Origin of the sequence: Streptomyces sp. MS19 (assembly GCF_047200595.1) — a bacterium.
Lineage (GTDB): Bacteria > Actinomycetota > Actinomycetes > Streptomycetales > Streptomycetaceae > Streptomyces.
In genome coordinates this window covers 1-81,873 of sequence record NZ_JBJZOH010000024.1, presented here as the reverse complement: position 1 = coordinate 81,873, position 81,873 = coordinate 1, and the positions used below count along the sequence as shown (strand labels likewise).

Sequence of the window (81,873 nt, the reverse complement as noted above, 5' to 3'; positions counted from 1 at the left end):
CCCCTCCCCCCCCCCCCCCCCCCCCCCCCAGGACCACTTCGAGCTGGGTGACGATCCCGGTGAGGCCCTGCGCGATGGTGTCGTGGATCTCGGCGGCGAGGCGGCGGCGCTCCTCGTCCACGCCCGCCTCCCGCGCCTGCACGAGCAGCTGCGTCTGGAGGCCCGCGTTCTCCGCGAGCGCCTGCTCCAGACGGGCGTTGGCCCGCTCCAGCGCGGCCATGGTCGCGGCCTTGGCCCTGCGCTCCTCCTCCTGCTTCTCGTCGATCCGGCCGAAGACCATGACCAGCGTGGCGTTCAGCGCGAAGAGCGCGCCGAAGAGGAGCAGCTCGGCCGCGGAGCCGGGCGGCAGCCCGCCCGCCTGCGCGCCCGCCATGGTCACGGCCGTCACCAGCAGCCCGGCCCTGGCCAGGCGCGGCGGCAGCAGCGGGACCGCGTCGAAGTAGCCGATCACCGCGTAGATCGAGAAGAACGGGTTCAGCCACGCCAGGACGGCGGCGAGCACGGTGCGCGCGGCGTAGTAGCCGATCCCCGCCGGAGCGCGCCGCGGCGAGTCCCGGCGCTTCACGGCCCACCACGTCTGGAGCGCCAGCGCCGCCGCGACGAGCACCCCGGCCGCGTACACCTCGCCGCGCGACATCAGGGCGGGCGCGGTGGCGGCGCAGACCAGCGTGCCGAGGGCGAGCAGCCCGTACGGGCCCCAGCGGAAGAACGTCTCCCACCCGTCCTCGGCGCTCGGCGGTTCCTGGTTCGGCATGGTGTCCAGCATGCACGGCCCGGGTCCGCCCGCCTGCGGCCAGGGGGTCACTCCCACCGGAACCAGCGGACCGCCGCGCCGATCAGCAGCGCCGCCCACAGGCCCGTGACCCCGAGGTGCGCCCAGTCGGGCCAGGCCCCCGTCGCCGCCTGGTCGAGCGCCTGGGCGGCGGCGCCGAGCGGCGTCAGCTCGACGACGGTCCGCAGCGCGTCGGGCATGGTCTGCACGGGCGCCCACACACCGGCGGTGAACATCATCGGGAAGAACACGATCGTGCCGATGGTCTGCGCGATCTTCGTCGTGCGGGAGAGCGCCGAGACCGTCGCGCCGAGCGCGAGACCGGCGAGCGCGGTGACGAGCAGCGCGAGCCCGTACCCGGCGAGCTGCTCGGGCAGCGCCACGTCGAACGCGAGCCTGCCGACCGTGATCGCCAGGAGCACCGAGACGAGGATCGCCGCGCCGTGCAGCGCGATCTGCGCGCCGAGCAGGGACCCCGGACCGGCGGGGGTGGTGGACAGGCGGCGCAGGATGCCGCGTTCGCGGTAGGCGGTGAGGACGTTCGGCATGGTCTGCACACCGGCGACGATCACCGAGAGCAGCACCGCGATGGGGACGTACAGGTCGATCACGCGGCGGCCGTCCAGCGCCTCGTCCGCCTCGCGGAAGGCCGGGACGAGGCCGAGGATCGTGAGCAGCAGGGCCGGGAAGAGGATGATCCAGAAGAGCGCGCCCGGTTCACGCAGGAACAGCCGGGCCTCCGTCCTGAGGACGGCGGCCGTGCTGCTGGTGCTGGTGCCGGTGTTGGTGGCGGTGGTCATCTCAGGACTCCTGCGCGGTGAGGTCGAGGAACGCGTCGTCGAGGGTGGCGTCCACGACGCGGAGCCGTTCCGCCGTGACGCGGCGCCTGGCGAGGAGGGAGAGGACGGCGGTCACGGTCTCGTCCGTCCCGCTGATGAGGACGCGGCGGTCCTCCTCCCGTACGGACGTGGCGCCCGGCAGCGCGGCCAGCTCGCGCGTGTCGAGCGGCGCGGAGGGGGTGAACGAGATGAGGGTCGAGCCGTTCGCCCGCCCGATCAGGCCCGCCGGGGTGTCGATCGCGGCGACCCGGCCCTTGTCGAGCACGGCGACCCGGTCGCAGAGCCGCTGCGCCTCCTCCATGAAGTGGGTGACCAGCAGGACGGTGACGCCCGAGTCCCTGACCTCCTCGATCAGCCGCCACGTGTCGCGGCGGGCGCGCGGGTCGAGCCCGGTCGTCAGCTCGTCCAGGACGACGACCCTCGGGTCGCCGACGAGCGCGAGCGCGATGAACAGGCGCTGCTTCTGGCCGCCGCTCAGCTTCCCGAACCGCGCGCCGAGCCGGTCCGCCAGGCCGAGGCGCGCCGCGAGCGGGCGCCAGTCGGCGGGCGCGCGGTAGAAGGAGCTGTACAGCTCCAGGGCCTCGCGCACGGTGAGCCTGGCCTGGAGTTCGCTCTGCTGGAGCTGGGCGCCGAGCAGCTGGGTGACCCGGTCGTGGTCCGCGACCGGGTCGAGCCCCGCGACCCGCACCGTGCCGCCGTCGGGGACGCGCAGCCCCTCGACGCACTCGACGGTGGTGGTCTTGCCCGCGCCGTTGGGGCCGAGGACGCCGAAGATCTCGCCCTCCTCGACCGTGAAGTCCACCCCGTCCACGACGGACCTGCCCCCGTAGGCCTTCCGCAGGCCTCTGACCTCGATGACTGACATGCCCCGATGCTCGCCCGCGGCGGGGTCGCGGGGCATCGCCCATCGCGCTCGAAGGGGCATCAGCCGATCGGCTGATGGCGGGGCCGTCCGGACGGCCGGGGGAGCGCGTCGCTCGGCAGGCCAGGGCGGTCTTCCCCGCCAGGCCGCCGCGCAGGCGCAGCGTCGATGCGCCCTCGTCCACGAGCCGCGACGGCCCGGCGAGGCCCGCGCCGTTCCCCGGCGTGGGGGAACGGCGCGGGCGCGCCGTCAGGACGCCGTGGCGACGGCGAACTCCAGGTCGGTCAGGGTGCGTTCGCACTGCCCGCCGGTGGTGCGGGCGGCGCCGATGGCGGCCGAGCCGAGGGTGCCATCGGGCGCGTCCGCCGTCACCTTGACCCGTACGCGCGCGGTGGCCGACTCGCCGGGCTCCAGCGGGTCGGTGGTGCCGAACCAGTCGTACCAGCCCCTCGCCTCCAGCGGCGCCCAGGCGCCGTCCGCCCGCCACTGGGCGGTGAGCGGCACGTCCGAGCCGTCGGCGGTGTCGTACGCGGTGATGTCCGCGAGGGTGAGCAGGCTGTCCACCGGCTCGTCGTAGGTGTTGGTGACGCGGTAGGTGAACGTCGCCCACTGCCCGGCGACGACCGGCTCCGGGATGTTCACCAGCCGCACGTCCAGCTCGCCGCCGTCGTTCCACCACAGGCAGCCGGAGTCGTCGGCGCCGGGGTGGATCGCGCCGGTGGCGGCGGCCGTGGCGGGCGCGGCGCCGAGGAGGGCGGCGGAGAGCAGGGCCGCCGACAGGGCGGCCGTGGCGGTGACGGTACGACGGATGCGCATGTGACCTCTCAGGGTTGTGCGGATGAACGGGGTCGTCCGTTCGCCAGTACGACCGTTCACCTGGGCGGCTGGTTGTGCGTTCACCGTGTGCGTCACGGAATGGGCACATCGCACACACGGACGGACTGCCGTGCTTGGAGCGGCACTTGCCCGGTCCGCCGCGCGCACGGTGTGTTCGTGCGCGCGAACGGCCGGGCAGGCGCCGCCCGTTCCGTCAGCCCCCGAGCGACATGTACAGGCGGGTGCCGCCCGGCCGGTAGCCGACCCGCTCGTAGACCCGGCGCGAGCCGTCGCCCGAGTACTCCAGCCAGACCGACGCCGCGCCCCGGGCGAACATCGTCCCGGTCAGCGCGGCCGTCACGGCTCCGGCGACGCCCCGGCCGCGGAACGCGGGCCTGGTGCCGACGCCGGCCAGCTCCGACATCCCCTCCGCCGTCGCCGACGCGGACCCCGCCCCGGCGCAGCCGCCGTCCGGCGCCCGTACGAGGCGGACCGCGCCGCCGTCCGACAGCGTGCGGCGCAGCCGGTCCGCGCCCTCGGGGGACGGCGGGAAGACACCGCCGAACGCCTCGGACAGGGCCTCGTCCATCGCGGTGAAGTCGGCCTCGGCGGACGGCTCTTCGGCGGTGGGTGCGGCCGGTACGGCGTGGGTGGCCGGGGTGCAGACGAGGTACTCGTGCGCGGCCTCGGTGGTGAACCCGTGCCGCAGCAGCGCGTCCTCGACGGCGGGCGCCGCGTCGGGCGCGAACTCCAGGCGCGGCAGGAGCCCGCGCCCGCGGAACGCGTCGATCAGCGCGCGGACGTCGGCGCCGGTGGGGTCGGCGCCAGGCAGGGGGGTGGCGTAGTTGAGGAACGGGCTGGTGGTCGAGGGGTCGAACCCCGCGACGAATCCGCCGGTCTCGGCCACCTCGGGGCGGCGGCGGAGGTGGGCGACGGCGAAGCGCTGGACGGTGGTGGTGTCCATGGTGATGGTGGTGACCTCACGTGACTGGCGTGACGCGGCACGCGCCCACGGCACGGCGGCCGGGCGCGTACGGCGAGGGCAGGGGGGAGCGGTGCGCGGGCACCGCGACGTGGGGCCGCCGCTGCCGGAGCAGGCGGGCGGACACGGTCCACCCGAGCCGGTACGCCGCCGGGAGGAGGCGTGGACGGCTCAGTGCCGGGGGCGGCCACTGGGGGCGGCCGGGATCACAGGCTTCAGTCCCTGGAGGTGAGGTGTGACGAATGCCGGGGAACCGTCTCACACCCCGGCGGCGCCGGGCAAGCGCTTTTCCGCGCACCCCGCCCGCGCACCCGACGCCACCGTATGTTCGACCCGGGTCGTACGATGGGAACCGTCCCGTCCCGTCCGTGCCGCCGCCGTGGCCGCCGCCGTCCGAGGAGGTCACCGTGGCCCGTCCCCGCACCGCACCCCGCCGGGTGGACAACCCCGGGCCCGAGCAGTGGTCGCTCCAGGGCGTCCTCGACGCGCTCGCCGACCCGGTGCGGCGCGCCCTCGTCGTCCAACTGGCCGACGCCGGGGACGACATGGCGTGCGGCACCTTCGACGTGCGGGTGTCAGCCTCCACGCTGACGCACCACTTCACCGTGCTGCGCGAGGCCGGTCTCGTCCGGCAGTACTACGTCGGCACCGCCAAGATGAACGCGCTGCGCGGCAACGAGATGGAGGCCCGCTTCCCCGGCCTCCTGTCCGCGCTGCTCGCCGCCGCGCACCGCGAACGCGACGCCACCCTCAGTGCCGCACGGTGACGACGACCTTCCCCACCTGCGCGTTCGACTCCAGGTAGCGGTGTGCCTCGGCGATGTCCGCCAGGTCGAAGACGCGGTCGACCACCGGCGCGAACGACCCGTCCGCCAGCCCCGCGCCGACGAACGCGACGGCGCGGGCGAGGCGTTCCGGATCGGTCGTCACCTCGTGCAGCGTGTACGTGCGGGTGGTGAGCGCCGGGAGGGACAGGGCGTTCGGCAGCGGGGTGGGGCGCGGGTCGAGCGCGCCGTAGACGATCAGCCGCCCGCCGGGCGCGACGGCGCGGGCGAGCGCCTCCACGCCCGGCCCGGCGACCGCGTCGAACGCCGTCCGGACGCCCCGGCCGCCCGTCAGCTCCGCGACGCGCTCGGTGACGTCCTCCTCGCCGGTGACGACGACATGCGCCGCGCCCGCGTCCAGCAGCCGCTGCCGCTTGGCGGCGGTCCGCGTCGTCGCGACGGGGACGGCGCCGACGCGGCGGGCCGTCTGGATCGCGGCGAGCCCCACGCTGCTCGACGCCGCCGTGATCAGTACGTGGTCGCCGGGGCGCGTGTGCCCGTCCTCGGCGAGCGCGCCGTAGGCGGTGATGTACGCCATCCATGTCGCGGCGGCCGTCACCGCCGGGACCCCGGCGGGGCGCGGGACGGTGACGGCGGCCGGGACGATCACGTGGTCGCCGTACGTGCCGTAGTCGGTCAGCAGGAAGCCGGGGACCACGCCGATCTCGTCGCCCGGCGCGAAGCCGGTGACGCCGGGGCCGACCGCCTCGACGGCCCCGGCCGCCTCGTAGCCGAGGCGCGCGGGGAACACCGGGTCGTAGCGGTACGTACCGCGGCGGTACAGCGCCTCGGCCCGGTTGAGGCCGATGGCGTCCACGCGGACGCGCAGCTCGCCCGGCCCCGGTTCGCCCACCTCGACCTCGCGCAGCTCCAGCACCTCGGGGCCGCCGGTCCTGTCGAACATCACTGCTGTGGCCACGGTGTCTCCTGGGTCGCTCGGGCCGGTGCGCAATTTCGATGATGATCGTACTATGATCGTGATCGAAACAGTGCACCGTGCCCCCGGGCGGCACCACGGCCGGTGGAACGCCACCTCCGTAGCGCGCGGACGGCCCGTCCAGCAGCGGCGCGTACCGGCCGCGCAGGTGCCGGTCCACGAAGGCCGTGACGCACGCCCGGGTGATCGCGGCGCAGCGGCCACCGTCCAGGTCCTGCATCGGGATGCCCAGCTGCGCGGCCAGCGGCGCCACGTCGCTGAACGACGGGTGCTCCATCCCCTCGACGGTCAACCAGCGCTTCCAGCCCGTCAGTCCACCCCACGTCTCGTCCCAGTCAGGCGCGGCCCACCGTGATGCGGGTGCGGTGGTGGCGGGGGGTCTCGGCCTCGTCGAGCAGGGCCGCCGCCATGTCCTCCATCGACAGCGACGAGTTGCCCGCCGCGTCCACGAGGAGTGCGTCCTTGCCGACGGTGTAGCGGCCCGTGCGCGCACCGGGGGCGAAGTGCGCGGACGGGCTGACGTACAGCCAGTCCACGTCGTCCGGCGCGTCGGCGAAGGCGGCGAAGTGCGCGTTGCTCGCCAGCGCGATGGTGCGCCACTGCGGCGGGACGAAGCGCGGGTCGTCCACCGCGAGCCGTCCGTCCGTGCCCGGGACCGTCAGTCTGCCCGCGCCGCCGACGACCAGCAGGCGCACGCCCGTTCCCGTCAGGCCGTCGAGCAACGCGCGGGCGGCCGCCGCGTGTTGGTGCTCCGCGCCGGGGGCCGGGCGGGTGGCGGAGACGACGACGTCCTGTCCCGCCGCGAGCCGCGCGACGGTGGCCGGGTCGGTCGCGTCGCCGTCGCGGCGCGTGGCGGCGGTGACGTCGTGGCGGCGGCGCAGGGCCTCGGCGACGATGCGGCTGCCGGTCTCGCCCGACGCGCCGATGACGGTGATACGCACGGGGGTCACCGCGCCTTTCCGGTACGCGGCTCGTACTGCGCGGCGGCGACCGAGGTCATCGCCACGGCGAAGCCGAGGAGTTGCAGGTGGGTGAGCGACTGGTCGAGGGCGAGCCAGCCGAGGAGCGTCGCGACGGCGGGCGAGAGCAGCGGCAGGAACGACAGCGCCCCCACCGGCAGCCGGCCGACCCCGTTGAACCACAGCGCGTACGCCAGCAGCGTCCCCACCAGGCTCAGCCACGCGTAACCGCCCAGCGCCGGCAGGTCGATGGACGGCGGCGCGCCCTCGCCGATCAGCGCCACCGGCACCAGCAGCAGGCCGCCGGCCGTCAACTGCCAGCTGGTGAACGCCAGTACGCCGACCCCCTCGGGGCGGCCCCACCGCTTGGTCAGCAGGACGCCGACCGCCATCACGGCCGTGCCGCCGAGCCCCGCGGCGACGCCGAGCGCGTCGAACGCGACATGCCCGCGCAGCACCATCAGCGCCACCCCCGCCGTGCCCGCGACGGCCGCGACGAGGCGGCGGCGGGTGGTCCGTTCGCCGAGGAACGCGAAGGCCAGCGCCGCGACGATCAGCGGCTGCGCGGCGCCCAGCGTCGCGCCGACGCCGCCGGGGAGGCGGTAGGCGGCGACGAAGAGGAGGACGAAGAAGGCGCCGATGTTGAGCGTCCCGAGGACGGCGGCGCGCCACCACCAGTCGCCGCGCGGGAGCCGGCGGCCGAGCGCGAGGGCGATGAGCCCGGCGGGCAGTGCCCGTATCGCGCCGGAGAGGAGGGGGCGTTCGGGCGGGAGCCACTCGGTGGTGACGAGGTAGGTCGTGCCCCAGGTGACGGGGGCGAGGGCGGCGAGGCCGGTGACGGCGAGGGTGGACGAGGCGGACGGGGTGGCGCGGACGGGGGCGGTGACGGTGGCCACGACGACCTCTCAACGTTGAACTGTTTTACGTTGAGGAGGCTAGATCAGGTGATAGCTTCTCGTCAAACAGTTCAACGTTAAGGGGTTCCGGATGGACGACGCGCTCGACTGGATGATCGGCCAGTGGCGGACCGAACGCCCCGACCTCGACGCCTCACCGATGGGCGTGGTCGGCCGCCTGCAACGCGCCTCCCGCCTGCTCGAACGCGGCCTCACCGACCACTTCGCCCCCCACGGGCTCCAGCGCTGGGAGTTCGACCTGCTCGCCACCCTGCTCCGCGCGGGACCGCCCTACCGCCTCAGCGCGGGCGCGCTCGGCCGCGCCGCCATGGTCACCTCGGGCGCGGTCACCAACCGCGTGGACCGCCTCGCCGCCCGCGGCCTCGTCACCCGCGAACCCGACCCCGCCAGCCGCCGCAGCATCCTCGTCGCCCTCACCGACGAGGGCCGCGCCACCATCGGCGCCCTGCTGGAGGGCCACTTCGCGAACGAGATCCGCCTCCTCGCCGCCCTCACCCCCGCCGAACGCGACCAGCTCGCCGGCCTCCTGCGCAAACTGCTCCTCGGCCTCGGCGACCTGCCCCCCGAGCAGTAGGCTCACCTCCCATGCCCGAACTTCTCACGCCCCGCCTGCTCCTGCGCGAATGGCGGGACGACGACCTCACCCCGCTCGCCGCCATCGACGCCGACCCCGAGGTGATGCGCCACATCGGCGACGGCTCACCCCGTACGCGCGAGCAGACCGCCACCTCCCTGGTGAACATGCGGCTCGGCTGGCGGGAGCGTCCCTGGGGCATCTTCGCCGTCGAACTGCGCGACACCGGCGAACTCGCGGGCTGGACCGGCTTCGCCACCCCCCGCTTCCTGCCCGAGGTCCTGCCCGCCGTCGAGATCGGCTGGCGCCTCGCCCGCGCCCACTGGGGCCGCGGCATCGCCACCGAGGCCGCCGCGGCGGCGCTGCGCTTCGGCTTCCGCGACGCCGGGCTCGACCGCGTCGTCAGCATCTGCCACGCCGACAACCACGGCTCCGCCCGCGTGATGGCGAAGCTGGGCATGCGCGAGGACCGCCGCACGACAGTCCCCGCCACCGGCGCACCGGTGATCGTCCAGGCACTCACACGCGCCGACCACGAGACGCACACCACCCCCGAAGCCTGACCCCTGCGCCACCTGTGGGCGATCGCCGGACGATCCCGCCGTCCTGCCTGCAACCGAGTAGGCCCCCTGTCGCGTGTCCGCAGGAACGCACCGATTCCGGGGAGGACTCATGGCGCGGCCTTCTGATTGGTCTCCGGTGGGGATGGACTCCGATCCGACGCCGGGTGATCCCGAGGAAGTCCGGGAGCTTGCCGAGGAATTGCAGACGTTCTCCGACGATGTGGCGGAGGCGTTGGGGAAGATCCGCGGCTTGGCGTCGGATCGTGCTGTGCAGGACTGGGCGGGGCTCTCCGCGGAGGCGTTCCGCAGCGAGTTCGACGGCGTGCCGGGCAATCTGGAGAAGCTGCGGGACTCCTACGACCTGTGCGCGCAGGCGTTACAGACGTACTGGCCGAAGCTCCAGACCGCGCAGGGGCAGGCGGACCGCGCGCTGGACCGTGCGATCGCCGCGCAGGCCGATCTGACGTCGGCGCAGGGTGCGTTGGGGGATGCGCAGGGGTGGGTGTCGCGGGCCGGTGAGGAGGCGGAGCGCCTTCAGCGGGAGGGCGAACGGGCGGGCGCGCCGCCGCCGGACGAGGCGGAGGTACGTGCGGCCACCCGTGACCGCCAGGCCGCGGACGAGGCCCAGGAGGCGGCGCAGGCCCGCGTGGACACCGCGCAGGACTCCCTGGACGCGGCCCGCGAACTCGCCCGCCAGGCCAAGGAGATACGCGAGGAAGCCGCGCGCCAGGCCGCCCGCGACATCGACGAGGCGTCCGACGCCGGTATCCAGAACCGCAAGTGGTGGCAGGACGCGGTGCATTGGGTCACGGAAAACTGGGACACCATCGTCAACGTCTGCAAGGTGATCGTCGCCGTCCTCGGCGTCGTCGTCATGATCATCGGCGGCCCCCTCGCCTGGGTCGTCCTCGCCGCCGCACTCGTCGTCCTCACCGACACACTCATCAAATACGCCAGAGGCGAAGCAGGCCTCCTCGACGTCGCCTTCGCCACACTCGACTGCATCCCCGGCATGAAAGGCCTCACCACCCTCGGCGGCCTCGCCCGCGGCCTCCGCGGCGGCCTCACCGCCGCCCGCACCGGTCTCCACGGCCTCGCCCAAGGCGCCCGCGGCCTCGGCCAGGGATTGCGCAGCATGGGCCGCACAATCCGCAGCCTGATCACCCGGGGCGACCCGATCGACATGGCCACGGGAGAGATGGTGCTGTCCGCCGTCGATGTCGAGCTGCCCGGTGTGCTGCCGCTGATCCTCGAACGCCACCACCGCACCTCCGTCCAGGCCGGCCGTCTCTTCGGCCGAGCCTGGGCGTCCACCCTCGACCAGCGCCTGGTCCTGCGCGAGAACGGCATCGACTTCTGCGCCGAGGACGGCATGCTCCTCAGCTACCCCCGCCCCATCCCGGGCGAGCCCGTCCTCCCTGTCGAAGGCCCCCGGTGGACCCTCACATGGGACGGCCGCCCCGAGTCGCCGCTCGCCCTGCACCAACCCGAGACCGGCCACACCCTCCACTTCGCCCCGATTCCCGGCCGCCGGGGCGGCGAACTCCCGCTCGTCTCCCTCACCGACCGCAACGACAACCGCCTCACCGTCCACTACGACGGAGCCGGTGACCCCTCCGCCCTTGTCCACAGCGGTGGTTACCGCCTCGGGATCACGACCGAGGCCGGCCGCGTCACCGAACTCCGCCTGCTCAGCGACCCCGGGCGACCTGTCCTGGTGCGTTACGGCTACGACAGCTCCGGGCTGCTCGCCGAGGTCATCAACTCGTCCGGCATGCCGCTGAAACTTTCCTACGACAACCGCCACCGGCTCATCCGGTGGGAGGACCGGAACGGCTACTGGTACTCCTACGCGTACGATGCCGAGGGCCGCTGCGTCTTCACCACCGGCACCGACCGGGTCTTGGAGTACCGCTACCGCTACGACCCGGAGAACCGCCGTACCCACGCCGTCAACTCCCTGGGCCAGGAGGCGGTCTACCACTTCAACGACAGCTTCCAGCTCATCGCCGAGACCGACCCGCTCGGCCACAGCTCGGCCCGCGAGTGGGATCGCTACGACCGCCTGCTGTCGCTGACCGATCCCTTGGGCCGCACCACCCGTCACACCTACGACGACAGCGGCCGCCGCACCTCCGTCACACGTCCCGACGGCCGCACGATCCGGGTGCGGTACAACGAACTCGGCCTGACCTCCGAGGTCGTCCAGGCCGACAGCTCCGTCTGGGCCTACGCCTACGACGGCTCGGGCAACCGCACCGCCGTCCGCGATCCCGCGGGCGGCACCACCCGCTTCGCCTACGACCGGCACGGCGCGCTGACCGCCGTGACCGACGCGGCCGGGAACATGGCCCGCATCCGGTGCGACGGGGCCGGGCTGCCCGTCGCCTTCACCGACGCGCTCGGTAGGACCACGGAGTACCGCCGCGACGCGTTCGGCCGCACCGTCGGCATCACGGACCCGCTCGGCTCGGTCCACCGCGCCGAGTTCACGGTCGAAGGCCGGATGTCGAGCCGCACCGACCCGCTCGGCGGCGTACAGCGGTGGACCTATGACGCCGAGGGCAACTGCCTCTCCCACACCGACGCCAACGGCGCCACCACGCGCCATGAGTACGGTCCGTTCGACCTTCCCGTGGCCACGACCGGCCCGGACGGCGTCCGTCACTCGCTGGTGCGCGACACCGAACTGCACCTCACCCGCGTCGTCGGCCCCGAGGGCCGGGCGTGGGACTACACCTACGACGCGGCCGGCCGCCTGACGGCCGAGAGCGACTTCCACGGACGCGCCTTCACCTACCGCCTCGACCCTGCCGGGCAGCTCGTCGGACGGACCAACGCCGCCGGCCAGACGGTCACCTACACGCTCGATCAGCTCGGCCGGCCCGTCGAACTGGACGCGGACGGCCGGATCACCAGTCTCACCTACGACCACCTCGGGCAACTGCTCACCGCGACCGCGCCGGGAAGCGAACTCGTCGTCGAACGGGACCCGTCCGGCCGCCTCCTGTCGGAAACCGTCAACGGCCGCACCGTCAGCTACACCTACGACCTCCTCAACCGGCCCGTGTCCCGCACGACCCCCTCCGGTCACATCAGCACCTGGTCGTACGATGCGGCTGGGCACCCCGGAACGCTTGAGTCCGCCGGGCGCACGCTGTCGTTCACCCATGACGCGGCCGGGCACGTGACCAGGCGGGCGTACTCCTCGGGTGTCACCGTGGACCAGGCGTGGGACCCCGCCGGGCGCCTCACCTCACTGGCCGTGACCGGTCCGGCTGAGGGGATTCCGGAGCGACGGACCTACGCCTACCGCGCCGAAGGCGTCCCCACCAGCGTGGGAGGCGTCCGTTTCTCGCTGGACGCCCGAGGCCGCGTCACGGGCTGCACCGACCAGTGGACCGGCTCCTGGGAGGAGTCGTACGCCTACGACCCGCTGGGGCGCCTCGTCGACGCCGACTGGCCGGACGCGGGCGACGCCGGTGGCGAACGCGTCCATGCCGACGGCCTGATCACCAGGGCGGGCCGCTACCGCTACGAGTACGACAGCGCCGGACGCATGGTGCTCCGGCAGAAGGGCCGCCTGTCCAAGAAACCCGCCACCTGGCGCTACGAGTGGGACGCCCAGGACCGTCTCACCGCCCTGACCACGCCGGATGGCGTCCGCTGGCGCTACCTGTACGACCCGTTCGGCCGCAGGCTCGCCAAACAGCGGCTGGCCGACGACGGTGCCGTGGCCGAGGAGACGACGTTCACCTGGTCGGGCACCACGCTGGTCGAGGAAGCCGGTCCCCGCGTCACGCGCACCTGGGACCACGACGGGCGCGTCCCCCTGGCCCAAGTCGAGCAGGACGAGTTCGACCGGCGGTTCTACGCCATCGTCACCGACCTGGTGGGGACGCCGACACAACTGGTGGACGAGGACGGCCGGACCGCCTGGAGATCCCGCTCGACGGTCTGGGGCCTCACCTCCGCCGAGCCCGGCAGCACCGCCGACACCCCGCTGCGTTTCCCCGGCCAGTACCACGACAGCGAGTCCGGCCTGCATTACAACTACCAGCGCTACTACGACCCCGGAATCGCCCGCTACCTCACGCTCGACCCCCTGGGCCTCGGACCCGCCCCCGACCCCGGCGGCTACGTGGCGAACCCGCTGATCTTTAGCGACCCACTGGGTCTCGCAGCCCACGACGACCTGGTGGTCCTCTACCACGGCGCATCGGACTTCCGCGGCACCGTGTTCCAACTGGGCGCACCCACGGGCGTCACCGTACGCGGCGCGACCCCACAACCTGGCCTGTACCTGACCGACGACCTGACACGGGCTGTCCAGCAGTATGCGGGTGTGGGCGGACGGGTGGTCCGTGTGGAGGTGCCGCGCGACTTCGCGGACCGCATCCGCCAGATGGGCGGGCCGCCGGGGAACCGGCAGCCGGAATGGTTCGTCGACAACGCGGCCGATCTCGCGCAGGTCAACAATGGCATCATCGGCATCCGGGACTCCATGGACGCGTTCATGAGCTGGATGAACCGCGGGCCGGGACAAGCACCGGAAAGCAGGCTGTGAGTGATGACATCCCCCTCGTCCGTGCCGGAATCGTCGCTCGCGCGGGAGGTGTTCGGGCCGCTCGGCGGGATCGTGGTGCTTGCGGCGACGGCCGAGGGTGTGCCGGTGGCGGTCGGCCGGTTCGCCGAGCGGCGGCGGGCGGAGCTGGACCACCTGCTCGGAGCCGTCCAGGAGGCCGGGGCGTTCGGGGACGGCACGATGGCCCTCGTCGACGAGTTGGGCTGGCACCGTGACCACGACGCGACCCCGTTCCTGCTGATGTGGTCCGGGTTCATCGAGCCCTACCCGTTCGACACCGGCGACCCCGCGGTGGTGGCCCGGATGGTGGAGATGGGTGCCGACCTCCAGACCGTGCAGTTCCTGCACGCCCTCCTCGCCGCGGCCCTCACCCGGCATGCCGGGGCCGCCGGTCCGGTCGCGAGCGTCGCCGAGGCGCTGCGGACGGCATGCGCCCTGCTCGGCGGCGTGGTCACTCCTCCCGCGGTCTTCCGCACGTGGCGCGTCACGCACCTCGCCGGAATCCTCCGTCCCGACTCGCCGACCCCCGGGGAGGCCCGGGAGCGGTGGCGTGACGCCGCACTCCGCCTCGAAGCGTTGCTCGCCCCCGCCGTCGGCTGAGCGTCACCGCCGTCCCGCCTTGCGCACAGGATGCCCCGTCGGGGGCCGCCGTCCGCTTCCCTGCCATCCGCCCGTCATGGGCCGGAAAACGATCGGCCGCGCCCCTGGGGCGTGCATGCCGAAGGCCCCCGTGGTGTGCGGGGGCTTCCGGGGGGAGGGCTGCTTTCCCGTCCTATGAGGCGTCCTCGACGAAATAATTGCTGCATGTCCAGCTCAGCACGGCCCTGGTGCTGTATTCGCCGAGACAGACCTCGTAATTGATCCAGCCGTTCTCGGGAATGTCCATGTTGTGGTCGATGCGGGTGCCCGCGCCGTGGTAGTTCCACGCGAGGCCGGCCAGGCCGGAGACGTCCGAGCGGTAGTAGCGCGCGACGGCCGACCATCCGTCGGCGACGTTGTCCCAGACGTACAGGTGGTCGCCGTTCTTCACGAAGGAGGCCGAACCGTGGCAGGGGTCGAGACTTACGCCGGTTGTGCAAAGGTCTCCCACGTGGAAACCGCTGTTCTGCCATTTGTCGGCGGCCTGGGCCGGATTGCCCATCGTCAGTGTCACAAGGGTCGCAGACGCGACCGCGGCGGCCCGGAGAATCGTTCTCGACTTCATCTCTTGTTCTCTTTCCACGAAGGCGAAGTGGTTCGTCGGAGGGAACAGTGGCGAACGGAGGATGTGCCTCAGGAGAGCAGTCGAACGTGAACAGCAAAGCGGAAGGCCCTCGCCCAGTTGGGCCTGGCGTGTGAAAGATTCCCACAGGTGTGACGGTCCGGCAATGAACTTGACCGGGATTTGGTAAAGCAAAGCCCGATGCGTATTCGATAACCGGCATTATCTCTTTAGCTCGTTGTTTGAGCTGAGAAATATTGATTGATCCCGCGAAGTCCCGGGCGAGACCGGCGGAATACACGCCGAAGGCCCCCGTGCGTCACGGGGGCCTTCGGAACGGACACAGGGACGCGGCTCAGAAGCGGCGCGTGATCAGCGCGCGCTTGACCTCCTGGATCGCCTTCGTCACCTCGATGCCGCGCGGGCAGGCGTCCGTGCAGTTGAACGTCGTACGGCAACGCCACACGCCGTCCCGGTCGTTGAGGATCTCCAGACGCTGCTCGCCGCCCTCGTCGCGCGAGTCGAAGATGAAGCGGTGCGCGTTGACGATCGCGGCCGGGCCGAAGTACTGCCCGTCGTTCCAGAACACCGGGCACGACGACGTGCACGCCGCGCACAGGATGCACTTGGTCGTGTCGTCGAACCGCTCGCGGTCCGCCGCCGACTGGAGCCGCTCGCGCGTCGGCTCGTTCCCCTTGGTGATGAGGAACGGCATCACGTCGCGGTACGCCTGGAAGAACGGGTCCATGTCCACGACCAGGTCCTTCAGGACCGTCAGGCCCTTTATGGCCTCGACCACGACCGGCTTCGCGGCGACGCCGTCCTTCAGGTCCGTGATGTCCTTGATCAGCGTCTTGCAGGCCAGCCGGTTCTTGCCGTTGATCCGCATCGCGTCCGACCCGCAGATCCCGTGCGCGCAGGAACGGCGGAACGTGAGGCTGCCGTCCTGCTCCCACTTGATCTGGTGCAGCGCGTCGAGCACGCGCTCCTTCGGATCGATGCGCAGCTCGAAGTCCTCCCAGTACGCGTCCGCCGCGAGCTCCGGGTTGAACCGGCGGATGCGGAAGGTCACCGTGACGAGGTGGCCCGCGTCCGCCGGGGCGGACTCCGTCTTCTCCAGGGTCGGGGTAGCCATCAGTACGTACGCTCCATCGGCTGGTAGCGGGTCTGGACGACGGGCTTGTAGTCCAGCCGGATCGTCTGGTTGCCGTCGGCGTCCACCTCGCGGTAGGCCATGGTGTGGCGCATGAAGTTGACGTCGTCGCGGTTCGGGTAGTCCTCGCGGTAGTGGCCGCCGCGCGACTCCTTGCGGGCGAGCGCGGAGACGACCAGCACCTCGGCCAGCTCCAGCAGGTTGCCCAGCTCCAGGGCCTCCAGCAGGTCCGTGTTGAACCGGCGGCCCTTGTCCTGCACCGACACGTTGCGGTAGCGGCGGCGCAGTTCGGCGATCTCCTCCTGCGCCTCCTTCAGCGTCTGCTCGGTGCGGAACACCATGGCGTTCTTGTCCATCGTGTCCTGGAGCTCCCGGCGGATCACCGGCACGCGCTCGCTGCCCTCGGCGTCGCGCATGCGCTCCACCTCGTCGGCCACGAACTTCTCCGGCGCGTCCGGCAGCGGCACGAAGTCGGCGGTCGCGGCGTACTCGGCGGCGGCGATGCCCGCGCGGCGGCCGAACACGTTGATGTCCAGCAGGGAGTTGGTGCCCAGCCGGTTCGCGCCGTGCACGGACACGCAGGCGACCTCGCCGGCCGCGTACAGGCCGGGAATGACGTCGGTGTTGTTGGCCAGCACCTCGCCCAGCACGTTGGTCGGGATGCCGCCCATCGCGTAGTGCGCGGTCGGCTGGATCGGGATCGGGTCGGTGTACGGCTCGATGCCCAGGTACGTGCGCGCGAACTCGGTGATGTCCGGCAGCTTCGCGTCCAGCTGCTCCGGCGGCAGGTGCGTCAGGTCCAGGTAGACGTGGTCGCCCTCGGGGCCGCAGCCGCGGCCCTCGCGGATCTCGGTGTAGATCGAGCGGGAGACGACGTCGCGCGAGGCGAGGTCCTTCATGACGGGCGCGTACTTCTCCATGAAGCGCTCGCCGTCCTTGTTGCGGAGGATGCCGCCCTCACCGCGGGCGCCCTCCGTCAGCAGGATGCCCATCTTCCAGATGCCGGTCGGGTGGAACTGGAAGAACTCCATGTCCTCCAGCGGCAGCCCGCGCCGCCACGCCGCCGCCTGGCCGTCGCCGGTCAAGGTGTGCGCGTTGGAGGTGACGCGGTAGAACTTGCCGTTGCCGCCCGAGGCGAAGACGACGGCCTTCGCCTGGAAGACGTGCAGCTCGCCGGTGGCCAGCTCGTACGCGACGACGCCGGCCGTCTTCTTGACGCCGTCCACCTCGTTGAGGAGGAGGTCGAGCACGTAGAACTCGTTGAAGAACTCCACGCCCTCCTTGACGCAGTTCTGGTACAGCGTCTGGAGGATCATGTGACCGGTGCGGTCGGCCGCGTAGCAGGAGCGGCGCACGGGCGCCTCGCCGTGGTTGCGGCTGTGGCCGCCGAAGCGGCGCTGGTCGATGCGGCCCTCGGGCGTCCGGTTGAACGGCAGGCCCATCTTCTCCAGGTCGAGGACCGAGTCGATGGCCTCCTTCGCCAGGATCTCGGCGGCGTCCTGGTCGACCAGGTAGTCACCGCCCTTGATCGTGTCGAAGGTGTGCCACTCCCAGTTGTCCTCCTCGACGTTCGCGAGGGCCGCGGCCATGCCGCCCTGCGCTGCGCCGGTGTGGGAACGCGTCGGGTACAGCTTGGTCAGCACGGCGGTGCGGCTGCGCTTCGTGGCCTCGATGGCCGCGCGCATCCCGGCCCCGCCCGCACCGACGATGACGGTGTCGTACTTGTGGATCTGCATGCTTGGTCTGCCTGCCTCGTGCCTGCTCGGCGCCGTGCGTCAGCGGATGTTCGGGTCGAAGGTGAAGATCACCAGCGTGCCCAGCAGCACGGTGAACACCGTGGCCGTGTACAGCAGCATCTTCAGCCAGAAGCGCGTGGTGTCCCGCTCGGCGTAGTCGTTGATGATCGTGCGCAGCCCGTTCGCGCCGTGCAGCATCGCGAGCCACAGCATGATCAGGTCCCAGGCCTGCCAGAACGGCGACGCCCAGCGGCCGGCGACGAACGCGAAGCTGACCTTCGAGACGCCGCCTTCGAGGACGAGCTGGATCAGCAGGTGCCCCAGCACCAGGACGACCAGCACGATGCCGGACAGCCGCATGAACAGCCAGCCGTACAGCTCGAAGTTCGTCCGCGTCGCGCGGGGCGTGCGGGCGGTCCGCGCGCGCGGGGGCTCGATGACCGGCGCGGGGCTGACCGCGTAGTCGGTGCCGTCCGTGACCTGCGAGATTTCGGTGGACATCGGTCATCAGCTCCCGAACAGCTCGTGGAAGGCGTGGGACAGGACCGGGTAGGCGGCCCCCGCCATCAGGACCACCCAGACGCCGACGACGGTCCACAGCATCTGGCGCTGGTAGCGGGCGCCCTTGTTCCAGAAGTCCACGGCGACGACGCGCAGACCGTTCAGCGCGTGGAACAGGACGGCGGCCACGAGGCCGTACTCCATCAGTCCCACGATCGGGGTCTTGTAGACGGCGATGGTGTCGTCGTACGCCTCGGGGGAGACGCGGACGAGAGCGGTGTCCAGTACATGGACGAACAGGAAGAAGAAGATGAGGACACCGGTGACACGGTGTGCCACCCATGACCACATGCCTTCCCGGCCGCGGTACAACGTTCCTGCCGGCACGGAAAAACCCTCCGGGAGCGGTCGCAAGAGCCTCGCCGGCAGCTCTGGGGACGTCGGTCGGGCCCGGCCGGGTACGGTCCACCGGCCGCCGCCATGGTATCGGCGGGGCGGGGCGTCCTCCGCCCCGGGGGTCACCGGCCGTGCCGCGCGCCCCCGCCGGGGCCCCGCCGCTGGTATTGCCGACCTCTGGCCAACGCTTACCGTCGAAGTATGCGAGAAGCGCCCTGGCGAATAATCGCCCTGGTCGCGGCGGCCCTCGTCATCGCGGCCGCCTCGACCATGGTGATCGCGGAACAGGCCGGTGACGGCACGGCGACGCAGCGCGCGACGCCCGCCGCCGGCACTCCCGCCCCGTCACCCCCAGAGTCCCCCACCGATCTCCCGGACGGCCCGGAAGGCGCCCCCCGTACCGTCCCGGCCGTCCGGAACTTCGACGCCGCCGACGGCCCCGGCTGGGCCCCGGCCGAGGGCGTCACCCGAGTGGTCGCCGCCGAGGACGGCCCGCTCGACGACGAGGCCGACCGGCTCGCCGAGGAGCTGGACGCCGACCGCGCCGGGAACGGCGCCCGCGACGGCGACGTCCTCCTGCGGCTCGACAAGGGCGCCGGCACCGGCGCCGAGGGCTACCGGATCGAGACCGAGGACCACCGCGTCACGGTCACGGCCCGTACGCAGGCCGGCGTGTTCTACGGCACGCGCACCGTCGTCCAGTCCGTGCGCGGCGCGGGCGGCCTGCCGCAGGGCACGATCGAGGACCGCCCCGACCGCCCCCAGCGCGGCCTGTCGCTGGACACGGCGCGCAAGCCGTTCACGGCCGACTGGATCAAGGACCGGCTGCGCGAGATGGCCGATCTCAAGCTCAACCAGTTCCAGTGGCACTTCAGCGACGACCAGGGCTTCCGCATCGAGAGCGAGAGCCACCCCGAGGTCGCCTCGCCCGACGCCCTGACGAAGGACGAGGTCGAGGAGATCATCGACCTGGCCGGTGAGCTGCACATCGAGGTCGTCCCGGAGATCGACTCGCCCGGCCACCTCGGGGCCGTGCTGGCGGCCTACCCGCAGTTCCAGCTGGTGAGCGCGAGCGGCGAGGAGCCGCGGGGCGCGGTGGACATCGCCGACGAGGACGCGGGCAAGCTGATCGACGACCTGCTGCGCGAGTACGCCGACCTCTTCCCCGGTGACCACGTGCACGTCGGCGGCGACGAGTACGTGGCCGCGACCGTGTCCGACCCGGAGAGCACCTACCCGGACCTGGCGCGGGCCGCCCGCGACCGCTTCGGCGACGGCGCCTCCGTCCGCGACCTGGCCACGGCGTGGCTCAACGACCGCGCCGAGACCGTCCGCGACGCCGGCAAGACCCCGCAGGTGTGGAACGACGGCATGCATGCGGGCGGCGAGGTGCGGCCCGACCACGACCGGGAGGTCACGTACTGGACCGGCCGCGAGATCGGCGCCCGCCCGCCGGTGGAGTACCTGGAGGGCGGCTGGAAGGTGCTGAACCTCAGCTCCGAGTACCTCTACTACGTCCTCGGCGAGCCGAACGACTTCACGTATCCGACGGGTGAGCGGATCTACGAGGAGTGGACGCCCGCCGTCCTGCGCGGCACGGAGGCGGTGCCCGAGGAGTTCAGGGACGCGGACCACATCCCGGGCGCGCGGTTCGCCGTCTGGTGCGACCTGGCGGACGCGCAGACGGAGGAGCAGGTCGCGGAGGGCATCAGGCTGCCGCTGGCGGCGCTGGCCCAGAAGGTCTGGGACCCGGGGGAGCCGGAGCTGAGCTGGTCGCAGTTCACCGAGCTGACCGGGCAGGTCGCCGCCGGGTAGTCACCCGTCCGGAGCAGCCGGGCGGCCGGGGGAACGGGCACCCGCCGCCGTCGCGCAGGGAGCGCGACGGCGGCGCTCGCGTTCCCGCCACACCTCGCTTTCACCCGAAGGGGGGAATGGGCGGGCCGTCGTTCCGCCCGTACATACTGATCACCCCGCCGGAGGGGATGAGGGGGGCCATGGGGTTTCCAGCGCTGGGGGTCGTGCAGGTCTGGATACCGACCACGGTCGTGTGCGTGGTCGTCGTGCTGCTGGTGCGCGCCCGGCAGCGGAGGAGAGGCCTCTGGCAGCCCTCCTCACTGGCCGTCGTCGGCGTCGTCACGCTCCTCAACACCGTGACCCTGTGGTTCGTCGCGGTGGCGGCCGGCGGTCTCGACCTGGAGGAGGCCTGCGAGTACCGGCACGGCGTCCGGTTCGACGACGGGTGGAACAGCGCGCACCACCGCGAGTCCGGACGGCTGTTCCCGGTGCACGCGAGGTGCAGCGCGGACGTGGACCTCGTGCCGTCCTGGGTGAACCCCGCACTCGTCGTCCTCGCGCTCCTCTCCCTGGCCTGCCTCGGCGCGGCCGTCTTCCTCGGCGTGCGCAACGCCGCCCGGCGGCTGAGGAGGATGCGGCCCGACGACGCGGCGGCTGCGCGTTCCGTGTGATCCAGGCGGCGACGTCCACGGCACGCGGACGCACGGGCTCGGACAGGACGACGGCCGTGGTGGTGTCGCCCAGCTCCGCCAGGCGCTCGATGACCTCCTCCAGGTCCCGCCCGTCCCGGGCGGACCGGTGCCGTGTGGGACGCGTCGGCCTCCACCGGCTGTGCCGGCACGACGTGACGCCGCGGGCGGGTGTCGCGCCCGCGCGCCGCTACGCGGAACCGCTGCCGGCCGAGGTGCTCGGCGGGCGGCTCGACCCGTCCCCGGTGCTCCCGGCCGGGATGCCGCTGGACGGCATCGCCCGCGCCTGCCGGGCCATGGACACGCGCCGCGCCGTCAGGCCCCGGCGCGGCCGAGGGCGGCCAGGTGGCCGTCGAGCAGCCGGATCTGCCGCGCCGGGGGGAACGCCGCCGGGGAGAACAGGGCCTGGACCGCCAGGCCGAGGACGAACGACTGGGCCCCGGCGGCGATCTCCGCCGGGTCGCCCGGCGACAGCCCGCCCGACTCCTGGGCGGCGGCGACGAGTTCGGTCAGCCTGGCGTGGGCGGCGGCGTACTTGCGTGCGTAGTCGGCGCTCATCCCGGGGTCGGAGAGCGCGGCGTCCCAGGACGAGACCCACACCCGGCTGGTGTCGGTGGCCTCGGGGGTCAGGGGGAGGAGGTCGAGCAGCGCGTCGCGGAGAGCGCCAAGGCCCGTGCCCCGGCTGCGGCGCGGGCGGGCGAGCGTCCGCTCTTCGAGCAGGTCGAGGGCGTACGTCACGAGGGCGCGCTTGGTGGGGAAGTAGTGCGTGAGCAGCCCGGTGGTGGCGTCGAGTTCGGCCGCGACGGCGCGCAGGGTCAGGCCGGTGAAGCCGCGCGTCGCCATGACCTGCCACACCGCCGCGGAGACGTCGCGCCGGCGTGCCTCATGGTCTCCCCTGGTGCGTGCCATGGCTCCACGGTATATTGCCGTAACGCTTGTTATGTGAACGGAGGGGCCCTTCGTGTTCTCGCTCCCGCTGCGCGGCGACGCCCGTCTGGGCCCGCTGGAGACATGGCACGCCGAGGAGTTCGCCGCCCACCTCGACCGCGCGCGTGCGCACATCCGCCCATGGGTCGGAGCCGCGTTCGTCACCGAAAGCGTGGACGGCGCGCGGGCCACGCTCCGGCGGTACGCCGAGGGCGCGGCGGCGGACGGCGCCCGCCTGTACGGCGTCTGGCAGGGGGAGGCGCTGGTCGGCGGCGTCATGTTCACCGCCTTCGACACCGCCCTCGGCACGTGCGAGATCGGCTGCTGGCTCGAACCGGCCGCCGAGGGCCGCGGTCTCGTGACCCGTGCCTGCGGCCTGCTGCTCGACTGGGCGTTCACCGCACGCGGACTGCACCGCGCCGAGTGGCACTGCCGGGCCGACAACGACCGCAGCTCCGCCGTCGCCGAGCGGCTCGGCATGACGCTCGAAGGCGTGCGGCGCGCGGCATGGCCCTATGGGGGCGCGCGCCACGACAAGCAGGTCTGGGCGGTCCTCGCCCCCGAATGGCGGGCCTCGGCCCGGTGACCGCCGGGCGCGCGGTTCAGGCGGCAGGTGGCACGAGCAGGTGGCCCAGGCGCAGGTCCGCGCGGCCTCCAGGTGTTCCGCCGAGCCGGTGAGGAGCGGGACGGTGACGCCGCCCTGCACGGCCGCGACCACCGCCGCCTGGCCCCCGCACGGGCACGCACGCACCGTGGCCCCGGGCCCCACCGCGACGCCGCTCTTCCTCGACGGCAAGGACGAGCGGACCGTCGAGACCCTCACCAAGGCCGCGCCCCTCGCACGCCTCGGCCGCCCCGGGGACATCGCCGAGACCGCCGCGTTCCTCGCCGGACCCGCCCGCTGGGTCGACGGCCAGACGCTCTTCACCAACGGCGGCCTCGCCTGACGCCCGGCGCACCCCGCACGACACTTCCGCCACCCGGGGAACACCGGCACGCCCCAGGGAAGGAGGAAGGACCATGTCCACCGTGCTCATCACCGGTGCCGCGACCGGCATGGACGCCCGACCGCCCGCGCGCTCGCCCGCGCGGGCCACACCGTCCACGTGACGATGCGCGACCCGGACGGCCGCAACGCCGCCTGCGCCGAGGACCCGCGTGCCGAGACCGCCGGACACGACCCGCACGTCCTCGGACTCGGCGTCCAGTCCCAGGAGTCCGCCGAACGCGGCGGTGCGGACCGTGCTCGACCGGCCCGGCGCGCTCGACGCCGTCGTGCACAACGCGGCGTACGCCGGGCCGGACGGCCTGGTCGCGCGCAACGAGGCCGTCGCCGGAGAGGTCGCCCGCATCCCGGCACTCCCCGCCGGCCGCGGACCGGCGCGCGGCGTCGAGCACGTCGGCGACGTGACGCGGGAGGCGCAGCGCGAGTTCGTCACCCGCCTGGGCTTCGGCGACCTGCTCACCGTCCGCCAGGAGCAGCCCCCACCCGCCGCGCGGTCAGTAGTGATAGCGCGCGGCGAGGACGACGATCTCGCCATCGGTGACCAGGTAGACGAGACGGTGCTCGTCGTCGATCCTCCGCGACCAGGCACCCGGCAGGTGATGCTTCAGCGGTTCCGGCTTCCCGATGCCGTCGAACGGGTCCCGCAGGACGTCCGTGATCAGCCTGTTGATCCGGGCGAGCGTCTTGCGGTCGTTCCGGAGCCAGGACGTGTAGTCCTCCCACGCCTGGTCCTCGAAGACGAACCTCACGTCGCGTCGGACGCGGAGTCGGGGTCGATCAGCTCGCGCTCGGTGAGGTTCCGGCGGGACAGGGCGTTCTCGTATGCCGTGAGCAGGCGGCGGGCGTTCGCCGGGGAACGGAGCAGGTACGCGCCTTCGCGCAGGGCGGCATAGTCGTCCGCCGACATCAGGACGGCGTTCCCGTGCCGCGACACGATCTCCACCGTGTCGTGGTCTTCGTTGACCCGCCTGATCAGGGGGAACAAATCCTTGCGCGCCTCGCTGGCGGTGATGGACACTCCTGATCCCTTCCCTAAGTGGTACCGGATAACGTACCACTCGGGATGGCTCTCGGGGCAGAGTCCCCCACGCCGATCGGCGCCACCGTTGATCACGTCGTCATGGCCGAAGGCATGGCCCGACGCGTCCGGCACAGGCCGCGGCGCGGCGTCGCGCTGCTCGCGGGGCGCCCCGGGAGGCCGGCGCCAGGCCGTGCGCCGGTGCCGGCTTTCTGGATTGAACGGTCTGGTTCCTTGTTACGCTCGGGGCGTGGCCAGGACCAAGGAATTCGACCCCGACGCGGTGCTCCAGCGCGCGATGGACCTGTTCTGGGAGCGGGGGTACGAGGCGACGTCGATGGCCGATCTCGTCGAGCACCTCGGGATCGCCCGCGCCAGCATCTACGCCACGTTCGGCAGCAAGCACGACCTCTACCTGGCCGCGATGCGCCGCTACCTGCGGGGCAGCGAGGCGGGCTTCGTCACCGCGCTCGCGCAGCCGGGGCCCGCCCTGCCCGCCGTGCGCGCCTTCGTGGCGAGCTGGGTCACCGAGGCCATGACCGACCCGGCCCGCCGCGGCTGCCTCGTGGTGAACGCGGCGGTGGAGCTGTCCCCGCGCGACCCGGAGGTGGCCCGCCAGGTCGAGGTGGGCTGGAGCGTCGTGGAGACGGCGCTCGTCTCCTCCCTGCTGCGCGCCCAGGCGCAGGGCGAGCTGCCCGCCGAGAAGGACCCGCACGAGATCGCACGGTTCCTGCTCGTGGTGATGCAGGGCGTGCGCGTCATCGCGCGCGCCGCGCCGGACGCCGGGCGCCTGCGGGCCGCCGCGAAGCTCGCCCTGGCCGCACTGGATTGACCGGTCCAGTATCCGTACGTCTCTCCGGGGCCGCGAGGCCGACTTGCTCCAGACCGCGCTCCAGGTCCTGGCGTCTCGGCCATGACGACGACACCGGAGCACCCGATCGGTTCCGGCTTCGGCGCCCGGAGCACCGCGGACGACGTCCGGAGCGGCATCGACCTGTCCGGCCACACCGCGCTCGTCACCGGCGGCTACTCGGGCCTCGGCCTGGAGACGCCCCGCACCCTGGCCGCCGCCGGGGCCCGCGTCGTCGTCCCCGCCCGGCGCCCGGCCGCCGCACGGGACGCGCTCGACGGCATTCCGGGCGTCGAGACCGACGCGCTCGACCTGGCCGACCTCGCGAGCGTCCGCTCCTTCGCCGAACGGTTCCTGCACGCGCATCCCACGGTCCACATCCTGATCAACAACGCCGGGGTCATGGCCTGCCCCGAGACCCGCGTCGGCCCGGGGTGGGAGGCCCAGTTCGCCACCAACCACCTCGGCCACCACGCGCTGGTCAACCACCTCTGGCCGGCGATCGCCCGCGGCGGCGCGCGCGTGGTCTCCGTGTCCTCCGGCGCCCACGGCATCACCGGCATGCGCTGGGACGACGTGCACTTCGAGCGCGGTTACGACAGGTGGCAGGCGTACGGGCAGGCGAAGACGGCGAACGTGCTGTTCGCCGTGCACCTCGACGCGCTCGGCCGCGACGCCGGGGTCAGGGCGTTCGCGCTGCACCCGGGCGCCATCCTCACCCCGCTCCAGCGCCACCTCGCGAAGGCGGACATGGTCGCGGCGGGCTGGATCGACGAGGCGGGCAACCTGGCGGACCCCAGCTTCAAGACGCCGCCGCAGGGCGCGGCGACGCAGGTGTGGGCGGCCACCTCACCCCGGCTGTCCGGCATGGGCGGCGTGTACTGCGAGGACTGCGACATCGCCGGGCCGGCCGGCGAGGGCGCGGAGGGCGGCGTGCACGCGCACGCGACCGACCCCGCCGAGGCCGCGCGCCTGTGGGCGCTGTCGGCACGCCTCACGGGCGTGGACGCTTTCGGAGCGGCGGACAGGACCTGAGGGGCCCGCCTGAACAGCAGGGACGGCGCCAGACGCCCGGCGAGCCGGGTCGGGGCGTCCGCGTGCCACCCGGTCCGGCCACGGGTGCGGGACGAGCGCCGTGGTGGCGGGCGTCCCCGCCGCCGGTCAGGGACCACCGGACCGACGCCGAGGAGCACGGGAGGCCCCGGGCGGCGGGCCCGCGGACCCTCCGGGGCGTCGGCCAGGCCGTCGGTCACACCCGATACGGGGGAACAGCCGGGGCCGCCACCCCCCACAGGAGAGACCCCGGCTGTCACCGGGCGCGGACGGTCGAGGTCCGGGCCCGTACCTCTCTCAGCGTCGCGCGGCCCGTAACTGTTACCGAGCGGATACGGCCGGATGCGCCATGGACTCAGGGCGCCGCGCCGCGTAGCGTTCAGGCACGGGAGACACACTGTCACCAGACCGAGGCGGTATGCGGTGTGAGGGCCGCGGAGGGGGCCGGGAGTGCGCGGCGAGAACAGCGAGTTGACCGCGGCGGTGCACGCTGCCAAGGCGGGGGACGAGGAGGCGTTCCGCGCCGTCTACCGGGCCGTGCACCCGCGTCTGCTCGGCTATGTGCGGACGATCGTGGCCGAGCCGGACGCCGAGGACGTCACGGCCGAGGCCTGGCTCCAGATATCGCGCGATCTCGGGCGGTTCAGCGGCGACGCCGACCGCTTCCGCGGCTGGACGGCCCGCATCGCCCGCAACCGGGCGCTCGACCACTTACGGGCGCGCGGCAGGCGGCCGCAGGAGACGCGGGCGGACGAGGACGACCTCGCCCACCTGCCGTCGTCCGCCGACACCGCCGAGGAGGCCATCGCCGCCCTGGGCACGAGCCGGGTGCTCCGGCTCGTCGCCGAACTGCCGCAGGAGCAGGCGGGCGCGGTGATGCTGCGCACGATGATCGGGATGGACGCCAACCGGGCCGCCGCGCTGCTCGGTTCGCGGCCAGGCGCCGTGCGCACGGCGAACCACCGGGGGCTGCGCAGGCTCGCGCAGCACCTGGAGCGCTTCGGCCCCGACGGCGGCGTCACGGCCGCCGTGTAGGCGGCGCGGGCGCGCGACCGGGCCGGTGTAACGATTTCGGAAGCTACGGCGCAGTAAGGAACGAGCCGACTGGTCATCGGCTCGGCGGGCGCACTCCGAGGTCCCCCCCGTACCTCAGAGGGCCCCACGCGCGGGCGGGGCGGGAGACCGCGCCGCCCGCGCACCCCCTCACCACCGCCTTCTCCGCCACGCCCCCGCGCGGCGTCCGATGAACGGCGGGGCGAACGGTCCGGCGAAAGTGAACGTGGAATTGCCGCCGGGTGATCCACCCCACTTCCCGGCCGCCGGGAAACCTTCTCCCGCTTTCCCGTTCACTTTTTCCGCAGCCCTTTCCCCCGATAGGTGAACACCCCGTTTCCGAGGGGCTTCCGGGTGGTGAACCAGGGGTGGTGACCAGGGGAAATCCCATTCCGGGCGGTCGAGTTGGCCACCAGGTGTCGCGCTGTTAACTCGTTGTTGTGACTGAGTTGGCCCGGCACTAGGAAGCGCCGCCTACGGTTCCATCCGTGCCCGATTCATCCCCCACGCCACTTCGCGTGGCCGTGCTGGCGGATTCCGACACCAGGTGGAAATGGGGCGCGCTCACGGCGCGCCGGATAGCCCCCGAGTCATCCGTCACCGGCTACGTGCTGCGCGGCCGGGCGACGCCCACGGAACGGCAGCTGGCGGAGACCGGTACCGATCTGGACGCGCCGGCCGAGATCACCGCCGCCGAGTTCCTGTCCGAGCTGGCCCGCCGCCGCACCCCCGAGGAACCGCCGTACGACGCCCTGGTCCTCGCCTGCGTCGGCAACACGGTGCAGGCCATGCTGCACGGCCTCGCCCGCACGTGGCACGGGACCGCGCGCCGCACCGCCGTCGTCACCGGCTACGTGGGCGTGGTCTACGAGAACCTGGCCAGCGGACTGCTCGCGCGCCACGGCGCCGACCTGATCCTCGCCAACAGCCCGTACGACGCGCGCCGCTTCCGCGCCCTCTTCCGGGGCGTGCGCGCCGACGGGTCGGCCGTCACCGAGTGCGCGCTGCCGTTCCTCGACGGCGCCCCGTACGACCCGGACGCCGTGGCGCGCGGGGACCGCCCCCACCGCGTCGTCTTCGCCGTCCAGCCGTCCGTGCCGTCGAGCCGCGCCGACCGCTCCTACCTGCTGGAACGCGCGAGGGAGCACGCCCGCCGCCACCCGGCGCGCGAGGTCGTCCTCAAGCTGCGCAGCAGGCCGGGCGAGCACACGACGCACCTGGAGGAGCTGCCCTACCAGCGGCTCGCGGAGCGCACCAGGGCCGAGCAGCCCCCCAACTTCTCGCTCGCCTACGGCAACATGGGCGAGATCCTGGACGGCACCGACCTGCTGGTGACGGTCAGTTCGACCGCCGCGCTCGAATCGCTGCACCGCGGGATCCCGACCGCCGTCCTCACCGACCTCGGCATCCGCGAGCAGCTCGGCAACCACTACTTCATCGGCTCCGGCTGCCTCGCGTCCTGGGACGAGCTGGACGGCGGCGCCGTCCCCGTGCCCGACCGCGACTGGCTGGCCGGCCAGGGCCTGGGCGTCCCGGCCGAGAGCGCCTTCGCCACGGCCCGCGCGCGCCTCGCCGGACTGCTGGAACAGGCCGCCGAGGAGACCGGACTCGCGCCGCTCGACCCGTACTACACGGTCCGCACGGCCCCCGGCTACCTGCCCGGCGCCCTCGCCAGGCACGGCCTCGACGTCAAGGGCGCGCCGCAGGGCGGCCACCAGGCGGCGACGGCGCAGACCACCGGCGTACGCGCCGCGTCCCGGCGCCTCCTGCGCCGTACCGCGCGCGGCGCCTACCGCGCGGGTGCCCAGCGCGTGGCCCCGATGATCCGCCGCTGGGGGCAGCTGTGACCGCGCCCCGCGCCCCGCGCCCCCGCACTTCCCGCATCACCCACCGACCGCAAAGGCATCACGCATGAGCACCGTGCTGGCAGTGATCCCCGCACGCGGGGGTTCGAAGGGCGTGCCGGGCAAGAACCTGGCACCGGTCGGCGACGCCCCCCTCGTCGTCCGCGCGGTACGGGCCTGCCGCGCCGCGCGCCTGGTGACGTCCGTCGTCGTCTCCACCGACGACCCGGACATAGCCGCGGCGGCGCAGGCCGCCGGAGCCGAGCTGATCGAACGCCCGCCCGCCATCGCCGGCGACACCGCCACGAGCGAGGCAGCCGTCCTGCACGCCATGGACGTGTACGAGGAACGGCACGGTGCCGCCCTCGACGCGGTACTCCTCGTCCAGTGCACCAGCCCCTTCGTCACCCACGAAGAACTGGACGGCGTGGCCGCCGCCGTGCTCGGCGGCGCCGACAGCGCGCTGACGGCCGCCCCGTTCCACGGCTTCGTCTGGCGCGACGCCGCCGACACCACCGACGGCGGGACCGGCGCCCACGGCGTCAACCACGACAAGGCCGTACGCCCCCGCCGCCAGGACCGCCCGCAGGACCTGCTGGAGACCGGCGCCGCCTACGCGATGCGCGCCGACGGCTTCCGCGCCGCGCGCCACCGCTTCTTCGGCCGCACCGAACTCGTGCGCACCGACCCGGCCCGCGTGCTGGAGATCGACGACCCGCACGACCTCGCCCGCGCCCGCGCGCTCGTCCCGCTGCTCGACGGCGGCGCCCCCGAGCTGCCCGCCGCGCCGTTCCCGGGCTACCTGCCGACCCGCGCTGACATCGACGCGGTCGTGCTCGACTTCGACGGCACCCAGACCGACGACCGGGTGCTGATCGACTCCGAAGGACGCGAGATCGTCTCCGTGCACCGCGGCGACGGCCTCGGCATCGCGGCCCTGCGCCGCGCCGGCCTGCCGCTGCTGATCCTGTCCACGGAGGAGAACCCGGTCGTGGCCGCGCGGGCGCGCAAGCTGCGCATCCCCGTCCTGCACGGCATCGACCGCAAGGACCTCGCCCTCAAGCAGTGGTGCGAGGAGCAGGGCATCGCCCCCGAACGCGTGCTCTACGCCGGCAACGACGTCAACGACCTGCCGTGCTTCGGCCTCGTCGGCTGGCCGGTCGCCGTAGCCAGCGCCCACGACGTGGTACGCGGAGCCGCCCGCGCGGTGACCTCCGCGGCCGGCGGCGCCGGCGCGATCCGCGAGATCGCCTCGTGGATTCTCGGAAAGGAACTGACCTCATCATGACCTCAGGCAACGACCGCCTGCGCAGCTTCGGCGACCGCGTCGTGGGCCCCGGCCGCCCCGTCTACGTCACGGGCGAGATCGGCATCAACCACAACGGCGACCTGGACAACGCCTTCGCGCTCATCGACGCCGCCGTCGAGGCGGGCTGCGACGCCGTGAAGTTCCAGAAGCGCACGCCGGAGATCTGCACCCCGCGCGACCAGTGGGACATCGAACGCGACACCCCCTGGGGCCGGATGACGTACATCGACTACCGGCACCGCGTCGAGTTCGGCGAGGACGACTACCGCGCGATCGACGCGTACTGCGCCAAGCGCGGCATCCACTGGTTCGCGTCGCCGTGGGACACCGAGGCCGTCGCGTTCCTTGAGCAGTTCGACGTGCCCGCCCACAAGGTGGCCTCCGCCTCCCTGACCGACGACGAGCTGCTGCGCGCCCTGCGCGCCACCGGCCGCACCGTCATCCTCTCCACGGGCATGTCCACGCCGAAGCAGATCCGGCACGCCGTTGAGGTCCTCGGCAGCGGGAACATCCTGCTCTGCCACGCGACCAGCACCTACCCGGCCAAGGCCGAGGAGCTGAACCTCCGCGTCATCCACACGCTCCAGGCCGAGTACCCGAACGTCCCGATCGGCTACTCAGGCCACGAGACGGGCCTCCAGACGACGCTGGCCGCCGTCGCGCTCGGCGCCGTCTTCGTCGAGCGGCACATCACCCTCGACCGCGCCATGTGGGGCTCCGACCAGGCCGCGTCCGTCGAACCGGGGGGCCTCCAGCGGCTCGTGCGTGACATCCGGATCATCCAGGAGTCGCTGGGCGACGGCGTCAAGAAGGTCTACGACAGCGAGCTCGGCCCGATGAAGAAGCTGCGCCGCGTCCAGGGCGTCGTCGCCGACCAGGCGGAGCGCGAGCCGGCGAACGCCTGAGCCGCACCGGACCGGACCGGACCGGACAAGCCGGGGAGGACCCGGGGGGACCTGGGAGAAGGGGACGGGAGAGACCGCATGAGTGACCAGCCCGAGCAGACCCTGGCGTTCGCCGAGAGCCCGGTGCAACTGCTCAACACGGTGGAGTGGGCACACGCCTCGCTGCCCCCCGGCGGCGGCGTCACGATCGCGATCCTCCCGCCCCACGACCCCACGACCCGGGGCCAGCTGCGCCGCATGGCGCAGCTCGCCGGGGACGCGGGGCACCGCGTGCTGTGGCGGGAGGCGAGGGGCGGGGCCGTCGCGCCGTCGAAGACGCTCGCCACCCTGGCGGGCCCGCTGCGCAGGGCGCGGCGGCTCGTCGTCGGCGACCCGTTCTCCCGCTACCTGCAACTGCTGCTGTCGATGGCGGGGGACAGCGACATCGTCGTGGTGGACGACGGCACGGCCACCATGGAGTTCACCGCCCAGCTGGCCAGGGGCGAACGGCTGGTGCGCTGGCACCGGCCGCGCGCGCAGGGGGCGGCGGCGCTGCTGTTCTCGCCGGTGGCGCGGCGCGCCGTGCGGCGGCTGCGGCCGGTGCCGGGGCGGCGGGTCGAGGTGTTCACCGCCATGACGGTGCCGCCGCTGGAGGGCGCCACCGTCACGGACAACACGTTCGCCTGGACGCGGTCGGCCTTCGGACCGCCCCGGCTGACGGGCGGGGCCGACCTGGTCGGCACCTCGCTGGTCGAGACGGGCGTCCTGGACGAGGACCGCTACGTCGCGGCCGTCGCCGGGCTCGCCGCCGGGCAGGGCGTGACCCGTTACTTCGCGCACCGCAAGGAGAGCCGCGACAAGCTGGCGCGCCTCACGGCCGAGGCGGGCGTCGAGATCGTCCGCCCCGACCTGCCGCTCGAACTGGTCGCCAGACGCGGCCCGATCGGCAGCCGCGTCCTCAGCTTCCCCTCCACCGTCGTGCACACCCTGCCGCGCGTGCTGGCGGGGACGGGCAGCGAGGTCGTCGTCTGCGGCATAGACCCGCGCTGGTACACGGACGGCGTGACGGACCGCGCCTCCGGCTTCCTGGCCGACGTGACGAACACCGCCCTGGGCACCCACGGCCTGACATCCCTCCCCGCCTGCCCCTGACCCCCGCCGGCTCACGGCACCCCCAGCCTGGCGGCTGGGGGTGCCCCCAGATGCCGGTGCATCGCAAGGCGCCGGATCGCAGCTCATACCTGGCCGTATTCGCGCGATTCGGCAACGCAGCGAGGTTCCCCCAGGCCCGGAGGCCTGGGAGGTGCCCCCACGCCGGACGTCGTGAGACAGGCAAGACCCGCCGGACAGACCCCAGGGCGCGGCGGTGGCCCGTCACCAGCAGGATGCCGATGACCAGGCCCATCGAGAGTTCGCGGATGCCCTTCATGACGAGGAAGCCGTCGCCGTCGCCGGCGGGCCAGTCCGGCAGGCCGACGCCCGGGGTGGACGTCTCGGGGGTCAGGATGAAGGACAGCCCGAGGTAGAGGACGAACAGGGCGCCGACGGCGGCCAGGACCGTGTTGACGTTCTTCAGCGACATGGTGCTTCTCCTTCGATGTCCGGCTCGGGGTGGGGCGGCCGAGGCCCGCGCGTCACGGGCGAGGACGCCCGTGTGGTGCGGCGGCGGACGCGTGGCCGCCCGGGGAGGCACGGGGCCCTGCCCCCGGCGGCAGCCGATGTCATGCGTCGATCTGCTCGAAGACGTGCGGGTACGACACGACGTCCTGGGGGAACTCGGCCGCCATCCGCTGGAACTCCGGGCTGCCGAACGCCGTGGCGAGCGCCTCGGTCGACTCCCGGACCGCGACGTTCATCAGGAGCCGGCTGTACGCGGTCCCCTTGTGCATCCGCAGGGAGACGAATCCCGGCCGGGCCCTCATGAACCCTGCCTGGAGAACCAGCAGGTCGCACGCCGTTCCGACGCCACGCGCGCCACGATCCTCGACGCGGCCCGCGCGCGGTTCGCGGCGGACGGCTACGAGAAGGCGACCATCCGGGCCATCGCGCGCGACGCGCACATCGACCCGTCGATGGTGATGCGCTACTACGGCAGCAAGGCGGGCCTGTTCACGGCGGCCGTCGCGATCGACCCCGGCCTGCCCGGCCTGTCCCTCGAACCGCGCGAGGAGATCGGCCGGACGCTGGTGCGCCACTTCCTCACCCTGTGGGAGGAGAACGGGGAGCTCACCGCACTGATGCGTGTCGGTGCCACCGACCCGGCCGTCGCCGACCGCATGGGGAGCGTGCTGCGCGAGCAGCTGATCCCGCTGGCCCGCCTGCTGGGCCCCGAGCCGGAGCAGGCGCAGGCGCGGGCGCGGGCGGCGCTGTGCGCCTCGGCCGTGCTGGGGCTCGCGCTGACGCGCTACGTGCTGCGGTTCCCCGCGAGCGTGGCGCTCGGCCGCGAGGAGATCGTGGACTGGCTCGGCCCCACGGTCCAGCGGTACCTCACCGCGCCCACGCCCTGAGAGCGGCGGGCGCGTCCGCTCCCGCGAAGGCGGTCCGACTGGCCGACGGCCGGGGCAGTGCACATGCTGGACTGGTGAAGGACCGGGCGGACGTCCCCCGTCCGCCCGCCGGAACGGTGCTCCCGGAAGGACCCCCGCATGAGCAAGCTCGCCCTCGTCACCGGCGCCACCTCGGGGATCGGCAGGGCGTTCGCGGAACGCCTCGCCCGCGACGGCTACGACCTGATCGTCGTGGGCCGCCGCCAGGAGCGCCTCGCCGCGTTCGCCGCCGAGCACCCGGAGACCGACGTCCGCCCCGTCACCGCCGACCTGTCCACCGGCGACGGCATCGACACCCTCGCGGGGATCTGCGCCCGCGAACCGCTGGACATGCTGGTCAACAACGCCGGTGTCGCCCACTACATGCCGCTGGCCGACCTGCCCGCCGACAAGTCCCGTGAACTCGTCGACGTGAAGGTCCTCGCGCCCACACAGCTCATGCGCGCCGCCATCGGCCCCATGCTGCGGCGCGGCCGCGGCACCATCCTCAACGTCGCCGGGATGATCGCCTTCTCCGGCCCCGCCGACAAGAGCGTGCTGCCCCGCCGCGCCGTCTACGCGGGCACGCTCGCCTACCTCGTCGCCATGACCCAGGCCCTGGCCGCCGAGGTCGAGGGCTCCGGCGTCCGGGTCGGCGTCGTCTGCCCCGGCGTGGTGGCGACCGAGTTCCACTCCGTGCAGGGCATGGACCTGAGCGCGGTCCCGCGCATGAGCGCCGACGACCTCGTCACCGGCGCCCTGCGCGGGCTCGAACTCGGCGAGACCGTGAGCGCCCCCGGCGTCGAGGACTACGGACTCCTCCTGGACGTGTTCGCCGCCGACCTCGCCGCCTTCGGCGGCCAGAGCCCCCGGCTCGCCACCCGCTACACCGGGTGAACCTCCCCGCCCGGCGCGGCGCGAGCGCGAAGTACACAAAAAAAGCAGTCATACCCAGTCGTTCTCGGCCTTATGCGGCCGGGCACTAAGTCCGTCGTATGAACTTTCCATGATCACCGCGTACTTGCGGGGCGATCAGCGTTAATCTCGATCACGTGAGTGATCCCCTGTCCCCGGAGTCCGCACCGATCCCGCCCCTGGACGACCGCCTGCGCGCCGAGCTGATCGCGTTCCGCCGCGACCTGCACATGCACCCGGAGCTGGGCAACCAGGAGGTCCGCACCACCGCCGCCGTCGCGGCGCGCCTCACGCGCGCGGGCCTGGCCCCGCGCGTGCTCGACGGCGGGACCGGGCTGATCTGCGACGTACGCGCCCCCGGGCAGGACGGACCGCTCCTCGCGCTGCGCGCCGACCTCGACGCGCTGCCCATCCCCGACACCAAGACCGTCCCGTGGCGCTCCACCGTGCCCGACCGCGCCCACGCCTGCGGCCACGACGTGCACACCACCGTCGTCCTCGGCGCCGGTCTCGTGCTGGCCGAGGCAGCGGCGGCAGGACGCCTGTCGCGTCCGGTGCGGCTTCTCTTCCAGCCCGCCGAGGAGGTCCTCCCCGGCGGCGCGCAGGACGCCATCGAGGCCGGCGTGCTCGACGGCGTGGAACGCATCCTCGCGCTGCACTGCGACCCCAAGGTGGACGCCGGGCGCCTCGGCGTGCGCGTCGGCGCGATCACGTCCGCCTGCGACCGCGTCGAGGTCACCCTCGCCGGGCCCGGCGGCCACACCGCCCGCCCGCACCTGACGACCGACCTCGTCACCGCCGCCGCCAAGGTCGCCACCGAGGTCCCCGCGCTGCTCGCCCGCCGCGTGGACACCCGCGCCGGGATGGCCGTCACCTGGGGGCGGCTGACCACCGGCCACGCGCCCAACGTCATCCCGCAGACCGCCCACCTGTCCGGCACCATGCGCTGCCTCGACCTGGCCGCCTGGCGCGCGGCGCCCGACCTGGTGCACGCCGCCGTGGACGAGGTGGCGGCGCTGTACCGCGCCAAGTCGGAGATCCAGTACATCCGGGGCGTCCCGCCGGTCGTCAACGACGCCGCGTCCACCGCCCTGCTCGCCGAGGCGATGACGGTCCGCTTCGGCGCGGAGACCGTCGAGGAGACCGAGCAGAGCCTCGGCGGCGAGGACTTCTCCTGGTACCTCGAACGCGTCCCGGGCGCCATGGCGCGCCTCGGCGTCCGCCCCCCGGCGGTCCCCGGGCTCCCGCGGCCGGCCGCCAAGGACATTCACCAAGGCGATTTCGACGTGGACGAGAACGCCATCGCGGTCGGCGTGGACCTCCTCGCGACGGCGGCGCTGCTGGGCTGACGTACGCCGGAGCGCCATGTTGCGGACGTATTTCGTCAGCACCGATCTGATAACGGGAACAGCTCTCCTCTTCCCCCTGGATCTACGCGCGTTACGATCTGGCGCAACGGCGCCGTAGGAGGCGCTTTCGACCGAAGGGAACGTCCTCTTGCGCCGCGTATCAAGGCTTTCGGCCACGATCGCCGTCACCGCCGTCCTCGCCCTCGCCGCCACCGCCTGCGGTGAGAGCTCCACCGAGTCCAACAGCAACGATGGCGCGAGCAACGGCACCGAACAGGGCACCGTCGGCATCGCCTTCGACGTCGGCGGCCGTGACGACCACTCGTTCAACGAGGCGGCGGCCCGCGCGGGCGACCAGGCCGAGGAAGAGCTGGGCCTCCAGGTCGAGTACCAGACGGCCGGCAACGACGACACCCACGACGACCGCGTGCAGCGCCTGACCGCCATGGCGCAGGCCGGCTACAACCCGGTCATCGGCGTCGGCTACCTCTACGCCCCGGCCCTCGAAGAGGTCGCCGCGGAGTTCCCCGACACGACCTTCGGCATCGTGGACGCCGCCCCCGAGGCGGAGAACGCGTACGGCATGACGTTCGCCGAGCACGAGGGCTCGTACCTCGCCGGTGTCGCCGCCGCCCTCAAGTCCGAGAGCGGCCAGATCGGCTTCATCGGCGCCATGCCGAACCCGCTGATCCAGAAGTTCGAGGCCGGGTTCGTGCAGGGCGCCGAGGCGACCAACCCCGACATCGACGTGGACGTCCGCTACCTGTACGACGACGACGACCGGGGCTACAACGACCCGGCGCGTGCCGCCGAGAACGCCAGCGTGATGCTCGCCGACGGCGTGGACGTCATCTACACCGCCGCCGGCGGTTCCGGCGTCGGCTCGATCGAGACCGTCGCCGGTGTGGACGGCGCCTGGGCGATCGGCGTCGACTCGGACGCCTACGTGCAGCCGGGCCTGGCGGACTACCAGGACCACATCCTCACCTCGATGGTGAAGAGCGTGGACGTCGCGGTCTACGACCTCATCGAGTCGGTGCAGGAGGGCGAGGCCCCCTCGGGCACGCACACCTACACCCTCGCCGAGGGCGGCGTCTCGCTGTCCACCTCGGGCGGCTACATCGACGACATCGCCGACGAGATCCAGGCCGCGACCGACGGCATCGTCAACGGCGACATCGTGGTGAGCGAGACCCCGTAACCGACGCCCGCGGCCTCGCCGCCGGATTCCCCGCCCCCGCGCCCCGCGCACGGGAGGCGGGGGACCGGCGGCACCGCTACGCGGGTAGAGGGTGAACGGGCCCCCGACCCGGTACCACCGGACCCCCGGCGCGGTACGGTCCCCCACGAGCAGGACCGGCCGACGACGTCCCCGTCCGAGGAGAGTGCGACATCCCAGCCCCCAGCAGCAGCGCGGTCGAACTGCGCGGCATCACGAAACGCTTCCCCGGCGTCGTCGCGAACCATGACATCGACATCACCGTCACGCGCGGCACCGTGCACGCCCTGGTCGGCGAGAACGGCGCCGGCAAGTCCACGCTGATGAAGATCCTCTACGGGATGCAGCGGCCGGACGAGGGCACCATCGCCGTCGACGGCGAGCAGGTCGCGTTCCGCTCCCCGGCGGACGCGATAGCCCGGGGCGTCGGCATGGTGCACCAGCACTTCATGCTCGCCGACAACCTCACGGTGCTGGAGAACGTCGTCCTCGGCGCGGAGAAGGCGTACGGCATCGGCGCGCGCGCCCGCGCGCGCATCACCGAGCTGTCCGACACGTACGGCCTCCAGATCCGCCCGGACGTGCTGGTCGAGGACATCGGCGTCGCCGACCGCCAGCGCGTCGAGATCCTCAAGGTCCTCTACCGCGGCGCCCGCACGCTGATCCTCGACGAGCCGACCGCCGTCCTCGTGCCGCAGGAGGTGGACGCGCTCTTCGGCAACCTGCGCGAGCTGACCGCCGAGGGCCTCACCGTCCTGTTCATCTCGCACAAGCTCGGCGAGGTCCTCTCCGTCGCCGACGACATCACCGTCATCCGGCGCGGCACGACGGTCGCGACCGTCAAGCCCGCGGACACCGACCCCCGGGCGCTCGCCGAACTGATGGTCGGCAGCCAGCTGCCGACCCCCGGGACACGCGAGTCCACCGTCACCGACGAGCCGGTGCTGACCGTCGAGGGCCTGCGCCTGACCGGCACCGACGCGGACGGCACCGCGCGCGACCTGCTGACGGACGTCGCGTTCACGATCCACCGCGGCGAGGTCCTGGGCATCGCCGGTGTGGAGGGCAACGGGCAGGCGGAGCTGGTCGAGGCGGTCATGGGCATCCGCGACCCCGACGCGGGCCGGATCACGCTCGACGGCGACGACATCTCGCACGCCCCCACCCGCCGCCGCCGCGTCGCCGGGATCGGCTACATCCCCGAGGACCGCCACCGCCACGGCCTGCTGCTCGACGCGCCGCTGTGGGAGAACCGCATGCTGGGGCACGTCACCGAGCGGCCGAACAGCAAGGGCGCCTGGCTGACGGCCTCGGACGCCCGCGCCGACACACGCCGGATCGTCGAGGAGTACGACGTCCGCACGCCCGGCATCGAGGTGACGGCCGGTTCGCTGTCCGGCGGCAACCAGCAGAAGCTGATCGTCGGCCGCGAGATGAGCCACCGCCCCAAGGTCCTGATCGCCGCGCACCCGACGCGCGGCGTGGACGTCGGCGCGCAGGCGCAGATCTGGGACGAGATCCGCCGCGCGCGCCGCGAGGGCCTGGCCGTCCTGCTGATCTCCGCCGACCTGGACGAGCTGATCGGCCTGTCCGACACCCTCCGCGTGATGTACCGGGGACGGCTCGTCGCCGACGCCGACCCGGCCACGGTCACCCCGGAGGAACTGGGCACGGCGATGACCGGCGCCACGTCCGGCCACCTGGAGCAGCACGGCGTCCCCGCGCCGGAGCGTACGGACCCGGAGCGTACGGACGGGCGCACGGCCCCCGAGACCCCGAAGGAGGGCGACCGGTGAACACCCTTCTGCGGCGCGGCGGCACGGAACGCCGGGAGAAGCTGGTCCTCGGCCTCGCCGCCCCGGTGCTGGCGCTGGTGACCGCCCTGGTCATCACGACGCTGGTGCTGCTGGCGACGGGCGACGACCCGTTCCGCGCCTACCAGGTGATGGCGGACTTCGGCAGCAAGAGCGACAGCCAGGTCTGGATCATCAACAAGGCGATCCCGTACTACCTGGCGGCCGTCGCCGTCGCGGTCGGCTTCCGGATGAACCTGTTCAACATCGGTGTGGACGGCCAGTACCGCGTCGCCGCGTTCTTCGCGGCCGTGGTCGGCGGCGCGCTGACGCTGCCCGGCATCGTGCAGATCCCGCTGATCATCCTCGTCGCGATGGTGTGCGGCGGCGTGTGGGCGGGCATCGCGGGCTGGCTGAAGGCGACGCGCGGTGTCAGCGAGGTCATCACGACCATCATGCTGAACTTCATCGCGGGCTCGCTGATCAGCTACTTCTTCAAGGAAGGCCGGCTCGCCGAGCGCAACGGCAACTTCCTGAACACCCCGGAGATCCCGGAGTCGAGCTACTTCTTCGAGATCAGCACGAGCGTCCAGCCCGTCAACGGCACCTTCGTGCTGGCGATCGCGGCGGGCGTCGCGTACTGGCTGGTGCTCGGCAGGACCCGCTTCGGCTTCGACCTGCGGGCCGTCGGCCGCTCCGAGTCCGCCGCCGAGGCGAGCGGCGTGAGCGTACGGCGCACGGTCGTCACGGCCATGCTGCTGTCCGGCGCCATCGCGGGCCTGGTCGGCATGCCGACGCTGCTCGGCCAGTCCGGCAGCTACGGCAGCGACTTCCCCGAGGGCCTGGGCTTCACCGGCATCGCGATCGCCCTCCTCGGGCGGAACAACGCGGTCGGCATGGGCCTGGCCGCCCTCCTGTGGTGCTTCCTCGAACGCACCGGCACCCAGCTGGAGTTCGAGGGCTACGCGCAGGAGATCGTCGGCGTGATGCAGGGCGTCATCGTCCTGTCCGTGGTGATCGCCTACGAGCTGGTGCGCCGCTGGGGCGTCAGGCGGCAGCAGCGCAGGGTCGGCGAGGAGCTGGCCGCCCGCGCGCGCCGCACCCGTAAGGACAAGGACCAGGACCCGGCGGAGGTGTCCGCGTGACCACCGAACTCGACACCGGCCCGGCGCCCGCCGCCGCGCCGCCGAAGGCACGCCGCCGCCTGCGGTACCCGCAGGTGCTGCTGCTGCTCGCGGGCGCGCTCGTGCTGCTGTCCCTGGTCCGCGTCGTGACGGACGAGAACAGCCTGACGGCCACCGCGCAGTGGACGGCCGCCATGACGTTCGCCGTGCCCATCGGCCTCGCCGGTCTCGCCGGGCTGTGGTCCGAACGCGCCGGTGTGATCAACATCGGGCTCGAAGGCATGATGATGCTCGGCCTGCTGATGGCGGGCTGGGCCGGCTGGCACTGGGGCCCGTGGGTCGCGGTCCTCGCCGGGATCGCCGGCGGCGCGCTCGGCGGCCTGGTGCACGCGGTCGCGACCGTGACGTTCGGCGTGGACCACATCGTCTCCGGTGTGGCGATGAACATCCTGGCGCTGGGCGTCGTGCAGTTCCTCGCGAAGGAGATGTTCAACACCGCGGAGGCGGCGGCGGACGGCGGCAACGACAAGCAGTCCCCGCAGATGGAGCGCCTCGAACCGTTCTCCGTGCCCGGCGTCTCCGACTGGCTCGGCGACCTGGCGGACAAGCACTGGTTCCTGGTGTCGGACGCGGCGGGCATCCTCGGCGCCGCGGTGCACAACGTGCCGTGGCTGACGCTGCTGGCGGTCGTGCTGTTCGTGGCCACGTGGTACGTGCTGTGGCGCTCCCCGTTCGGCCTGCGGCTGCGGTCCTGTGGCGAGAACCCGGAGGCGACCGAGTCGCTGGGCGTCAACGTGTACGCGTACAAGTACGCCGCCGTGATCGTCTCCGGCGGTCTCGCGGGCCTCGGCGGCGCGTACCTCGCCGTCCTCATCCGCATGTACCAGGAGGGGCAGACCGGCGGCCGCGGCTACCTGGGCCTGGCCACCATGATCTTCGGCAACTGGCGCCCCGGCGGCGTCGCGACGGGCGCGGGCCTGTTCGGCTTCATGGACGCGCTCCAGACGCGCGGCGGCGGCGCGGTGGTGCACGCGACGCTGCTGCTGTTCGCGCTGGCCCTGGTCGCGCTCGCGGTCTGGTGGTGGACGCGCGGCAAGCGCCTCCAGGCGGCGGTCGGCGCGGGCGTGGCCGTGCTGCTGGTGCTCTGGTACGCGGTGACCGACGAGATGCCGCTCGAACTGGTCAGCGCCAGCCCGTACCTCACGACGCTGCTGGTCCTGACGCTCTTCGCGCAACGGCTGCGGACACCCCGCGCGGTCGGCCGCTCGTACCGGCGGGGGCAGGGCGGATGACGGAGAATCAGCCCATGGACGACGCTGCGACCGACGGCACCGACTGGGACGCCCTGCGCGCGGCGGCGCGGGACGCGATGGCCCGCGCGTACGCCCCGTACTCCTCCTACCCGGTGGGCGCCGCCGCCCTGGTGGACGACGGCAGGACCGTCACCGGCTGCAACGTCGAAAACGCCTCCTACGGCCTCGGCCTGTGCGCCGAGTGCGGCCTCGTCTCCGCCCTGCACGCCACCGGCGGCGGACGCCTGACGCACTTCACCTGCTGCAACGGCGCGGGCGACCGCATCACGCCGTGCGGCCGGTGCCGCCAGCTCCTCATGGAGCACGGCGGCCCCGGCCTCCTGGTGGACACGGCGGACGGCGTACGCCCCCTGTCCGCGCTGCTGCCCGACGCCTGGCACCTCGCGCAGTAGGCCCGCCTCCCCCTCCTTTCAAGGCCCCTCCTTTCAAGGCCCCTCCTTTCAAGGAACTGCTGCGCATGCACACGCACGACGCCATCTCCGTCATCCGCGCCAAGCGCGACGGCCACGCCCTGACCCCCGGCCAGATCGACTGGGTGATCGACGCGTACGTCCGCGGCGAGGTCGCCGACGAGCAGATGTCCGCGCTCGCCATGGCGACCCTGCTCAACGGCATGGACCGCGCCGAGATCGCCCGCTGGACCGCCGCGATGATCGCCTCCGGCGAGCGGATGGACTTCGGCGCCCTGCCGCTGCCGACGACCGACAAGCACTCCACGGGCGGCGTCGGCGACAAGATCACGCTGCCGCTCGCCCCGCTCGTCGCCGCCTGCGGCGCGGCCGTCCCCCAGCTGTCCGGGCGCGGCCTCGGCCACACCGGCGGCACGCTGGACAAGCTGGAGGCGATCCCCGGCTGGCGGGCGCGGCTGTCGGGCGACGAGATGATGACCGTGCTGCGCGACACCGGCGCCGTCATCTGCGCGGCGGGCGAGGGCCTGGCCCCGGCGGACCGCAAGCTGTACGCGCTGCGCGACGTCACCGGCACCGTCGAGTCGATCCCGCTGATCGCGTCCTCGATCATGTCGAAGAAGATCGCCGAGGGCACCGGCGCGCTCGTCCTCGACGTCAAGGTCGGCTCCGGCGCGTTCATGAAGACGTTCGAGGACGCGCGCGAACTCGCCGCGACCATGGTCGAGCTGGGCACCGACAGCGGCGTCCGCACGGTCGCGCTGCTCACCGACATGTCCACCCCGCTGGGCCTGACGGCGGGCAACGGCCTGGAGGTCCGCGAGTCCGTCGAGGTCCTCGCGGGCGGCGGGCCGGCCGATGTCGTGGAGCTGACCCTCGCGCTCGCCCGCGAGATGCTCGACGCGGCCGGGCTCACCGGCGCCGACCCGGAGCGCGCCCTCAAGGACGGCTCGGCCATGGACCGCTGGCGCCGCATGATCGCCGCGCAGGGCGGCGACCCGGACGCGCCGCTGCCGGTCGCCAGGGAGACCCACACCGTCACCGCGCCCGCGAGCGGCGTGCTGACGCGGCTGGACGCGTACGCGGTCGGGCTCGCCGCCTGGCGGCTCGGCGCGGGCCGGGCGCGCAAGGAGGACCCGGTGCAGGCGGCGGCCGGTGTCGAGCTGCACGCCAAGCCGGGGGACCGGGTGACGGCGGGCGCCCCGCTGCTGACGCTGCACACCGACACCCCGGAGCGTTTCGACGCGGCGCTGGCCGCCCTCGAAGGCGACGCCATCGCGGTCGGGCAGGAGTCGCCGGGGCCGCGCAGGACGGTGCTCGACCGGCTGGCCTGACGCCCCGGCGCGGGCGCCCGGCGCGCGCTACCGGGCGTTCACTCCCGCCTACGGGACGTTCATGGTGACGAGCGGCACCTCGTGGCCCGCGATGTCCGGTATGCGGCTTCCGGCCTGCCATGATCGTGCCCGATGCCTAGTACCCTGAAGAACGGTTTCGGCGGAACGACACGGCGGGAGGTGATGCTGCGATGCGCAGTGAACCTCCCAGTCATCCCCCGCGCCACGCCTCCTCGCCCGGGTGAGATCCGTACCACCCGGGCCGGCAGGCGTGTGCGCGTACCTCGGATGTCCGTGCCCGTCTTCCGATCCCCGGGGGTTCCCTCGTCATGACGCACCTGCCCGCGCTGCTTGAGGAGCACGACCTCGCCGGCGCGCTCGAATGGCTGGAGACCCAGCCGCCGTACGCCATCGCCGACGAGATCGCGCGCATGGACGCCGTCGAGTCCGTCATCACCTTCCGGCTGCTCGACAAGGACCGTGCCCTGGAGGTCTTCGAGGAACTGGACCCGGTCGACCAGCAGCAGATCCTCGAAGGGCTGCGCGACCAGGCGTTCCGCGACCTCGTCGAGGGCATGGACCCGGACGACCGCGCCCGCATGCTCAAGGAGGCACCGGCCAAGGTCGCCCAGCGCGTCCTCGCCGGACTGAGCGCGCACGAACGGCAGATGACCGCCGCGCTCCTCGGCTACCCCGAGGGCTCGGTCGGCCGCTACATGACGCCCGAGACGGTCGCGCTCCAGCAGGACCTGACGGTCGGCCAGGCCCTGGAGGTCGTACGGCTGCGGGGCGCGCGGGCGGAGACGATCTACACGCTCCCGGTCGTGGACCGTGGCCGCCGTCTCACCGGCATCGTGGAGCTGCGCGAACTCGTTCTCAGTGAGCCGGAGGCCATGGTCTCGGCCCTCGTCGTCACCGAGCCGCCGATGGCCCAGGCGGCCGAACCGGCCGAGACGGCGGCTCGCCTGATGCGCGAGACGAACGTGCTCGACCTGCCCGTCGTGGACAGCGAACAGCGCCTCGTCGGCCTGCTCACCAGCGACGACGCGTTCGAGGTCATCGAGGCGGCGGACAGCGAGGACGTCGCGCGCCAGGCGGGCGCCGAGCCGCTGGAGCGGCACTACATGTCGGCCAGCGTCTTCCAGTTGTCGCGCACGCGCATGCTGTGGCTGATGCTGCTGCTGGTCGCGGCGACGATGACCGTCTCCGTCAACCGGCTGTACGAGGGCGAACTGGAGGCCGTCACCCAGCTCGCGCTCTTCGTCCCGCTGCTGATCGGCACCGGCGGCAACACCGGCGCCCAGGCCGCCACCGCGGCCGTCCGTGCCCTGGCGGTCGGCGAGGTGCGGACCTCGGACCTGCTGAAGGTGATCTGGCGCGAGTGCCGCACGGGCCTGCTGCTGGGCGCGATGCTGGCGGCACTCGGCTTCGTCGTCGGCTCGCTCTTCGTGGATGTGGACGTGGCCGCCGTGGTGGCGATCACTCTCGTCGTCATCTGCGCATGGGCCTCGACAGTGGGCGGGACGATGCCCCTCCTGGCCAAGAAACTCCGCATCGACCCCGCGGTGGTGTCGGCCCCCATGGTCACCACCCTGGTGGACGCGACGGGCCTGGTCATCTACTTCACGACAGCCAAACTGATCCTCGGCATCTGACCCGCGCCCGAACACCCGTCAGCCTGTGGGAGGCTCGGCGTCTCGGTCGATGGAGGAGTGTGCGGTGGCTGTGTTCCGGTTGATGGTGACGGGTGGCGGGACGGGTGGTCACACGTATCCGGCGCTGACGGCGGTGCGGTGTCTGCGGGAGCGTCTCGCGGCGGATGGCCGGGCGCTTGAGGTCCTGTGGGTGGGGACAGCCGGTGGGCTGGAGTCCCGGGTGGCGGCCGGGGAGGGGATCGCGTTCGCGTCGGTGGCGACGGGGAAGATCCGCCGGGCGAGGAATCCGCTGAAGATGCTGTCCCCTGCCAATGTGCGGGACATGGCGCGGGTTCCGCTGGGGATCGCGCAGGCGCGGTCGTTGATCTCCCGGTTCGGGCCGGACGTGGTGCTGGCCACCGGCGGGTACGTCGCCGTTCCGGTGGGGGTGGCCGCGACGCGGCTGTGCGGCAGGCCGCTGGTCGTGCACGAGCAGACGGTGCGTCTTGGCCTGGCCAACCGCACGCTGGCCGGGCGGGCGACCCGGATCGCGGTCTCGTCGCCCTCGACCGTGCCCCTGCTGCCGGAGGCCGCCCGCGCCAGGGCGGTGGTGACGGGCAACCCGGTCCGCCCCGAAGTCCTGACCGGACGGCCGGAGAAGGCCGTCGAGACCCTGGGCCTGCACGGTTTCGACGGGCGGCTGCCGACCGTCTACGTCACCGGCGGCGCGCAGGGATCGCAGCAGATCAACGGCCTGGTGGCGGACGTACTGCCCTGGCTCCTCGGCCACGCGAACGTGATCCACCAGTGCGGACCCGACAACGCCGGGGCTCTGCGCGCCCGCACGGCCGCCCTGCCGCCGCAGCTGGCCGGGCGTTACCACCTGACCGGCTTCGTCGGCCCCGAACTGCCGGACGTGCTGGCTCTCGCAGACCTGGTGATCGCCCGCAGCGGCGCCGGGACGATCGCCGAACTCACCGCCCTGGGACGCCCCGCCGTCTTCATCCCCCTGGCGACCTCGGCAGGCGACGAACAGGCACACAACGCGCGCTGGCTCGAAGAACAGGGCGCCGCACTGGCCCTGACGGGCGACCTCACACCCGCCCGACTCCAAGAGGCGCTGCACCCCCTCCTCACCGACCCCACCCGCCGCACACAGATGGCCGCGAACGCCCGCACACTGGGCCGCCCCGACGCAGCCGACCGCCTCGTGGACCTCGTTCTCTCCGCCGTGTCCTGACAGGTCCCCGTCGGCTCGGTCTCTCCGATGGCTTCCGGACACTGTTACGTCCCCGGGCGGTGGAGGTGGGGTTGTCGGGCGGGCAGTATCCGGGCATGCGGATTCTTGTGCTGGGCGGTAGTTGGTTTCTGGGGCGTGCTCTTGCGGTGCAGGCTCTCGGGCGTGGCTGGGAGGTCACGACGTTCAACCGGGGGCGTAGTGGCGGTGATGTGCCGGGGGTGCGGGCGGTGCGTGGGGACCGGGCGGTTGAGGAGGATCTCAAGCGGCTGGCGGACGCGGGCTCCTGGGATGCCGTGGTGGACACCAGCTCGGCCGACTTCGCGCCCCGGCGTGTGCTGGCGGCTGCGCGCGTGCTGGAGGGGGTGGCCAGGCGGTATGTGTACGTTTCTACGGTGAACGCGTACGCGGGCTGGCCAGAGGAGCCGTTGACGGAAGGCTCTCCGCTGCTGGATGCGCCGCCGGACGCGGACGACGACTTCGGGCGCGAGAGGTCGCCGGCCACCTACTACGGTGTACAGAAGGCGGGCTCCGAGCGGGCCGTGCTGGCCATGTTCGGCGAGGCTCGCTCGGTGATCCTGCGGCCCGGTGTCATCCTCGGTCCGGAGGAGTACGTGGGCCGCCTCCCGTGGTGGCTGCGCCGCGCCGAACGCGGCGGCCCGATCCTTGCCCCCGGGACCCCGGAGCAGACGATCCAGCCCATCGACGTACGGGACGTGGCGCGCTTCGCGCTCGACCGGGCCGCCGCCGCGACCGGCGGCGCGTTCAACCTGGCCGCGCCCATCGGCCGGGAGACGATGGGCGGCTTCCTCGACGCCTGCCTGCACACGACCGGCAGCACCGGCGAACTGCGATGGGTCACCGCCGACTTCCTGGCCGGGCACGGCGTGCGGCAGTGGACGGAACTGCCGCTGTGGCGCACCGCGCCCGGCGCCTGGGCCGTGGACGCGACCGCCGCCCACACAGCCGGACTCCACTGCCGCCCCCTGTCCACCACAGTGGCCGACACCTGGAACTGGCTGCGCGCCGGAGGCCGAGCGGTAGAACACCCCCGCTGGCACGACCACGGCATCGAGCGGCTGAAAGAAGCAGCGTTGTTGGCCACTTGCCCGCCCGTCTGACCCGAGCGCGCTCACACCTTCTGCGTCGTCACTTCGTGGGCTTTGGCCAGGAGGGTCCGTACCGAGCGGGTCCGCTGGTGCGGGCGTACGCGGCGGCGGATGGCGGCCAGGTGCGCGTCGCCCCGGGCCGTGTGGACGTGCCGGTACCCGTCCAGGAAGTGACCCCAGCTGTCGCACGCCGCGTCCAGGTGGCCGAGTTCCCACTCGCGGCGCCCTAGCACGGCGTACGCGTGCATGCGGCTCTGCCGCTCCTGCTGCGGCTGGACGCGGATCGACTGCCTGAGCGCGTCCACCGACCCGGCCAGGTCACCGGTTTCGTACAGCACCGTGGAGACGTGGAACCGGTAGGCGCACTCGTCGTACCCGCCGATCGCCTCCCGCCGCGCGTCCGCCCGGCCGAGGGCCGTCTCCGCCTCGCGCAACCGGCTGAACGCCTGCCGCCTGTCCTTGGTCATCGCGGCAGCCGCCGCCTGCTGTCCCGACAGGAACGCCCGCAGCCTCGGACCGGCGTCCGGCGCCGCCTCGGCGGCCGAATCGGCGAGCTGGAGGGCCTGGTTGCCGTGCCGCAGACTGGTGGCCTGGAGGCTCATCCCGCGCAGCGTGCGCGAGTACGTCGCCCGGTCATCGGCGGCACTCGCGAGTTCGAGCGCCTTGACGTAGTACTGCTGGCCCGCGCCGTGATCCTTCTCGTACATGGCCATCCAGCCCAGCAGATACACGAGATCGGCGGCCGCGGCGAGCATGCTCTTCCGCACTTCATGGCGGGCGGGCGCGCGCAGGTACGGCCCGATCGAGTGAACGAGGAACGCCGCCGCCATCGGACGGGCGTGCCCGGCGCCCAACTCGTCCAGGATGTCGGCGATCCTGCGCGTCATCGTCTCGACGGTGCTCACTTCCCCGGGGCCGACGCGCCGCCGGTCGCTGACAGCGGGCGGCCCGACGGAGCCGTAGGCGGGTAGGGCCAGCGCGGCGGAGTACAGCCCGGCCTGGAGAACGTTCCGACGTGATGGGTCCATGTCTCCTGTCCCTATGTCGATGAGTTGCTCGGCCAGGTCGCCGGGGCGGCGGGCGGTCGTGCCCGACACGAACCCGGCGTCCTGCTGCGTGACCGGCCTGCCCAGACGGCGGGCCAACGCCTCACAGACGAGGGGCCGCACCACCACGCGGGGAACGGTTCCGGAGAGCCAGTGCGAGACGGCGGACTGGTCGTACCTCAGCTCCACGCCGACCTCCGCCCCCATCCTGTTCACCGCGCGGGCCACCTGCGTCCGCGACCAGCCCGCCTGCTCGATAAGCCTGCCCAGGGCTGTGTTCGGCTCCCGTGCCATGGTCCTCCCCCGCAGCTTTCATGGCTTTCACGGTCGTCTGCGCCTTTCACGGTACCCGCGCCGGGCGGCGGTTGGTTACCTCTCGTGTGAGAGACCACCGCAGACGGTGATCTCGTGCCCCTGAGAGGAAGTGGCGCAGTTGATGCCCGACCCCGGCCACCTGCACACGTGCACGCCCGCGCCCGTGCGCGAGGAGAACCCCCGGATCACCGTCATCACCGGGCTGGAGGGACCGGTCGGACGGCTCCGGCCCGGCCCGGTCGAAGCCGAGACCGCCGTCCACGCCGACGCCGAGGCCCGGACCGAGGCCGGGGAGGTGGGGGCGTGAGTCTGGTGGGGCCGTTCTGTATGTACTGCGAGGCGACGGATGGCGGGTTGGTCGCGGTGGCGGCTGTGGCCACGGGGTCCGGGCCGGGGTGGGCGTATCACGCGTGTGGTGACTGCCGTGTCTCGGAGCGGCTCGTGCCGCTGGTCGCGCACCCGTCCGACTCGTGGGGCGGGATGCACTACTGGCCGGACGTCGTGCCGCGCGAACTCGTCGTGCTGCTGGCCGGGCTGGGTGAGGCACCGCAGTTGAAGGCCGTGTCCGACCGGCTGTTCCCCGCCGTCGCCGTCGCGGCGTCCAGGACCGTGGACGAACGGGAACGGGGCGCCGCCGCGTCCGAGGCCGAGTCGGCCGTCGCCGCCCTGTGGGCCGCCGTCCCGGACCACCAGCCATGAGCCACCGCCCGTACACCGACCGGCTCTTCCCCGGCGGCGGAAGGGCGGATGACGTCGGGGCCGCCCGGGAGTGGGTGCGCGAGACACTCGCGGTGTGGGGACGGGCGGAAGCCGTACCCGTCGTGGACGCGCTGATCGACGCCGCCCGTACCCGGCGGCCGTGGTGGCTCAGCCTCCGCGACCACAACGGCACCCTCCACGCCCAAGTCCTCCGAGGGCGCGCAGCCAGCACACCCGAGCTGAACGGCCCTCCGTCCGGCACCTACGGCATCGCCCACACCCCCGACGGCCTCTGCCTCTGGGCCACCACACCCCCCACCACCTGAACAACAACACCCAAGCCCCGCCCGCCCATCACGGCGCGGCGGGGCTTCGGTCGTGGCGGCTCTGTCGGAGGCCAAGCGGCCCGAAGCGAAGACCGTGGTTCCTCGGAGGCGTCCGCCTTGACCGCCTCGGTGGTGTGGGTGGGGTCAGAAGCCGAAGAAGCTGATGTAGAAGCAGTTCTGGTAGCCGGTGCCGGATGTCATGGGCCAGTCGCCTGCGAAGGGGTTGATGGATGGATCGGAGGGTGTGCGGGCCACCACTGTGTAGTCGCCTGGGGGGAGGGAGAGTGTGGTGGATGGTAGGGCGCCTGAGTAGCAGGCGGAGGTGTCGTCGCTGCCTGCGGGGAGGTCGATGCTGCCGGTTTCGGGGCCTGTCCAGAGGATCGACAGGTCTTCGCCCGACGCGTTCCAGATCGTCACCTCGCTCGTGCCGCCCGGTGCGCCGCCCGAGGCCGAGGGTGGGGGGAGTTCGCCTGTCGCGCCGTCGCGTGCGATGCGGCTGATCTCGATGGCGATCAGCAGGTCCGCCGCGTCCTCCGCCCGTGCGCCGTCGTCGTCGGCGACCTGGCGGGCCAGTTCCTCCGCGCGGTCCAGGTCCTCCGCCCCGTACGCCTCCTCGGCGCAGTCGTAACGGGCGTCCCGTGCGCGGGAGGCGGCCCGGTCGGCCAGTTCGCCCGCCACGTCGGCGTACGTGTCCAGCGCCGCGCAGTGCTCGCCGTCGTCCGCGCGGGCCGCCGCGCAGTCGAAGCGGGCGCGGTTCGCCGCCTCTTCGGCGCGTGTCCCGCCGATCCCGGCGAACGTGTCCATGGCCGCGCAGTGGTCGCCGTCCTCGCGCTGCCGCTCGCCGCAGCCGTAGCGCGCGGACGGCAGTTCCTCCCCGGCGCGGTCCGCGAGGTACGCGGCCTCGGGCACGTGCGAGTCCTCGCCCAGGGCGGCGAACGGTGCCAGCTCGTCCACGGCGGCGCAGTGGTCTCCGGCGGCCAGCGCGGGCGTGCCCTCCGCGAAGAGGCGGTCGAGCCGCCCGGGGACGAGCGCGGCCTCGTCAGTGTCCGGCTGGTGCGCGGTGAGCGCGCCGTACGCCTCCACGGCCTGGAGGTGACGGGCGTCCGCCGCGAGGCCGTCCGCGTGCGCCAGCCGCAGGCCGGCGACGTGCGCGGGCGCGTCGCGCCACGTCGGGGAGCCCGCGTAGCCGTCGAGGTAGGTCTGGTACGCGTCTATCGCCTCCGTCGCCCCGTCCGTCGCCTCGCGTTCGACGGCCGTCAACAGCGCCTCGCAGTGGGCGCGTTCCGCCCGCGCGTCGCCGATGGCGCCCGCGAGCGTGAACTCGTACCGCACGCGTGTCGCCCGGTCGTAGTGCGGCAGGGCCGCCTCGCAGTCCCCGGCCGCGTGCGCCTCCTGCCCCTCGGCGAACGCGCTGCCCGGCGCCGCCCGGAAGAGCACGAGCCCCGCCGCGACCACCGCGAGCAGCGCCGCGCCCGCCGCCACCGGCACCCACGGGCGGCGCGGCGCGGCGACGCGGTCCGGCTTCGGGACGCGCCGGTCCCGCGTCCACTTCCACCCGCCGCGCGCCATCAGGCCGAGCCACAGCGCGTACACCGGGACCCAGAACGCGGGCGTGTCCGAGGCGTTGACCGCGTTCGCCACCAGGACGAGCGGCACGGTCACGCACCACGACAGGAACGCGAACGCGCCGACGCCCGCCCAGATGTATCCGGCGCCGAACCCCGCCGCGTTCATCAGGGCGGCGGCCGGTCCGCTGAGCCGGTGGCCCGGCGGGTGGTCCTTCGCCGGTTCCCATTTTCTTCGCCTGCGGCGGTCGCGTGCCGTCGGTCGTCACCATGTCCCCAGCTCCCCCGTGGTGCGTCGGATGCTTACGCTCCGTGTATAGCAGCTCACGCTGACACGGCATGTGGCGTTCGCCCCAACCGCGAGGAGGCGGACGGAAGTTGGCGCGGGTGGTCCGGGCGATGTGGGGCTCTGCCCCGGCGGGAGTACTGTCGGGAAGGTCGAGAGGAGTGCGTCGTGGCGCACGAGAATGCCCCTGTGCATGACAGTCCCACCGCCTGGGTCGCCGATCACATCCGCCGGTATGTCGAGACCGACGGGCGTGACGGGCACGACTGGAACGGTGTTCCGACCCTGCTGCTCACCACGAAGGGCCGCACCTCGGGTGAGTGGCGCAGGACGGCCCTGATCTACGGCACGGACGGGGACGCGTACGTCGTCGTCGGCTCCCAGGGCGGCAGGCCGGAACACCCCTCCTGGTACCTCAACCTGGCGGCCGACCCCGAGGTGCGCGTCCAGGTGTGGGGCGACCGCTTCACCGCCCGCGCCCGCACCGCGACGCCCGAGGAGCGGGCGCGGCTCTGGCCTAGGATGGCGGAAATCTTCCCGCAGTACGACGAGTACCAGAGCAAGACGACCCGCGAGATCCCCGTGGTGATCCTCGAACGGGTCTGAACCTCCGGGGACCTCGTGGTGAGAGGTCCCCGAGAGGCAGCACATGACTGAGACATCCGCCGCTCCCCGCCGCGTCTTGTTGAGGGGCGGTTCCGTGCTCGACGCCGGGTCGGGCGCCGTCTCGCGGGCGGACGTGGTGCTGGAGGGGGAGCGGATAGCCGGGGTCGGGCCGGGGCTCGACGGTGACCAGGCGGTGGACTGCGCGGGGCAGTTGATCGTGCCGGGGTTCATCGACTGCCACACGCACGTGGCGCTCGCGGTGTCGCGGGAGGAGACGTACGGGCTGCCGCGTTCGGCACGGGCGCTGTCCGTCGTCCCCGTGCTGCGGACGCTGCTGCGGCGCGGCGTGACGACGGTGCGCGACGCGTGGGGCGCCGACGCCGGGACGCGGATGGCCGTGCGGCGCGGCTGGGTCGAGGGCCCCGACCTGCTGGTGTCGCTGCGGCAGATCTGCACGACGGGCGGCATCGGCGACCACTGGAACCACCGTGTCGGGCCGGTGGACTTCTTCGGCGATCCCTCCATGCCGGACCCGGTGTTCGACGGCGCGGACGGCGCACGCGCGGTGGTGCGCCGCATGGTGCGCGCCGGCGCGGACTGGCTGAAGGTGACGGCCACCGGCTCGATGGCCGCCGGGCGCGGCGTCACCGACCGGCAGATCACGCCGGAGGAGATGGCCGCGCTGGTGGACGAGGCCGAACGGCAGGGCGGGCGCGGCGTGATGGTGCACGCGCACGGCGCGCGCGCCGCCGAGGAGGCCGCGCGCGCCGGGGCGCGCAGTATCGAGCACGGCGTGTTCCTGGACGAGGCGGCCGTCGCGGCGATGGCGGCGGCGGGCACCTGGTACGTGCCGACGCTGTCGGTCACCCAGTCCGCGCCCGGGGAGAACGCCGCGGCGCACCGCGCGTCCGTACGCCTCGCCGCCGAGGCGGGCGTGCGCATCGCGATGGGCACCGACAACCCCGTCACGCCGCATGACCGCGTGCTGGACGAGATCGCGCACCTCGCCGGTCCCGGCGGCCTCGGCACGGCCGGCGCCTTCCGCGCGGCCACGCTGGACGCGGCCCGGCTGCTCGGACTCGCCGACGACCGGGGCGAGATCGCCCCCGGCAAACGCGCCGACCTGGTCCTCCTCGACGGCGAACGGCTCGACCCGGCCGGGCTCGCGGACCGCGTGCGCGCCGTGTGGCGCGACGGGCGGCGCGCCGCGTGAGCGCGGCGGCACATGCCGGGCGCACGGGCGGCGGGGCCCGTGGGCTTCAGGACGCGGTGTGAAGGGTAAGCAGGCAGCGTGAACAACGAGGGGCGCAGTGGTGTGTGGCTGCTCGTCGTCGCCCTTGTCGCGTTCGCCGCCCTGATCCTGCCGAACGCCGTGGGCGGGGGCGGTTCCGCCGCGCTGCCGTCGTCCGTGCCCTCGGCGCCGCCCGCCGAGCCGCCCGCGCCCGCCCCCGCGCCGAGCCACAGCCCGGAGCCGCCGCCCGACCCGACCGGGGAGGCGTTCGAGGCGGTGCGCACGGGCGACTGCCTGTCCGTCCACGACACCGGCACCGGCGCGTGGAGCAGCGAACTGCCGTCCCGCGTCCCGTGCGACGAGGCCACGGCGTACGTCCTCGTCACCGACGTCCTCGCCCAGGCGGCCGACTGCCCGGAGGGTCCGGGCCGGAGCTTCTGGTCGTACACCTGGGGCGTGCAGACCGTCGCGCTGTGCCTGGAGCGGCAGTTCGAGACGGGCTACTGCATGCTCGGGCAGACCACCGACCAGGAGGACGGTATGCGCGCCGGGCTGCTCAGCGTCGTCGAGTGCGACGCGGAGACGCTGCCCGACGGGTACGACACCGTGCTGCACATCAGCGGTGTGGAGGAGGCGCCCGCCGACATGACGGGGCCGCTGTGCGCCCGCGCGGAGGGCGATCCCACCGAGTACTGGTACTGGATCGTCAACGGGGGCCGCACGCTCGTCTGCACGATGGAGTACACGGGGGAGTGGGGCTGACGGGCCCGTTCAGCGCGTCACCGCCCACACCAGCGCGCCGCACAGACCCGGCAGGAACACGGCCCCCGCGCCCAGCGGCACCAGCAGCGGCAGCGACGCCAGGAAGCCGAGCAGGCAGTACGCGCCGGCCAGCATCGACAGCGTGTGCTGCGCCCGCGCCGGGCCCTTGCGGTTGAGGCGCACGAGCAGCGCCACGTAGACGGCCGTCCACAGCCCGGCGCGCCCCTCGCCCAGGGAGGCCGCCTCGAACAGGTCGGTGGCCCACCGGTAGGCGCCGTACTCGCGCAAGTCCTCGGTGGCGGTGGCGACATCGCGCACGTACGGGTCGATCGCGAGCGAGCCGGGGTCGGTCGTGCGCAGGTGGTGGTGCAGCCACTCGGTCACCACGAGCGCCGCGAGCCCGAGGGAGTGCAGCAGCCCGGACCAGGGCCCCACGGCCCGCTGCCGCAGGGACGGGCGGGTCTCGGCGGGGGGCGTATCGAGGGCCTGCTGCATCTCCACCCCATGACCATCCCGCATCCGCCGCACGCCCACAACCGGCACGTGATCGTTGACCGGTGACCGGGAGCGTCGTCGCCGGCGGGTGGGCGGGCCGGTGCCCGTGACGTTCCGCGGATGTCCCGGTGGCCCCGTCAAGTAGCCTCTGCGTGAAGGGCTCAGGAAGGACGGCGCACATGTCACGGGCACGGAGGACGATGGTTGCCGCGCTGGTGCTGGCGGCCGTCGGCATGGGAGGGAAACGCCGCGGTTGGCTCCGCTACATGTGGGCCACGTGGCGCGAGAGCAGGGACCTGAACGGTCCCGGCCCTCGCTGACACGGCACGGCCCCCGGGGGCGGTGAAACCTTTCTCCGTACGGTGGTTCAGGCCGCCGTCGCCAGCGCCCGGCGTTCGCGGTGCGCGCGGTGGGTGGCGTACAGCGTGATGGCCGCCGTCGCCGCCAGCGCCGCCAGGGCGAAGACGACCAGGCCCGTCCAGCCGCCCGCGTGGTAGATGACCGCGCCCGCCGTGCCGCCCGCGCTCGCGCCCAGGTAGTACGCGACCTGGTACAGCGCCGACGCCTGTGCCCTGCCGTGCGTCACCGTCCTGCTGACCGAGCCGGAGGCCACCGCGTGGCCGAAGAAGAAGCCGCCGGTGATCAGCACCAGGCCGGCCAGCACCAGCGCCAGGCTGTCCGACAGGCTCAGCACCAGGCCCGTGGAGACGGTGCCGATCGCCGCGTACAGCGCCCCGCGCCGCCCGAGGCGGTCGAGCATCGGCCCGGTCGAGCCGGACGAGACCGTGCCGACCAGGTAGATCACGAAGACCGAACCGGCGAGCCCCGCCGAGAGGTTGAACGGCGCCTCGGTCAGCCGGAAACCGATCACCGTGTACACCGCGCTGAACGCCGCCATCAGCAGCGCGCCGATGGTGTAGAGGCGGACCAGCAGCGGGCGCGCCAGGTGCCCGCCGACCGTGCGCAGCGCCAGCCGGGGCCGCAGCGGGGCCGGGGAGAAGTTGCGCGCCGGGGGCAGCAGGAGGCGGAAGACGACCGCCGAGACGAGGCCGAGCGCGGCGACCGCGGCCAGCGCCGCGCGCCAGCCGGAGGCCTCGGCGACCCAGCCGGTCATCACGCGCCCGGTCATGCCGCCCACGCTGTTGCCCGCGATGAACAGGCCGATCGCGCCCACGGTCTCCCTGGCGTGCAGCTCCTCCGCCAGGTACGCGGTGGCCGACGCCGGTATGCCCGCGATCGCCGCGCCCTGGAGGGCGCGCAGCGCGATCAGCGTCGTCAGGTCGGGCGCGAACGGGATCACGGCCGACAGCGCGACGGCCACCGCGACCGAGGCCGTCATCGTCTGGCGCCGCCCGAAGCGCTCGGACAGGGTGCTCAGCGGCAGCACGGCCACCGCCAGGCCGATCGTCGTCGCGGAGACGGTCCAGCTCGCCTGGTCGGCGCGGACGCCGAAGCCGTCCGCGATGCCGGGGAGCAGGGCCTGGGTGGAGAAGAGCATCGCGAAGGTCGCGACGCCGATCGCGAAGAGGGCGAGGCTGATGCGTGTACGCACGTGTGAAGGGGTGGTGGGCAACGGCGTGGCGGAGGCGGTCGCGGTGGCGGCCACCCCCTTTGCTGCGGTGGGCATGCGGCAAACGTAGAGCGCCCGTATCGATGCGTCCAATGCATGGATCTGCCATGATTCATGCGCTGGTGCATAAGCGGAGCTGAGGGGCGGGCATGTCATCACCGGGCAACGAGAACGACATCGGCGTAACAACGGTCACATCGGGCAGGGCCGATCTGGCGCCCGACTCCTGGGCGGCGCTGCTGAGCCCCCGGCTCGCGCAGTTCGCCGCCGTCGCGCGGCACGAGCACGTCACCCAGGCCGCCCGTGACCTGGGCGTTCCACAGTCCACGGTCAGCCGGGCCATGGCCCGGCTTGAGGCCGACCTCGGTCTCGCGCTGCTCGCCAGGCACGGCCGCACCATCTCCCTCACCCGCGCGGGCCGCGACTTCGCGCAGGCCGTCGAACGGGCGCTCGCCGAGCTGGAACGGGCCGCCGAGGCCGTCCGCACCGACGCGGACCCGGCGGCGGGCAAGGTCGCGTTCGGCTTCCTGCACACCATGGGCCCGGAGACGGTCCCCGGGCTGCTGCGCGAGTTCCGCAGAGAGCACCCGCGCGTGCGCTTCGTCCTCGTGCAGAGCTATGGCGAGGACATGATCGAGCGGATGCGCGCGGGCGAGCTGGACCTGTGCCTCACCTCGCCCGTGCCGGACGCGCCCGACCTCGTCACGCGCCGCCTGGACGAGCAGCGGCTGCACCTCGTCGTGCCCGCCGACCACCGGCTGGCCGGGCGCCGCCGGGTGCGGCTCGTGGAGGCGGCGGACGAGCCGTTCGTCACGCTGGAGCCGGGGTACGGGCTGCGGCGGCTGACCGAGGCGCTGTGCGAGCAGGCGGGCTTCCGGCCGCGCGTCGCGTTCGAGGGGGAGGAGCCGGAGACGCTGCGCGGCCTGGTCGCGGCCGGGCTCGGCGTCGCGCTGCTGCCGCCGCCGACCGTGCCGCGCCCCGAGGTGCGGGAGCTGGCGGTGACCGCGCCGCGCGCCGCCCGGCAGATCGGCGTGGCCTGGCCGGCGGGGCGCCCCGACACGGCGCCGGTGGCGGCGTTCAAACGCTTCCTGCTGGGCCGCCGTGGCCGGCTGGCGGGCATCCCGTCCGCTACCGAAGAATAAGCGTCGCTATAGTGGAGAAATGAGTGGTGACACCAACGCCCTGTCCAGCGGCCTGTCCATGGCCGAACTCGGCGCGCGGGTCCGCGCCGAGCGGCGCGCCCGGGGCTGGCCGCTGGAGCGGCTCGCCGAGCTGAGCGGCGTCAGCCGCAGCATGGTCTCCGAGGTCGAACGCGGCACGAAGACGCCGAGCGTCCTCGTCCTCGACCGGCTGGCGACCGCCTTCGGCACCTCCATCGCCCGGCTGCTGGACGACCCGGCGGCGCGCCCCGGCGTCGTCGTCCTGCCCGGCGCGCGGCAGCGCGTCGTACGGGACCCCGCCGGGTGGGAGCGGCGCGTCCTGTCGCCCGCGCTGCCCGGCGTGGAGTTCGAGTTCATGCGCACCACGCTCGGACCGGGCGTGGACGCGGGGGAGTTCGCGCCGCACGCGCCCGGGTCCCACGAGTACGTGGCCGTGGAGCGCGGGCGCCTGCGCCTGACCGTGGACGGGGAGCCGCACGACCTGGGCCCCGGTGACTCCGCCTACTTCCCCGGCGACCGGCGGCACGCCTTCGCCAACCCCTCCGGCGCGCCGGGTGATCCGTGCGTCTACTACCTGGCGATGACGCTCGGTGCCTCGCCCCACACCCCGCACGGAGGACACCGTGAGTGACCTGCGACGGTCCGCCCTGGCGGCGGCCGAAACGACCGCCGGCCACCTGGCCGCCGTACCCGCCGGGCCCGTGTGGCGCCCGGTCGGTGACGACGACCGCGCCTGGCTCACCCGGCAGCAACTCCCCGCCGCCGGGCGCCCGTTGGACGACCTGCTGACGGACGTGCGCGAGCGCGTGCTCCCGTACCCCATGGGCAACGGGCACCCCCGCTTCTTCGGCTGGGTCAACTCCCCGCCCTCGCCCGCCGGAGTCCTCGTCGCCCCGCTCGCCGCCGCCCTGAACCCGAGCTGCGCGGGCGGCGACCACGCCGGCGCCCTGCTCGAACGCACCGCCGTCCGCTGGCTCGCCGAACTCGTCGGCTTCCCCCACCCGCCCGGCGCCGGACTGCTCACCAGCGGCGCGTCCCTCGCCACCGTCGTCGCGATGGCCACCGCCAGGCAGCACGCCCTGCGCCGCGCGGGCCACGACCTACGCGAGACGGGCCTGTACGGGCACGAGCCGCTGGCCGTCTACGTCTCGGCCGAGGGGCACAGCTGCCTGCGCAAGGCGGCGGAACTCCTCGGCCTCGGCAACCGGTACGTCCGCACCGTCCCGGTCGGCCCCGACCACCGCATGGACACCGCCGCCCTGCGCCGCCTGGTCCTGGCCGACGCGGCGGGCGGCGTGCGCCCGTTCCTCGTCGCCGCCAGCGCCGGAACGGTGAACACCGGCGCCGTCGATCCCCTGGACGACATCGCCGACGCCGCCCGCGAGCACGGCCTGTGGTTCCACGTGGACGGGGCCTACGGCGCCCTCGGCGTGCTCGCCGACGGCGCGCGCCCCCGGTACGCCGGTATGGAACGGGCGGACTCCCTCGCCCTCGACCCGCACAAGTGGCTGGGCGTCCCGGTCGACGCCGGATGCGTCCTCTTCCGCGACCCGGCGGGGCCGCGCGACGCGTTCAGCCTCGTGCCGCCCTACCTGCGCGACGAGGGGGCGGACGCGCTGGGCTGGTTCTCCGAGTACGGGCCGGAGCAGACCCGTCCGTTCCGCGCCCTGCGCGTCTGGGCGACCCTCTCCCACCTCGGGCGCGACGGGGTCGTCCGCCTCGTGCGGCACACCACCGGGCTCGCCCGTACCCTCGCCGCCATGGTCGGGGACGCCGACGACTTCGAGCTGCTCGCCCCGGCCGCCACCTCCGTCGTCGCCTTCCGCCACCTGCCCGCCGACGCAGCAGGTCCGGCCGCCGCCGACGCGCTCAACGACGCCCTCCCCGCCGCCGTCCAGCGGCGCGGGCGCGCGTTCCTCACCGGTACGCGCCTCTCCGGCAGGCCCGTGCTGCGCGCCTGCGTCCTCCACCCGGACACCACCGAGGCTGACCTCGGCGTCCTGCTGGACGAGATCCGCGCCGCCGCGAAGGAGGCCACCGCATGACCGCGCCCCGCCACCTCGTCGTCGACCTCGGCGGCGTGCTGTTCCCCTTCGACCACGCCCGCCGCCTGCGGCACCTGGCCGCCCTCCTGTCGCTGCCGGAGGAACGGGTGCACGCGCTGCTGTGGACCTCCGGCTTCAGCGCCGCGTGCGACTCCGGCGCGTACGCGGACGCGGCTGCGGTCCGCGCCCGCGTCCGCGCCCTCACCGGCTGGACCGGCGAGGACGCCGCGCTCGACACGGCCTGGTGCGCCGCGTTCCGCCCCGACCCGCGCGTCCTGGCGGCGCTCGAACGGCACCGGGGGACGCGCACCCTCACGCTCTTCACCAACAACGGCCCGCTGGAGGAGGAGGCCCTGACCCGCCTGCACCCCGCGCCGTTCGAGGGCTTCGGGCAGCTGCTGTTCAGCCACCGCCTCGGCCACCGCAAGCCCGACCCGGCGGCCTACGACGCCGTCTTGGCGCGGCTCGGCGCCCGTCCCGGCGACGTCCTTCTCGTGGACGACAGCGCGGCGAACGTCGAGGCGGCGCGCCGCCAGGGCTGGGGCGCCGTGCTCCACCGGGGCCCGGAGACGATCGAGGCGATCCACGCGGCGGTTTGAGACTTCACGGACCACAGCCCGGCGATCTCCGCCCCAAGTCTCCACCGAGTCTTCAGCGATACGTTGAGGGTATGGCTACCGACCTCCAGGAAACCGTCCACGCCCTCGACGCCACCGCCGTCATGGGGCTGTTCCCCGCCGCGCCCCGGGTGCTCGCGCTGGGGGAGCCCACCCACGGCGCTGAGGGCCTGCTCGACATGCGGAACGATCTCTTCCGCCAGCTGGTCGAGCAGCACGGCTACCTGACCATCGCCCTCGAAAGCGGCTGCCTGGCCGGGCTCACCGTGGACGAGTACGTCACCACCGGCGCCGGCACGCTCGACGACGCCGTGGCACGCGGCATCACCCACGACTGGGCCGCCTTCCCGGGCAACCGCGCACTCGTCCGCTGGATGCGCGAGCACAACGCGGGCAGGCCCGCCGCCGAGCAGGTACGTTTCGCCGGCTTCGACGGCCCGCTGGAGTTCAGCCACGCCGAGAGCCCCCGCCAGGCCCTCACCGCACTGCACGCCTACCTCGCCGCCGGACTCGACGCGGCACTCCTCCCGTGCACCGCCGAGACACTCGACGGCCTGCTCGGCGCCGACGCCGCCTGGACCGAGCCCGCCGCCATGCTGGACCCGGCCCGCTCCCACGGGCGGTCCGCCGAGGCCACCCGCCTGCGACTGCTCGCCGACGACCTGGCGGACCTGCTCGAAACGGAGGCGCCGCACCTCCTCGCGGTGACCACCCCGGACGAGTGGGACCGCGCCCGCCTGTACGCCCACACCGCCACCGGCCTGCTGCGTTACCACTTCTGGATGGCCGACCCCTCGCCCGCCCGCATGGCCCGGCTGCTCGGCCTGCGCGCGCGGATGATGGCGGACAACCTCCTCGCCCTCGCCGCACGCGGGCCCGTCCTCGCCTTCGCCCACAACAGCCACTTCCAGCGCCCCCGCAGCACCATGGCCCTGTGGAACGGCCTGCCGCCCGCGCACTGGTGGAGCGCGGGCGCGCTCGTCGGCGCCCGTCTCGGGACCGCGTACGGCTTCGTCGCCACCGCCGTCGGCACCATCGGGCGCCACGGCGTGGGCGCCCCGCCGCCCGGCACCCTCGAAGGGCTGCTGCACGCGCTCCCGCAGGACCGTCTCCTCGTGAACGCGCCCGCCCTGGCCGCCGCCCTCGCCGACGCGCCCCCCGCGCCCCGCGAGTCCCCGTGGTTCGGCTACGCCCCGCAGGACCCCGCCCACCTGGCCGACACCGACGGGCTCGCCTTCGTCAGGTGTGCGTAGTGGCAACAAGTCCTTTAATTCCCGTGCGGATTGACCCCGATCCGGGCCACTTCTACGGTTCAGACCAATCGCGGTGTCCCACTCGTCCGCCGAGGCACGGGCGCGTTCCGTCACGCCGCGGGCCCCGGGGGTGACGGGCGCGCCGCACGTCCCCGCGAAGGAGAGGTCACCCCCCACCATGGCAGTCTCCCGCCGCCGCTTCCTGGCCGCCTCTGCGGCCACGTCCGCGCTGACCACCCTCCCGGTGGCCGCCGCACGCGCGGACACCGCCGCCGCCCCGCTCGCGAGCCCGCCGGGCGACGTGGTCGGCAAGATCACCGTCGGATACCAGGGCTGGTTCGCCGCCACCGGCGACGGCTCGCCCATCAACGCCTGGTGGCACTGGTCGAACAACTGGGGCCAGCCGCCGTCACCGTCCAACAACGCCATCAAGAGCTGGCCCGACAACCGGGACTACACCCGCACCTACGCGACCGCCTACCCCAACCTGGGCAACGGTCAGCCCGCCACGCTGTTCTCCTCCCACGACGCCCAGACCGTGGACACCCACTTCCGCTGGATGCGGGAGAACGGCATCGACACCGCCGCCCTCCAGCGGTTCAACCCGACCGGCGGCGAGGGCCCGGTGCGCGACGCCGTCACCGCCCGCGTCCGCACCGCCGCCGAGGCGCAGGGCCGCAAGTTCTACATCATGTACGACGTCACCAACTGGACGAACATGCAGTCGGAGATCAAGGCCGACTGGACGTCCAAGATGGCGGCGTACACCTCGTCATCCGCCTACGCCCGGCAGAACGGCCGCCCGGTGGTGGGCATCTGGGGCTTCGGCTTCAACGACGCGGGCCGCCCGTGGCCGCCGGGACCGTGCCTCGACGTGATCAACTGGTTCAAGGCGCAGGGCACGTACGTCATGGGCGGCGTCCCCACCCACTGGCGCTCCGGGAACCAGGACTCCCGCGCCGGATTCGGCGACGTCTACCGGGCGTTCGACATGATCTCCCCGTGGATGGTCGGCCGTATCGGCGACATCGCGGGCACCGACAACTTCTACCAGAACGTCAACCTGCCCGACCAGGCCGAGTGCGACGCCCACGGCATCGACTACCAGCCCTGCGTCCTGCCCGGCGACCTCCAGGAACGGCAGCGCGCGCACGGCGACTTCATGTGGCGGCAGTTCTACAACATGGTCCGTGCCGGCGCCCAGGGCATCTACATCTCGATGTTCGACGAGTACAACGAGGGCAACCAGATCGCCAAGACCGCCGAGAACGCCTCCCAGGTCCCGGCCGGTTCCGGCATCCTCGCGCTCGACGAGGACGGCACGGCCTGCTCCTCGGACTACTACCTGCGCCTCACCGGCGACGGCGGCCGGATGCTGAAGGGGGAGATCCCCCTCACCGCCACCCGGCCCACGCGCCCGGTGCTGTCCACGAGCCCGGCGACGGTGGTGAGCCTGCGCGCCAGGATCAACGGCCAGTACGTCGCGGCCGAGAACGGGGGCGCCGCGCCCCTGATCGCCAACCGGACGGCGGTCGGCACCTGGGAGCGGTTCGACCTCGGCGACGTCGGCGGCGGCAACGTCACGCTGCGCGCGCACGCCAACGGCCTGTACGTCTCGGCCGCCGACGCCGGGGCGTCCCCGCTGATCGCGAACCAGGCCGCGGCGCAGAGCTGGGAGACGTTCCAGCTGGTGCGGAACGGCAACGGCTCGGTCAGCCTGCGCGCCCAGGTCAACGGGCAGTACGTGACGGCGGAGAACGCGGGCGCCGCGCCGCTGGTCGCCAACCGGGCGGCCATCGGCCCGTGGGAGCAGTTCGACCTGATCACCGGCTGAGCCCGGTACACGGTACGGCCCCGGCGACCACGGCGGTCCCGGGGCCGTGGCGCGCCGCTCAGCCCGCCTTCCGCACGCGCGTGCTGTCCGCGTCCACCACCGCGCCGTCCGCGCCGGTGGCCACAAGACCCGGCACCGGCACCCCGTCCCGGTCCACGAGCGCCGAGCGCGCCTCGCCCGGCGCGAACGCGTGCCGCTCCCCCCACTGCCGCAGCGTCAGGACGACGGGAAAGAGGTCGCGGCCCGCGTCCGTGAGCACGTACTCCTGGCGGCGCCCGGACGGGGCGGTGCGCCGGGCGATGACGCCGTGGGCCGTCAGTCTGCGGAGCCGGTCGGTGAGGATGTTGCGCGCGATGCCGGTGCGGCGCTGGAACTCGGTGAACGAGCGCGCCCCGTCCATCGCGTCGCGGACGACGAGCAGGCTCCACCGGTCGCCGACGAGGTCGAGCGTCCGGGCGACGGGGCACTCCGGGTCGGTCCAGCCCGTGTCGGGCGCGTGCGCGGTGGGCGGCATGACACCTCCAGATCGGTTGCGGATCGAAACCATTGTGGCGTAGCCTCCGAACGGTTGCAAAATGCTACTGATCCGAAGAGTGCTACTGATGGGGGCCGCGGTATGGGTACGGGTCGGAGGCTGCTGCTCGCGGTCGTCTGCGGGGTCGCGGTGGCGGGCGTCTACGCCGCGCAGCCGGTGCTGGGGCCGATGGGCCACGACCTCGGCGTCCCGGAGCGGCTCACCGGCTGGTTCGTGGCGGCCGGTCAGCTCGGCTACCTGGCCGGGCTCGTGCTGCTCGTGCCCCTCGGCGATGTCGCCGACCGGCGCTGGCTGATCTCCGCGCACCTCGTGCTGACCGCCGCCGGAACGGGCCTGACCGCCGCCGCCCCCGCGGCGTGGGCCGCGTTCGCCGGGCTCGCCGTCGCCGGGCTGTTCGCGGTGGTGGTGCAGATCGCCGTCGCCTGCGCCGCGTCGCTCTCCCCGCCGGACGAACGCGGCCGGAACATCGGCGCCGTCACCTCCGGCGTGGTCGTCGGCATCCTCGGCGGCCGGGTGCTCGCCGGGCGGCTCGCCGAGGAGTGGGGCTGGCGGAGCGTCTACGCCGTCCTGGCCGTGCTCGCGCTGGCGCTCGCCGCGCTCGTCCCCGCCGCGCTGCCCGCCGCCGCGCGGTCCCGGCAGACGTACGGGCGCGCCCTCGCCTCGCTCGCCGGGCTGTTCCGCGAACGCCTCTTCCTCGCGCGCGGCCTCGTCGCCCTCTTCCTCTTCGCCTCCTTCGGCGTCCTGTGGAGCGGCATGGCGCTGCCGCTCTCCGGCGCGCCATGGCACCTGAGCGAGGCGGGGACCGGGCTCTTCGGCCTCGCCGGCCTCGCCGGAGCGCTCGGCGCGGCGCGCGCCGGACGGTGGGCGGACGCGGGAAAGGCGGACCGGGTCACCGTCCTCGCGCTCGCGCTGCTCGCCGCCTCCTGGCTCGCGATCGCCCAGCTGTCCAGGTCACTGTGGCTCCTGGCCGCCGGGGTGGTCGTCCTCGACTTCGCCGTCCAGGCCGTCCACGTGGGCAACCAGCACACCCTGACCGCGGCCCACCCCGACCGCGCCGGCGGCGTCATCGGCGGGCACATGGTCTTCTACTCCCTCGGCTCCGCCCTCGGCGCGGCGGCGACCACCGTCGCGTACACCGCGGGCGGCTGGACCGCGTCGAGCCTCCTCGGGGCCGGGTGCGCCCTGGCCGCCCTCGCCGTCGCGGTGCTCGGAGGGGGCCCTCTCTACGCGCGTAGGCGTTAGAGTTCGCGGCGTGACGACACCTGCTGAGACACCCCCGGCGCCCGAGCAGATCCTGCGCGCCCCCAAGGTGCTGCTCCACGACCACCTCGACGGCGGCCTGCGCCCCGCCACCATCGTCGAAATCGCCGACGCCCAGGGCTACGACGCGCTGCCCCAGACCGACCCCGAGCGCCTCGGCCACTGGTTCCGCGAGTCCGCCGATTCCGGCTCCCTGGTCCGCTACCTGGAGACGTTCTCCCACACCACCGCCGTCATGCAGACCGCGGACGCGCTGGTCCGCGTCGCCGCCGAGTGCGTCGAGGACCTGGCGGCGGACGGCGTGGTGTACGCGGAGATCCGCTACGCGCCGGAGCAGCACCTCACCGCCGGGCTGAGCCTCGACGAGGTGGTGGAGGCCGTCAACGAGGGACTACGGCTGGGGGAGCGGCGCGCCGCCGAGGCGGGGCGCCGCATCCGCGCGGGCGCGCTGCTGACCGCGATGCGGCACGCGGCCCGTTCCCTGGAGATCGCCGAACTGGCCAACCGCCACCGGGATCTGGGCGTCGTCGGCTTCGACATCGCGGGCGCCGAGGCCGGTTTCCCGCCCACCAGGCACCTGGACGCCTTCGAGTACCTCAAGCGGGAGAACAACCACTTCACCATCCACGCGGGCGAGGCGTTCGGCCTGCCGTCGATCTGGCAGGCGCTCCAGTGGTGCGGCGCCGACCGGCTCGGGCACGGCGTGCGGATCATCGACGACATCCAGGTCGCCGACGACGGCTCGGTGAAGCTGGGCCGCCTCGCGGGCTACGTCCGGGACAAGCGCGTCCCGCTGGAGCTGTGCCCCACGTCCAACCTCCAGACGGGCGCGGCCGACTCGTACGCCGAGCACCCGATCGGGCTGCTGCGGCGGCTGCGCTTCCGCGCGACCGTCAACACGGACAACCGCCTCATGAGCGGCACCAGTATGACCGCCGAATTCACCCATCTGGTCCGGACATTCCGTTACACGCTGGACGACCTCCAGTGGTTCACGGTCAATGCGATGAAATCCGCGTTCATTCCTTTCGATGAACGTCTCGCCATGATCAATGACGTCATCAAGCCCGGCTATGCCGCGCTCCGCTCCGAATGGCTGTTTGGGCAACGGGGGCCGCTGCCGTCCTGACCAGTGCGGATGCCGTGCGGGGCGGGGCGCGGGAATCGCGGTGGGCACGGCGGGGCGGCGGTGCGCAAGGGGACGCCGCGCGCATTTCGATTCATTGCGGTGCGGGCGCCGCTCTGGCTACCGTCCACCTCGCCGCTCGAAACCCCACGCGAAACCCCACGCAAGGACGAATCACTGATGAAGCAGTCAACGAAGAAGACGCTCGGCGCTGTCGCCCTCGGTGCCGCCTTCGCCGCCGTCGGCGCCGGTTCCGCCGCCGCCGTCGCGCCGCTCGACGGCGTCTCCGAGACGGCGGGCGGCGTCGTCCGCACGCTCCCCGCGCACGACGTGGCGCGCACCCTGCCGGGTGAGAGCGGCGAGGTCGTCGAGGCCGGCGCGGGCATGCTCACCGGCAAGACCGACGCCGTCACCACCGCCCACCACACCCTGTCGGCCACCCAGGCCGCCAGCCCGCTGGGCCAGGCGACCGAACTGCTCGGCGGCCTGCCCGTCAACCCGGCCGACTCCCTGGGCATCCCCACGAGCCAGGTGCTCGACGGCGTCTCGATCGCCCGCTGACACCGTCGCCGCTTGCGAGGGCCGGTCCCGTCCACCCGGACGGGACCGGCCCTTTCGCGTACGCGGGAACGACGCCGTGCACAGGTGCGGAAAGTGCGCCGCTGCGGCCCCTCGGCGACCCGGGAGGCGGCGGAGACCGGCGCCGGCATGGCCGCGCCGACGGTGCTCGACCTGATCTGGCAAGGACACCTCCCGCGGCGGCGACTGGCCCTGTGGACCCGGCGACGCCCCGCCCCACCCGTCAGGCGTGCAGGCGGCTGAGGACGAGGGTGTCGTGTTCGGCGGGCAGGGGGGCCGGGCGCGGCACCGCCGCCACGCGGCGGGCCGTCCACATGTCGGCGCGTCCGGGGGAGGGCTCGCGCGTCTCCCGGACGAGCGGCGGGAGCGGCGGCGCGTCGTGCCAGGCACGGCGCAGGCGGCGCAGCGTCCCGTAGGTGAGCTGGTGCGTCAGGGCGATGCCCGCCGAGTCCAGGATCACCGAGTCGATGTCGGCGACACGGCTCGGCACCACCGACTGGCAGTACTCCAGCGCCAGCGAGACCATCACGCCCGCGAAGACCGTGCGGCCGAAGGAAGTGAAGCGCGAGCCGCCGAGGTCGCGGCCGAGCAGGGGGAGCAGTACGCCGAGCGGTGCGAGCCTCAGCATCGCGCCGCCGATCACGCCGAGGGCCTCCAGGGGGCCGCGCCCGAGGTCGGCGGAGATGGTGGCGAACGGCTGCATGTTGCCGGGTGCGACCCACACGACGCTGAGGGGGCGCAGGGCCAGCCAGCTCACGAGGGAGAGGTGGAGGGCCACGAGGGTGAGGGCTGTCAGCCGGACGCGCCGACCTGCGGCGGACCCGGTGGAGCCCGCGGTTTGAGGCTGCACGGACACCAGGACGCGGAGGGTGTCCCCCGCGGTTCCGCGCGGGCTGTGTGACGTACGTCTTACGGGGCGTAAGCCCGCCGCCGGATGCTGTCGCGGGCGTCCTCGGGGCTGGCGCGGGTCGCGGTGGAGCAGGCGTACGTCTTCGGGCGGTCCTTCTCGGTGTGGGAGGGGCCCGCGAGGGTGACGGACCTGCCGTCGCCCAGCGACTCGTTGGCGGCGAAGGTGCAGATGATCTGCACGAGGGCGGTCGCGGGGAGCGCGCTGGGGCGCCTGCTCAGCCGCAGGGTTCCGGCCGGGTCGCCGCCGACCGGGCCGGTGACGCGCAGGTCCGTCGGCACCTCGCTGGTGAACCCGGCGTCCCGCTCGTCCTTTCCAGGGGCGCTCTGGAGTTCGGTGAGGAGCGCGGTGGCTATCTTCACGCCGCTCTGCGCGCCGGGGTGGGCGAGGGTGAGGGGGCGCTCCACCGGGTTCACGTGCGAGCCGCAGACGAGGAAGACCTGGCTCGCCCGGTCGGTGTCGTCGGGCGGCGCGTCGCAGGTGGCACGGGTCGGCGCCGGGCCCGCGTCCACGGGGACGTCGGTCGGGCGTATGCCGCAGGCGGTGGTGGCGGCGAGCAGCAGGGCCACGCCGAGGCCCGTCGCGAGGCGGCGGATCATCCGGCAGCACCGCCGTCCGCGGCGCCGCCGCCCGGCGTCCGCGCGCCGCCGCTGTCGCCCCCGCCGGGGGCGGTGCGGCCGCGGGGGATCTCCACGGCGTCCTCGCCCGCCTCCGGCTCCTCCGCCTCCTCGGGCTGCCCGCGCTTGGGCAGCCGCAGGGTGAACTCGGCGCCCCCGCCCGGCGCGTTGCGCGCGGTGATGTCGCCGCCGTGCAGGTGCGCGTTCTCCAGCGCGATGGACAGGCCGAGCCCGCTGCCGTCCGAGCGCGGCCGGGACGCGCTGGCCTTGTAGAACCGGTCGAAGACGTGCGGCAGCACCTCGGCCGGGATGCCGGGGCCGCGGTCCGCCACCCGGATCACCACCTCGTCCCCGGCGGGGCCGGTCTCCTCACGCAGCTGGACGCGCACCGGCGAGCCGCCGTGCTTGAGCGCGTTCCCGATGAGGTTGGCCAGGATCACGTCGAGGCGGCGCGGGTCGAGGCGGGCGATGACGTGGCGCGGCGCGTCCAGCTCCACCGCGTCCAGCCAGGCGCGGGCGTCGACGCAGGCGGTCACCTGGTCGGCGATGTCCACGTCGTCCAGCACCATCCGGGCCGTCCCCGCGTCGAAGCGGGTCACCTCCATCAGGTTCTCCACCAGGTCGTTGAGCCGCCGCGTCTCGCTGACGACGAGCTGCACGGCGGGCGCGATCATCGGGTCGAGGCTGTCCACCTCTTCCTCCAGCACCTCCGTCATGGCGGTGATGGCGGTCATCGGGGTGCGCAGCTCGTGCGACATGTCGGCGACGAACCGGCGGCTGGCCGCCTCCCGTTCGCTCAGCTCGGCCACGCGCGCCTCCAGCGAGGCGGCGGCGTCGTTGAACGTACGGGTCAGCTCGGCCAGCTCGTCGGCGCCGCGCACTTCGAGGCGGGTGTCCAGCTTGCCCTGGCCCAGTCGGTGCGCCGCGTCGGACAGCCGCTGCACGGGCCGCAGCACCGTGCGGGCCGCCCCCTGCGCCAGCAGCACCGAGCCGATGACGGCCAGGGCGGTGGCCACGCCGAGCGACCACGCGAGGGACCGCAGGTCGTCGCTCTCCGGGGCGAGGGACGCGAGCATGTAGCCGGTCGGCCCGTTGCCCAGGACGCGGGTGCCGCCGATGAGATAGGGGTGGCCGTCCAGGGAGATCCGCTGCCAGTACATGTGGAACGGGGCGCCGGAGTCGTCGTCGTAGCGCCGCTGCCGTACGGCCTCGCGCAGCGAGTCGGGCACCATCGAGGCGCTGAAGACGGCGGGGTCGGACTCGGCGGCGCAGTCCGGGAGCCCGGCGCGTTCCTCCACGAGGACGACCTCGAAGCCCAGGGTGTTGTTGGCGACGGCGGCGGCCATGCCGCGCAGGTCGTCGCAGGTGGCCTCGTCGGGGAGCGTGCCCGCGTTGTCGCCGAGCGACTTGCGGAACTCGCCGAGCGCCGAGTTCTGCGCGCGGGTGACGACGGCGTCCCGGTTCAGCCAGTACGCGATCCCGGAGACGGACACCGCCGCGACGAGGGCGACCAGTGCGAACACCGTCACCAGCCGCAGCCGCAGGCTGGTGAGCCGCAGCAGCGCGCGCAGCCGTCCCCGTACTCCGGTGTCGTGCGTCACGAAGGGGCGTCCAGGCGGTAGCCGACACCGCGGACGGTGCGGATCAGCTTGGGCGACGAGGGGACGTCCTCGACCTTCGCGCGCAGCCGCTGGACGCAGGCGTCCACGAGCCGGGAGTCGCCGAGGTAGTCGTGCTCCCAGACGAGGCGCAGCAGCTGCTGGCGGGAGAGCGCCTGGCCGGGGCGGCGGCTCAGTTCGAGGAGGAGGCGCAGCTCGGTGGGGGTGAGCTGGAGGTCCGTGCCGTTCTTGGTGACGGTCATGGCGGCGCGGTCGATCACGATCGAGCCGAACGTGGCGGAGTCGTTCGACTCGCGCTCGCCGCGGCGCATCACCGCGCGGATGCGGGCGTCCAGCACGCGGCCCTGCACGGGCTTCACCACGTAGTCGTCGGCGCCGGACTCCAGGCCGACCACCACGTCGATGTCGTCACTGCGCGCCGTCAGCAGGATGATCGGCAGCTGATCGGTCCGGCGGATTCGCCGGCAGACCTCGAAACCGTCGATACCGGGCAGCATCACGTCCAGGACGATCAGATCGGGACGCTGCTCGCGGAGCAGCTTCAGCCCGTCCTCGCCCGTGGGCGCGGTCACCACCCGGTGCCCCTGGCGAGTCAGGCTCATCTCCAGGGCTGTCCGAACCGCCTCGTCGTCCTCGATCAGCAACAGGAAAGCCACGCCGGTCATTGTGTCCTATGGACCGGGCGGAGTACGACTGTCCGTCCGGGCCCACCTCCCGGCGCCCGGCGGGCGCATCGGCGCACAGCCCCTGTGACACCGCTGTGACAGACGGGGGACTCCCCCATGAAACTGGCCCGGCACTGTAGTGCGCAGCAGGAACCGGACGAGGAACGGACGAGGGGGGAGCGGGATGAGCGTGACGCATCACACCGGCTCGGCAGTGAAGGGGACGCACGGACCCGCCGGGGTGGTTCCCGTCCGGCACGGGGAGAAGTCCGGGACCGCGGGCCGGCTGGGGGGCCGGCGCGGTGCCGGGCAGCAGCGCCCGTCCCACCTGAGTGCGGTGGACGGACGCACGGGGGAGGTGCGCTGCGCGGCGGGGGCCGCGCGGCGCGAGGGGGTGGAGGCGGAGTTCACGGCGTACGTCCGTGAACGCCGCGCCTCCCTCTACGCCACGGCCTACCACCTCACCGGCGACCGGTTCGAGGCGGAGGACCTGCTCCAGAGCGCGCTGCTGTCCACGTACCGCGCCTGGGACCGCATCACCGACAAGGCCGCGATCAACGGGTACCTGCGGCGGACCATGACCAACCTCCACATCAGCGCGTGGCGGCGGCGCAAGCTCAACGAGTACCCGACCGAGGAGCTGCCCGAGGCGCCGGGCGAGCAGGACACCATGCGCGGCACCGAGCTGCGCGCCGTCCTGTGGCAGGCCCTCGCGCGGCTGCCCGAGCAGCAGCGGACGATGCTGGTGCTCCGCTACTACGAGGGGCGGACCGACCCCGAGATCGCCGACACGCTGGGTATCAGCGTCGGCACGGTCAAGAGCAGCATCTGGCGGACGCTGCGCCGCCTGCGGGAGGACAGGACGCTCAGCCTCGGGCAGGACCAGGAGGAGTCGTTCGGCGAGCTGGTGGCCTGAGCCGCCCGGCGAGACCGGGGGGAACGGGGGAGAAACGGGGGGACACGGGGGAACGGGGGAGCGCGCGGGGTCCGGTCGACCGGGGGGTTCGGCCGGGCCCCGCGTCGCGTCGTGGGACTACAGGAACCGGCGGATCGGCCTGACCACGGCCTCCTTGACCCGCTGCGCCGCGTCACTTGGGCGTGGATCTCCCGGACCCGCAAGCCCATCACGCACGCGATCACCGACCTGCTGGAGAAGGGCACCGCGTGAACACCGATCCCGCCCCGGACGCGGATGCGGCCCGCGCCAGGCTCGTGCGGTCCCTCGTGGCGGCGGGCGACTTGACCGACCCCGCATGGCGCGCGGCGTTCGAGAGTGTGCCCCGGCATCTGTTCGTTCCCTGCTTCTACGATCACGCCGGCCGGAAGGTCTCGGCCGACGATGCCACGACGCGTGCCGAGTGGTTCGAGGCCGTGCACGAGGACCGCTCGCTGGTCACCCATCGCACGGACGGCGCGGCCACCTCATCCAGCTCACAGCCCTCCCTCATGGCCACCATGCTCGAAGCCTTGCGGGTCACTGACGGTGCGGGGATGAACGTCCTGGAGATCGGCAGCGGAACGGGCTACAACGCAGCCTTGCTGTCGCACCGGCTCGGCAGCCGGCATGTGACGACGGTCGACACCGAGCCCGAACTCGTCCATGCCGCCCGTGCTCGCCTCGCCCAGGCCGGATACTCGCCGCGCGTCGTGCTTGCCGACGGCGCGCAAGGGCATACCGAGTCCGCGCCCTACAGCCGGATCATCGCCACCTGCCGGATCAACTCCGTTCCCGTGGAGTGGATCCGGCAACTCGCCGATGGCACGGGTGACGACGCCGGGCAGATCGTCGCCCCGCTCGGCAACGCCCTCGTGCGTATCCGCCGCACCGGGAGTCTCGAAGCCGATGGCCGGTTCCTTCCCGGCGGCGCGTTCTTCATGCCGCTACGCCGAACGGCCGGCGACGGCATCCCCGCCCGCCGCCCCGATCTCCCCACCGGCGAGGGTCGGCCTACGGCGCTGCCGGTCGCCGCGATCGCGGACAACGCCTTCCGGTTCCTGGTGAGCGTCATCGAGCCCGGCCTCACCTGGCAGTACGACCTCGGCCAGGACAGCAAGCCGGCCGCGGCGCGCGTGTGGTCCGCCGATGGCTCGCTCGCCTGTCTCCAGTCCGGTGGGACCGTGAGCGAGACCGGCCCCCGTTCCCTGTGGTCCCGGCTCGAAGAGGCGTACCGCGTCTTCACCGAGCATGCCGAGCCCGGTCCCGACCGATACGGCTTCACCTTGACGGCCGGGACACAGCGCGTATGGCTGGACACCCCCGGCGGACCCTCGTGGCCACTGCGAGCGGCGCCGTGAGCCGCGCCGAAGCGCTCGGGCGCGCGCGGGGTCCGGTCGACCGGGGGGTTCGGCCGGGCCCCGCGTCGCGTCGTGGGACTACAGGAACCGGCGGATCGGCCTGACCACGGCCTCCTTGGCCCGCTGCGCCGCGTCCCTGCGCCGCCACCGCACCGCCTCCATACGCACGCTCGCCGCCAGGTCGTCGTCGAAGTGCCGGTCGAGGGTGGCCGTGAACTCCTGGTCGAGCACGGTGAGCATGACCTCCTCGTCGTGCTCCATCGACCGCCGGTTGACGTTGGTCGAGCCGATCAGCGCCGCGACCCCGTCCACCGTCGCGATCTTCGCGTGCATCATCGTCGGCTGGTACTGGAAGATCCGCACGCCGCAGTCCAGCAGTTGCCGGTAGTGGAGCTGGCCGCCGAGCTGCGCCACGCGTTTGTCGGTGTGCGGTCCCGGCGTGATGATCTCCACCGTGACGCCGCGCCGGGCCGTCGCGCACAGCAGCTCGGCGAAGTAGTCGTCCGGCGCGAAGTAGGCGGTGGCCAGCCGCACGCGTTCCTCGGCGGACTCCAGGACGACCTTCAGCAGCGTCTGCATGTCCTGCCAGCCGAAGCTGGCCGAGCCGCGCACCACCTGCACGACCGCGCTGCCCGGCTGTCGCTGCGCGGGGAAGCGGTCGCGTTCGTCGAAGAGGACGTCCTGGCACTCGGCCCAGTTCTGGGCGAACGCCGCCGCGATCCCGTCCACGGCGGGCCCGGTCACGCGGACGTGCGTGTCACGCCACTCGTTCTCGTTCCGCGCGTCGCCGCGCCACTCGTCGGCGATGCCCACGCCGCCGGTGAACGCCGTGCCCTCGTCCACGACGAGGACCTTCCGGTGGCAGCGGTGGTTCTGCTTGAGCGGCGACAGCAACAGCGGCTTGCGGAACCACGCGACGGTCACCCCGGCGCGTTCCATCAGGTCGAGCTGGTCCTTCTCTATGGGCATGCTGCCGAACCCGTCGAGCAGCAGCCGCACGCGCAGCCCCGCCGCCGCCCGTTCGGCCAGGGCCTCGGCGAACTCGCCCGCGATCTCGCCCTTCCAGTAGACGAACGTCATCATGTCCACGGTGTGCTCCGCCGACCTGATGGCGTCCAGCATGGCCGTGAAGATCTCGTCGCCGTTGCGCAGCACGTCCAGGTGGTTGCCCTCGGTGGCGGCGATGCCGATCAGCCGCTCAAGTCTTCGCCGTATGCGCTCGGTACGTCTGGCCGCGTCCGGCATGGCGTCCGCTGTCTCGGTCACGGTGTTCTCCTCGTCCGCCGGGCTGGGGGACGGCGCCCCGTCACCGTCCGGCGGGGCGGCGGAGCCGATCGACTGTAGCCCCACGCCCGCCCGGCGAACAGGGCCGGCGGACCCGGCGGGACCCCGTTCCCGCCACCGGCCCGCACGGCACCGACGCGGGGGTGACAGAGGTCACGGCCTCCCGACCCCGGCGGCACCGGTGTCCACCCGCGCTCCCCGGCGGTCGAATTGTCTTCTGATACGCGACGGGGCCCCGATCCCGCCGGTGAGGCGATGATCGTCGCTACGGTCGGCGTGTGATCTCCAAAGGGCGGCATCAGAGCGGAGATGTCGCGAGCGTGCTCGACCGCGCCAGGAAAGCCGGCCTCACGGTCGTGTGCCCGTGCAAGGCGCGCTTCACCGTCTCCGGCACGCCCAAGAACGCCGGTAACGAGGCGCGCAGGGTCAACCAATTCGTCGATGACCACACGCACTAGGAGAGACCGACGTGAGGCTGGTGGGAGCGGTGGTGGAAGGCCCGGTCGCACCGCTGGACGACGAGGTACGCGCACTCCACCTGCGCTACCACTCCACCCGCCAGGGCTGAGCCGGACGGCCCCGGTGGCCGCCGCTCGGTGAAGTGGCGTGGCGGGAAAGTACTCCAAGGTGTCCATCCGGTCCCTCGGCGGGGAGGCCGGCTCGGGGCAGGGTGGACCGATGGGTACCGAGACGGCTGTGCTGCGGAACGAGGTCCTGGTCGGCGGCGAGGCGGCCAGCTACCTGACCGTCGAGCGGGACGGACCGGCCGTGCTGCTGCTGCACGGTACGTACTGGAGCCGGGTCTGGCTTCCGGTGCTGGACCGTCTCGCCGACGCGGGACTGCGCCCCGTCGCGGTCGACCTGCCGGGGCTCGGCCGCTCCGGCGGCGAACTCACCCTGGCGACCGCCGCCGTCCCCGCCCTCGCCGATTGGGTGGCGCGCTTCGCCGCCGCGCTGGGGCTGTCCGGGCCGACCGGGGTCGCGGGCCACGACATCGGCGGTGCCGTCGCCCAGCACCTCCTGGCCCACGGCCGGCTGGAGGTCTCCCGGCTCGCGCTGGTCAACTCGGTCACCTACGACTCCTGGCCGGTGGCGGGCGTGGCCCGGTTCCGGGACCCCGGGACCGTCGCCGCGACCACCGCCGAGGAGATCCTCACCGCCCGCAGGCAAGCGGTGACGGCCGCCCTGGCCGGCGCCGCCACCGAGCGGCTGGTCGCGGACTACCTGGACCCGTGGACCGACGCGCGGGTCCGCCGCTCCTGGATGGCGCTGGCGGGCGCCGCCGACAACCGCTGGACCCGCGAGGCCGTTCCCGCGCTGCGGCGGAGCGCGACGCCCAAGCTGCTGGTCTGGGGCGAGGACGACGGCTTCCAGAGCGTCGGGTACGCCGAGCGGTTCGCCTCGGAGATCCCGCAGACCACGCTCGTGCGCGTCCCGGACGCGGGGCACATCCCCATGGAGAACGCGCCCGGACGGGTCGCGCGCGCACTCGCCGGCTTCTTCACGGCGTAGCGCCGCCGGTCAGCCCTCGCCGGTCGTGCGGGGCAGGCGGAAGGCCGAGACGAGGAAGAAGATCCCGCCGAGCAGGGCGTACCCGGCGAGGGTCGTCAGCGAGGGGTCGTCCTGCGCGGCGCTCCCGATGAACGAGGCGCCGGCCAGCGCCGAGATGCCGCCGCTGGCGATCATGGCCCACTGGCCGCCCATCGGGCGGCGTGCGACGCCCACGAAGAGCTGGACGAGACCGGAGACGATCGCCCACGCGCCCCAGACGCGCAGCACGTCGGCGACTCCCGAGGCTCCGGCGACCGCGACGCCGACGGCGGCGAGCGAGCTGACGGCGATGTTCACGTACAGGCCCGTGACCGGTCGGCCGGTACGCGCCGACCTGGCGTCGACGACGGCCGCGGCCACGTCGAAGGCCGGGTAGAGGAACAGCAACAGGCGGGCGCCGGTGGTCAGTTCCGAGCCGGACAGGAGCAGGAGCACCGCCCATGCGGCGGCGAAGACGAAGCGGACGGCGTAGAGCCTGCGCAGGGCGGGCGTGACGCCGGCGTGCTGGGTCGTGGCGACGGATGTCATGGCGTTCTCCCATGGATGCGAGGATGACGAGAGAGAACGGTCTCTCTCCTTTCGAGAGCGTGACACAGTCCGCGCGCGAAAACAAGAGAGACCGTTCTACCTGCTACGGTCGGTGCCATGAACGACACGGCATCCGCACCCGGCAAGGCCCCCGGCGGGCGAGTCTCGGCGGCCCGCGAACGGCTGCTGCGGACCGCCGGGCAGCTCTTCTACGCCGAGGGCATCCACACGGTGGGCGTGGACCGCCTGGTCGCCGAGGCGCACGTCACCAACGCCACCTTCTACCGCCACTTCCGCGGCAAGGAGGACCTCGCCGTCGCCTACATCGGCGGCGTCGACCAGGCGATCCGCGCCCAGATCGACTCCCTGACGGCCTCGGACGCGCCGCCCGACGGCGTGCTGCGGGGCATCGGCGCGTCCCTGGTCGAGCAGATCCGCTCGCCCGGCTACCGCGGCTGCGCCTTCCTCAACGCGGCGGCCGAGTACCCCGACCCGCAGCACCCCGTCCACCGCGCCGTCGTCGAGCACCGGGCGTGGTTCCTGCGGACGGTGACCGGGCTGTTCGCCGCGATCACGGCCGCGGAGTCCGCTCACGCCGGGCGGCACTTCGTCATGCTCCGCGACGGCGCGATGAGCGCGGGCTACCTCGGTGACCCCGGCGTCGCGGGCGAGACCCTGCTGCGGGGGATCGACGGGCTGCTGCGCGTCCACGCGGCGCGTGAGCTGGGCGAGGACGCCGCCGCGCCCGGCGGGGCACCGGACGCCCCGGCGGTCGCCGACGTCGCGTGCGCGCCACCGCCGCCCGGCGCGTAGCCACGACCGGCGCGGACGTCCCCGGATGCCGCGCGGCGGCGGGAGCCCGGTCGCGGGTCCACTCGCCGCCGTGTGACGCCGACCGGTCGGCGGTGCCGGGCCGATCCGGGACCAGCGGGCCGATGCCTCAAGGTCTGTTGCTCACCCCGACGTGCTCGACGGCGATGATCACCGGTGTCCTGCTCACGATCCGGTAGAGCGCCCGGTAGAAGCCGGCCCGCATGCGGAACTGGTCGTCACCGTAGGGGTGAAGCACCGGGTGGTTGCGGGTTGTCCAGGAGGAGGTTGATGCTGTCGAGCAGCGAATCCGCTGCTCGGTGGTCCTCCTTCTGGAGCCGGGCGAACGAGCGTTTGGCGGACGCCTCCCACTTCACTCGGCCCATTCACCGGCCTCCAGTTGCTTCATGAACTCCTCGTGCGGCGTGGGTTCCTTGCCTTCGAGACGGGCGACGGTGTTCCGCGCGATGGCCAGGTCGTCCTCCAGGTCCTCCAGTTCCGGAAGGCACACCACGACGGCGACGATGCGGTCGTCCCCGTCCACGAGCGCGATCCGCTCCCGCGATTCCTCGACGCGTCGCGCCAGTACGTTCATCTGGCCGTCGGCGCAGGTGATCGGCATGGCGTTCCATGGGCCCAGCTTCTTCAGCCCGCTCAACGGTGTGTAGGCGTCCATGCCGAGAGCGTAGCTTCCGGCGGATCGCCGCATTTCTCTCTGAAGGGCCCGGCGCACGGCTCCGCCCGCCCCCCTGGCGAGGGGCGGGCGGAGTCCGGGCGGGGTCAGGTGGCCGGGTCGCCGACCAGGGCGTCTCCGGGGATGCCCGCCTTCGCGGGGTCGTAGTAGTCGCGGATGCCCGCGGCCCACACGTCCACCGTGATGCGGTCGCCGTCGTCCGGGCCGAACGCGTCGAAGAGCGCGTTGACGTTCGGCGTCTCGAAGCCGATGGCCCGCATCAGGGCGATGAACAGCGGCCGTTCGATCCGCCCGTCGCCGTCCGGGTCGCCGAGCGCCGACAGGGCGACGGCGAACGCGTCCAGCGCGGCGCCGAAACGCTCGGGCGCGAGGACGACGGCGTTGAACTCCGCCGGGTCGATCCGGCCGTCCTGGTCGGCGTCCAGCTCGGTGGCGAGGGTGGTCCACCAGTTCCGCAGGGAGGCGAGCAGCGCCGCCTTGCGTGCCTCGTCCGAGCCCTCGGCCGCCGCGAGGACGCGCTGTCCCATCAGTTCGAAGTCGTCCGCCTCGATGACGCCGTTGCCGTTGGCGTCGAAGAGGGTGAAGACCAGTCCGGCCCTGCCGGCCGCCGCGCTGGTCGCTTCCGTGGTCATCTCGCACCGCCTGTCCCCGGGCCCTGGGTGGCCCGGCCCCTCGACTATGGAGGGCGCGGGGCGGGGCGGCCGGGAGAACGGCGGGCGTTCACCGTAACGGATGAACGCCCGCCCTCCGCTGGGGAGTTAGGCCCCCATCGGGTGCCAGACGGTCTTCGTCTCCAGCGGCCACAGCAGGCGGCCGGTGTCCGGGTCCGCCGTCCAGTCCTCGTCGGCGCGCGGGCGCCGTACGCGCTTCAGCGTCCTGGCCGCCTCCGCCTCCAGCGCGGCCGCCTCCGCGCCCGCGCCGGTGAGGTCGAGCGCGTCCACGTCGCCGTGCGCGGCCAGCGGCGGCCCCAACTCGGCGACCCGGCCCGACAGTACGTTGACGACGCCGCCCGGCACGTCCGAGGTCGCCAGGACCTCCGCCAGCGACAGGGCGGGCAGCGGCGCGCGTTCCGCGGTGACCACGACGGCCGTGCAGCCGGTGGCGAGGACCGGCGCCAGCACGGACACCAGGCCGAGCAGCGACGACTCCTGCGGCGCGAACACGGCGACGACGCCGGTCGGTTCGGGCGTGGACAGGTTGAAGTACGGCCCGGCCACCGGGTTCGCCGCGCCCGCGACCTGCGCGATCTTGTCCGTCCAGCCCGCGTACCAGACCCAGCGGTCGATCGCCGCGTCCACGGCGGCCCGCGCCTTCGCCGCGCTCAGCCCCTCGGCGTCCGCCACCTCGGCGGCGAACTGCCCGTGCCGCCCCTGGAGCATCTCCGCGACGCGGTAGAGGACCTGGCCCCGGTTGTAGGCGGTCGCGCCCGACCAGCGCGGGAACGCCTTGCGGGCCGCGACCACCGCGTTCCGCGCGTCCTTGCGCGACGCCAGCGGCGCGTTGGCGAGCCACTGCCGTCCGGCGGCGTCCGTCACCTCGTACACCCGTCCGCTCTCGGAGCGGGGGAACGCGCCCCCGATGGACAGCTTGTGGGTCTTCAGCACGGGCAGACGCTGCGCGGGCCCCGGCTCCGGCTGCTTCTTCGCGGGCTGCTTCGCCGCCTGCTTCCCGGCCTGCTTCGCCGACTGCTTCTCAGACATCGAGATACGCCTCCAGGCCGTGCCGCCCGCCCTCGCGGCCGTAACCGGACTCCCGGTAGCCGCCGAACGGCGACGTGGGGTCGAACTTGTTGAACGTGTTGGACCAGACGACGCCCGCCCGCAGCCGGTTCGCCATCCACAGGATGCGCGAGCCCTTCTCCGTCCAGATCCCGGCGGACAGCCCGTACGGCGTGTTGTTGGCCTTGGCGACCGCCTCGTCCGGCGTGCGGAACGTGAGGACGGACAGCACCGGGCCGAAGATCTCCTCGCGCGCCACGCGGTGCGCCTGCGTCACGCCGGTGAACAGCGTCGGCGCGAACCAGTAGCCGCTGGACGGCAGTTCGCACGGCGGCGACCACCGCTCCGCGCCCTCCGCCTCGCCCGCCGCCGCCAACTCCTCGATCCGCGCGAGCTGCGCCGCCGAGTTGATCGCGCCGATGTCGGTGTTCTTGTCCAGCGGGTCGCCCACGCGCAGCGTCGCCATGCGGCGCCTGAGCGCGTCGAGCAGCTCCTCCGCCACCGACTCCTGCACCAGCAGGCGCGAGCCCGCGCAGCAGACATGGCCCTGGTTGAAGAAGATCCCGTCGATGATCCCCTCGACGGCCTGGTCCAGCGGGGCGTCGTCGAAGACGATGTTCGCGGCCTTGCCGCCGAGTTCGAGCGTGACCTTCTTGCGCGTCCCGGCGACCGTGCGGGCGATGGCGCGGCCCACACCGGTCGAGCCGGTGAACGCGACCTTGTCCACGCCGTCGTGCGCGACCAGCGCCGCGCCCGTCGCGCCGTCGCCCGTCACGATGTTGACGACACCGGCGGGCAGCCCGGCCTGCGCGCAGATCTCCGCGAAGCGCAGGGCGGTCAGCGGCGTCGTCTCGGCCGGCTTGAGGACGACGGTGTTGCCCGTCGCGAGGGCCGGGGCGATCTTCCACGCGAGCATCAGCAGCGGGAAGTTCCACGGGATGACCTGCGCCGCCACGCCGAGGGGCCGCGGCGCGTCGCCGAAGCCCGCGTACCGCAGCTTGTCGGCCCAGCCCGCATAGTAGAAGAAGTGCGCGGCGACCAGCGGGAGATCGACGTCGCGCGACTCGCGGATCGGCTTGCCGTTGTCCAGCGACTCCAGCACCGCCAGCTCGCGCGACCGCTCCTGGACCAGCCGCGCGATGCGGAACAGGTACTTGCCGCGCTCGGCGCCCGGCAGCGCCGACCACGCGGGGAACGCCGCGCGCGCCGCCGCGACCGCCGCGTCCACGTCCGCCTCGCCCGCCCAGGCGACCTCGGACAGGACCTCCTCGCTCGCGGGCGAGACCGTCTTGAAGACCTTCCCGTCCGCCGCGGGCCTGAACTCGCCGCCGACGAACAGGCCGTGGGACGGCCGGACGTCCGCGACGGCCCGCGACTCGGGCGCGGGCGCGTACTCGAAAGTGCTCATGGGGTGTCAGTCCACCGTCACATAGTCGGGGCCGGAGTAGCTGCCGGTGCGCAGCTTCTGACGCTGCATCAGCAGATCGTTCAGGAGGCTGGACGCGCCGATCCTGAACCAGTCGGGGCTGAGCCAGTCCTCGCCCGCCGACTCGTTCACCAGCACCAGGTAGGCGATCGCCTGCTTCGCCGTCCTGATGCCGCCCGCCGCCTTCACGCCGACCTGCCTGCCGGTCGCGGCGCGGAAGTCGCGGGCCGCCTCCAGCATGAGCAGGGTGTTGGGCGGGGTGGCGTTGACGCCGACCTTGCCGGTGGAGGTCTTGATGAAGTCGGCGCCCGCCAGCATCGCGAGCCAGGAGGCGCGGCGGATGGCGTCGTACGTGGCCAGCTCGCCGTTCTCCAGGATCACCTTCAGGTGCGCGTCGCCGCACGCCTCGCGGACGGCGGCGATCTCCTCGTACACCGCGAGGTGGCGGCCGGAGAGGAACGCGCCCCGGTCGATCACCATGTCGATCTCGTCCGCCCCGGCGGCGACCGCCGCGCGGGTGTCGGCGAGCTTCACGTCGCGGGCGGCGCGTCCGGCGGGGAAGGCGGTGGCGACGGACGCGACCTTGATGCCCGTGCCGCGCAGGGCCTCGACGGCCGTGGCGACCAGGTCGGGGTAGACGCAGATCGCGGCGACGGCGGGCGTCCCGCGGTCGGTGGGGTCGGGCGCGGCGCCCTTGGCGCAGAGCGAGCGGACCTTGCCCGGGGTGTCGGCGCCTTCCAGCGTGGTGAGGTCGATCATCCGGATCGCGAGATCGATGGCGAACGCCTTGGAGCTGGTCTTGATCGAACGCGTCCCGAGCCTGGCGGCGCGGGCTTCGAGTCCGACCGCATCGACGCCGGGCAGACCGTGCAGGAAGCGGCGCAGCGCGGCATCGGACGCCGTGACGTCCGCGAGGCCGGGGGCGGCGGCGGGGCTTGAGCTGGGGGGCCGGGAAAGCATGGTCACCAGATCAGCATATCTACGCGCGTAGTGGCCTGTCACGCCCTCGGCGGAAGACGGCCGGCAGGCGGTCCGTGGATGCGTCCCCTTGTCCATGAACGCACCCCGGCGGGTGGTTCGGTGCGGTGGCGCGCGTACGTGTGCGCGACGGCCGCCCGCACTGCCCGTCCGGACGGAAGGACGCCACGGACATGGCCACCTCCAGCACGAAGATCCACACCGGAGGCGGCGGCCGGCAGCCGGACCGGCCGCTGTCGCTCCGCCTCGCCAACCGCGGCGAGGTCGTGCCCGAGGACGGGCGCCCCTCGACCGGCACGGCCGTCACGTGGAGCGGCGACCAGGGCAAGGGGACGGTCACGTTCTTCGACGGCGGCAGCCGCTTCGAGGGCACCGCCCAGTTCCCGGGCGAGGGCCCCGTCGAGTACCGGGGCAAGGCCCAGGACCGACCGCCCCGCCCCGGGGGGGGGGGGGGGGGGGACCGCGGGG

General features: G+C 73.3%; 83 protein-coding genes and 2 pseudogenes. 50 read left to right on the top strand and 35 right to left on the bottom strand.

The genetic code is table 11. The features are described 5' to 3' along the window. The 5 genes from ACL02R_RS21310 to ACL02R_RS21290 form a co-directional block, all read right to left on the bottom strand. Positions 1-754, bottom strand: a 754-nt coding sequence (locus ACL02R_RS21310; protein WP_412798560.1) for a histidine kinase, incomplete at its 3' end; no start/stop codon positions are given. A 47-nt stretch (positions 755-801) separates the two neighbouring features. After that, positions 802-1,572, bottom strand: a complete 771-nt coding sequence (locus ACL02R_RS21305; RefSeq protein ID WP_412798559.1) for an ABC transporter permease — start codon at positions 1,570-1,572, stop codon at positions 802-804. Between the two features lies 1 nt (position 1,573). Continuing rightward, positions 1,574-2,476, bottom strand: a complete 903-nt coding sequence (locus tag ACL02R_RS21300) for an ABC transporter ATP-binding protein (protein WP_412798558.1) — start codon at positions 2,474-2,476, stop codon at positions 1,574-1,576. Between the two features lie 246 nt (positions 2,477-2,722). Further along, positions 2,723-3,289: a hypothetical protein gene (locus tag ACL02R_RS21295; RefSeq protein WP_412798557.1), complete on the bottom strand. Its 567-nt coding sequence runs from the start codon at positions 3,287-3,289 to the stop codon at positions 2,723-2,725. Positions 3,290-3,503: 214 nt separating this feature from the next. Then, positions 3,504-4,253, bottom strand: a complete 750-nt coding sequence (locus ACL02R_RS21290; RefSeq protein WP_412798556.1) for a GNAT family N-acetyltransferase — start codon at positions 4,251-4,253, stop codon at positions 3,504-3,506. 425 nt (positions 4,254-4,678) lie between these two features. Between ACL02R_RS21290 and ACL02R_RS21285 the strand changes: the two genes are divergently transcribed. Beyond that, positions 4,679-5,038: an ArsR/SmtB family transcription factor gene (locus tag ACL02R_RS21285; RefSeq protein ID WP_412798555.1), complete on the top strand. Its 360-nt coding sequence runs from the start codon at positions 4,679-4,681 to the stop codon at positions 5,036-5,038. On the opposite strand, the gene ACL02R_RS21280 is transcribed toward ACL02R_RS21285, so the two are convergent. The 3 genes from ACL02R_RS21280 to ACL02R_RS21270 all read right to left on the bottom strand — a co-directional run bounded on the left by ACL02R_RS21280 (position 5,022) and on the right by ACL02R_RS21270 (position 7,887). Continuing rightward, positions 5,022-6,014: a zinc-dependent alcohol dehydrogenase family protein gene (locus ACL02R_RS21280; RefSeq protein WP_412798554.1), complete on the bottom strand. Its 993-nt coding sequence runs from the start codon at positions 6,012-6,014 to the stop codon at positions 5,022-5,024. The genes ACL02R_RS21285 and ACL02R_RS21280 overlap by 17 nt on opposite strands. A gap of 353 nt (positions 6,015-6,367) precedes the next feature. Beyond that, complete coding sequence (locus tag ACL02R_RS21275; RefSeq protein ID WP_412798553.1) at positions 6,368-6,973, bottom strand: NAD(P)-dependent oxidoreductase; 606 nt, start codon at positions 6,971-6,973, stop codon at positions 6,368-6,370. Positions 6,974-6,978: 5 nt separating this feature from the next. Then, positions 6,979-7,887 carry an EamA family transporter gene (locus ACL02R_RS21270; RefSeq protein WP_412798552.1) on the bottom strand — a complete coding sequence of 303 codons (909 nt, stop codon included), beginning with the start codon at positions 7,885-7,887 and terminating at the stop codon, positions 6,979-6,981. Between the two features lie 91 nt (positions 7,888-7,978). On the opposite strand from ACL02R_RS21270, the gene ACL02R_RS21265 reads away from it, so the two are divergent. The 4 genes from ACL02R_RS21265 to ACL02R_RS21250 all read left to right on the top strand — a co-directional run bounded on the left by ACL02R_RS21265 (position 7,979) and on the right by ACL02R_RS21250 (position 14,230). Then, positions 7,979-8,482, top strand: a complete 504-nt coding sequence (locus tag ACL02R_RS21265; RefSeq protein ID WP_412798551.1) for a MarR family winged helix-turn-helix transcriptional regulator — start codon at positions 7,979-7,981, stop codon at positions 8,480-8,482. Between the two features lie 11 nt (positions 8,483-8,493). Then, positions 8,494-9,045, top strand: a complete 552-nt coding sequence (locus ACL02R_RS21260) for a GNAT family N-acetyltransferase (protein WP_412798550.1) — start codon at positions 8,494-8,496, stop codon at positions 9,043-9,045. A gap of 142 nt (positions 9,046-9,187) precedes the next feature. Next, the gene (locus ACL02R_RS21255) at positions 9,188-13,612 is read left to right on the top strand and encodes a DUF6531 domain-containing protein (RefSeq protein WP_412798549.1); all 4,425 of its coding nucleotides are present in this window, start codon (positions 9,188-9,190) and stop codon (positions 13,610-13,612) included. A gap of 3 nt (positions 13,613-13,615) precedes the next feature. Next, the gene (locus tag ACL02R_RS21250; RefSeq protein ID WP_412798548.1) at positions 13,616-14,230 is read left to right on the top strand and encodes a hypothetical protein; all 615 of its coding nucleotides are present in this window, start codon (positions 13,616-13,618) and stop codon (positions 14,228-14,230) included. Between the two features lie 172 nt (positions 14,231-14,402). On the opposite strand, the gene ACL02R_RS21245 is transcribed toward ACL02R_RS21250, so the two are convergent. The 5 genes from ACL02R_RS21245 to sdhC form a co-directional block, all read right to left on the bottom strand. Next, complete coding sequence (locus ACL02R_RS21245) at positions 14,403-14,660, bottom strand: hypothetical protein (protein WP_412798547.1); 258 nt, start codon at positions 14,658-14,660, stop codon at positions 14,403-14,405. A gap of 526 nt (positions 14,661-15,186) precedes the next feature. Further along, positions 15,187-15,966 carry a succinate dehydrogenase iron-sulfur subunit gene (locus ACL02R_RS21240; protein WP_412798546.1) on the bottom strand — a complete coding sequence of 260 codons (780 nt, stop codon included), beginning with the start codon at positions 15,964-15,966 and terminating at the stop codon, positions 15,187-15,189. Beyond that, complete coding sequence (gene sdhA / locus ACL02R_RS21235; RefSeq protein ID WP_412798545.1) at positions 15,966-17,720, bottom strand: succinate dehydrogenase flavoprotein subunit; 1,755 nt, start codon at positions 17,718-17,720, stop codon at positions 15,966-15,968. The genes ACL02R_RS21240 and sdhA overlap by 1 nt, the downstream gene beginning before the upstream one ends. 39 nt (positions 17,721-17,759) lie before the next feature. Next, the gene (locus tag ACL02R_RS21230) at positions 17,760-18,221 is read right to left on the bottom strand and encodes a succinate dehydrogenase hydrophobic membrane anchor subunit (RefSeq protein ID WP_412798544.1); all 462 of its coding nucleotides are present in this window, start codon (positions 18,219-18,221) and stop codon (positions 17,760-17,762) included. 6 nt (positions 18,222-18,227) lie between these two features. Further along, a complete protein-coding gene (sdhC, locus tag ACL02R_RS21225) occupies positions 18,228-18,608 on the bottom strand; it encodes a succinate dehydrogenase, cytochrome b556 subunit (RefSeq protein ID WP_362964139.1) in 381 nt (126 codons plus the stop codon). Positions 18,609-18,818: 210 nt separating this feature from the next. On the opposite strand from sdhC, the gene ACL02R_RS21220 reads away from it, so the two are divergent. Continuing rightward, on the top strand, positions 18,819-20,432 hold the full coding sequence (locus ACL02R_RS21220) for a beta-N-acetylhexosaminidase (RefSeq protein ID WP_412798543.1): 1,614 nt from the start codon (positions 18,819-18,821) through the stop codon (positions 20,430-20,432). A gap of 179 nt (positions 20,433-20,611) precedes the next feature. Continuing rightward, entirely contained in the window at positions 20,612-21,082 is a 471-nt protein-coding gene (locus tag ACL02R_RS21215; protein WP_412798542.1) for a hypothetical protein, read from the top strand. A gap of 333 nt (positions 21,083-21,415) precedes the next feature. On the opposite strand, the gene ACL02R_RS21210 is transcribed toward ACL02R_RS21215, so the two are convergent. Further along, the gene (locus tag ACL02R_RS21210) at positions 21,416-22,009 is read right to left on the bottom strand and encodes a TetR/AcrR family transcriptional regulator (protein ID WP_412798541.1); all 594 of its coding nucleotides are present in this window, start codon (positions 22,007-22,009) and stop codon (positions 21,416-21,418) included. A 52-nt stretch (positions 22,010-22,061) separates the two neighbouring features. On the opposite strand from ACL02R_RS21210, the gene ACL02R_RS21205 reads away from it, so the two are divergent. After that, positions 22,062-22,613, top strand: a complete 552-nt coding sequence (locus ACL02R_RS21205) for a GNAT family N-acetyltransferase (protein WP_412798540.1) — start codon at positions 22,062-22,064, stop codon at positions 22,611-22,613. 166 nt (positions 22,614-22,779) lie between these two features. Then, positions 22,780-22,974 (top strand): annotated as a pseudogene (locus tag ACL02R_RS21200) (SDR family oxidoreductase); the annotation flags it as partial. Positions 22,975-23,527: 553 nt separating this feature from the next. Here the strand turns inward: ACL02R_RS21200 and ACL02R_RS21195 are convergent. Both ACL02R_RS21195 and ACL02R_RS21190 read right to left on the bottom strand, forming a co-directional pair. Then, on the bottom strand, positions 23,528-23,782 hold the full coding sequence (locus ACL02R_RS21195; protein WP_412798539.1) for a Txe/YoeB family addiction module toxin: 255 nt from the start codon (positions 23,780-23,782) through the stop codon (positions 23,528-23,530). Continuing rightward, entirely contained in the window at positions 23,779-24,051 is a 273-nt protein-coding gene (locus tag ACL02R_RS21190; RefSeq protein WP_412798538.1) for a type II toxin-antitoxin system Phd/YefM family antitoxin, read from the bottom strand. The genes ACL02R_RS21195 and ACL02R_RS21190 overlap by 4 nt, the downstream gene beginning before the upstream one ends. A 250-nt stretch (positions 24,052-24,301) precedes the next feature. On the opposite strand from ACL02R_RS21190, the gene ACL02R_RS21185 reads away from it, so the two are divergent. The 7 genes from ACL02R_RS21185 to ACL02R_RS21155 all read left to right on the top strand — a co-directional run bounded on the left by ACL02R_RS21185 (position 24,302) and on the right by ACL02R_RS21155 (position 32,196). After that, entirely contained in the window at positions 24,302-24,883 is a 582-nt protein-coding gene (locus tag ACL02R_RS21185; RefSeq protein WP_412798537.1) for a TetR/AcrR family transcriptional regulator, read from the top strand. A gap of 81 nt (positions 24,884-24,964) precedes the next feature. Next, on the top strand, positions 24,965-25,936 hold the full coding sequence (locus ACL02R_RS21180) for an SDR family NAD(P)-dependent oxidoreductase (protein WP_412798536.1): 972 nt from the start codon (positions 24,965-24,967) through the stop codon (positions 25,934-25,936). Positions 25,937-26,404: 468 nt separating this feature from the next. After that, positions 26,405-26,989: an RNA polymerase sigma factor gene (locus ACL02R_RS21175; protein WP_412798535.1), complete on the top strand. Its 585-nt coding sequence runs from the start codon at positions 26,405-26,407 to the stop codon at positions 26,987-26,989. 506 nt (positions 26,990-27,495) lie between these two features. Then, positions 27,496-28,854: a DUF6716 putative glycosyltransferase gene (locus ACL02R_RS21170; RefSeq protein ID WP_412798534.1), complete on the top strand. Its 1,359-nt coding sequence runs from the start codon at positions 27,496-27,498 to the stop codon at positions 28,852-28,854. Between the two features lie 64 nt (positions 28,855-28,918). Next, positions 28,919-30,139: a cytidylyltransferase domain-containing protein gene (locus tag ACL02R_RS21165; protein ID WP_412798533.1), complete on the top strand. Its 1,221-nt coding sequence runs from the start codon at positions 28,919-28,921 to the stop codon at positions 30,137-30,139. After that, positions 30,136-31,065, top strand: coding sequence for an N-acetylneuraminate synthase family protein (locus tag ACL02R_RS21160; RefSeq protein WP_412798532.1), 930 nt, complete (start codon positions 30,136-30,138; stop codon positions 31,063-31,065). The genes ACL02R_RS21165 and ACL02R_RS21160 overlap by 4 nt, the downstream gene beginning before the upstream one ends. 78 nt (positions 31,066-31,143) lie before the next feature. Continuing rightward, the gene (locus tag ACL02R_RS21155; protein ID WP_412798531.1) at positions 31,144-32,196 is read left to right on the top strand and encodes a hypothetical protein; all 1,053 of its coding nucleotides are present in this window, start codon (positions 31,144-31,146) and stop codon (positions 32,194-32,196) included. A 205-nt stretch (positions 32,197-32,401) separates the two neighbouring features. Here ACL02R_RS21155 and ACL02R_RS21150 read toward each other — a convergent pair. After that, a pseudogene (locus ACL02R_RS21150) lies at positions 32,402-32,626 on the bottom strand (DUF4267 domain-containing protein); the annotation flags it as partial. Positions 32,627-32,765: 139 nt separating this feature from the next. Then, positions 32,766-32,933, bottom strand: coding sequence for a hypothetical protein (locus ACL02R_RS21145; protein WP_412798530.1), 168 nt, complete (start codon positions 32,931-32,933; stop codon positions 32,766-32,768). Positions 32,934-32,975: 42 nt separating this feature from the next. Here ACL02R_RS21145 and ACL02R_RS21140 point away from each other — a divergent pair, with 42 nt between their 5' ends. The 12 genes from ACL02R_RS21140 (at position 32,976) to ACL02R_RS21085 (ending at position 47,015) form a co-directional block, all read left to right on the top strand. Continuing rightward, on the top strand, positions 32,976-33,551 hold the full coding sequence (locus ACL02R_RS21140) for a TetR/AcrR family transcriptional regulator (RefSeq protein WP_412798564.1): 576 nt from the start codon (positions 32,976-32,978) through the stop codon (positions 33,549-33,551). Between the two features lie 138 nt (positions 33,552-33,689). Continuing rightward, on the top strand, positions 33,690-34,466 hold the full coding sequence (locus ACL02R_RS21135) for an SDR family NAD(P)-dependent oxidoreductase (RefSeq protein ID WP_412798529.1): 777 nt from the start codon (positions 33,690-33,692) through the stop codon (positions 34,464-34,466). A 155-nt stretch (positions 34,467-34,621) separates the two neighbouring features. Beyond that, a complete protein-coding gene (locus ACL02R_RS21130) occupies positions 34,622-35,833 on the top strand; it encodes an amidohydrolase (protein WP_412798528.1) in 1,212 nt (403 codons plus the stop codon). A gap of 148 nt (positions 35,834-35,981) precedes the next feature. Beyond that, complete coding sequence (locus tag ACL02R_RS21125; RefSeq protein WP_412798527.1) at positions 35,982-37,034, top strand: BMP family lipoprotein; 1,053 nt, start codon at positions 35,982-35,984, stop codon at positions 37,032-37,034. Positions 37,035-37,225: 191 nt separating this feature from the next. Next, entirely contained in the window at positions 37,226-38,848 is a 1,623-nt protein-coding gene (locus tag ACL02R_RS21120; RefSeq protein ID WP_412798563.1) for an ABC transporter ATP-binding protein, read from the top strand. Beyond that, entirely contained in the window at positions 38,845-39,990 is a 1,146-nt protein-coding gene (locus tag ACL02R_RS21115; protein ID WP_412798526.1) for an ABC transporter permease, read from the top strand. Before ACL02R_RS21120 ends, ACL02R_RS21115 begins: the two co-directional genes overlap by 4 nt. Continuing rightward, the gene (locus ACL02R_RS21110; RefSeq protein ID WP_412798525.1) at positions 39,987-41,261 is read left to right on the top strand and encodes an ABC transporter permease; all 1,275 of its coding nucleotides are present in this window, start codon (positions 39,987-39,989) and stop codon (positions 41,259-41,261) included. The genes ACL02R_RS21115 and ACL02R_RS21110 overlap by 4 nt, the downstream gene beginning before the upstream one ends. 14 nt (positions 41,262-41,275) lie before the next feature. Further along, entirely contained in the window at positions 41,276-41,674 is a 399-nt protein-coding gene (locus ACL02R_RS21105; protein ID WP_412798524.1) for a cytidine deaminase, read from the top strand. Between the two features lie 65 nt (positions 41,675-41,739). Further along, a complete protein-coding gene (locus ACL02R_RS21100; RefSeq protein WP_412798523.1) occupies positions 41,740-43,023 on the top strand; it encodes a thymidine phosphorylase in 1,284 nt (427 codons plus the stop codon). A gap of 329 nt (positions 43,024-43,352) precedes the next feature. Next, positions 43,353-44,678, top strand: a complete 1,326-nt coding sequence (gene mgtE, locus ACL02R_RS21095; protein ID WP_412798522.1) for a magnesium transporter — start codon at positions 43,353-43,355, stop codon at positions 44,676-44,678. Positions 44,679-44,727: 49 nt separating this feature from the next. After that, positions 44,728-45,897: a UDP-N-acetylglucosamine--N-acetylmuramyl-(pentapeptide) pyrophosphoryl-undecaprenol N-acetylglucosamine transferase gene (locus ACL02R_RS21090; protein ID WP_412798521.1), complete on the top strand. Its 1,170-nt coding sequence runs from the start codon at positions 44,728-44,730 to the stop codon at positions 45,895-45,897. 95 nt (positions 45,898-45,992) lie between these two features. After that, on the top strand, positions 45,993-47,015 hold the full coding sequence (locus ACL02R_RS21085) for an NAD-dependent epimerase/dehydratase family protein (RefSeq protein ID WP_412798520.1): 1,023 nt from the start codon (positions 45,993-45,995) through the stop codon (positions 47,013-47,015). 11 nt (positions 47,016-47,026) lie between these two features. Here ACL02R_RS21085 and ACL02R_RS21080 read toward each other — a convergent pair whose 3' ends face one another. Further along, the gene (locus tag ACL02R_RS21080; protein ID WP_412798519.1) at positions 47,027-48,343 is read right to left on the bottom strand and encodes a hypothetical protein; all 1,317 of its coding nucleotides are present in this window, start codon (positions 48,341-48,343) and stop codon (positions 47,027-47,029) included. Between the two features lie 142 nt (positions 48,344-48,485). Here ACL02R_RS21080 and ACL02R_RS21075 point away from each other — a divergent pair, with 142 nt between their 5' ends. The 3 genes from ACL02R_RS21075 (at position 48,486) to ACL02R_RS21065 (ending at position 49,389) form a co-directional block, all read left to right on the top strand. Next, positions 48,486-48,671, top strand: coding sequence for a hypothetical protein (locus ACL02R_RS21075; protein ID WP_412798518.1), 186 nt, complete (start codon positions 48,486-48,488; stop codon positions 48,669-48,671). 134 nt (positions 48,672-48,805) lie between these two features. After that, positions 48,806-49,063: a hypothetical protein gene (locus tag ACL02R_RS21070; RefSeq protein WP_362956429.1), complete on the top strand. Its 258-nt coding sequence runs from the start codon at positions 48,806-48,808 to the stop codon at positions 49,061-49,063. Beyond that, complete coding sequence (locus tag ACL02R_RS21065) at positions 49,060-49,389, top strand: hypothetical protein (protein WP_412798517.1); 330 nt, start codon at positions 49,060-49,062, stop codon at positions 49,387-49,389. The genes ACL02R_RS21070 and ACL02R_RS21065 overlap by 4 nt, the downstream gene beginning before the upstream one ends. A 144-nt stretch (positions 49,390-49,533) precedes the next feature. Here ACL02R_RS21065 and ACL02R_RS21060 read toward each other — a convergent pair whose 3' ends face one another. Then, positions 49,534-51,123, bottom strand: a complete 1,590-nt coding sequence (locus ACL02R_RS21060; protein ID WP_412798516.1) for a hypothetical protein — start codon at positions 51,121-51,123, stop codon at positions 49,534-49,536. 306 nt (positions 51,124-51,429) lie between these two features. Between ACL02R_RS21060 and ACL02R_RS21055 the strand changes: the two genes are divergently transcribed. From ACL02R_RS21055 to ACL02R_RS21045, 3 genes are all read left to right on the top strand, one after another. Beyond that, positions 51,430-51,846 (top strand): nitroreductase family deazaflavin-dependent oxidoreductase, encoded by a 417-nt coding sequence (locus ACL02R_RS21055; RefSeq protein ID WP_362967792.1) that lies wholly within the window; start codon positions 51,430-51,432, stop codon positions 51,844-51,846. Positions 51,847-51,889: 43 nt separating this feature from the next. After that, positions 51,890-53,059, top strand: a complete 1,170-nt coding sequence (locus tag ACL02R_RS21050) for an amidohydrolase family protein (RefSeq protein WP_412798515.1) — start codon at positions 51,890-51,892, stop codon at positions 53,057-53,059. 78 nt (positions 53,060-53,137) lie between these two features. Then, complete coding sequence (locus tag ACL02R_RS21045; protein WP_412798514.1) at positions 53,138-53,839, top strand: hypothetical protein; 702 nt, start codon at positions 53,138-53,140, stop codon at positions 53,837-53,839. Between the two features lie 9 nt (positions 53,840-53,848). Here ACL02R_RS21045 and ACL02R_RS21040 read toward each other — a convergent pair whose 3' ends face one another. Next, entirely contained in the window at positions 53,849-54,340 is a 492-nt protein-coding gene (locus ACL02R_RS21040; RefSeq protein WP_412798513.1) for a hypothetical protein, read from the bottom strand. Between the two features lie 361 nt (positions 54,341-54,701). Next, entirely contained in the window at positions 54,702-55,961 is a 1,260-nt protein-coding gene (locus tag ACL02R_RS21035; RefSeq protein WP_412798512.1) for an MFS transporter, read from the bottom strand. A 92-nt stretch (positions 55,962-56,053) separates the two neighbouring features. Here ACL02R_RS21035 and ACL02R_RS21030 point away from each other — a divergent pair, with 92 nt between their 5' ends. The 6 genes from ACL02R_RS21030 to ACL02R_RS21005 all read left to right on the top strand — a co-directional run bounded on the left by ACL02R_RS21030 (position 56,054) and on the right by ACL02R_RS21005 (position 62,813). After that, positions 56,054-57,046: a LysR family transcriptional regulator gene (locus ACL02R_RS21030; protein ID WP_412798511.1), complete on the top strand. Its 993-nt coding sequence runs from the start codon at positions 56,054-56,056 to the stop codon at positions 57,044-57,046. Positions 57,047-57,065: 19 nt separating this feature from the next. Beyond that, positions 57,066-57,695: a helix-turn-helix domain-containing protein gene (locus ACL02R_RS21025; RefSeq protein ID WP_412798510.1), complete on the top strand. Its 630-nt coding sequence runs from the start codon at positions 57,066-57,068 to the stop codon at positions 57,693-57,695. Further along, on the top strand, positions 57,688-59,109 hold the full coding sequence (locus ACL02R_RS21020) for a pyridoxal phosphate-dependent decarboxylase family protein (RefSeq protein WP_412798509.1): 1,422 nt from the start codon (positions 57,688-57,690) through the stop codon (positions 59,107-59,109). The genes ACL02R_RS21025 and ACL02R_RS21020 overlap by 8 nt, the downstream gene beginning before the upstream one ends. Continuing rightward, positions 59,106-59,708, top strand: a complete 603-nt coding sequence (locus ACL02R_RS21015; RefSeq protein ID WP_412798508.1) for an HAD family hydrolase — start codon at positions 59,106-59,108, stop codon at positions 59,706-59,708. Before ACL02R_RS21020 ends, ACL02R_RS21015 begins: the two co-directional genes overlap by 4 nt. A 71-nt stretch (positions 59,709-59,779) precedes the next feature. Continuing rightward, entirely contained in the window at positions 59,780-60,979 is a 1,200-nt protein-coding gene (locus ACL02R_RS21010) for an erythromycin esterase family protein (protein ID WP_412798507.1), read from the top strand. Positions 60,980-61,157: 178 nt separating this feature from the next. Beyond that, positions 61,158-62,813 (top strand): xylosidase, encoded by a 1,656-nt coding sequence (locus ACL02R_RS21005; RefSeq protein ID WP_412798506.1) that lies wholly within the window; start codon positions 61,158-61,160, stop codon positions 62,811-62,813. Positions 62,814-62,871: 58 nt separating this feature from the next. Here ACL02R_RS21005 and ACL02R_RS21000 read toward each other — a convergent pair whose 3' ends face one another. Continuing rightward, a complete protein-coding gene (locus tag ACL02R_RS21000) occupies positions 62,872-63,327 on the bottom strand; it encodes a winged helix-turn-helix transcriptional regulator (RefSeq protein ID WP_412798505.1) in 456 nt (151 codons plus the stop codon). Positions 63,328-63,429: 102 nt separating this feature from the next. Between ACL02R_RS21000 and ACL02R_RS20995 the strand changes: the two genes are divergently transcribed. From ACL02R_RS20995 to ACL02R_RS20985, 3 genes are all read left to right on the top strand, one after another. Then, positions 63,430-64,590 (top strand): MFS transporter, encoded by a 1,161-nt coding sequence (locus ACL02R_RS20995; protein ID WP_412798504.1) that lies wholly within the window; start codon positions 63,430-63,432, stop codon positions 64,588-64,590. A 10-nt stretch (positions 64,591-64,600) separates the two neighbouring features. Then, positions 64,601-65,737 carry an adenosine deaminase gene (locus ACL02R_RS20990; protein ID WP_412798503.1) on the top strand — a complete coding sequence of 379 codons (1,137 nt, stop codon included), beginning with the start codon at positions 64,601-64,603 and terminating at the stop codon, positions 65,735-65,737. Between the two features lie 177 nt (positions 65,738-65,914). Then, entirely contained in the window at positions 65,915-66,295 is a 381-nt protein-coding gene (locus ACL02R_RS20985; RefSeq protein WP_412798502.1) for an ATP-binding protein, read from the top strand. 241 nt (positions 66,296-66,536) lie between these two features. Here ACL02R_RS20985 and ACL02R_RS20980 read toward each other — a convergent pair whose 3' ends face one another. From ACL02R_RS20980 to ACL02R_RS20965, 4 genes are read right to left on the bottom strand one after another with little or no spacing between them, the layout of a single operon-like run. Continuing rightward, complete coding sequence (locus ACL02R_RS20980; RefSeq protein ID WP_412798501.1) at positions 66,537-67,163, bottom strand: VanZ family protein; 627 nt, start codon at positions 67,161-67,163, stop codon at positions 66,537-66,539. A 59-nt stretch (positions 67,164-67,222) separates the two neighbouring features. Further along, positions 67,223-67,819, bottom strand: coding sequence for a hypothetical protein (locus ACL02R_RS20975; protein WP_412798500.1), 597 nt, complete (start codon positions 67,817-67,819; stop codon positions 67,223-67,225). After that, complete coding sequence (locus ACL02R_RS20970) at positions 67,816-69,438, bottom strand: ATP-binding protein (RefSeq protein WP_412798499.1); 1,623 nt, start codon at positions 69,436-69,438, stop codon at positions 67,816-67,818. The genes ACL02R_RS20975 and ACL02R_RS20970 overlap by 4 nt, the downstream gene beginning before the upstream one ends. Continuing rightward, complete coding sequence (locus ACL02R_RS20965; RefSeq protein ID WP_362967812.1) at positions 69,435-70,112, bottom strand: response regulator transcription factor; 678 nt, start codon at positions 70,110-70,112, stop codon at positions 69,435-69,437. The genes ACL02R_RS20970 and ACL02R_RS20965 overlap by 4 nt, the downstream gene beginning before the upstream one ends. Before the next feature lie 193 nt (positions 70,113-70,305). Between ACL02R_RS20965 and ACL02R_RS20960 the strand changes: the two genes are divergently transcribed. The 3 genes from ACL02R_RS20960 (at position 70,306) to ACL02R_RS20950 (ending at position 72,416) form a co-directional block, all read left to right on the top strand. Further along, on the top strand, positions 70,306-71,037 hold the full coding sequence (locus ACL02R_RS20960; protein WP_412798498.1) for a SigE family RNA polymerase sigma factor: 732 nt from the start codon (positions 70,306-70,308) through the stop codon (positions 71,035-71,037). Between the two features lie 111 nt (positions 71,038-71,148). Further along, on the top strand, positions 71,149-71,289 hold the full coding sequence (locus tag ACL02R_RS20955; RefSeq protein WP_412798497.1) for a hypothetical protein: 141 nt from the start codon (positions 71,149-71,151) through the stop codon (positions 71,287-71,289). After that, on the top strand, positions 71,286-72,416 hold the full coding sequence (locus ACL02R_RS20950) for a methyltransferase domain-containing protein (RefSeq protein ID WP_412798496.1): 1,131 nt from the start codon (positions 71,286-71,288) through the stop codon (positions 72,414-72,416). The genes ACL02R_RS20955 and ACL02R_RS20950 overlap by 4 nt, the downstream gene beginning before the upstream one ends. Positions 72,417-72,494: 78 nt before the next feature. Here the strand turns inward: ACL02R_RS20950 and ACL02R_RS20945 are convergent, their stop codons facing one another. Next, positions 72,495-73,661 carry a phospholipase D-like domain-containing protein gene (locus ACL02R_RS20945; RefSeq protein ID WP_412798562.1) on the bottom strand — a complete coding sequence of 389 codons (1,167 nt, stop codon included), beginning with the start codon at positions 73,659-73,661 and terminating at the stop codon, positions 72,495-72,497. Positions 73,662-73,978: 317 nt separating this feature from the next. On the opposite strand from ACL02R_RS20945, the gene ACL02R_RS20940 reads away from it, so the two are divergent. Next, the gene (locus ACL02R_RS20940; protein WP_412798495.1) at positions 73,979-74,158 is read left to right on the top strand and encodes a hypothetical protein; all 180 of its coding nucleotides are present in this window, start codon (positions 73,979-73,981) and stop codon (positions 74,156-74,158) included. Between the two features lie 220 nt (positions 74,159-74,378). Beyond that, positions 74,379-75,212 carry an alpha/beta fold hydrolase gene (locus ACL02R_RS20935; protein WP_412798494.1) on the top strand — a complete coding sequence of 278 codons (834 nt, stop codon included), beginning with the start codon at positions 74,379-74,381 and terminating at the stop codon, positions 75,210-75,212. A gap of 9 nt (positions 75,213-75,221) precedes the next feature. On the opposite strand, the gene ACL02R_RS20930 is transcribed toward ACL02R_RS20935, so the two are convergent. Then, positions 75,222-75,779, bottom strand: coding sequence for a hypothetical protein (locus ACL02R_RS20930; protein ID WP_412798493.1), 558 nt, complete (start codon positions 75,777-75,779; stop codon positions 75,222-75,224). 117 nt (positions 75,780-75,896) lie between these two features. On the opposite strand from ACL02R_RS20930, the gene ACL02R_RS20925 reads away from it, so the two are divergent. Continuing rightward, complete coding sequence (locus ACL02R_RS20925; protein ID WP_412798492.1) at positions 75,897-76,592, top strand: TetR/AcrR family transcriptional regulator; 696 nt, start codon at positions 75,897-75,899, stop codon at positions 76,590-76,592. Between the two features lie 127 nt (positions 76,593-76,719). Here ACL02R_RS20925 and ACL02R_RS20920 read toward each other — a convergent pair whose 3' ends face one another. The 6 genes from ACL02R_RS20920 to deoC form a co-directional block, all read right to left on the bottom strand. Continuing rightward, positions 76,720-76,848: a hypothetical protein gene (locus tag ACL02R_RS20920; RefSeq protein WP_412798491.1), complete on the bottom strand. Its 129-nt coding sequence runs from the start codon at positions 76,846-76,848 to the stop codon at positions 76,720-76,722. 114 nt (positions 76,849-76,962) lie between these two features. Next, entirely contained in the window at positions 76,963-77,265 is a 303-nt protein-coding gene (locus tag ACL02R_RS20915; protein ID WP_412798490.1) for a hypothetical protein, read from the bottom strand. Between the two features lie 104 nt (positions 77,266-77,369). Continuing rightward, on the bottom strand, positions 77,370-77,915 hold the full coding sequence (locus ACL02R_RS20910) for an EF-hand domain-containing protein (RefSeq protein WP_412798489.1): 546 nt from the start codon (positions 77,913-77,915) through the stop codon (positions 77,370-77,372). A gap of 126 nt (positions 77,916-78,041) precedes the next feature. Beyond that, positions 78,042-78,983, bottom strand: a complete 942-nt coding sequence (locus ACL02R_RS20905; RefSeq protein WP_412798488.1) for an aldehyde dehydrogenase family protein — start codon at positions 78,981-78,983, stop codon at positions 78,042-78,044. Continuing rightward, positions 78,976-80,409, bottom strand: coding sequence for an aldehyde dehydrogenase family protein (locus tag ACL02R_RS20900; RefSeq protein WP_412798487.1), 1,434 nt, complete (start codon positions 80,407-80,409; stop codon positions 78,976-78,978). The genes ACL02R_RS20905 and ACL02R_RS20900 overlap by 8 nt, the downstream gene beginning before the upstream one ends. Positions 80,410-80,415: 6 nt before the next feature. Continuing rightward, positions 80,416-81,387: a deoxyribose-phosphate aldolase gene (gene deoC, locus ACL02R_RS20895; RefSeq protein WP_412798561.1), complete on the bottom strand. Its 972-nt coding sequence runs from the start codon at positions 81,385-81,387 to the stop codon at positions 80,416-80,418. Positions 81,388-81,578: 191 nt separating this feature from the next. Here deoC and ACL02R_RS20890 point away from each other — a divergent pair. After that, on the top strand, positions 81,579-81,873 hold a 295-nt coding region (locus ACL02R_RS20890; RefSeq protein WP_412798486.1), incomplete at its 3' end, for a hypothetical protein.

Bases quoted from the DNA above. Each gene is read 5' to 3' on its own strand.
- ACL02R_RS21305 (WP_412798559.1), bottom strand. From the start codon at position 1,572: ATGACCACCGCCACCAACACCGGCACCAGCACCAGCAGCACGGCCGCC.
- ACL02R_RS21300 (WP_412798558.1), bottom strand. From the start codon at position 2,476: ATGTCAGTCATCGAGGTCAGAGGCCTGCGGAAGGCCTACGGGGGCAGG.
- ACL02R_RS21295 (WP_412798557.1), bottom strand. From the start codon at position 3,289: ATGCGCATCCGTCGTACCGTCACCGCCACGGCCGCCCTGTCGGCGGCC.
- ACL02R_RS21290 (WP_412798556.1), bottom strand. From the start codon at position 4,253: ATGGACACCACCACCGTCCAGCGCTTCGCCGTCGCCCACCTCCGCCGC.
- ACL02R_RS21265 (WP_412798551.1), top strand. From the start codon at position 7,979: ATGGACGACGCGCTCGACTGGATGATCGGCCAGTGGCGGACCGAACGC.
- ACL02R_RS21260 (WP_412798550.1), top strand. From the start codon at position 8,494: ATGCCCGAACTTCTCACGCCCCGCCTGCTCCTGCGCGAATGGCGGGAC.
- ACL02R_RS21255 (WP_412798549.1), top strand. From the start codon at position 9,188: ATGGACTCCGATCCGACGCCGGGTGATCCCGAGGAAGTCCGGGAGCTT.
- ACL02R_RS21250 (WP_412798548.1), top strand. From the start codon at position 13,616: ATGACATCCCCCTCGTCCGTGCCGGAATCGTCGCTCGCGCGGGAGGTG.
- ACL02R_RS21240 (WP_412798546.1), bottom strand. From the start codon at position 15,966: ATGGCTACCCCGACCCTGGAGAAGACGGAGTCCGCCCCGGCGGACGCG.
- sdhA (WP_412798545.1), bottom strand. From the start codon at position 17,720: ATGCAGATCCACAAGTACGACACCGTCATCGTCGGTGCGGGCGGGGCC.
- ACL02R_RS21230 (WP_412798544.1), bottom strand. From the start codon at position 18,221: ATGTCCACCGAAATCTCGCAGGTCACGGACGGCACCGACTACGCGGTC.
- ACL02R_RS21220 (WP_412798543.1), top strand. From the start codon at position 18,819: ATGCGAGAAGCGCCCTGGCGAATAATCGCCCTGGTCGCGGCGGCCCTC.
- ACL02R_RS21215 (WP_412798542.1), top strand. From the start codon at position 20,612: ATGGGGTTTCCAGCGCTGGGGGTCGTGCAGGTCTGGATACCGACCACG.
- ACL02R_RS21210 (WP_412798541.1), bottom strand. From the start codon at position 22,009: ATGGCACGCACCAGGGGAGACCATGAGGCACGCCGGCGCGACGTCTCC.
- ACL02R_RS21180 (WP_412798536.1), top strand. From the start codon at position 24,965: ATGACGACGACACCGGAGCACCCGATCGGTTCCGGCTTCGGCGCCCGG.
- ACL02R_RS21165 (WP_412798533.1), top strand. From the start codon at position 28,919: ATGAGCACCGTGCTGGCAGTGATCCCCGCACGCGGGGGTTCGAAGGGC.
- ACL02R_RS21160 (WP_412798532.1), top strand. From the start codon at position 30,136: ATGACCTCAGGCAACGACCGCCTGCGCAGCTTCGGCGACCGCGTCGTG.
- ACL02R_RS21155 (WP_412798531.1), top strand. From the start codon at position 31,144: ATGAGTGACCAGCCCGAGCAGACCCTGGCGTTCGCCGAGAGCCCGGTG.
- ACL02R_RS21145 (WP_412798530.1), bottom strand. From the start codon at position 32,933: ATGCACAAGGGGACCGCGTACAGCCGGCTCCTGATGAACGTCGCGGTC.
- ACL02R_RS21135 (WP_412798529.1), top strand. From the start codon at position 33,690: ATGAGCAAGCTCGCCCTCGTCACCGGCGCCACCTCGGGGATCGGCAGG.
- ACL02R_RS21105 (WP_412798524.1), top strand. From the start codon at position 41,276: ATGGACGACGCTGCGACCGACGGCACCGACTGGGACGCCCTGCGCGCG.
- ACL02R_RS21100 (WP_412798523.1), top strand. From the start codon at position 41,740: ATGCACACGCACGACGCCATCTCCGTCATCCGCGCCAAGCGCGACGGC.
- mgtE (WP_412798522.1), top strand. From the start codon at position 43,353: ATGACGCACCTGCCCGCGCTGCTTGAGGAGCACGACCTCGCCGGCGCG.
- ACL02R_RS21090 (WP_412798521.1), top strand. From the start codon at position 44,728: ATGGAGGAGTGTGCGGTGGCTGTGTTCCGGTTGATGGTGACGGGTGGC.
- ACL02R_RS21085 (WP_412798520.1), top strand. From the start codon at position 45,993: ATGCGGATTCTTGTGCTGGGCGGTAGTTGGTTTCTGGGGCGTGCTCTT.
- ACL02R_RS21080 (WP_412798519.1), bottom strand. From the start codon at position 48,343: ATGGCACGGGAGCCGAACACAGCCCTGGGCAGGCTTATCGAGCAGGCG.
- ACL02R_RS21075 (WP_412798518.1), top strand. From the start codon at position 48,486: ATGCCCGACCCCGGCCACCTGCACACGTGCACGCCCGCGCCCGTGCGC.
- ACL02R_RS21065 (WP_412798517.1), top strand. From the start codon at position 49,060: ATGAGCCACCGCCCGTACACCGACCGGCTCTTCCCCGGCGGCGGAAGG.
- ACL02R_RS21060 (WP_412798516.1), bottom strand. From the start codon at position 51,123: ATGAACGCGGCGGGGTTCGGCGCCGGATACATCTGGGCGGGCGTCGGC.
- ACL02R_RS21050 (WP_412798515.1), top strand. From the start codon at position 51,890: ATGACTGAGACATCCGCCGCTCCCCGCCGCGTCTTGTTGAGGGGCGGT.
- ACL02R_RS21035 (WP_412798512.1), bottom strand. From the start codon at position 55,961: ATGCCCACCGCAGCAAAGGGGGTGGCCGCCACCGCGACCGCCTCCGCC.
- ACL02R_RS21030 (WP_412798511.1), top strand. From the start codon at position 56,054: ATGTCATCACCGGGCAACGAGAACGACATCGGCGTAACAACGGTCACA.
- ACL02R_RS21025 (WP_412798510.1), top strand. From the start codon at position 57,066: ATGAGTGGTGACACCAACGCCCTGTCCAGCGGCCTGTCCATGGCCGAA.
- ACL02R_RS21015 (WP_412798508.1), top strand. From the start codon at position 59,106: ATGACCGCGCCCCGCCACCTCGTCGTCGACCTCGGCGGCGTGCTGTTC.
- ACL02R_RS21010 (WP_412798507.1), top strand. From the start codon at position 59,780: ATGGCTACCGACCTCCAGGAAACCGTCCACGCCCTCGACGCCACCGCC.
- ACL02R_RS21005 (WP_412798506.1), top strand. From the start codon at position 61,158: ATGGCAGTCTCCCGCCGCCGCTTCCTGGCCGCCTCTGCGGCCACGTCC.
- ACL02R_RS21000 (WP_412798505.1), bottom strand. From the start codon at position 63,327: ATGCCGCCCACCGCGCACGCGCCCGACACGGGCTGGACCGACCCGGAG.
- ACL02R_RS20995 (WP_412798504.1), top strand. From the start codon at position 63,430: ATGGGTACGGGTCGGAGGCTGCTGCTCGCGGTCGTCTGCGGGGTCGCG.
- ACL02R_RS20985 (WP_412798502.1), top strand. From the start codon at position 65,915: ATGAAGCAGTCAACGAAGAAGACGCTCGGCGCTGTCGCCCTCGGTGCC.
- ACL02R_RS20975 (WP_412798500.1), bottom strand. From the start codon at position 67,819: ATGATCCGCCGCCTCGCGACGGGCCTCGGCGTGGCCCTGCTGCTCGCC.
- ACL02R_RS20960 (WP_412798498.1), top strand. From the start codon at position 70,306: ATGAGCGTGACGCATCACACCGGCTCGGCAGTGAAGGGGACGCACGGA.
- ACL02R_RS20945 (WP_412798562.1), bottom strand. From the start codon at position 73,661: ATGCCGGACGCGGCCAGACGTACCGAGCGCATACGGCGAAGACTTGAG.
- ACL02R_RS20935 (WP_412798494.1), top strand. From the start codon at position 74,379: ATGGGTACCGAGACGGCTGTGCTGCGGAACGAGGTCCTGGTCGGCGGC.
- ACL02R_RS20930 (WP_412798493.1), bottom strand. From the start codon at position 75,779: ATGACATCCGTCGCCACGACCCAGCACGCCGGCGTCACGCCCGCCCTG.
- ACL02R_RS20925 (WP_412798492.1), top strand. From the start codon at position 75,897: ATGAACGACACGGCATCCGCACCCGGCAAGGCCCCCGGCGGGCGAGTC.
- ACL02R_RS20915 (WP_412798490.1), bottom strand. From the start codon at position 77,265: ATGGACGCCTACACACCGTTGAGCGGGCTGAAGAAGCTGGGCCCATGG.
- ACL02R_RS20910 (WP_412798489.1), bottom strand. From the start codon at position 77,915: ATGACCACGGAAGCGACCAGCGCGGCGGCCGGCAGGGCCGGACTGGTC.
- ACL02R_RS20905 (WP_412798488.1), bottom strand. From the start codon at position 78,983: ATGTCTGAGAAGCAGTCGGCGAAGCAGGCCGGGAAGCAGGCGGCGAAG.
- ACL02R_RS20900 (WP_412798487.1), bottom strand. From the start codon at position 80,409: ATGAGCACTTTCGAGTACGCGCCCGCGCCCGAGTCGCGGGCCGTCGCG.
- deoC (WP_412798561.1), bottom strand. From the start codon at position 81,387: ATGCTTTCCCGGCCCCCCAGCTCAAGCCCCGCCGCCGCCCCCGGCCTC.